The organism is Enterococcus sp. AZ067 (assembly GCF_051715005.1).
Taxonomy (GTDB): Bacteria; Bacillota; Bacilli; order Lactobacillales; family Enterococcaceae; genus Enterococcus_D; species Enterococcus_D casseliflavus.
In genome coordinates this window covers 3,011,029-3,126,371 of record NZ_JBIOSY010000001.1, presented here as the reverse complement: position 1 = coordinate 3,126,371, position 115,343 = coordinate 3,011,029, and the positions used below count along the sequence as shown (strand labels likewise).

Sequence of the window (115,343 nt, the reverse complement as noted above, 5' to 3'; positions counted from 1 at the left end):
AATGGCAGCAGAATGGGGACAATATGGGATTCGCAGCAATTGTGTTTTGCCGTGTTTTGTGAAGACACCTTTATCCGCAAGCTTCTATGCAGATCGAGAAGTTGAAGAAGGGCGCAAACGCTTGACTGCCAACAAACGAATCGGTGATGTGCAAGACATTGCCAATGCGGTCCTTTACCTAGCTAGCGAACGTTCTGATTACACGAATGGTCATGAACTTCGGGTAGAAGGTGGTTTTGGAATCATGATGGGGGATCAAGTACCAAAACCTGGTGGACGGAAACAATATGCCATCAATTCTCGGCCGGAAAACCAAAAATAAATGGGGAAATGAAGTAAGTAATAACTGAATAGGGGAGACACTCATCTTTTCGACTTGTTCGAAAAAGATGGGTGTATTTCGTGATGCCTTAATACATGCGGTCTGACGAAGCAAGCTATTTGAAAGGAACTGATTTTTATGAAAAAAGAATTATTTGAACCGATCAAACTATCTTCTGGCGTTGAACTTAAAAATCGACTCGTTATGGCACCTATGACAACTCAATCTGCTTTTTACGATGGTGAAATAACGGAAGAGATCATTGAATACTATCGCTGTCGTGCCGGTGCAGCTGCGGCAGTGATCGTAGAAAGCTGCTTTATCGAAGAACATGGGCGTGGGTTTCCGGGAGCACTCGGGGTAGATACAGACAAGAAAATTGCTGGGCTCACTAGATTAGCAAAAACCATCAAAGAAAAAGGCTCGAAAGCGATCCTGCAAATTTATCATGCTGGACGAATGGCATGGCCTGAGTACAATGGTGGAGTACAACCGATTTGCGCAAGTCCCGTCGCAGCGTTACGACCAAACGCACCTGTTCCGAAAGAAATGAGTAATGATGAGATCCTAACGATGATTCAACGATTTGGAGACGCGACTAGGCGTGCGATCAAAGCTGGTTACGATGGTGTGGAGATACATGGTGCGAATACCTTTTTGATCCAACAATTTTTCTCGCCCCATTCAAATCACAGAAACGACCATTGGGGAGGCAGTCTGGAAAAAAGAGCGCACTTTCCATTAGCCGTATTAAAAGAAGTACAGCGGGTCCGTCAAGAAGAATCGGTTGAAGACTTTGTTATCGGTTATCGTTTTTCGCCAGAAGAAATGGAAAAGCCTGGGATTTGTTTTGAAGAAACGATGTACTTGTTGAATCAACTAGCGAAAAGCAAGCCAGAGTACCTTCATTTTTCAATGGGAACGTACCAACGAAGCTCTATTATTGATAACGAGAGCAGCGAGCCATCAATTGTGAAGTTTTTAACAATGCGTTCGCCTGAACTTTCGACTATTCCGATTATAGGAGTGGGCTCTATCTTGCAACGAGAAGACGCAGAAGCAGCACTGAAAATTGGCTACGATTTGCTTGCCATCGGGAAAGGATTTTTAGTCGAACCTAATTGGGTTCAGATGATCGCCGAGAAGAAAGTTGTTCGTCATTTTGCTCTTAGTCATGCGCAAAGTGAGTTGAAAATCCCAACACCATTGTGGCAGTTTATGGAAGATATGGTCATTGATCCAGAAGAGGAGAAACAAAAGCATGAACGCTTGAAAGAACTCCAAAAGCGGAAAGTCGCTTACCAACCAGGGACATATCTTGTACAAGCCCAAGGACACAATAGTCCGATTGAAATGCAAGTGACTTTTTCAAAGGAAACGATTGAAAAGATTACGATTGATAAAGGCAATGAATCTGAAGGTTTATCTGATTTAGTCTTTACGAGAATTCCGGCACAGATCATTGAAGGACAAACGCTGAATGTCGATGCTGTTTCTGGTGCTTCTGCTTCCAGTCAAGGGGTGATCGCAGGGGTGGAAGAAGCGGTAAAACTTGCAGGAGCCGATGTAGAGGTCCTCAAAGCACGGCCAAAGCCAGTCGTGGCTTGGTCAGAAGAAGTGGTTGAAGAAGCAGTTGATGTAGTGATCATTGGCTCAGGCGCTGCTGGGCTTGCTGCTGCATTGCGAGCGGATCAGTTAGAACGAAAGGTCATCTTACTGGAAAAATTAAGTTTTGTGGGTGGAGCGATCTCTATTAGTGGTGGAAACCAAATCGTGACTGGTTCGAAACTACAACAGATTGCTGGTGTAAAAGATGATACACCGACAGCAATGGTGGCTGATTTTCTGGAAAACGGGAATGGGCTGAACGATCGAAACCTTTTGACCCTTTTCGCTGAGAACGTAGGAGAAACCACAGATTGGGTCCATGAATACTTAGGTGTAGCCTACGATATGAAGCAAGGGCTGCACGTCCTACCAGAATATCAAAAAAATCGCGAACTTGCTTATCAAGGGGGCGGCGCTGGATTTGCCCAGACCGTCCGTAAAACACTACAGAATAGTGCGGTTCGGGTCTTGCTCCAAACGAAAGCCCAACAGCTACTAGTAGATGATCAAAATAATGTCATAGGCGTCAAAGCCCTTGAAGAATCAGGGAAAACACATATGATCTATGCCTCAACAGTCATTATGACAACCGGTGGCTATGGGAATAATGCCTCTTTACTCAAGGAAAGATTCAAGCAAATTTTGTATTATGGACTAAAATCTGCCACCGGCGATGGTCTGTTGATGGCAACCATCCCTGCTTTAAAGGCACAAACACGAGCGATGGATCAAGGAAAAATCTATCCCAATGGATTGGAAATTTCTCAAGGGGTGGCGAAATCAACGATTGGCGGCAATCTGATCGTGTTGAAAGAAAACGGTATTCTAGTGAATCAACTTGGAAAGCGGGTAGTCAACGAACGAGCTAGCAATAAGTTAGTATTAGAAGCATTAATAAGACAACGCTCGCCAATGCTTTATTTATTGCTAGACGGCAAACATTTTGAGCATTTCAGCCAAGGCGTAGCAGAAGGCGGAATCACCAGTGAAGAGCTGGCTTGTTGGATTGCGCAAGAAGGAAAGGCCACGCCTCGCATCCTTAAAGCAGCCACATTAGAACAGTTAGCCATCAAAGCGCAGATGCCTGTAGAACAATTGATCGAATCAGTGGGTAAATTTAACTACTGGGTAGCGCAAGGAAGAGATGAAGAATTTCACCGTGCACCTGAATACTTGCAAGAACCGATTGGTGCAGGTCCCTATTATCTTATCGAACAAAAGCCTCGGTTTGCGACTACGCTTGGTGGGTTAGCGGTCAATCGTTCGTTGCAAGTTTTGAATCAGCAAAACCAGCCCATTAAAGGGCTCTATGCTGCAGGTGAAGTTGTGGGAGGCGTCATGGGATCAGACTCTCCATCTGGTGCCAATAATGCCTGGGCATTGACTTCTGGGAAATTAGCAGCAGAAGCTGTTTGTGAAGTGACGAAAGGACCGAAAAAAGCGTAGAATCCGCTTTTTCGCTTTATTGTTAAATCGAGAAAACAGCGTCGATGACGGATCAGCTAGGAGAATCCTTCTATAATTCTCTTTCAGAAATTTGGCTAGAATCAGAGCGATTTAGGTCGTTTCTCTAGATAATCAAATCAGCAAAAAAACCAGAACGATCCTTTCGGGGGTTCTGGTTTTTTCGTGTGATTTTAACAAACTTGTCGTTTACGACTGATTGGTCGCCTGTAGCCACTGTCAATCTACTTTGCAAAAAAACATAAGTGGTACATCGTTCCACCTCGGTCTCGGAAGAGTGATCGGCAAACACACGGGCATCCACAAAGGTTGGTGCGAAGACAGGGACGGTATCACCGACATCAAAGGTGCATATGTTGCTTTCGCTAGACTTGTTAAAGAGCAAAAGAACAGCGACTTGTTTGAAGGTGGACACAAATTGGGTGTGTCAAATAGCTTCTAAATCGGGTGTAATGACTAAAACAGCCTCGTTTGTTTCGGTAGGTTCGTAGCCAGCTTCCCGTGTTTTTGACGACTTAAAGTGTATTTGAATAGAAGAAAACGTAAGAAATGGCAATCAAGCAAACCAACAATAAACCAGAGAGTGACAGAAAAAGCAGCATGATTCGTTTCTTCTTCAATCCAAGTACAAGTATCACTACATTCAATAGAAAGAAAACAAGTAAAATCGCTAAATATTCCATAACTGGTCCTCTTTTACGTTTTTATTTATCTTACCAGAGATTGGCTGCTTTTCCTAGCAGAAATTGGCTGAAAATGGCTTATTCAAGCGTCTTTCAAAATACTGTAAGTTAAATGAATGAAGGAAAACCAAGAGAACTTTTATGGCTCTGAGACGCTTGCGGCTTGTTTTTGCCAAGCATCATATTTTAACAATAAGTACTCGATCACAAAGAAAAGTGTGGCGGTCGTTTCAAAGGGAGCGATCGCATTTTCGGTTGACTGGATCTCTGGATTTAAAAAGAAAATCGTTTCAGAACAGAGTTTAGAAACCGTTGAGTTTCTCAGCTTCGTGATCCCGATCGTGTTGATATTGCGCTGTTTCAGTTGCTTTGCTAGTTTGACAACGGTGGGTGACTCACCGTTTAAAGTAATCAAAATCACTAAATCATCTGGCTCGATGATGCGATAAAATTGTTCATTGACTGAGATCGCACCAAAATCGTAGACAAGTAGTCCATTAGGCAAAAATAAGAGTTTCATATAATTGGAAACAAGGTTTTGAATGTCCCCTGAACCATAGACAAAGATTCGTTTGGCATGAGCCATCATCTTACACAATGCTGTAAAATCTTTCTTTTTTAAATTTTCAATCGTTTGAATATGATTGTCGAGAATTTCGCCTTCAATCTCAGAGAGTAGGGCATTTTCTTGTTGTACCTCGTTCTTTAAATGGTATTTGAATTCTGAAAAGCCATCAAAGCCGATTTTTTGACAAAAGCGCATAATCGTCGTCCTAGAAACGATGCACTCCTTGGCTAAATCATTGATGGACATTGCCAAGCAGTGCTTTTTGTGAGTTGTGATGTAGGACCAGATCAAAAAGTCATTCTCGGTTAATCTTGACTGGTAGGTAGTGATACGGTCTTGCAGCATAGGCTATCTCCTCATTTTATCTCTCCATTGATAATGTGTGACAATTCACATTTTATGTGAAAAAAACCTTTCAAATGTGAGAAACTTTTAAACAACGGAAAAGGGTTTCATAGCATCATTTTAATAGTAAAATGAGAATCAGTAAAGCGCTTAACTAAAAAACGTGAAGGACGAAAAACTATGATGAAAAAAATTCAAAGGTTCGGCGGAGCGATGCTGGCACCGGTCATGCTGTTTTCCTTTTTTGGGATCGTTATCGGCTTTTCTCTGCTATTTTCGAATCAGACGATTATGGGGGATATCGCAGCACCAAATACCCTCTGGTTCAAATTTTGGAATGTGATCGCAGCAGGAGGCTGGACGCCCTTCTTCCAATTACCGCTTTTATTTGTAGTAGGGCTGCCGATCAGTCTAGCTAAAAAATACGCCGCCCGCGCTACGATGGAGGCACTCGTTACTTATATCGCTTTTAATTATTTTGTAAATGCAATTTTAACTTTGTGGCCAGAATCATTTGCGGTAGATTTAGCTCAAGGGGCAACTGCTGGTTCTGGGTTGACCTCGATTGCAGGAATCATCACCTTAGATACCGGCATGATGGGCGGCTTGCTGATTTCGGGAATCGTTGTCTATCTCCACAATCGCTTCTATGAAAAAGAATTGCCAGAAATGCTGTCGAATTTCAGCGGATCAGTCTTTGTAACCATGATTTCCTTTTTTGCCATGGTTCCTTTGGCAGTACTCATGTGTTTTGTCTGGCCAGTTATCCAAGAGGGAATGAGAAGCATGCAAGGCTTTTTCATTGAATCAGGAAACTTCGGTGTCTTTATTTATCAGTTCTTGCAAAAAATACTGATTCCAACAGGCTTGCATCACTTTGTTTATGCACCGTTTGCCTATGACAGTGCGGTTGTCGAAGGGGGAATGGCCGTTTATTGGGCCTCCCACATTGGCGAGTTCCAAACTACTGCGTTTTCGCTGAAAGAGCTCTATCCGTTTGGCGGTTTCTCACTATCAGGAATGTCGAAAGTCTTTGGAACGGCAGGTCTGAGTTTAGCGATGATCCAAGCGGCTCGGCCTGATAAAAAGAAAAAAGTGATCGCATTGATTGCACCGGCAGCATTGACGGCTATTTTGACCGGAATCACTGAACCAATCGAGTTTACTTTCTTATTTGTTGCACCAGCATTATGGTTCGTTCATGCTTTGCTGGATGCTTCGATCGCCACAATCTCCTATGCTTTCGGGGTTGTCGGGGACTTTGGCGGCGGATTGATCAACTGGTTAGGTCTAAATTGGCTGCCCTTGTGGAAATTTCACAGTTCAACTTATATTACCCAAATCATTATCGGGCTGATTTTTACCGCTATCTGGTATTTTGTGTTCTCCTTTATGATCAAGAAGTTCAACTTAAAAACGCCTGGACGTGAGGATGATACTGCAGCAATGCAGTTGTATACAAAAGCAGATTATGACAACAAAAAGCAAGATGAAAAATTACCAAAACATGTGCGGCAAGCACAGGCCTATATGCACTTGGTAGGTGGGAAAGACAATGTTATTGATGTAACGAATTGTGCGACACGGCTGCGTTTGACTGTTAAGGATGCCGACAAAGTTGCAGATAGTACGCAGTTTCAAGAAGCAGGTGCCTCAGGATTGGTCAATCCTGGAAATGGCGGCATTCAAATCATTGTAGGATTAACGGTACCAACGGTTAGAGAATCATTCGAAGAACTAATGGCCGAATAAAACAGAATCACAAGGAGGAACAAGTACCATGAGTAAGAAAAAAAGTTCAATTTTAATTGCAGGTGGCGGAAGTACCTATACACCATCGCTAGTTATGATGTTATTAGAAAGTCAAGAGCGCTTTCCAGTTAGAAAAATCAAATTTTATGACAACGATGAAAAGCGACAAGAAACCGTAGCAAAAGCTTGTGCGATCATTATTGCCGAGCGAGCGCCAGAAGTACAGTTCGAATATTCAACCGATCCAAAGGAAGCTTTTACGGATGTCGATATCGTAATGGCACAGCTTCGTGTCGGCAAATATGCTATGCGGGAACAAGATGAGAAAATTCCTTTCAGGCATAATGTTGTCGGACAAGAGACCTGCGGACCTGGTGGTTTAGCTTATGGCCTGCGCTCGATTGGACCGATCTTAGAACTAGTCGACTACATGGAAAAATACTCGCCAGATGCCTGGCTTTTGAACTATTCCAACCCAGCAGCAGTCGTTGCCGAAGCGACCAGAAGATTCCGACCAAATTCAAGAATCATCAATATTTGTGATATGCCAGTTTGTTTGGAAGATATCATGGCGCGAGTGATTGGGTTGAAGGATCGGAAAGAATTTGAGACGAGCTATTTCGGCTTGAATCATTTTGGCTGGTGGACCAGCATCAAAGACCATGACGGCAATGACTTGATGCCACAAATCAGTGCGCATGTTCAAAAGTACGGCTACACCGAACAAACACAAAAAGGCCAGCATAAAGAAAGCAGTTGGCTGGAAACGATGTGGGCGGCTAAAGATCTGCACGAAATTGAACCAGAATTTTTATCGAATACCTATCTGAAATATTATTTGATGGCTGATGAAACGGTGGCTCATGCGGACAAAGAGTATACCCGTGCTAATGAGATCATTGACGGACGAGAGAAGTATGTGTTTGATGAATGCCGACGAATCGTTGCAAACAACACAGCAGTTGATACAACATTTGCCTCAAACGAACATGCGTCCTTTATTACAGACCTTGCTTGCGCACTAACCTTTAATACGAAAGAACGCATGATTCTTATTGTTGAAAACAACGGCGCAATTGCCAACTTTGCCCATGATGCAATGGTGGAACTGCCTTGTCTAGTTGGAAAAGATGGCTACGAAGTCTTGTCGATCGGTGATATTCCAACATTCCAAAAGGGATTGATGGAGCAGCAGATCGCATCTGAAAAATTGGCAGTTGATGCTTGGGAACAAGAGTCTTACCAAAAATTGTGGCAATCCTTTACTATGAATAAAACTGTACCAAGTGCGAAAGTCGCCAAAGAAATATTAGATGAAATGATTGTGGCGAACGAACCATATTGGCCAGAACTTAAATAGGTCCAGCAGGTAAAAGGAAAGGGATCGGCTGAAGGAATTTCCTTCAGCCGATCATAAACAAAGAATGGAAATCAAACACAAATTTCAAGTAATCTATTTTGTTCAATATGCAACGATGGCGATTTTGATGACACAAATCGTTCCTTTTTTAACTGAGCAAGGCTATGATGCGCTTGAAAGAGGCTGGTTTTTAGCCTCCTACAGCATCACGACAATTCTTTTTCAGTTAGTGATCGGCTATTATTCGGACAAGAGCAAACGATTAAAACGTATTTCGATGCTTCTGATGATCTTTCTGGTTTTCTTCTCCATTAGTTTTTATTGGTTAGGAAAAGACCACTGGCTGATCCATCTTCTGGTATTGGCTATTGCGGGTGGATTAGCCAATACAACAGCAACGGTGCTCGATAACTGGGTATTATCGGAGTCCAGTACTTCAAAAAGAATTGCTTCAATCAAAGCAAACGGCTCTTTAGGGTGGAGTATGATGAGTGTCTGCGTGCCATTCTTTTTATTTTCCAATAATTATCGCTGGTTTAGTTTGCCGCTGCTCCTCTTTTTGCTTATCAATTATACATTTTCACGAACGATCCCAGAGAAAAACGCCTTACCGCAAAAGCAAGGAACAACAACAAACAGCGGTGTCTCGCTGGCAGACATTCTTCTGTTATGCAAAGACCGACGCTTTTTGGTTTATACGGGACTGTTCTTTCTCTTGTACTTGACGATCGTTGCGAACAATACGGTCGTTATCGACAAGCTGATTACAATGGAAAGAGGCAGTGAATTTGTTGGTCTGAAATGGTCGATCCAATCCTTTTGTGAAATTCCAGCGTACCTTTTGCTGAATCGCATGATTGCTAAATGGAAAAATGAGCGCTTGATTTTGATTGCAGGTATATTTTTAACCTTACAATTTTTTGTCTATTGGCTTGCTAGTAGCCCATTCTTACTTTTGGCAGCCAGTTTTCTGCAGTTTTTCACTGTACCGGCATTTACTATCGGCAGTCGAATGATTATCAGTGCTATTACACCGCCAGCTGTTTTTTCTTCTGGACAACTGATATCAATCAGTGTGTACATTGGTGCGGCATCGTTTCTTTCGCCATTAGCTGGCGGCTTTCTTTCTCAGGTGCTGTCCCTCGATACTGCCATCTTTATCTTTGGTTTATTGCCCTTCGTAGCTTTTCTTATCTATTCTAGCTGTCAGAGAACACTGTCGGCAATCTAAGGAGGAATTACGGATGCTTTTTAAAAGAAAAATAGAAATTTGTGCACCGGCAACAGGCCGACTGCTACCGATCGAAGAAGTACCAGATGAGGTATTTTCGTCTAAAATGATGGGAAATGGATTTGCCGTTTCTCATCATCACGGAAAAATCTATGCACCAGCAGCCGGGACGGTTCGAACGATTTTTCCAACACAGCATGCCTTAGCCGTTGAGTTGGTGGATGGCCGTTCCCTTTTGATCCACATGGGAATTGAAACAGTGGCGTTAGCAGGGGAGCCCTTCACGATCGCGGTCCAAGAAAACCAGTCAGTCACGACAGGTGAGCTGCTGGCAGAAATGGATGTAGCAGCAGTTGAGGAAATGGGCAAAGAGACCATGGTGATCGTTGTCTTCATGGAGGAACAAGGCGGGAAGTGCCTGCGAACTGACGGCGATATTCAGCAAGGAGAAGCTGTTTTTCACTTGAAATAACCGAATAAAAAAGGAGCGCATTCTCTTAGTTTCAAAGAGAGGCGCTCCTTTTTATTTACGAACCCGTAGAAATATAGTTCTTCAAACCTACTCGCCAAAAGAAGAAGGCGGGAAAGGCAAAGAGTAGACAAACCAAGGGTGATAAGATCCACCAAGGATTAGTTACGCGACCAATGACATACAGAAACGGATAATACTGAAACCAAGCCATCGGCACGACGTAGGTCAATAAACGCAAGACGTGTTTTCCGTAGATACTGAAGGGGTAGCGGCCAAACTCGCGGGCACCATCGGTAAAAATATTCATAAATTCAAGTCCTTGGATCGTAAAGAAGGAAATGGCGGCATACACTAAGAACAATAGGGCGAAAAAGAGGGCGCCGCAGACGATCATCAGAAAAAGAGTCAGGACATTTCCAAAATGCCAAGCAATTCCACTATTAGGAATCGCATAAGCAAACAACAGCAAGGCTTGAATAAAACGGCCAAGACGCGAGAATTCCATTTTGGAAGCTAAGACTTGAAAAATCAAGGAGCGAGGGCGCACGAGTGCCCGATCGAACTCGCCATTACTGATCATTTGCGGAAAAAGATCGAACCCGCGAAAGAAGCATTCCGCAATCGAAAAGGCAAACAAAACCGTCGCAAAGGAAAGCAGGACTTCCTCAAAGGTAAAGCCATCCACTTGATGAAACCGGGTAAACATAAACCAAATGCCTAAAAAAGCAGTAAAGGAACCTAGAAATTGTCCCAAAGCAGTTAACACAAAGGAAACTTTATACTGCATCTGACTTTTGAGATGAATACAAAAATAATGCCAATAAACCATATTCCTTAACCTCCTTGCACAACGACACGTTTGAGTGCCTGCTGCAGCCAAATTTTTCCGATCACTATCAAAAGTATGAGCCAAAACGCTTGTAAGAGCAATGCTGAAACAAGCGCAAAGCCAGTCAGATCCCCGTTGTAAATTCGCAGCGGGACGTTTTGCATGGAAGCAAAAGGCAATAGTTCCACGAATTGGCGAAAAGGCTGTGGAAAGAAAGGCAGAGGAATGACCCCGCCAGCTAAAAATTCACCGATGGAGCTGATGACGATCCGCACCCCGATGGAGGATAATGTGTAAAAAGTCGAGATATAGACCAGCTGCGACATAGCGATCACTACACCTAAACTCAGCGCCATAGACAAAAGAAACAAGAACAGGGCAACGATGTTTGCTGGCAGAATCAAGCGATAAGGTGCTGGCAGTAAAAAGGCAATCACAAAAATCGGTCCGCAACGCAAGAGGGCTTTTGCTAAGCGATTGGCAGCCGATTGGCAAAACCAGCGATTGTATAGATCCATCGGCCGCACAAGTTCGTAGGCGATCGTCCCTGTGGTGATAGTATTGAAAATTTCTGCCTCAAAGAACCACAACATAAATAAAGACAAGAAGGCTTGCTGGAGCCAAACATAGGAGACGGTTTGTTGAAAGGTCATGGGAAAGGCACTAGGATCTGCTTGGTAAAAGGCGTGGAATGCCAGAATTTCCATCAAGCCCCAAGCTAGTTGCGTAGCCATCCCGGCAATTGCCGCCGAGCGGTATTGCAAGGTATTGATAAAGCGAATGCGGAAAAATGCCTGATACTTCCTCATATTTGATACTCCTGATACAGCTTAGCGACCATTTCTTCGGCGGTGATACTGGCAACGGCCAAATCGGTGATCTCGACTTGATTGCTGAGCAGACTGAGCAGCTGAGCGACCGACACTTCTTTGGGATCAAGTTTCAGAACAAGGCGACCAACGTCTTTTTGAAGCAGCTGGACGTTTTCTGGCAGATGAGGTTCATTCCCTTGATAGTCGATCTCCAGCGTTTTGACATCAGAAAAACGATGCTTTAGTTCATCGAGGCGACCATCCAGCAAAATTTGCCCTTTGCCGATCAACAGAATTCGCTGTGTCAGCGCCTCGATATCTTGCATATCGTGGGTCGTTAGGATGACTGTGGTGCCTTTTTCTTGGTTTCTTTTTTTAATAAACTGACGCACGGCAATCTTTGACACAGCATCTAAACCGATGGTGGGTTCATCAAGAAATAAGATTTTGGGGTCATGGAGTAAGGAGGCTGCGATCTCACAGCGCATACGCTGACCGAGACTCAAGGACCGAGCAGGGGTTTTTAAGATCTCACCTAAATCTAGTAAGGTGACTAATTCTTCTAGGTTGCGCTGATAACTAGCAGCGTCGACTTTGTAGATATCACGGATCAAATCAAAGCTGTCATTGACGGGGACATCCCACCAGAGTTGACTGCGCTGCCCGAAGACGACGCCGATGTCTTTGACATGTTGAATACGTTCTTGCCAAGGCGTACGACCATTGATGTGACAAATGCCTTGATCAGGGGTCAAAATCCCGCACATGATTTTTATGGTGGTACTTTTTCCAGCACCATTAGGCCCGATGTAGCCAACCATTTCGCCTTCATTGATGGTAAAGCTGATGTCTTGCAACGCATGGACGGTGGTGGTTTCACGAGAAAGAAATGCTTTGGCTGCTTGGCGAAAGCCGCTTTTTCGCTTGGACACTTGGAAGGTCTTGCTGAGGTGTTCTACTTGGATCATTTGGATTCACTCACTTTCTTTTGACAAACGCGACAAAAAGAGCATTCGAAATCGAATACTCGCAACGAGTTGGTCCAAACGAACATGGTTGGGGCAGCGGTTCGTCAGCCAAACAAAAGTAGGAACAGTGTAGCATAAGAGAGCGCTTTTTTCAAACACTACTTATATTTTTTTGAGGGCAGCGAAAGAAAAAACGTGGTTTGTTGGATAAAATACGCAAAATAACTGTTTTTATTTTTTATTTGTTGTAAATACTGAGGAAACTCAGTATCATTAGAAACAAGCCGATAGCGGCTAAGTAGTTTCTGGATATATGGGGAACCAAGTGATGGACTGTGTCATGATTTGTCGTAACCCAATCCTGCAAAATGCAATGAGCAAACGATGGAGGAGAGCATGAAAGCAGTAAAGAACTTATTTATTTTGATTGGCTTATTCTTACTAAGTCAAGTAGGGATGACCGTATTCAGTGTGGTAAAAATCTATTATTTGGAAGCAGGAGAGCCGAGGATTCCTGCGATGATGAGCTACGGGTTGATTGCCTTGCTTTTGGCAAACATTGGCCTACTGATGTATTTGGCTCGGAAGCTAGGACTTGCCACCTTTGACTTTGGCTGGTCAACGAAGCGCAACTGGCTATGGATCATTGGTGGTTTTGTTTTAGGTCGATTCGTTGCTGTTGGTGGTACCATGTATCTGCAGCATATATCCGATCAAGAGGCGACCGCGAATGATGCATTGTTAGGGGAACTGTTTACAGGCGAAAATCCGCTTTTGATCTTCCTATTGATCGCTGTGGCGGCGCCAATCATGGAAGAAATTGTTTTCCGTGGTGGGTTTATCGGCCTTTTATTCAAGAAATACCCGATAGTCGGGATCATTTCAAGTGTAGCCGTTTTTAGTATCATCCATTCCGTCACCAATCTGGTCGAGTTTTTGATCTACGGTGCTATGGGACTGATCATGGCGTTGATTTATGTAAAAACTAAGCGTCTAGAAACAGCCATCGCCATGCATTTTCTCAACAACGCCTTGGCGGCGATCGCAATGATCTTGCTAGGATAAGAAAGTCAACAAAAACCCACCAAATCAAAACGATTCGGTGGTTTTTGTTTACTCTGGCAGCTGTCCTTGTTCAAAGGGCAATTGCGCCAGTTCTTCTGTAGTAAAGAGGAGGTCGCCTTCATCTTCGATAGAAAATGCGACACCAGCTGCAGATTTTTGATAGACGCGCGCTTTATTCATATTACGAAGATAAAGATCCTTGCCTGCATTTAATTCTGGTGCAGCTAAATTGTCTTCGCGATTGCTGCGAATGACGATTTTGCTTGTTTGCGCGCCAAAATGAAAACCGCGATGACCCAAAGCCGTTAATTGGCTGGCATTTTCGCTGCTGTATTCTTTATAACCCGACAGACGATCCGTTTTTACCAGCGGCCGATCGATCGTATAAGTGATCAAGTATTCCGTATCTTCAGGCAGCTGAATCACTTGTCCGGTTTCCTGATTCGTTATCTCAGTGGCAGGCAAGTGGTACTTTTTAATAGAAGTGATCGTTAGGTCTTCTTTTGTGAAAAAGACTGGATCGATCCAAAATCCTGCCAGCAAAATCGTACTTAAGCTAATACTGAGAACAGTCAAAAGGGCGATCAATACGAGGCCAATTCGTTTTCGGTGGGTGGTCAGATTGAGTTCTTGGACCATCTGTTTGTCTTCTTTTAATAAATAGTCCAAGGTCAATTCAAAATAGTTGCTCAGTTTGACTACTTGGTCTAGATCAGGATAGCTCTTGCCGTTTTCCCATTTTGAAATCAGTTGCCGAGTGACAAAAAATTCCTGCGCCAATTGTTCTTGCGTGAGATTTCGTTTGGTGCGTTCTTCTTTAATAATTTTCCCAATATCCATGTGTCTGTTTTGCCTCCATCATTCTTCTTATATATTATAGCAAACTCTTTTTCTATGCGAACGAGGATCTATGAAATTAACGATGCAACAAAGGGTAACATCCTTTATTTATCAATGTTTCTACTTGTTGCACTGTCTTTCTATTCTGGAAGCTTTCAGTGCTGGTCATAAAAAGAAAGGTCCAGTAGAGTGAAGTATGTTTGATCAAATTTGACGGAGAAAGGAGAAACGATCGAATGAAGACAAAACACCTTATGGTTCCAATTGGCTATACCCAATTCTTCGCTTCCTTACTGGTGATTCTCGTTCACTGTGGTCGACTGGCAGAAAACAACGGGCTTCATTTTTTGTTAAAGAGTCTCTTATGTCGTTTGGCGGTTCCTTTTTTTCTGCTGCTGAATGGCTATTTTTTTCAAAAGAGCACCTGTTCATGGAAGCAATGGTGCAAACGACAACTCAAGCTTTATTTGCGTTGGTCGATCGTGTACCTTCCCTTAGGTTGGTTTTATTTAGGACAGCAAAATCTTGCCGATCCATTACGGGTCATCGGTTTGGCTGCTGGCTTTTTAACAGTAGGGGTCTGGTACCATCTTTGGTATTTTCCAGCGTTGCTCTTTGGCATGTGGTTAGTAAGGAAAACCCGTTTTCTTGGCTATCGGTGGCAGTTTTTACTGGCGAGCAGTTTGTATGTGATTGGCTGTCTTGAAACGTACAGCAGTTATTTAAGTGGACCTTTATTGGTATTTTATCAAAATTATCGGACTCTATTTTTTTCAACGAGAAACGGTCTTTTTTATGGGTTTCTTTTTTTGCTGTGCGGGTTTTGTTTAGGTGAACACCAGAAACGTCCTTTTTTCACGAAGCATCTTGGCAGAAAATTCGCGGTCTCTCTTTGCTTATTAGGCATTGAAGGTCGACTCGTGTATCTCAATCAGGGGGACGATAAGAATTTCATGCTGTTCTTTGTGCCGACGACTCTTTTTTTCCTTGCTTGGCTGATCAAGCAGCAACCACAAAAGCGGACTTGGCAAGCAAAACAAGCAGCTGAGGCTAGTCGATTGATCTTTCTGAGTCACCCGCTGTTTCTGGAATCCGGGAAAGTCTTTTTTTCACTAGGAGGGTTTCCGTTGTTCTTTTATACGATAGTTTTAACGGGAGCCTTTCTCGGCTTGAGGAAAGTGGGCAGCCGTTTAAAATCCTATGCTGTTGGGTTTGCTAAAAAAACAGTTGATGAAAAGAAAAGCGCCTAAAGTATTGCTGTACCAAGGATAATACCAAATTGCGCCTTTTTTAAATAGCAGCAGAGTTCTAAGTTTTTCTTCATTTCAGACCCTAGACGTAGGCTTTGCAAGAAAACCTATAGTACAATAACAGCAGTAAGAGGGGAAAATCCCTGAAAAAGAGATCAACACTTGGAGGATATAGTGATGAAAAAACAGACTCGAAAACCAGCGATGATTTTAGCGACTCTCTTGGTATCTAGCCAAGTTTTATTAGCAGCACCACAAGTTTTTGCTGACGAAACCAATTCAACGACGAGCAGTTCCACTGCAACAAGCAGTTCTACCGCAACGACAGCCACTACCGACAGTCAAACAAGTACCTCTGACAGCAGTTCAGATCGTTTGCAAGTCAATGCTGTGGCGATCGGAAATGCCTTGACGAAAGCACAAGAAGACTACACACTTGAGCGCTTAGGCATCCAAGGCGAAACACCGATTTATACGACAAACGGTACTGACTTGATGAAATACATTCCCGATGGTGGCTTTACCGCAGATTGGGCGGTCTATAGCTCGGTCAGAATGCAGACGCTAGAAAGCGGAGCAGGAATCACTGTCGATATCGCGACACCAGATAACATTACCCGCATCACCGCAGCCCAATATCAAAATGCAGCGCTGACGGCAGGGATCACTGATGCGAAGCTAACGGTCGCTTCTGCTGTACCGATCGACGGTTCCGGTGCTTTAGCTGGGGTATACAAAATCGTTGAAGAATCAGGCGGCGTCATCAATCAGAATCGAGTAGCTGTAGCTCAAGATGAGATGGATGTGCTTTCGACGATCACCGAAGAGAACAAAGACAAAGAAGGCTATTCCGATGAAGCATTGAATGCAGCACAAGAACAAGCGAAAACCGATTTGGCTGCTCAAACCGCAGATGGTACGGAATTAACCCAAGCAGATATTCAAGAGACAGTAGAAAAAGCCTTGAAGGACAATGGACTGGAAGGAATCGTTACGGAAAATCAAATTTCTGAATTGACCTCTTTAATGAGCGACATGCGAGACAACAATATCTTCGATGACTTCATCAAAGAATTGGATCTATCAGAAGCCCGCAAGCAAATCGAAGAAACCTCTAAGGGACTTTGGGAAAATATCAAGAGCTTCTTTAGCGGCATCTGGTCTTCGATCACCGGTGTCTTCGGAAATGACTCAAATGAGTCCAACAATAGCAGCGAATCAACCGTTGATTCTGGGCAATAAGCATTTTACAAAATAACACATTTCGCTTGTATTAAGAAAAAAGAGAAGCGGAGCATCAGACGATAGCGCACGTCTGAGGGCTTTCGATGTCCTCTGCTTTCTTTGCTAAAACAGGAGCAGTCTTTATTAAAAAAGAAGGAGGGCAATCAGATGAATTTTTTAGGCAACGTGATTTGGTTTGTCTTTGGCGGCTTGATCGGTGCGATCTCATGGTTTTTGGCTGGGTGTTTATGGTGTATCACCATCATCGGCATTCCCATTGGTCTGCAATGTTTTAAGTTTGCGACGTTGTCACTCGCACCATTTGGGAAAGACATCGTTTACCGTGGCGGTGGCGTGTCCGTGATTCTAAATATTTTATGGTTGATTTTTTCTGGTATACCACTGGCTTTAGGACATTTAGCTAGCGCAGTCATTCTAGCCATCACGATCATCGGCATTCCATTTGCGGCGCAATCATTGAAAATGGCGCGCTTAGCGTTGATGCCCTTTGGAGCAGAGATTGTGTCTAGTCGTTATTGATTTACCTAAAAAAGATAGTCTTAAAAAACCACATTACAGAGCGGATAGCTTTGTGATGTGGTTTTTTTGCGAACATTAGCAAGAGTAAGGGACAAGATTTTTGGCAGGCTCAGCGCATTTGAAATTCAGAACTGAAAAAGTTGATAAGAAACCAACGAAGAGTACAGAAAAAACGCACAAGTTTTTTTGCATATCAACTGTGATTCACAAAAGAATTAGCGAAACGCAGAAAAATGTAAGTTTTTTCTTCCCTTCTCAGGGTTCTTTGATTTTTGAAATGGAGCGTCGAATTTTGGCAATCGATTGTTGCGCTTTGTCTCGATTGATAAACATTAAGATGACATAGAGGGAATCCATGATGCTCAGTTGAGCGATTCTGGATGCCAATGCCTCTGAGCGAAACTCAGTTTCTTCGGAAATAGAGATGAAAACCACGTCGCCGAGTTTGGCTAAAGGGGAAGCAGCATGGCTAGTAATGACGATAATTTTGGCACCATTGTTTTTGGCAACTTGAGCTAGTTCAATGGTTTCTCTTGATTTTCCAGTATGAGAGATAAAAATGCCGCAATCATCTGGCGTCAACAATGAAGCCTCCATCAGTTGGATGTGATAATCACTGCTGTGAAAAACAGTGATCGGCGAGCGCAAAAATTTGTGATAGGCATCGGTTGCCACGATCTCTGAACCACCAACGCCGAAGAAAAAAAGTCGTTTAGATTGATTGATCATTGCAGCAGCAAGCTTTAAATCTTCTTCTTTCAAAAGATTTTTGGTATCAGTCAATGTGGTCATATTGGAATCAAATACTTTTTGAGCCATAGTCAATTCATTATCAGACTTCTGGATATTTTCATGGATCGAAATGGCAGAAAAATCATTTTCCTGCATCAGCATTGCCATTTTGAAGTCTTTAAATCCGTTGTAACCGAGTTTTTTTGTGAATTGAAAAAAGGTCGAATCAGCGATGCCTAATTCATTGGATAAATCACTGATTGAACTGTGGCTGACTTTACTAGGATTTTCCAAAATGTAGTCGGCAATCGCTTGTTCTTTGAGACTTAAGTCTTTATAAAGCGTTTTTATTTGCAGGCGAATCGAAACAGTCAAAGACGGTTACCTCCTTTATATGAACATTATTATCTTTGTATTGTTACGTTACCTCTTTTAAAGAAAAAAAGCAAATAAAAATTATTTTTATTTTTTGTGTTTACAAAAAAATATTTTTTTGTATAATGAAAGTATGAAATGGAGGCGCTGTCATGGAGATAGGAATTATCGGACTTGGAAAAATGGGATTGAACTTGGCCCTCAATTTAAAAGATCAAGGTTATCAAGTAAAAGGGCTGGATCTTTCGATACATGCGCAGAAAACAGCGAAAGAAGCTGGAATTACACTCTATCAAACGCTAGCTGATTTGACGAATTCTTTTAGCGGCCGACGGGTTTTATGGTTGATGCTTCCTGCGGGAACTGTGACTGAGGGGATTCTTGAAGAACTATGGCCCCTTGTATCAGCGAAAGACATCGTGATTGAAGGCGGAAATTCTAATTACAAAGATTCGATTCGCCGAGCAGCCTGGTTTAAAGAAAAAGAGGTGCATTACTTTGATTGTGGGACTTCTGGTGGGGTTTCCGGAGCTAGAAAAGATGCATGTTTGATGATTGGCGGGAATGAAATCGCTTTTTCAGAGGTGGAATCTTTGTTTGCAGATGTGGCTGTTTTAGGAGGCTACCTTTATGCAGGGGAATCAGGAAGCGGTCATTTTCTAAAGATGGTCCATAACGGTATCGAATACGGAATGATGCAAGCCATCGGTGAAGGCTTTCAATTGATTGAACAAAGTGCCTATGACTTTGATTTGGCTTCCGTCGCAGAGGTATGGAATCATGGATCGGTTATTCGCAGCTGGCTGATGGAAATCGCAGCGGCCCAATTTAATGAGAGCCCTAAGTTGGAGGAATATCGCGGGGTTGTTGCAGCTTCTGGTGAAGCTAGGTGGACAGTGGAAACGGCTTTGGAGATGAATGTTGCTGTACCGACGATCGCTATGAGTTTGTTTATGAGAAATTTGTCCCAAGAAGAAGACAGTTTCTCAGCAAAAGTCGTCTCTGCGCTAAGGAATGGTTTTGGTGGTCACGAGATTGTTGCAAAAGAGTAAGGAGGAAGAATATGGAACAGTTTAAGATCGCTATAGTGAATTCCAGCAGCTTTGGAAAAATCTTTCCGCAACATATCGAGCGGTTGAAAGCAATCGGAACTGTCAGTCATTTCACGTTCGATAGCGAAATCAATGGGAAAGAATTGGCAGAAAAGCTTAAGGGATATAACATCATTATAGCAAGTGTTACCCCATTTTTTACCAAAGAGTTTTTTGAGTACAAAGATGAATTGCTACTGATCACACGCCACGGGATCGGCTATAACAATATTGATTTAGAAGCAGCGAAGGACCACCAAACGATTGTTTCGATCATTCCAGCTTTGGTCGAGCGAGATGCAGTAGCAGAAAATAACGTGACCAATCTATTGGCGCTTCTGCGCTGTACAGTTGAATCGAATACAAAGGTCCGCGAAGATCAATGGGAAAAACGAGCGAACTTTGTCGGACGCGCATTATTTAACAAGACGGTAGGGGTGATCGGTGTCGGCAATACTGGAAGTTGTGTAGTAGAAATATTGAGAAATGGTTTCCGCTGCGAGGTTTTGGCATACGATCCATATAAGTCCGCTTTGCATATTCAAAGCTATGGCGGAAAAAAAGTCGAGCTAGACGAGCTGCTAGCAAAATCAGATATTATTTGTCTATGTGCTAACTTGACGGAGGAAAATTATCATATGATTTCCTTTGAAGAAATTTCAAAAATGAAAGATCAAGTATATCTATCCAATAGTGCCCGTGGCGCACTTTTGAATGAAGAGGCAATTGTAAGCGGATTAAAAAGTGGGAAAATCGCTGGTCTTGCCACCGATGTCTTAGAGGAAGAGCCTGGTCATAAAGATCATCCGTATTTAGCTTTTGAAAATGTAGTTATGACACCGCATACATCGGCTTATACTATGGAATGCTTAGAAGAGATGGGAAACAAATGTGTAACGGATATTGAACGAATCGTTAAGGGGCTGCTGCCAGACCGTGCTGTTCAAGCGGAAAGTCGGTTTTTGGCTGTATAAAGGAGAGTGAAACTCGTGCTAACGGATTTAAAAGTAAAGGTTGGACCGCAAGTTTATCGTTACCATGAAGGCGCGATCGACTATGTGCCGGAAGTATTAAAAGAGTACAAAGTAAAACGACTGCTGCTCGTACATGGAACGGTTTCATGGGAAAAAGCAAAACCAAAATTACTCTTTTTAGAAGATGCGCATTTGGAAATTTTTTATCATCGCTACACGGGAGAATGCAGCTATTATGGCGCTGGGCTGATTGCTGATCTTGTTGAAGAACTGGCGATCGATTTTATTCTGGGGGTTGGCGGCGGGAAGTTAGCCGATTTAGTGGGATATGCAGCACATGTAGTCAATCGACCCTTTGGACTGATCCCAACATTGGCCAGTAATTGTGCACCATGGACACCCTTGTCTGTCATGTATAAAGAGTCGGGAGAATCTGAAGGAAAGTCGGAACACTATTTAAGACAGGCTGCTTTTTTGATTACCGATCCGACGTTAGTGATCGATGCACCAGTCTCCTACTTCATCGCCGGTTTAGCAGATACGTTGGCAAAGTGGATTGAATCGGAAGCAATCTTAGCCCAACCACATTTGAAAAATGAGCCCTTCTTGCAAATGGCAGGCTATACAGCAAAATTATGCGAAACAGCTATTTTGACACAATCGAAACAAGCGATTGAAGATATGAAGCGGCAGGAAGTGACAGACGCCTTTTGTCACTTGTCGGAGATCGTTATTGCAGTTGCTGGAATGGTAGGCGGGCTAGGCGATAAATATGCCCGCAATGCAGCGGCGCATGCGATGCATGATGCCATCAGTAAATATCTGCCTGAAAGTCATCGTTTTCTTCACGGGGAAAAGGTTGCCTATGGGATGTTTTATCAATTAGCCCTTGAAGAAAAATGGACGGTCATCGATCAGTTGATCCCCTTTTATCAAGAATTGCACTTACCAATGAGTTTACATCAAATGGGTATTTTTCCTGAAGATGCACAAGTCATCGATCAGTTGGTGCAGTTCATAGATTCGAAAGAAAAAGTACACTTGATTCCAGTCTTAATCACCAAAGAACGCTTGAAAGAAGCTGTTCTTGATTTAGAAAACTATTTGAAAGAAGTTTAGGAGGAGGAAAAATGGATACATTAAGTGTTACACAAAGTTTACTGATTGCGCTATGGGTTGCAGCAGTCATGTCTCGTTGGCTCGGCGGAGGCGCCACACTGACTTTACGTTTTTCACCATTGATGACGGGATTAGTTGTCGGACTGGTGATGGGAAATGTGGCTCAAGCCATGATCGTTACTGCCGCTTTACAAATGATTTACATGGGGGTATTTTCTCCTGGCGGATCCATGCCAGCGGAACCTTCAATTGCTGCGGCGATTGCCGTACCGGTAGCTTTGCTAGGAAATCTGCAACCAGAAGCAGCGATTGCTGTTGCCGTTCCTGTTGGGTTGCTAGGGAGTTATTTGTATCAGTTCCGTTTCTTTATCAATACCTTCTTAGGAAAGTATACGGATAAAGCAGTAGAAGATCTTAATGCCAAGGCAATGACGCGTTCAATTATTTTATACCCAACGCTGGCTTCATTTATTTTATTTGTTCCGCTGGTATTTATTGCACTTTATTTAGGCGCTCCACTGATTGCTGATGTCATCAATGCTCTTGAGGGGACAGTCGTTATTCATATTTTAGAAGTAGTCGGCGGCGGATTGGCAGCGATTGGGATTGCAACTACCGTCTATGTGATCGGTCGAAAAGATTATATGGTCTTTTTCTTCTTGGCCTATTTCATGAGTGTAGTTTTCAGTTCGCTGGAAATTACCATGGTCACCTATGCGATTTTTGGCATTTTGATCGCGTTGATTTTTGTTCAGTCACAAAAAGGAAAATTGGTCCCAGCCCCAGAAACGAATACAGCATCACCATCCTTTGATGATGACGATGACTATGATGACGGGTTCTAATCGATAAGGAGGAGCAGTAATGACCGAAACAATTCAAAAAGCGCAAGGCGCACCAGAAGAAATCACGAAGAAAGATGTCACAAAAGCATACCTAAGATGGCATTTCGCCAATGAGATCCCGCATTCATTTGAACGGTATTTATCACCCTCGCTTTTATACGCCATGATGCCGATTTTGCGCAAACTTTACAAAGACGATGAGGCACTGAAAGCTGCCTATAAACGCCAACTGCTGTTTTTCAATACCCAGCTGAGTTGGGGGGGCGGAGTCATCACTGGGCTGATGTCATCAATGGAACAACAGCGGGCCGAGGAAGAGCATGAGAAAAAAGAGATTTTGATGCAAGATGATCTAATGTACAACACGAAAGCTGGTTTGATGGGTGCTTTAGCAGGAATCGGAGATGCCATCGACTCAGGAACCGTTCAATATATCTTTATTGCGATTGCTGTTCCTTGGGCACAGCAAGGAAGTCCACTAGGTGCGTTGTTCCCATTCATTTGCTTTGCACTGTATCAAGTTTCTCTAGGAATGTTTTTCGCCCGTCAAGCATTTTCGATGGGACGCAATGCAACTGGTTTGATGCAGAGTACAGGCGTCCAAACCGCAATTGAAACACTGTCGGTTCTCGGTTTATTTATGATGGGGGTTCTGGCTGGAAACTATGTCAAAGTCAGTTCTTCGCTACAGTTTGATATTTCTGGACGAGAATTTATTATCCAAGATATCCTTGATCAGATTGTACCAGGGATTTTGCCGTTAGCAGTTGTAATGGGCGTCTACTGGTTCTATACAAAGAAAGGATTAAAAGTCACGCAAGCATTACTATGGCTGACCTTGATTCTGATTATTTTAGCCGGTGTCGGTATTTTATAAGAAAAGGAAGTGGAAAAAATGGGTGTAGTAAATTTAGCACGAGTAGATGAACGATTGATCCATGGGCAGGTCATGATGACCTTGTCACAAAAAAGCGGAGTCAACTCGATTTTTGTAGTGGATGAGGTAGTAGCTAAGGATAAGTTCATGCGGGAATTATACAAAAATGCCGGTAGCCGCACAGGGCAAAAAACGATCGTCGTTACACCAGAAAAAGCCAAATTTTACTGGGATGAATACAACTTCAAAGATTACAACTGTATTTTGATCGCTAAAACCGTCAGTGTGATGTACGACTTAGTCAAACACGGCGTGCCAATGAAAGAATTGAACATAGGCGGTATCGCCCAAAAAGATCCCGAGAAAGATCTCTTGGTAACGAAATCTGTTTATTTAAATCAAGCGGATGCGCAAAAACTCAAAGAAATGAACGAAGCGTACGGTGTGGAATCAATCTATTTTCAAGCAACACCTTCTGCACCGAAATCAACGCTTAAAGATGTGTTGAAGCAGTTCAATTTGTAATCATTGAGCGCGTTCGTCATCTGTTGAAGAGGAAGGCGGAGGATTTTATAAAAATAGAGTTCCTCCTTCCTTGTCAGTAATTTGTGAATAGGAGAATTCGCCATGAATCAAACAGAAACATTTCGTGATTGGCTTTTTCGTTATCGGTATGTCTACCGATCGCGTTCCACGGATAAAAGCAAACAAATATTTTTGAAGGCACTCATCGCGGATATCATTCCATTTCGCAAAGACCTTCAGGTGATCGAGTATGATCACACGAAAAAAAACGCCTCACGCAATTTGTATGTTGGTGATCTGACCAAAGCAAAACGGATCATCTGCACATATTATGATACACCGCCAGAGCATTTCGGCGATTACCATTTTTTTGATCGGCAGGAGCAAGGCCGTAAAACAAATCAATTTATTCTGACTGCTTCAGCAGTGATGATTCTTTTAGGGTTGTTGGGGACTTGGCTTTATATCCACTTTGCCTCAGGGAGATTTCCCTTATTGTCTTGGCAAACAGCGCTTTTTGCTTCAGGGGTCGGTATTTATTTTCTGCTATTAAATCGCGTAAGCCACGGGGCAGGATTTCAGCAAAATCTAACCCGCAATACCTCCTCTATCTTAGCGCTACTGTCACTGATCAGTCAAAACAGTCAAACAACGACGGCCTTCGCATTTCTTGATGAAGGAAGTTACGGAGAACGCGGGTTGGAAGTGTTACGTGATTCAGTAGGGCCGAATGCGAAGATTTATTATTTAGATTCTATCGGCGCCGATGCTCCGGTTCGAGCTATCGGCAAGCAATTCAATGAAGGGCAACTGCAGCAGCTGGCGATCGAACACAGTAGTGAAGCGATGGGCAGCATCAACTATCTGTTTTGTGCAGAAAAGCAGCAGGATCAGAGGTATGTGTTGCCTAGAAAACAATTAAAGCAAAAAGAGCTGAATAGTAGGAATATGCAAAAAGTCCTTGCGTTATTTGGTTAGGAAGCGAAAAAGGAGGAACAACATTTGTTAGGAATCGTATTGGCAACTCACGGACAGCTGAGTACTGGTTTTAAAGATGCTGCAGAGGTGATCATGGGCAGTGTCGAAAATATTGCGGTCGTTAATTTGAACCACGGAGAGGATATTCAACTTCTGGGAAACAAAATCCATGAAGCGATCCACGAAACAGATCAAGGGGACGGTGTAGTGGTGTTTGCTGATCTATTGAGTGCGAGTCCCTACAATCAGTCGGTTGTAACGATCAATCAATTAGAAGAATCTCTTCAGGAAAAGACGTATGTGATCGGCGGAGTGAATCTGCCGATGGTATTAGAAGCGATCAATCACCAATTTTTGGCAACACCGATTGAACAGGCGGTGGCAGCAGTGATCCAGCAAGGAGAAAATAGTGTAGCGCTTTGGCACAATTCTTCAGCAGGTGATAGTAGCGAAGAAACTGATGAGGACGATGATTTTTAAAAACGAAAGGATGACAGCAAATGCAATGGGGGTTTCGATGGTACGGGGAAGGGGATACGATCCCGTTAACGAATATTCGACAAATTCCAGGAATGCACGGCATTGTAGGAACACTTCTGAATAAAATGCCCGGAGATGTCTGGGAGATTTCCGAAATCAACGCACTAAAAGCATCAATTGAAAAAGAGCATCTTTCGCTATTAGGGATTGAGAGTGTGGCGATCCACGATGCGATCAAAGCTGGAACAGAGGAACGGGATCACTACATCGATCAATATATTCAAACGATTCGGAATTTAGCAGCTTGTGATGTACATATGATCTGCTATAGCTTCAAACCAATCTTCGGCTGGGCCAAAACAAATCTATTTTATCAAAACGAGGATGGCAGCTTCTCCTTGCTCTATGATCAAGCCGTTGTGGATGATATGGAACCTAGTGAGATGTATGCGCTGATCCATAGCCAATCAAAAGGCTTTAAATTGCCAGGTTGGGAAGAAGAACGACTGAAAAAGTTCCAGCGTTTGATGGCAACTTATGAAGGGGTCACTCAAGAGAGCCTCTTTGATAACTTAAGCTATTTCTTAAAGCGGATCATTCCTGTGTGTGAAGAAGTAGATGTGAAAATGGCGATCCATCCCGACGATCCACCTTGGGAAATTTTTGGCTTGCCACGAATCACCAAAAATTTAGAGGACTTGAAAAAAATCATGGCCATCGTGGATTCGCCCTATAATGGGGTAACGTTGTGCACCGGTTCGTTAGGTGCCGATCCAGAAAACGACATGGTGGAGATCGTTCATGCCTTAAAAGGACGCATCAACTTTGTTCATTTCCGCAATGTGTTGTTTATGGGAGAACGTAAATTTAAAGAGTCCGCCCATCTGTCCACCGAAGGATCATTAGATATGTATGCCATCATGAAAGCCTTGGTTGAGGTCGGTTTTGATGGCGTCATCCGTCCAGATCACGGGCGGACGATCTGGGGGGAAGTGGCGATGCCAGGCTATGGTCTGTATGATCGCGCGATTGGGATCAGTTATCTTCAAGGGCTGCATGAAGCCGTCTTGAAAGAGCAAATGCAATCGAAGGAAACGAAGGGAGGAAAGAGTGTATGACACTCGATGAACAATTGGCAAAAACAAGAGTATTGCCTCTTTACACTGCAACAAATCTTACCTATTTGCCAGTAGTAGAATCACTGTTGATCGAACATGAACTACCCTTTATTGAAGTGACCTTCCGCAGTGACCTTGCTTTAGCAGCAATTGAAAAACTCTCTCAATCAGGTAAATTGATCGTAGGCGCAGGCACGGTGCGCACCTTAGAACAAGCGAAAGCAGCAGTTGAGAAAGGGGCGCGCTTTATTGTTTCCCCTGCTCTTGTACCTGATGTGGTGGAATTTTGTCTTGCCGAAAACATTCCAGTGTTTCCAGGAACAGCTACCCCAAATGACATTCAACGAGCAGCGGCTTATGGCTTATCAGTTGTGAAATTTTTCCCCGCGGATATCTACGGGGGCTTGCCGGCGATCAAAGCCCTCAGCGGTCCATTTTATGATATTCGATTTGTCCCAACTGGCGGAATCAACCTCGAAAATATGCAAGACTATTTATCTGATCCGCAAGTGCTAGCAGTTGGCGGCTCCTTCATTCTTTCAGAATCACTAGTAAAAGAAGGTCGGGAAAAGGCTGACAGCCATTTGGCGCATGTAAAATCATTGCTAAGTTGAGCAGTCAGCTGTAAATAAACAAGGTGAAGCAATGGGTGCCAAAAGATTTTGGTACCATTGCTTTTTTATTCGCAGAAAAGTAAAGGAGGCTATAGGATGAAAAAGATAAAACTGGTGATTTTTGATATGGACGGTTTGATGTTTGAAACAGGTCGTCTAGCTTACCGCGCTTATTTAAGAGCCGCGGAGGAATATGATTTTGAAGTTTGCCAAGAAGTTTATTATTACCTGACTGGCAGAACGGAAGCAGATATTCGTAAAGGGATGCAGGATCTTTATGGCAATCAAGTACCAACGGATCGATGGCGAGAAGCGATGAATCGTCAGAAAGAAGTGATTTTAGCTGAAGAAAAACGGGTATTCAAAAAGCTCGGCCTTCTTGAACTGTTGGAAGCATTAAAAAAACAAGATTGCTTGATAGCCGTGGCATCCTCTTCATCGAAAGAAAAAATCAAGGCGTACTTTGAAATGGAACAGATGCCAGATTGGTTTGATACGGTGGTTTCTGGGGATCAAGTGCGAAAGGGCAAACCTGATCCAGAAATCTTTCTAACAGCTTGCCAACAATTAGGCGTAAAGCCTGAAGAAGCCTTGGTATTAGAAGATTCTCTAGCTGGCATAAAAGCCGCAAAACAAGCCGAGATCCCAGCTTTTCTGATTGCGGATGATTTGAGTGCTTTGCCAGTCAAGAAAAATGGGAAGTATCCTTTGCTTAAACAGCCAAAACTTGAGCAAGAAGTAGCTGCACAGGTGAAAACTTTTTCTGATCTGACGGAAGTCAAAGACTGGCTAGTCGTGAATCATTTTTCTTGGCCTTGATCGATATTCCAAGAAGCTTTGATAAAGCAAACGGCATTAAGCAAGAACATACGGTGTTGTAAATCAGGCATAGCGTTGCGGAATCGGTAAAACAACAAAGGTTGATTTTGGCAATTGGTTTTTTCCTGCTCATGTCTCTATGAAGAAGGGGAGCGTTAGAACGTTTTTCACTACTTTCTGGGAACGTGGCAAAAGGCTGACTAGAAAAACGAGTAAGATTGTAGCAGCTCACTTTATAGGTAAGTGAAGCTGCTTTTTTGTTTTGCTATTCCTTCAGCAATGAAAAATGAGCATTGTGTGTTAAGCGGTATTCTTTCGGAGTCAGTGAGGTCAATGCTTTGAAATTTCGATTGAAGGTTCGTACATTTTGAAAGCCAGCCTGTTCTGCTACTTCCGTAATCGGCAAGAGACTATGGGTCAGCAAAAAAGAGGCATGGCGAATTCTTGCTTGATTCAAAAGCCGAGGAAAGGTGCTTTTCAATTTCTCAGTGATCATTCTGGAAACGTAGACGCTACTATAACCGATACTGCTGCTTAGTTTTTCGAGCGTCAGCTCTTCTTTGAAGTATGACTCGATATAGGCAAGCAGCTGGATCAGGATATCCTCTTGGTTTTTGGCTGGTAGTAAAGTCGTTTGGTGCTCAAAAAGGTAAAGGACTTGATACAGTGCCGATTTTCGTAAATAGAGGGAATCCGTTTCAAATAAAGGATAATACAGCTGATTTGCGACAGACGGATCAATGGTGATAACGGGATCTGACAAAGCGAAATCTTTGGTTTTAGCATAAAAATCTGGAATAAACTCCGGCGAAAAAACCAGAATATGCAGTTGTGATTCCTTAGGGGTTTCGATGGCATGGGTCTGGTAAGGCATGACTAATAACACTTGGCCAGTTGTAAGGACATAGGGACTTTCTTCGATTTTGACAACCGCTTCGCCGTCACTACAAAAAAGCAATTCAAAGGAACGATGAAAATGTTCCATGTAATTAAGCGAGTAGGGATGGTAACTGGAAACGCCTAGGTATTCGCCAAAATGATATTCTTCTAAAATGGTCACGCAATCTTTCCTCCATTTTTTGTCTATCGATGTGTGGAAATCGTCCTGTGAATGATAGCGATTTCATTTTATAATTATGACAGTTCAGCTGAAGAAAGTAAATAGAACAATGATTAGTGAATATTTTTAAAATGGACTGCAGTAACAAGTTTCTTTTTTTAGTTAGGTATATTAGTAAAGAAAACTTACTAACTGAAAGATGCTCATTCCTATTGACTCTCAGTTGAATCACAAAATGCCAAAAAGGGAAAGAGGAGGAATTTTTTTTGATTACCAATCCAATACTAACAGGCTTTCATCCAGACCCGAGTATTTGTCGTGCAGGAGAAGATTATTACATTGCTACGTCGACCTTTGAATGGTTTCCAGGTGTGCGCATCTTCCATTCAAAGGATTTGAAGAACTGGCGCTTGATCAGTACACCAGTCAATCGTGTCAGTCAGTTGAATATGCTGGGAAATCCTGATTCTGGGGGCGTTTGGGCGCCAAACTTAAGTTACAGTGATGGTCGTTTTTGGTTGATTTATTCAGATGTCAAAACACAATCCAATAGCTGGAAAGATGTGAACAATTATTTGATCACCTGTGAAACCATTGATGGGGATTGGTCAGAACCAATCTATATGAACTCTTCTGGTTTCGATCCCTCGTTATTTCATGACGATGACGGCAAAAAATATTTTCTGAACATGGTATGGGATTATCGCCCGACAAACCATTCCTTTTATGGGATCGCTCTCCAAGAGTTTGATTGGCAAGCCAAGAAATTGGTGGGGCAGCCCAAAATTATCTTCAACGGAACAGAGCGCAAATTGACTGAAGCACCGGTCATGTATAAAGTGAACGGCTATTATTATTTATTAACGGCAGAAGGTGGCACCCAGTTTGAACATGCAAGTACCATCGCTCGTGGGACGCACATCGAAGGGCCTTATGAAGTTCATCCTCAAAACCCTCTGATCAGTTCCTGGGGACAGCCAGAGATCCTGCTACAAAAAGCTGGCCATGGTTCATTTGTGAAAACGCAGACCGATGAATGGTATTTTGTTCACTTAACAGGGCGAGCGCTGAAGTATCCCGAAACGCCCCTCTTAGAAAATCGCGGCTATTGCCCGCTCGGACGAGAAACAGCGATCCAGTCTGTTTATTGGGAAAATGATTGGCCGTATATCACAGGCGGAAACTTTCCAAAAGAGGAAGTCCCACAGCCACAGCTGCCCGAACATCCGTGGGAAACAGAATCAGGCTTTGATGATTTTGAAGAGGCGTCGTTGGCACCAGTGTTTCAAACCTTGCGGATTCCTTTTTCTGAGGAAATCGGTAGTTTGACCGCACGACCAGGGTACTTGCGCTTGTATGGGCGAGAGTCGTTCAATTCCTTGTTCCATCAAGCACTGGTGGCAAGAAGATGGAGCGATTTTCGTTTCGAAGCAACGACTGCCGTCGAATTTTCACCGACCTCGTTTCTACAGTTAGCAGGCATGACGAATTACTACAATACACAAAACTGGTCGGCGATCTACATCACTCATGATGAGACGAAAGGCAGAATCATCACTGTATTGACAAGCGAAAAGGGCCAACTGAAGATTCAAAAAGCACCCGAAGTTGTGATACCAGCCGATGTACAAACAGTCTACTTCAAAACGATCGTTCATTATGCCCACTATCAATACGCGTACTCGTTTGATCAAAAAGAGTGGCAGGTCATCGATCAGCTATTTGACAGCTTGCAATTGTCTGACGACTATGTAGCAGAACATTACGGTGGGTTCTTTACAGGGGCTTTTGTAGGGATGTTTGCGATCGATACGACCGGCAATCGTTTGGCGGCTGATTTTGATTCATTTGACTATCAAAAAATCGAGGAGGAAGAAAGATGAAAAATTGGAAACGGGTCTTACAAACAGTGTCATTGGCGGGCTTAGCAGCTTTTATGCTTAGTGGCTGCGGGAATGGTTCTGGAAACAGCAGCTCAGATAATAGCGCAACGGGAAGTAGTGGCAAGGATGAACTTGTGGTTTGGACCTTTACTTCAGAATTATCAACGATGATCAATGATTACTATTTGCCGGCGCATGACGACTTGGCCTATGACATTCGGATCGTGGAGATTCCTTCTGACCAATTCGAGACCAAGCTCGATCCGATTCTCGGTTCCAAAGATGCACCAGATGTGATTGCTTTAGAATCTGCCTTTGTCAAAAAATATGTGGAATCAGGCATGATGGCAGACCTTGGTTCACTGGGGCTTGATGAAGCCTCAGCAGATACGTATCAATATGTCAAAGACGTAGGGACTTCAAAAGACGGGGTTCTTCATGCCTTGGCTTGGCAAGCTGCTCCTGGCGGGTTTTATTACCGGGCATCGATGGCAGAAGAGCTGCTAGGAATCGATGATCCAGCGGCTGCGCAAGCGGCATTGTCAGACTATGACAAGTTCTATGAGCAAGCCAAAGCAGTCAAAGAAAAAAGTGGTGGAACTACCTATATGATCTCTAGTGTTCAAGATTTGGCGAAGCCTTTTTATGGTCAACGCGAACATGGCTGGGTTGAAGACGGCAAATTAGTGATCGACGACAGTTTGTATGACTTGTTGGATGTATCACGAAAATTTGTAGAAGAAGGCCTGACACAAGATACAGAAGGACAATCAGAAGCTTGGTTTGCTGGAATGAATGGCGACAATGTATTCGGTTATAGTTTGCCGACATGGGGACTGCACTATTGGTTAAAACCAAATGCGACAGCTGCCGATAACTCCAGCTCAACAGAAGGCGACTGGCGCATGATCCAAGGACCTTCGTCGTGGTTCTGGGGCGGCACATGGATCGGTGCTACGGCAAATTCTGAGATGCAAGAAGAAGCTGCGCAATTGGTGGCTTACTTGACCACAGATCAAGCATTTTTAAAACAATGGGCCGAAGATACCGGTGATTTTGTATCGAATGAGCGAGTCGTTGAAGAAATTAAAGGCGAATATGAAGAGGAATTTTTAGGCGGTCAAAACCACTATGCAGAATTTGCCGATATGGTTCAAGACATCAACGCGAAAATTCTGACCGAGTATGACCAGACGATTGAAACCCTCTTTACGGATAGTTGTTTGACACCATATTCAAAAGGTGAAGTGGATCAGGAAACGGCGATCCAAAACTTTAAAGATGCGGTCGTCAATGCTTATCCAGATGTTCAAGTAGATTAGGTGTTGTTGAAACCGACACCGAAGACGGGGGCGGTTTCAACCTTTTCTAGGTACTATGCGCTGCTCAAATGGCTTGTCTTTACAGGCAGAAGTTGGCAGTAGAAGAAATAAATATCAGGGGGATTACGATGCAGAATAAGAGAAGATTTGAACAGTATCATCGCTATGGGCTATTATTTATCGCACCATTTTTTCTAGCATTCTTGGTTTTTCAGCTTTATCCAATTCTCTATACGATTTACCTAAGCTTTACGGATCTAAAAGGGTGGAATCCAGCTGCCAATCTTGTCGGACTGGATAACTATTTTGCGATTTTTCGCAACCCGTTATTTTTAAAATCGATCAGCAATACCTTTATTTTGTGGGGCGTAAACTTTGTCCCTCAAATTGGCTTGGCTCTGTTGCTGGCGGCATGGTTTACCAATATCAAGTTGCGCTTGCGAGGGAAAGGCTTCTTCAAAGTCGTTTTTTACTTACCCAACATCATTACTGCCGCTTCAGTAGCAATCTTATTTTTCGTTTTGTTCAGTTTTCCGTTAGGTCCGATCAACCTAGTCTTGCAGCATTTCGGTGTTTTGGACCAGCCCTATGACTTTTTCCGTAGTGAAACGGGCACTCGGCTGATCGTTTCCTTCATCCAATTTTGGATGTGGTATGGTCAGACCACGATCGTTTTGGTTTCGGGCATTTTGAGCATTGATGATGCTCTTTTTGAATCAGCAATGGTCGATGGAGCCAATGATGGTCAAATTTTCCGCAAGATCACGCTGCCTTTGTTAAAACCAATCTTGCTTTATACATTGGTGACGTCTTTGATTGGCGGCTTGCAAATGTTCGACATCCCTTTTTTGCTGACAAACGGCAATCCCAACAATAGTGTCTTAACGATCACGATGTTTATCTACAACCAAGCCTTTACCGGGAGTCGGAATTTCAACGTTGCCGCAACCGCGTCGGTGCTATTATTGGTACTTTCGATCGTATTAAGCACGTTATTGTTTCAATTTTTCAAAGAAAACAGCAAAGTGGGGCGAAAATAAATGGAAAATAGCTATCGAGCAAAACGATTGTTGATCTATGTCTTTTTGGTGTTGCTGACCATCTTAAGTATTCTGCCCTTTTGGGTCGTCTTAGTCAATGCGACCCGTTCAGCAGAACAGATCCAGCAAGGGCTGTCCTTGTGGCCTGGCGGTAATCTCCAATACAACTGGTCCGTCTTAATGGGCAGAGGCTTCAATGTTTTCAATGGGTTTAAAAATAGTTTCTTGATTGCGGCTGGCGCTACCGTTCTCAATGTATATTTTTCGGCGTTAACGGCTTATGGCGTGATCGCCTATGAGTTTCGTGGCAAGAAAGTCCTGTTTGCTGTCATTCTTGGGCTGATCATGATTCCTCAGCAAATTAGCATGATCGGTTTTTATCAATTTATGAATCGCTTAGGGCTCTTAAATAATTTTCTGCCATTGATTTTACCAGCGATCGCATCACCTGCTACCGTTTTTTTCTTAAAGCAATACTTAGAAACGATCTATCATCCTGATTTGGCAGATTCTGCTCGTTTGGACGGAGCCGGCGAAATCAAAATTTTCCATCGCATCATGTTGCCCTTGATGAAACCGGGCTTAGCCACCATGGCGATTTTCTCGTTCGTGACCTCGTGGAATAATTTCTTGATGCCCTTGATCTTGATCAACGATACGGAAAAGTATACGTTGCCGATGCTGGTCCAATTGCTGAAAACGGATGTTTACCGTACTGAATTTGGCAGTATGTATCTAGGGATCTCATTAAGTATTATTCCTTTGCTACTGATTTACCTGTTTCTATCGAAATACATCGTGGGCGGTGTAACGGCTGGCGGAATCAAAGGATAGCGAGACCTTTTTACCAAAAGAAAACGCTGGACTGAGTCTTCAGTCCAGCATTCATTTAATGGATCACACGGGAGAGATCAAGTGCCGCAAAGCGCAAATCGTTGATATTCAAGAAATGTTTCGCCACTAAAACATTGCCGCCAAACAGCGGGGCTTGATCGCCTAATCGACTGTTTTTGATCTTCGTGTTTTTGGTGAACTGGCTGGTCAATTTTTGTTGCAGCGCCAGTAATAAATCAGGAATTTTGCGATAGACCGAGCTGTTGATATAGACTTCTTCGGGATCAGAAAAAGTGATGACATTGTTTAGCCCAATACTAAGAAACTCAACATTTTGTTGCGCCAATTCGACTGCTGATTTTTCTCCGGCATGATAGGCTTGTGCAAAGGTATCCGAATTAACGAACGCTGTTTTTGTATAGTGACTGTAGGTGTCAAACAAGACTTTGTTCGACGCATATTGCTCTAAGCAGCCTCGATTGCCGCAAGGGCACAAGTTGCCGTGAGGAAAGAGCGTAGAATGGCCAACTTCCCCCGCCATGCCGTGAGTACCGGTTTGTAACTGCCCATCAACGATGATTCCGACACCGATCCCACTATGGACGCTGACGCTCAGTAAATTCGTGGAATCAGAAGAAAAACAGTACTCGCCTAAAGCCGTCAGATTGGCTTCGTTTTCTATATAGACTGCCGTATTGTATTTTTGGCTCAAAGGGGCGATCAAATCAAAGTGTTCCAAGTCGTAGTAGGGGGCAAAGGTGACCGTCTGATTGTGAACGATGCCGTGGATCGCCAAACAGATTCCTACTAATCCATGAGTGGTTTGCGGCATTTGCGGCCAAAACTCTTTCATCATGGAATCGATCGTCGCTAGTACATTTTCTTTGGTGATCAATTCATGGGAATGGTCGGCAGAGGCGATCATCTCGCCATTGATATAAGAGAGCATCCCTCGAACATAGTTATAGCCGATGTCAAAGGTAACAGCTAAGCTGCTACGGTGATTGAATTGCAATTGAATCGGTTTGCGACCACCGATCGAAGTGGAATCACCAATGCCGACTTCGCGCACGAAGTCCGTGTCGATCAGTTTTTTGGTTATTTGAGAAACAGACGCTTTATTGAGATGGGTCAAATTTGACACTTCCGCTCGTGACACATTTTCATTGTCAATGATCGTCTTCAATACAGCCGCTTCATTTTGTTCGCGTATGCCCATTTTATTGATAATCATGTGTTCTCCTCTTCGTAGATGTGATTAGTGTTAGTTTACCGTGCAAATTAATATTGTGCAAGCTGAAGAATAAAGAAAAGACGCAGAATGTAGGAGCAGCAGTTTGAGAAGGAAAAACCATGAAAGATTCGTTGAAAGCGCTTGACAGGAATGCGAGAATCGTTTACTATTCGATTAGTTAGTTTTGAATGCTAATTAACCGTTTGAGAGTCAATGGTTAACTGCTTCAAACAGAGGAAGGAGAGAAGAGATGGCTTATTTTTTAGGGTTGGATCTAGGAACAAGTGCGTTAAAAGGCTTAGTTTTTGATCAAACCGGGGAACTCCAAGGAACAGCAAGTGCTGACTATCCATTGTCATCCCCTAGACCGGGGTTCAGTGAGCAAGAGCCGGTGCATTGGCAAGAGGCGGCAGATAAGGTGATCAAAACCTTGATCCAGCAGCTTCCAACGCTGCAGAAGGAATTGATCGGCGTCAGCTTTTCTGGGCAAATGCATAGTCTTGTTTTATTGGATGAAGAAAACCGAGTCATTCGTCCGGCAATATTATGGAATGACGTTCGGACCACCAAACAATGCCAAGCGATCATGGCATCCTTTGGAGAGGAAATAAAAGCAATCACCAAGAATGTTGCTTTGGAAGGGTTCACCTTACCAAAAATTTTATGGGTCCAAGAACACGAGCCTGAACATTGGCAACAAGTTCGTCACATGATGCTGCCAAAAGACTACTTGGCTTTTTGGCTGACTGGGAACTATTCGATGGATTATTCCGATGCAGCGGGTACGTTACTGCTGGATATCGAAAAGAAGTGCTGGTCTGAAGCCATTCTAGAAAAATTCGCAATCGCATCGGATTTACTGCCGCAGCTTTTTGAATCAGCAGCGCCTGTGGGGCAAATGCGAAAAGAACTGCAAGAAGCCTTTGGCTTTGAACAAGAGGTGACGATCTATGCAGGTGGCGCAGACAATGCCTGTGCTGCATTAGGTTCAGGGATCATCGCCGAAGGTGTCGGCATGGTGTCGTTTGGCACGAGCGGTGTGTTCTTATCCTTTGAAGAAGCGCAAGAGGTTGATTATCAAGGAGATCTACACCTTTTCCGTCATGTGATCAAAGACAAGTTGTATTCAATGGGGGTCACGTTAGCCGCTGGAAATTCCTTAAGCTGGTATCGTGATACGTTTGCCCCCAACCAATCGTTTCAGGAATTGCTTTCAGCGATCAGTGAGGTAAACCCAGGGGCAGAAGGCCTGCTGTTTACGCCTTATATCGTGGGCGAACGCACACCGCATACCGACAGCCAAATCAGGGGTAGTTTTATCGGCATCGACACACGGCATCGCGAAAAGCATTTCAGTCGTGCCGTCTTAGAAGGGATCACCTTCTCTTTGAAAGATTCCCAAATGATCATGGAAGAACGGGCACAGCGGAAATTTACCCAGATCGTTTCTGTGGGGGGCGGTGCGAAAAATGCCGAATGGCTGCAAATGCAAGCCGATATTTTTAATGCAGAAATGCTGACTTTGTCTACTGAGCAAGGTCCAGGTATGGGCGCAGCAATGCTGGCAGCAATCGGCAGTGGCATTTATCCAGATGCAGGTGCCTGTGTTAACGCCTTTGTCAAATACGGCAAGGCCATTGCACCGATTCCTGAAAATGTCGCCAAATACCAAGAAATCTATGCGATCTACCGCACCGTCTACCAACAAACCGCACCTATCTGCCATGCATTGGCGCAAATCGAATAGCGTAATGGCAGCAGGCAATCTACTTGATCAAAGCGAGGAATCATTTTTGGTTCTAAATGATTGGAAACAAGTAAGTTAGTTTATTACACTAAAAAACATAAAATGGAGGCAACAACAATGAGTTATTTCCCAGAGATCGAAAAAATCCGCTACGAAGGTCCTAAAACAGACAATATGTTTGCATTTCGTCACTACGATGCCGAAGAAGTTGTTTTAGGCAAGAAAATGAAAGATCATCTACGTTTTGCAATCGCCTATTGGCATACGATGACGCAAGACGGCTCTGATCCTTTCGGCGCACCTGTCAACAAACGGACGTGGATCGGTGACACCGAAATGGAAACGGCGAAAAATCGAGTAGAAGCCTTCTTCGAGATTTGCGAAAAATTAGGGGCAGAGTTCTTCTGTTTCCATGATGTTGACGTGGCACCTGCAGGAGAAACGTTAGAAGAATTTTTCCAAAACTTAGACGAAATCACCGATTTGATCAAAGAAAAAATGGAACAAACGGGAATCAAACTATTATGGAATACAGCAAATATGTTCTCACATCCTCGTTTCAATAACGGCGCTGCTTCCACCAATAATGCGGAAGTTTATGCGTATGCGGCAGCCCAAGTCAAAAAAGGCTTAGACATCTCGAAAAAATTAGGCGGCGAAAACTATGTCTTCTGGGGTGGCCGTGAAGGCTATGAAACCTTGTTGAATACAGACATGAAATTTGAACAAGACAACATCGCCCGTCTATTCAAAATGGCGATCGCTTATGGCGAAAAAATCGGTCATAAACCGCAGTTCTTATTAGAGCCGAAACCAAAAGAACCATCAAAACATCAATATGATTTTGATGCAGCGACAACGATGGCCTTCATTCAGCACTACGGCTTAGAAGGAGATTTCAAATTAAACCTAGAAGCCAATCATGCAACATTAGCTGGCCATACCTTTGAACATGAAATCGCCGTTGCCCGTAGCTATAACGCATTAGGCTCACTGGATGCCAACCAAGGAGATATGCTGTTAGGGTGGGATACGGATGAATTCCCAACCAACGTCTTTGACTCGACACTTGCTTTATACGAAGTCTTAGAAAACGGCGGCATCGCACCGGGAGGAATCAATTTCGATTCTAAAGTCCGTCGTTCGTCATTTGAAATGGAAGATCTGTTGTTAGCCCACATCGCTGGTATGGATACGTATGCCCGAGCGTTGAAAGCAGCAGCGAAACTAAAAGAAGACCGCTTCTTAGACGAATTGAAGGAAAAACGATACGCCTCTTTCCAAGAAGGCATCGGAGCGAAGATCGTTGCTGATGAGGAAAACTTAGAAACACTGACAGATTACGCATTGGCGCATGATCAAATCGAATTAGAATCCAGCCACATTGAATATGTGAAATCTCGTTTGAATGATTACCTGTTTTAATAAGAAACGACTGTCGTTCTGAGGAGCGGCAGTTTTTTCACCTAAAAAATATCTTTTGGCAATTGTTACGAATCAACCAAATTATGATACGATAAAATGTAACCGATTTATTTCGGTTTAGGAAATGAAGGAGGCAACTTGATGTTTCACACAAACTTAGATCCTTTCCCAGAAAACTTCTTATGGGGGGCAGCTTCGGCGGCCTATCAAATTGAAGGAGCATGGGCAGAAGACGGCAAAGGTCCGTCGATTTGGGACACCTATGCCCAAATTCCTGGCAATACTTTTGAGGAAACCAACGGCAAAGTGGCGATCGATCACTACCATCGATACAAAGAAGATGTTGCCTTGATGAAGCAAATGGGCTTGAAAGCCTATCGCTTTAGTGTGGCGTGGTCGCGAATCTTGCCTGATGGCGAAGGCGCGGTCAATGAAGCGGGTGTGGCGTTTTACGAAAAGCTGGTGGACGAATTGCTTCGGCAAGGAGTAGAGCCGATTTTGACGCTTTATCATTGGGACCTTCCCCAGGCTTTGCAAGACAAATACCAAGGATGGGAAGGCCGAGAAACAGCAGAAGCATTTGAACGGTATTGCCGGATCCTTTTTGAACGCTTAGGAAAGAAAGTCACCTATTGGGTCACCATGAATGAACAAAATGTCTTCACTTCTCTTGGGTACCGTTGGGCGGCACATCCACCAGGCTTGAAGGACTTAAAACGGATGTATGCAGCCAATCATATCATCAACCTTGCCAATGCTAAGGCGATCAATTTGTTCCATGAGCTGGTTCCTCAGGGCAAGATCGGCCCAAGTTTTGGCTATGGACCGATGTATCCGTTTAGCTGTGACCCAGAAGATGTGCTAGCAGCAGAAAATGGCGAAGCCTTCAACAACGCGTGGTTTTTAGATGTCTATTGCAAAGGCGAATACCCGAAATTTGTGTACAAGCAATTAGCCAAAGTTGGCTTGGCTCCTGAAGTAACTCCAGAAGATCAAGCACTATTAAAACAGGCAGAACCTGATTTCTTAGGAATCAATTACTATCACGGTGGGACGGCCCAGCAAAACAATTTGCAAAAGCAGTCAGCTGAAAAGAAAGAATTTTCTAAAGTCGATCCGTATTTGATGCAAGCGGCAGCTGGTGAGTTCTCACCCGAAGAAACCATGTTTGCGACAGCAGAAAATCCTCACTTGAAAAAAACGGATTGGGGCTGGGAGATCGATCCCGTTGGTTTCCGCGTAGCCTTGCGACGCATCCAAGCCAATTATGAATTGCCGATTTTTATTACTGAAAATGGGTTAGGCGCTATCGATCAATTGACAGAAGACAAACAGATCCATGACCCCTACCGCATCACCTATTTGCAGGAACATCTGGTGGAACTGCAAAAGGCCATCACGGATGGGGTTGAGCTGATCGGCTATTGTGCTTGGTCCTTTACAGATCTACTGAGTTGGTTGAATGGATACAAAAAACGCTATGGGTTTGTTTATGTCGATCGCGACAATCAAAGCGAACGTCAGTTGGCGCGCATCCCGAAAGATAGTTTTTATTGGTATCAAGAGGTGATTCGCACCAACGGGGCAAGTTTGACAAGTGAAACATGATGTAACGAAGGAGTAGCTGAAAATGGAGGTTGGAAAATGCGTAAAGTGTTGATCGTTGACGATGAAGCATCGATCCGAAATGGGCTACCTCTGATCATCGATTGGGAACGTCTGGGGTATCAAATCGTCGGGTCGGCGGAAAACGGCGAAGCTGGCTTGGCAATGATCCGCGAATTGAAGCCAGACGTTGTGATCGCTGATATCCGTATGCCGGGAAAAAATGGTCTTGAGATGGTGCAAGCAGCATCGGAGGAAGGACTTTTGTTTTTTGCCATTATTTTATCCGGCTACTCAGATTTTGACTATGCCAAGCAAGCTTTGCAACTGGGCGCTGTGACCTATTTGCTGAAACCAGTTGACGAAGAAGAGCTGATCGGTATTTTGACGAAAATCGATCAAAAAGCCAAGACCGATCAGCAGAAAAATCAGAAGAGTCAGTTGATGGAGAAATTGTTTGGCGGGGATCAAACGGGAATCAAAGACGCACAAGCCATCAAGCTATTGCGTCTTTCCGAGGAGGCAGATGCCCAAAAGCTGGTTGAGAAATTGCAGGAGCAAGTGGCGCAAGTCGTCACCTTGATCCATCGGCATCATCGGTATTTGGTTTTGTTAAACGAGGAACGCTTTCCCGACGAGGCGATCGATGCGTGGTGCCGCAAAAAAATGGCTCATCAAGAGATCTTGATCTCCCGCTGGTTTGCGGCGCAAGATAACTTGAAGCCATTGATGATCGATATCCAGACATTAAGTAAATTGATTTTCTTATTTCCCAATCAAGTCATTTCTCACCATGTTTTGGATACGACCCAAGAAGCAGAAGAACGAAGCGATTTGCGTGAAGAATTAGTTAAAGCGATTTTGGCAAACGATCCGTTGGAACAGCCGTTATTCCGCTATTATCAAACCTTTTATCATTCATTGGCATTGGAAGAAGAGATCAAATGGCAAGTCAATGGCGACATCGAATGGCTGCAGCATCAAATCAGTGAAAAAGTAGCCTTAGCAATCGAATGGTCGACAGACGAAGTGCATCAGCAGATTTTTCTCGCCCAGACGTTTCCGATGCTACAAGAGGTAATCACCGCAAAACTAGCAGACTTGCAAGCAACAGTCGCCAGCAGTTTGAACCAAATCGATATCATTGCAGAATTGATCCAATACACGAAAAAACATTATCAAGAAGATTTGACCTTGAAAAAAATCGGGGAACGTTTCAATTACAATAGTGCCTATCTAGGCAAGAAGTTTCGCAAAGAAACTGGGAAAAATTATTTGGCGTTCTTGGATGAAGTTCGAATGGAAAAAGCGGTGGAAATCTTGCGTCATTCCAATCTAATGGTCTACGAAGTTGCTGAATTGGTGGGCTACAGCAATGTTGATTATTTCTACAAAAAGTTCAAACAATACCATCAGGTTTCGCCGAATGAGTTTCGAAAAACATAAGAAAATTCGCTGATACATGAGCAGCTGTTTTTCAGGAAAACAGTCCATCGCATAGGCAATGAAAAGAGAAATCTGTGAAAAGAAAAAGCGGCATTACAGGTTCGCATGGCGGCAGCAAGAGACAACACGTCTTTTTTTGTCGCCATTTTTTTGAATAATCTCGTCAGAAGCTCATACAAGAAAATGCTTTAAAAAAGCTATTGACGTCGTTTTCATTTTGAAGTATAGTAAGTGCATCGGATCGTTACTGATAATGCAGGCGTGACCACAGGTATGAGATTTTCTCCATTCGTTTGTTTTGGAAAAAGATCATAGCTAGTTGGTGACGTTATTTTTTTGTTTTATTTTAGGAGGTGTTGACCATGGAAATCGTCAAAGTATTTAATAATAATGCTTCATTAGTCCTGAACGACAATCACCAAGAAGAAGTTGTGATGGGGAGTGGCATCGGCTTTGGTTTGAAGCCAGGCGACACTGTCGATCAAAAGAAAATAGAAAAGCGATTCATCATTAACGACCAAAAAAGCATTGCAGATTTGGAACAGCTGCTTAAACGGATTGAATATCGTGATCTGCAACTGGCCAGCGATATTTTAAAATTGTTTGAGGAAGCGTTTCAATGCGAAAGCAATCCTGCACTGCTAGTGGCACTTGCAGACCATATCGGTTTTGCTCTGACGAGAGCAAGAGAAGGGATGAAAATTCAAACACCCCTAGAATGGGAATTAAAGCAGGTGTACCCGAAAGAATATGAAATTGGTCTTCAAGCGGTTGAGCTGATGCAAAAGCGAACACATCTGAATATTCCGCAAGATGAGGCTGCTTTTATTACGCTGCATTTCGTGAATTTTTTAGGCGATAACAACGGAATGGAAGAAACAATGCTGATTTCCAAAGTCATGAAAGATATTTTGACGATCATCAATTATCATTATGGCAAAGAATTCAGACAAGACTCTATTTATTTTTCCCGATTCATCACTCACATTCGCTACTTTGTTAAACGACAGATGAGCAATGAGCTACCAGCTCAACCAGCGTCTAGTTTATTAGATGTGATTCAACTGAAATATCCGTTGGATTATGAGTGTGCTATGAAAATCAAGCAATTTCTGGAAAATAGGTATCAGTGGGAAATCACTGAAGATGAAGTGTTGTATTTAACCTTACATTTAAATCGATTGGCATCTTAACGGATCGTTACTGATAAAGCAGGCGTGACCTAGAGTGAGCACTCAAACGAGTCTTTTGTTTGAGGTGTCTTCTAGATCACGCTTTTTATTATACGCAAAAGGAGAATAACTATGAAATTTGAAAACGAAAGTGCCGCGATCATTCGCTTGATCGGTGGTGAAAAAAATATCGACAGCTTGGTTCATTGTGCAACGAGATTGCGTTTTGGCTTGAAGGATGACGCCAAGGCCAATAAAGGGGAACTTCAAAAACTGCCCTATGTGATGTCTGTTGTACAAAGCGGAGGACAATATCAAGTCGTAATCGGCAGCAATGTATCAGATTACTATGCGACGATCTCAGCTATGGCTGGGTTATCAGATCAAGAAACAGGTTCTTCGAAAAAAACAGGTTTTAATTTGAACGCCGTATTTGAAATTATCTCAGGTGCTTTTTCTCCTTTAATTCCTGCTCTAGCAGGTTCGGGGATGCTAAAAGCACTGCTGACGGTTTTGACCCAATTTAATTGGTTATCAGCAGAATCTTCTACTTATGTCATTTTGAGTGCTGCGAGTAATGCAATATTTTATTTTTTACCGATTTTCTTAGGGATCACGTTGTCGAAAAGATTAGGTGCCAACATGTACGTTGGCGGCGTGATTGGTGCAGCATTGTTGGAACCTCAGTTTACTGGGTTGATTGGCGTGGAAAATACAAATTTCTTGGGGATACCAGTTCAAGCCGTGGACTATGCCACAACCCTATTTCCGATTTTTGCGGCTATTTTTATTTATCAATTTGTAGATAAATTTTTGAAAAAGATTATTTATAAAGACATTCAATTGTTTGCCGTACCAATGCTTAGTTTGATGATCATGATTCCATTGACCGTTATCCTTTTTGGTCCATTCGGCACCTTTTTCGGGGATCTTTTATCAGGAAGTGTAATGTGGTTATTTGAAAAAAGCCGGATCCTTTCAGGCATCGTTTTAGGCGGCGGGATGACCTTCATGGTTATGTTTGGTTTGCACTGGGGCTTTACACCTGTAACGTTAGATAATCTGACAAGATTAGGTGGAGACCCTATTGAAGGAATGGCATTGGCCGCTGTTTTTGCTCAAATCGGGATTGCAGTTGGCTTCTTCTTACGAGCGAAAAAACATTCGAAAATGCGGGCTTTGGCAGGCCCAGTTGCCTTGACTGGCTTCTTTGCCGGCGTGACAGAGCCCATCGTCTATGGGATTATTCTTCGTTACAAAAGACTTTTGCCGATCGTAGCTATTTCCGGTGGTTTAGGCGGAGCAGTGTTAGGCGCTTTTGGTGTGACGATGAATGCGTATGTTTTCCATAATATTTTTTCCTTGCCTGTTTACAGTCCTTTGGTGGGTTATCTGATCGGAATCACCGTTTCATTGTTGTCAGGAGCTTTACTGGCTTATTTCTTCGGCGTGAAGGAAAGTGAACTAACAGAATTTGAAGCAGAGCCTGAATCAGAGGTAGAAAGTATCTTAACCAATGCAGCAACTCCGATTTATTCACCGGTAAAAGGACAAGTGATGCCTTTAGCAGAAGTGGAAGACGATGTCTTCGCCAGCGGAATCGCTGGACAAGGAATTGCGGTCATCCCCGATGAAGGAATCATTCGGGCACCTTTTGCAGGTACTGTTGTTGCTGTTTTCCCTTCTAAGCATGCGATTGGTATTAAATCTGATCAAGGGGTTGAATTATTGATCCACGTCGGATTGAATACCGTGAATCTAAATGGTGAGTTTTTTGATGTTAACGTCGAAAATGGTGCGACAATTGCACGAGGAGATCGTTTGTTGACCTTTGACCGGCAGGCGATTCTGGATAAAGGCTATCAATTATCGACACCCGTGATCGTTACAAATTGTGGGCCAGATACAGTAATCGAGTACGAAACAACGGCCGGAACAATTGAAGCAGAAGGGATTCTGTTTACCGTAAACAACGAAGGATAGGAGTTTGAAAATGAAAGAAAATTTTTTATGGGGCGGTGCGATCTCCGCTCATCAAGTGGAAGGTGCTTGGCAAGAAGGCGGAAAAGGGATCAGTATTGCCGATGTGATGACAGCAGGCACGAAAGATCGGCCTCGGAAAATTACCAACACAATCTTGCCTGAGGAATATTACCCGAATCATGAAGGCATTGATTTTTACCATCGTTACCCGGAAGATATCAAACTTTTTGCGGAAATGGGTTTCAAAGCTTTGCGAATCAGTATCGCATGGACACGAATTTTTCCTTTAGGAGATGAACAACTACCGAACGAAGAAGGGCTGTATTTTTACGATCAGGTCTTTGACGAGATGCAAAAATATGGAATAGAACCTGTTGTGACGTTGTCTCATTTCGAGATGCCCTATCATTTAGTTGAAACCTATGGGGCTTGGCGCAACAGAAAGATGATCGGATTTTTTGAACGTTTTGCGCAAACTGTAATGGAACGCTACAAAGAAAAAGTGCGGTATTGGCTAACATTTAACGAGATCAACAATCAGCGGATCATCGATAATCCAATTTACAGTTTTACCAATTCTGGTGTGATCTTTGACGAGGATGAGGAGAAACTAGCAGGCATGTACCAAGCTGCTCACTATCAGTTTGTTGCTTCAGCTCGTGTCGTCACAGCTGCGAAAAAAATCAATCCTGAGTTTCAAATTGGCTGCTGTTTAGCTGCCACGCCTAATTACCCGCTGACTTCTGATCCTCGTGATCAATTGTTAGCACAACAAGAAGATAATAATCAACTCTATTTCACAGATGTACATGTCCGTGGACACTACCCAAAAAGAATTCTCAATGAATGGCAGAAAAAAGGGTACACGATCGATGTGACAGAAGCCGATCTTGATGATTTGGCAAACGGCACCGTTGATTATATCGGTATTACTTATTATTTAAGCAATACAGTATCTACCCGCTCAGATGCAAACTATCTACATGATCCTTTGTTGGGCAGCAGTGTGCTATCAACGAATCCTTATTCAACGATGACGGAATGGGGCTGGACGATTGACCACATGGGATTGCGCTATATGCTGAATCTCTTGCAGGACCGTTATGAACTGCCGATTTTTATTGTGGAAAATGGCTTTGGTTTTAATGACCAAATGACAGAAACCGGCATTCATGATCCCGAACGGATTGACTATTTAGCTGAACACATCAAACAAATGATGCTTGCCATCGAGGAAGACGGCATTGATGTGATTGGGTATACAGCATGGGGCTGTATTGATCTCATCTCATTTACTACAGGTGAAATGCGAAAAAGATATGGGTTCATCTATGTAGACCGTGACAATGAAGGGAATGGTTCGTTTGATCGAATCAAGAAAGATTCTTTTGATTGGTATAAGGAAGTCATTGCTTCAAATGGAGCAATGCTGAAATAAAAAAGAAGTATCCTATTGCCTATCGGAGACAGAAAAAAGCTAATTTTTATAGTAAGAAAGTCTATTCTAAGAAGTAGGCTTTCTTTTTTTTCTTTTATATAATTTAAATGAAACTGTAAGCGCTTTTCGAATGGAGGAGGAGAAATGACAGATGTACGCCTGTGCTTTGATGTAGGCGGGACCTATATCAAATTCGGGGTTTTTACCGAGAAGAATCAATGGCTGGACCGAGGCAAAATCAAAACCCCGAGTAATACGCGGGATGAATTTTTTGCTGCCTTAGCTGCCAAAATAAAAGAAGTCGAGCAAGTGCATATCATCGAAGGGATCGGGCTGAGTTTTCCTGGTTTCATTGATTCAGTCAATGGCCGAGCGATCATGGCGGGGGCGTTGGCTCCTTTACACGGCTGTGCTGTCGTACAAGAGCTGCAGCAGCGTTTAACCAAGTCTTATCCGATCTGGATCGAAAATGATGCGAAATGTGCTGCTTTAGCAGAACTTTCTACCGGCAATGCTGCTGACGTACAAGATTTTGTCATGATCACATTAGGCACCGGTATTGGTGGCGCGCTCGTTCATCAGCGCCAGTTGATTCACGGCAATGGGTTTCGGGCAGGAGAATTCGGAATGATGATCACTGATTTTCAAGCATCTTCTTTTGCGACCCTCCATGATCTAGCTTCAACGAGAGGACTGATTGATGCCTATCGGCGGGCAAAAGCGATTCCTGAATCAGAGGAGATTTTAGGTGAAACCATCATGCAGCAGTGGTCGAGTGATCCTGAAACGCAGGAGATCCTGAAACAGTGGGCACGTTATGTCGCACTTGCGATTTACAACCTAGCTGTCACGATGAATCCCGAAAAAATACTGATCGGCGGCGGCATCAGCCAACACCCTGATCTATTAGCTATAATCAAACAAGCAATCAATGAGAACCCCCATTGGCCAGATTTCCAAGTGCCGATCGAGACTTGTCGTTACTATAATGATTCTGGTCTGTTAGGGGCGTTGACATTGATCCAACAAGGAGGAAAAAAATGAAATTTTCAGATGGCGGTTGGTTATTTCGTGAAGGATTTGATGTGAAATTTGCGGTGCATGTCTACGATGCCCGTAAAGAAGAAAACAAATTGGTTTTATATCTGCCTTATAGCTATGTCGGACATAAAGGGGCAACGCTGGATGGCGGATTGTTAACGATGGAAGTCACTACCCCTAGAAGCAATATCATTGGGATCACCCTCTATAACTATAAAGGGGTCCAAGCCAAAGCCCCCGATTTTGAATTGATGACAGAAGCGATCACTCCTGATATTTCAGAAGACGAGCAATCCTATGTTTTTCGCTCGGGAGACTTGCAAGTCGTAATCACCAAAGAGGAAAATGTGACAGCTTCGTTTTATTACAAAGAACAGCTGATTACCCAAAGCAAGCCTCGCAGCAAAGCCTTAGTGATCGATCCGCAAGCAAATACCCATATCAGCGAACAGTTGACCCTGGATGTGGGAGAAACGATCTATGGTTTAGGGGAACGCTTTACAAATTTCGTGAAGAACGGCCAGAGTGTTGATATCTGGAATGCCGACGGGGGCACTGGTACAGAGCAAGCTTATAAAAATATTCCTTTTTATGTAAGTAATAAAGGGTATGGCGTCTTTGTCAATTCACCAGATCGGGTGCAATTCGAAGTGGGGAGTGAAAAAGTTTCGCGTGTTCAATTCAGCAATCCAGGACAATCGCTGCAGTACTTTGTGATTGCCGGCGATGAGTTAAAACAAGTGATTCAGCGCTACACTGATTTGACGGGGAAACCGTCGTTGCCGCCTGCGTGGTCCTTTGGTTTGTGGCTAAGTACCTCGTTCTTGACGGATTATGATGAACAAACCGTGACGTCTTTTGTAGACGGTATGGCAGAACGTGATATCCCTCTTGAGGTCTTTCATTTTGACTGCTTATGGATGAAAGAATACGAGTGGTGCAACTTCACATGGGATGAACGAACTTTCCCAGAACCTGAAAAAATGCTGCAGCGCTTGAAAGCCAAAGGATTGAAAATCTGTGTCTGGATCAATCCTTACATTGGGCAAAAATCACCCTTGTTTGATGAAGGGATGGCCAATGGCTACTTTTTGAAACGCGCCAATGGAGATGTCTGGCAATGGGACAAATGGCAAGCCGGTTTGGCGGTCGTCGACTTCACCAACCCTGAAGCGATCGCTTGGTACAACAGCAAGCTGCGTGCCTTATTAGACATGGGTGTGGATTGCTTCAAAACGGATTTTGGTGAACGGATTCCCACCGATGCGGTGTACTATGATGGCTCTGATCCAGAAAAAATGCACAATTATTACGCCTATCTATACAATAAGGTCGTCTTTGACTTGCTGAAAGAAGTCAAGGGAGCAGAAGAAGCCATCGTTTTTGCGCGGGCAGCTTCGGTTGGTTCACAACGCTTGCCTGTACACTGGGGCGGCGACAGTACCTCAGATTATCCATCGATGGCAGAGTCGCTGCGGGCAGGTCTGTCCTTTGGGTTAGGCGGCTTTGGGTATTGGAGCCACGATATCTCAGGGTTTGAAGCTGGCTCAACTCCAGACCTCTACAAGCGCTGGACACAATTTGGTCTGCTGTCTTCCCATAGCCGTTACCATGGCAGCTGGGAATACAAAGTGCCATGGGTCTATGACGACGAAGCCGTGGCGGTAGCTAAAGCCTTTACCAAGTTAAAACTGTCCTTGATGCCTTACTTGCAAGCCCAATCGGTGCTAACCGCTCAAACGGGGATTCCGATGATGCGGGCAATGGTCTTAGAGTTTCCTGAAGACGAGATGACCCATCATTTGGATCGCCAATACATGCTGGGGGAACACCTTTTAGTGGCGCCCATTTTTAATGATCAAGGAACAGTCTCCTTTTACGTACCGAAAACGAAGGGGCATTGGATCGACTATTTATCTGGCAAAGCATACGAGGGCGGACGCTGGTACCAAGAAACCTATGACTATTTCCACTTGCCACTGTTAGTCCGACCAAATCAAGTCATTATCGAAGGCCATGAACAAACCAAAGCAGTCTATGACTATGCCCAACAGCCAACGATCCATCTTTTTGATCCGCAAGACAAGACCGCTGCCGCTATCTATGATCACCACGGTGAGTGGCTTGGCGAGGTGGCTGTCGAAAGAGTCGATCAAGAACTGATCGTCAAGCTGACTGGCATCCAGCAAGCATTCTTGCAGATACACACGACTGCTGGAAAAACGAGCCATGAGCTGACGGCTGACCAAACCACGATAAAGGAGTTTTAGATGCCCATGCGAACCATCACGAATCCAATTTTACCTGGATTTCATCCAGATCCCAGTATTTGCCGTGTCGGGGAAGACTTTTATCTGGTGACGAGTACCTTTGAATATTTTCCTGGATTACCAATCTATCACAGTAAAAACTTGGCAGACTGGCAGCTGATTGGCCATGGACTTTCGCGACCTGAGCAGTTGCAGCTACCGACGAAAAACCCCAATGCTTTTGGTCTGTATGCCCCAACCTTGCGTTTCATCAAGGACCGCTTTTACCTCGTTTGTACTAACGTTGGCGCAAACGAAGGAGGAGAAGGCAACTTTCTGATTTGGACGGATGACATCGCTGGTGAATGGTCTGACCCGATTTGGCTGGACACCCCTGGGATCGACCCAACAATTTTCGTAGATGACGATGGACAGACCTATTACTTAGGCACCCATAAGGAGATCTATCTGCGGACGATCGATTTGGCTTCTGGAGATCTAGGCCCGCGGCAAAACATTTGGACGGGCAGCGGAGCGGCTGATCCAGAAGGCCCCCACTTGTATAAAAAAGACGGTTATTACTACCTGTTGATCTCCGAAGGCGGAACGTCCTATGGGCATATGCTGACCATGGCCCGCAGCCGTTCCTTGACGGGACCCTATGAAGCATGCCCAAACAATCCAGTGATGACCAATCGCAGTACGAATCTGCCACTGCAAGCCGCAGGGCATGCGGATCTCGTGCAAGATACTAAAGGCAACTGGTGGGCAGTCTGTCTAGCAGTACGCCCCATCAGCTATCCTTTGAGGCATTTGTTAGGGCGGGAAACATGTCTACTGCCAGTAGACTGGTCAAACCCATGGCCGGTGTTTGGCGAAGAAGGTCATTTACCAGAAACCATTCAGGTAGACACAATGGCGGCACCAAAGGAAACACAAAAGAAGAGCAGCAAGCCTGATTACGTGACTTTATTCGAATGGGACACGACGTTGATTGAAGAAGAGCCGCATGGCTTCTTGCTGCATCCTAATCAGACGGGTCTGTCTGATCAAGGCAAACTTGCGGCTGTGTTCCAACGGCAAACCGCCTTTGATCAACAATTTCAAGCAACCTTTGATTGTCGGCAACTAACGGATGGACGAGCGGGATTGACGGTTTTCTTAAATGCCACCCATCACTATGAGGGATACCTGGAAAAAACGGCGTCCAGTCAGCAGCTAGTTTTCCGCCGACAAATCGGTTCCCTATGGAAAGTGGAAAAGAAACTGCCTTATGCAGCAGATACAGTCACCTTGCAGCTGAGCGCCGATAAAGAAACTTATCGTTTTTCTGTTGTTGATGAGCAAGGACAAGCACAGCCTTTAGGTAGGGGAGAAACAAAATATCTGACTACTGAAGTTGGCGGTGTCTTTACTGGAATCATGGTAGGCTGCTATGCCAGCGCCTCTTCATCACAACAAACCCTTCGTGTGCGGGATTTCTAATCAATCAAAAGCCCCCCTTCGATTCCTGTTTCAGAAATCGAAGGGGGGCTTTACTGTTTTAGTGAGGAGAAAATGAATCTTGGCTTAGATCGTGGATCCGCAAGGTGACTTGTGTGCCGCTGCCCAACACACTCTCGATCGTCAAGCCGTATTCAGGTCCATAAAACATTTTGACCCGATGATTGACGTTGGCTAGCCCAATGTTCTTTTTGGCATGGGTGGAGGGCGTCTTGATTTTTTGCTGCAAGCGTTCGAGTTTTTCTGGCGGTATCCCGCTGCCGTTGTCTTGTACCACGATCACCAGATCATGGCCGTCTTTGGTGATCGTCAAACGGACAAACCCTGGATAGGTGATGCCTTCCAAGCCATGGGAGATGGCATTTTCCACCAATGGTTGAATCAGGAGGGGCAATATTTGGACTTCTTTTTGGTCGATCTCATTGGAGACTGAATAGGAAAAGTTGACTCGATCGCCAAAGCGCATCCGCTGGATCTTGACATACACGTGAACCGCGTCTAAGGACTCTTCTAAACTCGTTCGCTTGGTTCCGTGGGCTTCTAGCGTATAGCGCATCGATTTTGCCAGTAACTTGATGGCATAAACGACGTCAGAATTGCCAGAAGTCAGCGCCATCATACGAATCGTTTCTAATGTATTGAACAAGAAGTGGGGGTTGATCTGCCCCGCTAAGATATTAAATTCCATTTGCTGCTGCTGAGTCAACAGCTCTTGCTGTGCCAAACGTGAACGGTAGATCTCTTCTTCTTTTTTCTTGATTCGTTGAATGATCTTATGGAAATCAAGAGAGATCTGTGAAATCTCGTCTTCGCCGCTGATATTTTGAAAGAAATCATAATCCTCGATCGAGGCAAAGTAGACCGCCTGCTGCAGTTGAGAGATTCGTTTGGTAAAGAATCGAGCAAAGAGAAAGACGATGATGAAAGTAGTGATCAAAATCACCAAAACGATCGTGCTCCACCGGATCAGATTAGTGCGTAGATTGCGATAGGCATTGGTATCCGCACTATAAATCGTGATGATGTCTTCTTTGTTACTCATGGGTAAGGTGCTTTTGGTGAGCATCACCTTGGTACCATCATTTTTTAAAAAGGCAGCACTCGTTTGCGGCTCAGAAAGAGCTGTCAGCTGTCCAGGTTCCCCAACTTGATTGATTTTGTCGCTATAAAAGATGACATCATCATTTAACTGTAATTCCAATTCATAGGATGAATTACGAAGTCGGTTACTGAGATAATTGTAATCGACTTGGATCTCCAAAACGGCTGTTTCTTTTGATAAAGGCAAAGGCAACGTTTTATAAAGACTCAAACGATTTGCTTTGTAATCCTCTGGCATCGTCATCAAAAAAGCATCGGGTTGCTTAAGAGCTCGTTGGTACCAGGCGGTCGCTTGAATCGTGTCATCTGTCTGTTGAAAATATTTATAGTTCGGAATGGTTTGATTCGTCGTATAGATAGTTAATTTCGCAATCGAGGTTTGAAGATTTCTGATCTCATCTAGCTGATCATAGCTATTGATGTCCACGATCGCTTCTTGGTCGTCAAGGTAATTGGCAGTTAAAAGCTGACGTAGATGGGTATCATTTGATAAGGAACTCGCCGTGTTTGTCAGCGTGTTTGTTGTATCAAAAAGAACAGATTTGACACGCTGAGCATTCAACTCTGCCAAGTGTTGGTAATTGCCTGTCAGCTGTTTGGTTGAATCGTAGACCAATAAGAGACCTATAGTCACTGTGGATAAAAAAACAACAGGTAGATAAAGAATGAACAATTGTCGCCGAATGGAAAACTGACTCAGACGACGAAAAAGTGAGAGATGACTGATTCTTTTCATGCTTGTTGATTACGAAAGATAGAAAGCAACAGGAATGAACTACAATAAATAACAAAAGAAAAGCCGAAAATCAACAAGAGAAATTTAAACAACGGAAATAAAACAACAAAACAAAACGCAGCGATAGGAATAAGTGCGAGAGCTAACGAACGGATAGGGTCCGCGATCGGTAACAGAAACGCATTTTTTAGTGTTTGCCTAAAGCTGTTTTCATAACGTCCAATTAAGGCAAGGCAATAGACTAACACAATAAACAGATAAATAGCTGTAACAATTAGAACGAAAGCAAAAATACTGGCAAGAATGGTTTTTGAGGAAAACCAAAACAAGCTACTATACAGTAGTGCTACCATGGGGAGCCCAAGAAGGAGAAAACTACCGGTGGCTTTCATAAAGTTTGCTCGTAGCGCTCGCACATAGCCTACAATCAATTCACCACGCTCCTCATCCGCATAACGAATCGTCACTTCATAAAGGGCAGCTGTCGCAGCACCAATCGTAATAATTGGCAAACAGCTAATGATATATAGTAAATTTAACAATGTAAATTGTGAAAAAACGGTGGTTATTTTGTACAGTTGACCATCAGGATTGTACTTCATTTTTATCCCTCCAAAATTGATATATTCCTATAGTACTCGCAAAAAACAAATTTTGAAAGCCTTACCATTCGAGCGGTTTCTAGCGAAAACATTGATAGATCAACGTTCTTTATAAATAAAAGAAAAATGAAGTCTAAAATGTACGGATTGACCTCTATTTTTCACAGGTGGCAAATAAGCATTCAGGTGCTAGTATTAAAAATGTAAAAGCGGTTACAAAAAAAGGGGGAGGAAAATGGAAAGTAAACTAAGCAGTGTCCCAAGAAAAAATAAGCGGGTGACACGAGAAGGGAAGATTTTGTTTTTATGTATCGTTCCCTTTCTGATTCTCGTGTTTTTGTTCTCTTATTTTCCTTTGCACGGATGGATTTATTCACTTTATGATTACAAACCAGCATTAGGTTTAGCGCGCAGCGAGTTCGTAGGCTTCAAATGGTTTCGACTTCTTGTCTCTAGTCCAACACAAGTGGATCAGATCGTACAAGTAATGAAAAACACCTTTGCCATGAGTTTTTTAGGGATCGCCACTTCGATCCTACCAGTAGGCTTCGCCATTTTACTGAACGAAATCAAGTGCAAATGGTTTAAAAATTTGGTCCAAACGCTGACCACGCTGCCGAATTTTATCAGTTGGGTTTTGGTGTATACGATTGCCTTTAGCTTGTTTTCTTCAACAGGGCTGGTAAACACGTTGCTGCAAGAATGGGGCTTCGTTACCGATCCAGTCAAATTTTTGGATAGCGGCAATCATACGTGGCTGATGATGTGTCTTTGGAATATTTGGAAAGGCTTGGGCTGGGGTGCCATCATGTATCTTGCAGGCATTTCAGGAATTGACCCCGAATTGTATGAATCGGCACGAATCGATGGGGCGAATCGTTTCCACCTGATGCGTCATATCACACTACCTGCCTTGATGCCGACGTTCCTTGTGATGTTGATGCTGTCTATCGCCAACTTGCTGAACAACGGAATGGATCAGTACTTTGTCTTCCAAAATGCATTCAATCGAAATACGATCCAAGTCCTCGATTTGTATGTCTACAATTTAGGGATGGGCGGAAATAGTCTATCGCTAGCGACCGCGATCAGTATGCTAAAAAGTGTCATTTCTGTTGCCTTGTTAGCCATCGTCAATATTGCTTCGAAAAAAATTCGGGGGACATCCATTATTTAGAAGAGGAGGATATCAATGGAACTATCGATTAGTGAAAAGAAAAAGGCGAAAAAAGTACGCAAACGTGAAAACCTGACGTTTAGTATCCTCAATTATACCTTTTTCTTTTTGATTACGTTGATTTGCGCGTATCCCTTTTATTACTTGATCATTAATTCAATCAGTAATAATGAGTTGAGTGCGTTAGGCCAAATTCGCTTTTTTCCACAAGAGATCCATTTTGAAAACTATAGTCAAGTGTTACAGCTAAAAGGATTGCCTCTAGCCGCAACGGTTTCGGTGGCTAGAACGGTGATTGGTACCGCCGCGACTGTCTTAGCTTCAGCGTTTTTAGGCTTCATGTTTACCCAAGAAAAAATGTGGAAACGAAAATTTTGGTATCGCTTTGTCGTGATTACAATGTATTTCAATGCAGGGTTGATTCCATTATTCATCACGATGAAGACATTAGGTTTAACGAATAACTTTTGGGTCTATATTTTGCCGGCTGTCGTTCAGCCCTTCAATATCATCTTGGTGAAAACCTATATTGAGTCGATCCCCAAATCATTGCAAGAAGCAGCTGAAATGGATGGAGCTGGCATCATTCAAGTATTCTTTCGGGTAATTTTACCCAACTGTACGCCGATTTTAGCAACAGTAGCGATTTTCTCGGCAGTGGGTCAATGGAATTCCTTCCAGGATACATTGATTTACATTACGGATCAAAGTCTCTACTCCTTGCAATACCTTCTTTACACGTATATCAATCAAGCCAATTCGTTGGCACAAATGGTCAAAAATACCTCGGGATCACTTTCTAGCATCGCTTCAGCAGCAACAACGCAGACGCCGACGTCGATCCGCATGACCGTTTCAGTCATTGTTGTTTTACCAATCATGTTCATTTATCCGCTATTCCAGAAGTATTTTGTCAAAGGAATTATGTTGGGTGCGGTGAAAGGTTAATAAAAAGAAAGAGGGAAGAAAATGAAAAAAATGTCGAAATATGTAGCAACAGGTTTGTTAGGCATGACATTGCTAGGTAGTTTAGCCGGCTGTGGAGGAGCAGCTGAATCTGACACAGACGCTGCTTCCAGTGAAAGTGGCTACGATGAAACGATCACGATCGATGTCTATAATGGGCTAGCCAACTATATGGGGATGCAAGAAGGGTGGTTTGCCAAAATCGTGCGGGATAAATTCAATATGGAATTGAACATCATCGCACCAAACGTTGCTGGAAACGGTGATACCCTTTATCAAACGAGAACGGCAGCAGGCGATTTGGGTGATTTGATCATTGTTGATAATGGTCAACAATACAACGAACTGGTTGAAGCAGGTTTGTTGACCGATGCGAGCGAGTATTATGAAACTATGGAAAATGTTCAGCGCTTCGATGCGGCTGTTCAAAATCTAAACAAAGATGCCGATGGGCTGTATGGCTTTCCAACTTCCGTTTCTACCTTAAAAGCCACCGATCCTTCAGAAGGATTAGATCCTACATTTGGTGCTTATGTGCGTTGGGATCTTTATGGGGAGCAAGGATATCCAGAAATCGGTACATTGGAAGACCTGCTTCCTGTGATTCAAAAAATGCAAGAAGACAATCCAACAACAGATTCTGGCAAAAAAGTGTATGGGTTTTCTCTATTCAGCGATTGGGACGGCAACATGATGAATGCAGGCAAACAGCTGGTCACCTACTATGGGTACGATGAATCAGGATTTGTCTTGGCAAAAGCCGATGGATCTGATTATCAAAGCATTCTCGATAGTGACTCTGAATATATTCGTGCACTTAAGTTTTACTTCGAAGCCAATCAAATGGGCTTAGTTGACCCAGAATCAACGACGCAAAATTACGATACACTTTTTGCAAAATTCCAAGAAGGACAAGTGTTATTCTCATGGTGGCCTTGGTTAGGTCAAGCGGCCTTTAATACGACCACGAACTTGACTGAAGGAAAAGGCTTTATGTTGGCACCGATCCAAGACCAAAAAATCTTCTCTTATGGTGCGGAAGTATACGGGGGCAAACAATTTATCGGGATCGGTTCTAATGCCGAAGACCCAGAACGAATCGCAGCCTTCATTGACTGGCTCTACTCATCAGAAGGTGTGTTAGCAAATTCTTCTCAAACAAGCGGCAGTAGTGGTCCAGAAGGCTTGACTTGGGAAATGAAAGACGGCGAGCCTGTCTTAACTGAGTTCGGAAAACAAGCATTGCTAGATGGTGATGGGGATGTGCCAGAAGAATACGGTGGCGGAAGTTACAAAGATGGCGTATCTGCACTCAACGTCAATACGGTATTACCGATCGATATCAATCCTGATACAGGCTTCCCTTATGCTTATACGATGTGGGAAAGCTACCAAAATGAAACAACCGATCCTGTAAAAGAAGATTGGTCAAAAAATATGGGTGGTGCAGAATCCACCATTGGCTATTTAGAGGAGAACGACCAATTGTTAGTTGCCCCTGGTGCCAGCTATGTAGCGCCAGAAGATAGTTCAGAGATCTCTACGTTGCGTAACCAAGCCAAAGCGACGATCATCGAGTACTCTTGGCGAATGGTTTTTGCCAAAGATGAAGCAGAATTTGATCAATTGCTAAAAGAAATGCAAGAAACAGCAGATGGTCTTGGCTATCAAACCGTTTTGGAATTTGACATGAACAATGCAAAAGACCAAAACGAAAAACGGGTAGAAGTAGCGAAAGAATTTGGGGACTAATCAAAAACAAACAAAGAATCGCTCGAGTGATTTGCCAACGGTTCCGTGGCAAAAGTGAGTAAACAGCCTTTGAGTAAGCAATCACTTAAGAAGATTGATCCAGCACCAGCGGATCAGTCTTCTTTCTTTAAGGAGGAAAACAATGATAGTTGAAAAAAAAGATCGTTTGCTTTTTATGGGGGATTCGATCACAGATAGCAATCGAAATTATCAAGCGATACCCGCAGGTTGGTCTTCATGGGGGGACGGCTATGTTCATCTGATCAACGCCTATACCACAGCATTACTCCCGCAAATGGAATTAATGATCGTCAACCGGGGTGTCAGTGGGGATACGGTTGTCGATTTGAAGAAGCGCTGGAAGCATGATGTGTTGGCATTTCAACCAGATTGGGTAACGATCATGATCGGTGTGAATGATGTGTGGCGGCATTTTGATGGAACCTTTGCTCAAACGGAACTAGTGGGGATCGAGAGATTTGAATCAGAGCTGCGTGATTTGATCGAGCAGACCTTGTCAAATGTCAAGGGGATGATTCTTTTGAGCCCGTTTATGGTTGAAGCCAACAAAGAAGATCCATTAAGAAAAATGCTTGCCAATTACCAACAAGTGCTTGCCAAAGTAGCGCAAGAGTATGGTATCCTTTTAGGGGATACGCAGGAAAAGTTTGATGATTTTTTGCTTTATCAATCATCCTATGTCTTAAGCAGTGATCGCGTGCACCCCTCGACTGCAGGACATGTGTTGATTGCAAAAACATGGCTGGAAACAGTCGGTATTTTGGAGGAAAAACAATGATCACAGTAGAAACGATCCAGCAAGTCGCACATCAAGGCCCCTTTTTTCCAAATTGGCAGTCATTGGGCGCTTTTGTTCTACCGGAATGGTTCCGCAAAGCAAAATTTGGGGTCTTCATTCATTGGGGACTGTACAGTGTTCCAGCCTTTCACAATGAATGGTATTCAAGAAATATGTACATCAAAGGCCATCCAGAATATGATCACCATATTGAAACCTATGGTCCACAAAAAAACTTTGGCTACAAAGACTTTATTCCGATGTTTACCGCAGATAAATTTGATGCAAATGAATGGATTCGCTTGATCAAACAAGCCGGTGCCAATTATCTTTTTCCCGTTGCAGAACATCACGACGGGTTTCAGATGTATAAAAGCGAACTGTCTGAATGGAATGCGTCAGTTATGGGGCCGAAAAAAGATATTCTTGGTGAACTAAAAGAAGCAGCAGAGGAGCAAGGCCTGCATTTTTGTACCTCATCTCATCGTGCCGAACATTGGTTTTTTATGGGACACGGTAAGGATTTTGACAGTGATATCAAGGAGCCGTTGGCAAAAGGCGACTTTTACTGGCCAGCGATGCCAGAGCCAGACCATGAAAGTCTCTTTAGCGAGCCATACCCGTCAAAAGAATTTTTAGATGATTGGCTGCTTAGAACCTGTGAACTCGTCGACAACTATCAACCAGAGCTGCTGTATTTTGATTGGTGGATCCAACATGAAGCCTTCAAGGAGCATTTGCAACTTTTCGCTGCTTACTATTACAATCGTGGGGCTGAATGGGGCAAACGAGTTGGTATTTGCTACAAGCACGATGCCATGATGTTTGGTAGCGGTATCGTGGAGATTGAACGGGGGAAATTTGCCGAACCACAACCTTTTTACTGGCAAACAGACACAGCAATCGCTCGTAATTCATGGTGCTATACCACGACATTGGATTATAAAACAACACGTGAGATTTTACAGGATTTGATCGAAGTCGTCAGTAAAAACGGCAATCTCCTTTTGAATATCGGGCCGAAAGGGGATGGTTCGATCCCAGAAAAAGATCAAGCGATCTTAAAAGAAATCGGTGCGTGGCTGGATGTAAATGGTGAAGCCATTTATGAAGCGAAACCATGGCGCAAAGCAGGGGAAGGGCCCACGACCGTAGTTTCGGGCCAATTTCAAGAAGCACAGGCGACGACATACACGAGCCAGGATTTCCGCTTTACGGTTCAGGGGGATTCGTTGTATGCGATTGGCATGGCAAGTCCTGAGAATGGCCACGCAAGGATCCAAGCACTGGCACAATCCAAAGACCAAAATTTGCCAGAATTTCACGGCATCATCAAAACCGTCACGATTCTAGGATACGAAGAACAGCCTGTTGATTGGCAAGTGACCGATGAAGGCTTGCAACTAACTTTTGAACCAATTGAAACCGACCAACCAATTGTCTATAAAATTACAATGAAATGAGGCGCAACCCGTGATACATGAAAAAAGATCTGCACTTTTACCAGAAAGCCAAGCAAGTTTAACTACCTATGTCATCGAAAATTCTCCTGAAATGGAACCAGATCGTGTCCGACCAGCTGTCATCATCTGTCCTGGCGGCGGCTATGAAATGTTGTCGGATCGAGAAGCGGAACCTATCGCCATCAAAATGATGAGCTTTGGTTTCCAAGCCTTTGTGTTGCATTATAGTATAAAACCGGCTGTCTATCCGTTAGCCTTACAGGAATTGGCTGCTGCCGTTCGTCTTGTCCGCACCAATCATGACACCTGGCACGTCGATCCTGAAAAAATCATCGTTGCTGGTTTTTCAGCTGGTGGCCATTTAGCTGCTAACTTGGGTGTGTCTTGGCAGCAACCTTTTCTAGCAGAGGCTTTACAAGGAGCCAATGAAGAATGGCGGCCTAACGGGTTACTGTTGAGCTACCCAGTATTATCTAGTGGAGAACTTGGGCACCAAGATTCCTTCCGTTCATTATTAGCAGATCGTTACGAAACAGAAAAAGCCGCCTTGTCTTTAGAGACTTTAGTCAATGAACAGACACCACCAACGTTTCTTTGGCATACGTTAGAAGATGGATTAGTCTTGGCGGAAAACAGCCTCCTTTTTGCCGAACAGCTGCGCAAATTTAATATACCTTATGAGCTACACATTTTCCCTCGGGGCGGTCACGGGTTAAGTTTAGGAACGCCAGAAACCGCCAACAGCGATCAACACGGGATCGAAGCGTCGGTTGTCCGTTGGCCAGAATTATTTGCTGATTGGGTAAAATGGAATTTTTGAGAAACGTTTAATGATCGAAAGAAATAAGCCATTGTCTGCTCAGTTCAGACAATGGCTTTTCTTTTCGTTGTTATCAGATAGTTTATTCAGCTGAAAAGACAACCGTTCCTTGATAAAAACTTTTGCTGACGAAGACTTTGCGGGCGACAAATTCTGCCGTACAAGCAGCTGGTGTCAGCAAGAAATCAGCCGAATCACCAACCTTAGGCCATTGCTGCGCACCGTTTTTATCTAAGGGCACTTTGCCATCAGTAACCAGACCTAGGGCTTGCGTCAAGTCTTCCTGACTTTTGACAGCAAAAATCTCTAAATAGCGCGCCAGCTTTTCTTGTAAAGAACCGTCGCCAAGAGAAGACCAAGAATCATAGACATTGTCGCAACCGATATGAACAGCCACGCCATAGCTTTGCAATTCCTTCAGCGGCGGGATCGTTCCTGGGCTGATGGGAATACTTGAAATGATATGGATCTCTAAGTCTGCTAAGGCTTGAAAGACTTCTTTGCGTTCTTCTCCCTCAAAGTCATTTAGACCAAAGGCGTGACTGATCGCCACTTTTCCTTGCATATTGAATTCCTTCGTCAAACGAATCATTTCTTTAACGGTCGCTCTGCCAGCTTCTTGCCGATCATGAAGATGGAGGTCAATACCGACATGCCCTTTTTGAGCAAGTTCAAAAGTTGTTCGTAAGGAAGTTTTATAATCTTGATCGAGTGTATAAGGATCAACACCACCAATATAAGAAGCTTTGCCCGTTGCTAAGGCTTCTTCAATTAAGGAAGCAGCATTTGAGCGCAGCAAGCCATGTTGGGGAAATAAGACCAGCTCTGAACCAAAAGGCTGTTCGGCAACGAATTCAGTGATCGCATCAAAATAACGCAGCTGAGTCATTGGTTCAATATCGATATGTGAGCGGAACATCACCGCACCGTGAGGTAGTTCTAAATCAATCAGCGCTTGTCCGCGTTCTTTGATCGATAACGGTAAGGCATCTAATTGGGGAATCTCAGTTTCAAATCGTTCCACCAAGCTATCTGCTGGCGTTACTGGACGCCAAGGAGTACCTAATTTACTTTTGTCCAAATGACAATGTTTTTCGATCAATCCTGGCAACAATAACTGATTTTCCCCATCAATGATCGTCGCTTCGCTTGATGCCTGCCATTCAGTCATCGGCACGATCTCCGCTATTTTTCCATCATTGATCCCGATTGCTGTATTTTCTGTTTTGGTTCCATAAGACCAGTCGCCTTCTTTTAAATAACTCGTCTCAAGTTGAACATTTGTAAGCCATAAATCCAAGAAATCGCCTTCTTTCGTGTTTGCTTCATGGTATCATACATTCGCTGCTCGGCTCTAAAGAGATGCTTGTGGCAAAAGGACTAAGAGCTGAGCCTTGCAATCATTGGCTAGAAGTGTAGGATAGAAACTAAGTGAAGATAACGAGGAATAAACCAAAAGACTTGGAGGATAAAGGATGAAGAAAAACGACTTTCTATTGACAGCTGATGAGCTGTCCCATCAGAAAATGGAGTATCTAGAAACATTGTTCGCTGTAGGAAATGGGCAAATCGGCGTCCGTGCAGGGCATCCTTTGAAGGTCAATCAACTGTATCCAGGAAATCCTGGGGCGTTTGTCAACGGCTTTTTTGACAGCGAGCCGATTCAGTATGGCGAATGGGCTTATGGGTATGCAAAAGAACATCAAACGATTTGCAAATTGCCAAACTTGCGTGGAGTTATTTTGAAAATCGGCGAGGAGGATTCTTCGGTTGAGGAATGGCAAGTCGAACGAACGCAAATGAGTCTTGCATTAGCTGACGGGATTCTGACGGAAAGTTATCGGATAACTACTCCGACCGGAAAGTCTTTTGTGTTGGGGTTAACTTCGTTTGCATCAATGACGCGTAGTGAACTCTATGTTTGCCGCTATGAAGTGATAACAGCCGATTTTTCAGAACCAATCGAACTATCCCACACATTAAATCAGCAATTCTCTGTCAATAAAACAGATGATCCTCGAGTTGCCAGTAAGAATCATCAATTGGAAAAAGAACAAATGGGCGCATACCAAGTATGGACAGCACCAAATAGTCAAAAGCAAATCGCTATTCAGCTGCATCAAGAAAAGCAGTATTTGACAGTTGGAGAACCGTCAACTTCGATTTTTCAGGTCAAATTGCTGCAAAGGTTTGGTGAGACACCCTTTCAGCAGAGAGTCGATGAGTTTTCTGTCTTATTAAAAGAACAAGCGGATTACTATCAATCTTTCTGGCAAGCCAGCGATATTCAAATCGTGGGGGATGACTATTTGCAAAAAGGGATCCGTTTCAATTTGTTTCATTTGAACCAAGGTGCAGGGCGTGATGGGAAAACGAATTTTGCCGCAAAAGGGCTTACGGGTGAAGGATATGAAGGACATTATTTTTGGGATACAGAAATGTATCTACTGCCTTTCTTCATTTATACGAACCCCGAGATAGCCAAAAGCTTGCTTTCCTATCGTGCAAGTATTTTGCCGCAAGCCAAAAAACGAGCAAAAGAATTGAATCAAGCTGGGGCCTTATTTGCTTGGCGTACGATTGACGGTAATGAAACGAGTGCCTATTATCCAGCAGGTACAGCACAACTGCATATCAATGCCGATATCGTTTATGGCTTTCAATTATATGAACGTATCACGGGTGATCAACCCTTTATTGAAGAAATTGGTAAAGAAGTCGTTTTTGAAACAGCGAAATTCTGGTTTCATTATGGCACGTTTGTTGTAAAAGAAGGACAAGAGCGGTTTTGTATTCATGGAGTGACAGGACCAGACGAATACAGCGCTTTGGTAAACAACAATTTTTATACAAACAAAATGGTACAAAATAACTTACGCTATGCGGTCGAATTGGCCAAACGATACCATGTCTATCAAGAATTGATTGCCGATTGGGAAAAAGCGGCTGACTTGATGTACTTCGGTTACGATGAAGAGCGGCAGCTAACGAAACAAGATGATTCCTTCTTAGATCAAGCGCTGTGGCCATTTGAGGAAACACCTGCTGAGAATTATCCGCTTCTGCTTCACTATCATCCAATGATCATTTATAAGTATCAAGTATGCAAGCAAGCAGATACTGTTTTAGCAGAGATGCTGTTTACCCATGAATTTTCAGCAGAGCAATTAACAAGAGACTATGACTATTACGAGCAGGTGACGACCCATGACTCCTCGTTGTCTCGTTCCATCTTTAGTGTGATGGCTAGCCGAATCGGCGACACTGAAAAAGCGTATCGTTACTTTATGGATACCGCACTGATGGATCTCAATGATTTGCAAAAGAATGTTGTAGACGGTGTTCATGCTGCCAATATGGGCGGCAGCTGGTTGAGTTTGATTTATGGTTTTGCTGGTCTGACCTATGATCGCGGACTTCACTTGGCGAATCATTTGCCAAAGAAAATCGAATCACTGACCTTTACAATCACTTATCAGCAAGAAGCAATCAAAGTGAAGCTTCAAGGGGGAGAAATCGAATGCCAGTTACAGCCGAATAGTAAATTAAAGGTGGTGGAGGATAAGAATGGCCTTTGGATTAAATAGAGGACTTGCTTATAATGATTACCTACTATCAAGAATAGAAAAAATAATAAGACTACAATCAATAGTAGAGGAATTTAGATGATATACAAAAAATCCCATACCGCACTTTTGATCATCAGCAATACGATCACGATCATCCCGTATCTTTATTTTTTATCTTTGAGCAAAGAGCAGTCGCTAAGTGCAGCATTAGCCTTTGCGCTCTTTTATACCTTTCGCATGACAGGGGTCTTTTTCTTACAGACGCTTACGGCGCTTTTCGCACCATCATTGTTAGCAGCCAGTGTCTTGATCGGCGGCGCCGGCGCATTGGTGGGTATCTTGAGCACTTGGTGGAGCGTGGCACTCTTGCCAGCGGCTGGTTTGTTGGGGATCAGTGCTTCTTGGTTGCCGCCAGCTGATCTGATGGTACGCCAAAAAGCCAAGCTCACTGAACAGCCGCTGAAAAATGATTGGAAGGAGGCGCTGTTCTTTCTTTTCGTTTTACTGTTTGCCTTACGGTTGCCTGATGACCTTCAAGGCGTTGGCCTATTTGGCAGTTATTTTGCACTCTTTGTGCTGGCAGCTAAGAGTAGTCAAACCTTCAACAACCTCCCAAAAAGACCGTTGATGCAGCGCAACCAGTTATTCAACAAGCAGTTTTTGTTGTATTTCTTTTTCTTTCTCTTACTGTTTGGCTTGCGATCAGCAAGGCTGATCAAGTCGAATGCCCTGTTTGAATGGGCGATTACTGGCTTCTTGTTTCTCTTTGCTTTGCTGCTGATCACTTTAACGAAACGCAGCCGCTCGTGGAAACAGCCACTTCATCTAAATGTGCTCACCTTCATTCGTGGGGTGATCGGAAACTTTCTTTTTCTTTTCGGCTCGGTGTATGTTACCGGTCGACATGGAGCACAAGCGCTAAGCACGCACGTTTACTTACCATATGCACTGGGCCTTTTTGGTGCCATGTTTCTCGGAGGAAAACTCGCTCATCGTTTAGAAAAACAGCTGATACCAACATATTTACTTGGGCTGATGGCAGGTGTTCTTCTGTTCAGCAGCGACACACTGATTCCAATAAGTTTATTCGTCATTAGCTTCTTTAATGCGGGATTGAATCAATGGCTCACGAAACAGTATTTGACGGCAAAACCCGAAGCAATTGAGCAGCAGAGTTTAGCCAAGTATGCCACACAAAGCAAAGGGAGTCTGGTACATCAATTTCTTTTGATGACACTCCTGTTTGTCATTCTTCGTTTTGAACATCAGCCGCTGGCTTTCTTGTTTCAGCTATCAGGAACGACGGCAACGAATCAGACCTCAAGGATCCAAAGCTTTTTAGAGCCAGCAAAATGGGGCTCGATTGCAGGATTACTGTGTTTGCTAGTAGGTGGATTGGTGGTATTTCGCCGACAATCAAAGAAAACAAAAGAATAAGCGTCTTTAGCAGTCACTATCTTGATTCAAGACAGTGGCTGCTTTTTTTGAAATCGCATAAAAACCGAACGTTCAGCGTTTTATCTTCCTTTATGATAGTGAATTTTATTGCACTATTTTCGAATAGCGTTAAAATAAGAACATCGTGTTAGTGAAAAAGGAACATTAAATGAACGGCTTTTTCCTGACAATGTCTTAGAGAACGGGGGAAATCAAACAAATGGCAACCATTCGCTATTTTAAAGGAGATGTTTTCCATACGCCAACTGATGGAAAACTAGAATATATAGAAGAAGCTTTGATTCAAGTCGATGACGCAGGGATCATCACGAAAGTTACTGCCAAAACAGATCAAGGGTATGAGGTAGAGCTGGCAAAAGCATCAGAGAATCTTCAGGCTTTATCCGAAGGCCAGTGCTTTTTACCAGGATTTGTCGATCTGCATGTCCACGCACCACAATGGCCGCAAGCAGGGATCGCGTTAGATGAACCGTTAAATGTCTGGTTAGATGAATGCACGTTTCCACTGGAGGCAAAATATGCCGATCCAGCATTTGCCAAAGCTGTCTATCAAGATTTGGTGGCACAGCTATTGGCAAGAGGAACGACAACGGTTCTTTATTTTGCAACGATCCATCTAGAAGCGAGTCTTCAATTGGCGAAGACTTGTGCCACTCTTGGTCAACGGGGATTAGTCGGAAAAGTCGTCATGGACGATCCCCAAGCCAATCCTGCTTTTTATCGAGACGCGTCAACAGAAGAGGCATTAGCGGATACAGAACGTTTTATTCAAGAAGTACAAGCAATCGCAAAGACCGCACCACAAGGCGTTTATCCTGTGGTCACTCCGCGATTTGTCCCCAGCTGTACCGATGAAGGCTTGGCAGGGTTAGGCGCATTGGCTGAAAAATATGATGTTCATGTTCAGACCCACTGCAGTGAAGGGCAATGGGAACATGACTTTGTTCAAGAACGATTTGGTAAAACGGATACCGAAGTGCTGCAAGATTTTGGCTTGTTGCGTGAAAAAGCAGTGATGGCTCATGGCAATTTCATCAGCCCAGCTGACGGTGTTCGTTTTGTCGAAACCGGCGCCGCAGTTGCGCACTGTCCCATCTCAAATGCCTACTTTGCCAATGGCGTGATCCCAATCAAGCGCTTGAAAGAACAAGGGGTCACGATTGGTTTAGGAACGGATATCTCCGGCGGTTTTTCACCGAGTTTGTATGACAACATCAAACAAGCTGTGATGTCTTCGAGAATGTTAGAAGATGGCGTGGATGTCACGCTTCCTCAAAACACACGAGGAGTAGCTGATTCTCGTATATCCGTGATCGATGCGTTCTCATTGGCGACAAAAGGCGGCGGTGAGGCACTGAAATTACCAGTAGGTGTCATCAAAGAAGGGTATGCGTTTGATGCGCAAGTGATCGATACGCGACAAAAAGAAAATCCTTTGCCTGACTTCGGTGTGTTTACTTCACCCGAAGCAAGATTACAAAAAATCCTGTACTTAGCAACGATGCAAAATATTCGCCAAGTCTGGGTCCAAGGAAAAAAAGTACACGAAAAATGAGGAGAATGAGACAGTGGAATCAACGAAAAACAAACATTTAACGATCGGAATGAACGAAGACATTCCCTTTGGTCAAGCAGTACTTTTAGGATTACAGCATGTGTTGGCAATGGACGTGTATGTGCCGCCATTTATTATCGCAACCGCGGTAGCGATGTCCTCTTCAGACGCATCAGGTTTGATCCAATCGACCTTTTTAGGAGCAGGGATCGCTTCTTTGATCCAGGTCCTCTTTTTCTTGAAATTACCCGTATGTCAAGGACCATCCTTTGTACCCGTTGGAGCGATCATCGGTATTTATTTTGGTGCCAACGGCATGGACACGGTGTTAGGTGCCAGCATTGTTGGTGCCGCAGCAGTCATTTTATTAGGCTTTACTGGCATCTATAAGTATATCGTTCGTCATTTTATTCCTACGATCGTCAGTGGAACGATCATCATGATCGTTGGTTTGACGCTGCTGCCAACGGCATTTACTAGCAATATCTATCCTGCCACTGAAACACTAAGTGCCAATCAAAACATGTTGTTAGCTGCGATTACTGCGGCGATTTTGATCTTGTTTTCCATGTTAGGCGATTATTTTCCAGGAATGGGAAAATACTTCCGAATCAGTTCAGTCATTATTGCTTTGGTTATCGGTACCGTGATTGCTTCCTTTATGGGAGGCGTTGATTTTCAGTCGGTGGCGGATGCTTCTTTCTTTAGTCTGCCAAAACTGGTATTTCTAAACTATGGCCTGCATTTTGATGTTTCAGCGATCTTAACGATGCTAGTGATCTATATGGTTCTCCTAGCAGAAACAACAGGAACTTGGTATGCGGTCAGTTCTGTGACAGAAGAACCTGTTACGGATGAACAGATCAATAAAGGCGTGATCGGTGAAGGGTTAGGCTGCTTGGTTGCCGCCTTAGTTGGAACGACACCTGTAACTGGTTATTCTACCAATGCAGGGATCATTTCGATCACAGGGGTTGCTAGTAAAAAAGTCTTTGTGATGGCGTCCATTTGGTTTATCCTATTGTCCTTTATGGGAAAACTTTCAGCCTTGATTCACGCAGTACCTTCTGCTGTCATCGGCGGCGTGTTCGCGGTCGTCTGCGTCATTATTTTGTTGAGCGGCTTTCGGGTCATTAAGAATGAAGAGTTTTCCGAGCGGGAGTTGTATATTATCGGGGTACCGTTGATTATTGCCATCGGCTTGTTGTTTATGCCAGCAGAAATCAAAGAATCCGCTCCTCAATTCTTACAATATTTATTAGATTCACCGATTGCTTTAAGCGCTATTGCGGCGATCATCATGAATAAATTGATCCCAGTGAAGAAAAAATAGAAAGTAAATGAGGAATGAGACCTTGTCTCGTTCCTTCTTTTGTTACAATCCTGTGTAAAAAGAGGGTTTTTTGTAATATAGGAAAGGTTTTCTAAGGTTAACTGGTTTACCTGAAAACAAAATAACTGTAATGTTAAAAATTACAACAGAGTAAAGCTTGATATGATAGGATTCTCAAATTCTTACGAAACGTAAGGCAACTGTCGTTTTCGTAATCATCTGTAATGAATTCTTTACCTATGAAATATTCTTCGATGTTAGACTTGTTTATGCGCTTGAGTCATCTCAAATGACGCAAAATGAGTTTCAAAGAAGGAGATTTAATTATATGAAGTCTTTAAAAACTGTTTTACTTAGTACAGCTGTCCTTGCCGGTTTCGGCCTTTTCTTAGGTGGGAAAGACGCCTTTGCAGACGAACAATACACTGTTCAATCTGGTGATACATTATCAACAATCGCTACTAACTTTTATGGTTATAGCTCTGATGATACGATCAATGCGATCGTTGAAGCAAACGAGATTGCTGATAAAAACTTGATTTTTGTTGGGGAAGCATTGATCATCCCTACAGATGGCACTGCAACTTATACAGAATCTGCAAGCACGACTGCTGCAGCAAGTGTACAACAACCAAGTGAACCAGCAGCTTCACAATCAAGCAACACACAATCTGCTGCTGCAAGCACTCAAAGCAGCTCAAGCTACAGCTCTTCAGCTAGCGGCTCAGAAGCTTCAGCAAAAGAATGGATCGCAAACAAAGAATCTGGTGGTTCTTACACAGCGACAAACGGACAATACTATGGCCGTTACCAATTAACCAACTCTTATTTAAATGGTGACTATTCAGCTGCTAACCAAGAAAAGGTTGCCGATGAATATGTAGCATCACGTTATGGTTCTTGGTCTGCTGCCAAAGCATTCTGGGAAGCAAATGGTTGGTACTAAGATTCTAAAATGAATCTTGTCTATGACATCTAGTAATCAATTGCCCTTATTGGCGAGTACAACTTACTCGCTGATGAGGGCTTTTTTGTATCTTCTGCGAAAGGTGAATGAATGTAACGCCGCTTACAGCTGCATGTAACGTCATTATCAGTCGACATGCCACTGATAAAAAATCCCTTTTTCCACGACAACCATGTATAATAGTAGGAAATAGAGCAGAAAGCGATTCAATCTGTCAAAATTGAGACAGAAAATGGCGATTTTGATAGCAGAAAGTGGGGGAAACACAATGAGTACATCGATTGAAGAAAAAATTGCACAAAAAATGCAGCGATTTCAAGCATTTGGGGAAGGCTTGCCGGGAGCCAAAGTCTATTATCGCGAAGATTGGGATGCAATCTACTTTGATTTAGTAGGAAAGCAGTTTGGAATCATGAGTCCACAACCAGAAGAAACAGCGTTTTTGACTTTGAAAAATCTGCCCGAGGTCAACGAAACGCTGCGAGAGCAATTTCCTGACGTCATCATTCCGGGGTATTATGCCAATAAGACCCATTGGAATACCATCAAGTTGGCATCTGATGCCTTGATGGAAGAAAACATCGAACAAATGATTTTGGTTTCCTACGATTTAGTCAAACAAAAACTGACAAAAAAACAAAAAAGTGAGCTGGAAAACAGCGAATTGTAAGTCAAAGATTTAGCGACAAAAAATAATCAAACCAGTATCGAGGATCATCATAATCCCTTTACTATTCGTTATTTTCGACAACATTTATGCAATATTTTCAAAGAGCTTTCATGAAAGCTCTTTTTGTTTTATTTGTTCGCTTGTTTCCCGTCGTGATCCATGGTAAATTGTTGTGCAACCGAAATTTTTTGGCAGTCTTTTCTGCTAAACACAAAGGAGTGGTACGTATATGGATCTGGTCTTACGCCATGTCAAAAAATACAAAGCGGCAACTGGCATTGCCTTATTATCGGTCATTTTAATGGTCGTTGCTGCATTATGGCAGCCGAAGCTCTTGCAGCAAGTGCTAGAATCAATTATTACCGAAAACAATGATGAAATGAAAAAAATTGGTGTGCAGCTGATTGGGCTAGCATTGCTAGGCCTTGTTGCAGGGATTATCAACACGATTTTTTCTGCGAAAGTGGCGCAAGGCGTTAGTGCCGATATTCGGGAAGAGATGTTTCGGAAAATCCAGACATTCTCATTTGGTAATATCGAAACCTTCTCGGCAGGAAACCTAGTGGTGCGCTTGACCAATGACATCACGCAAATTCAAAACTTAGTGATGATCTCGCTGCAATCGTTGTTTCGCATCCCGTTCTTATTTATCGGTGCCTTCATTTTGGCGATGACAACCATGCCGCAACTTTGGTGGATCATCGTCTTACTGATTATCGCTGTCCTAGTGATTACGGCACTCTCCTTTACACGGATGGGCAAACACTTTATGATCATCCAGAACTTGATCGACAAAATCAATGGGATTGCCAAAGAAAATTTGATGGGGATTCGTGTGGTGAAATCATTTGTTCAAGAAGAAAACCAGCTACAAGGCTTTTCCAAAGTCAGTGAAACGTTAACGAAACATAATATTATCGTAGGAACCTTGTTCTCTGTCATGATCCCCTCCTTTATGCTGGCAGCCAACTTAGCCGTCGTCGGCGCGATCTTCTTTGTCAGTGATCTAGCGAAAGATGATCCAACCTTGATTGGGGGAATTGCCTCATTCATGAATTATTTGATGCAAATTATGATGGCGATCATTATCGGCGGCATGATGATGATGATGACATCGCGGGCTGCAGTTTCGCTAAAACGGATCAAAGAGATTCTAGATACCGAACCGGATCTAAAATACCAAGATGTCCCAGAACAAGAGTTGTCTGGAAGTGTCGCTTTTGAAAACGTCAGTTTCCGTTACCCTGGGGATGAAAAAAATGCCCTAACGGCTATCAGTTTTACCATCAAACCTGGCGAAATGATTGGGATCGTAGGGGCGACTGGTGCCGGCAAATCAACACTGGCGCAGCTGATTCCCCGTTTGTTTGACCCAACGGAAGGTGTCGTGCGAGTTGGCGGCGTTGACTTGAAAGAAGTCAATGAACAAAGCTTGCGTAAAACGGTCGCTTTTGTCTTGCAAAAAGCGATCCTCTTTTCAGGAACGATTGCCCAAAACTTGCGGCAAGGGAAAAAAGACGCCTCAGAATCTGAGATGTCTCGCGCAACGGAAATCGCCCAAGCCAGTGAATTTATTCAAAAATTGACCGCTGGGTTTGAAGCGCCGGTCTCCGAGCGCAGCAGCAATTTTTCTGGAGGACAAAAGCAACGCTTATCGATTTCTCGAGGGGTGATCGGTGAACCGAAAATTTTGATTTTGGATGATAGTACGAGTGCATTAGATGCTCGTTCGGAAAAATTGGTTCGCGAAGCGTTTGAAAAACAATTAAAAGACACGACAACGATCATCATCGCGCAAAAGATTGCCTCTGTTGTGAAAGCCGACCGCATCTTCGTTTTAGATAATGGACGTCTGGTTGGTGAAGGAAGCCATGAATTTTTAGCCAATAACAATGCTATTTATCAAGAAATCTTCGCAACACAGAAAGGAGAGGAGTAACCATGACAGATTTGTTCAAAGCGAGTAAATTTTTCTACCATTACTTAAAACAATACAAGTGGTCGTTTCTATTCATTTTTGTGACGGTGATTCTGGCAACGTATCTGCAAGTGCAAGCGCCAGTCTTTGTCGGAGAAGCGTTCCAAGAGTTGGCGAATTATGTTGGTGGTTTGATGCAAGGTGTCGATGATAAATCAGCTTTTCTATCGATCATTTGGAAATTGTTGATTTTTTATGTCTTAGCCAGTGCAGCCAATTTTGTTTATAGTATCTTGTTCACGCAAGTGGTGGGGAAATCAACCAACAGAATGCGGATCGGTTTATTTAATAAACTGGAAAAATTGACGATCAAATTCTTTGATTCTCATCAAGACGGTGATATTTTGAGCCGTTTTACCAGTGACTTGGATAACATCCAAAACAGTCTGAACCAAGCATTGTTGCAAGTGCTGACCAATGTAGTCTTAATGGTGGGAATCTTGATCATGATGTTCCGTCAAAACGTTGAATTGGCATGGGCAACGATTGCTTCTACCCCGATTGCGGTCTTAATCGCGGTGATCGTGATCCAAAAAGCCCGCAAATATGTCGATCTGCAGCAAGATGAAGTCGGAAAATTAAACGGCTATATTGATGAAAAAATCAGTGGTCAACGAATCATCATCACCAATGGACTGCAAGAAGAAACCATCGATGGTTTTCTGGTCCACAACCAACAAGTCCGCGAAGCTACCTACAAAGGGCAAGTCTACTCTGGGCTGCTTTTCCCCTTGATGCAAGGAATGTCCTTGTTGAACACGGCAATCGTGATTTTCTTTGGTGGCTGGTTAGCATTAAACGGTGACTTAGAACGTTCCGTTGCTTTAGGATTAGTTGTGACCTTTGTCCAGTATTCGCAGCAGTATTATCAACCATTGATGCAGATCTCTTCTGGTTACAGCATGATTCAATTGGCGATCACCGGTGCGCGCAGAATCAATGAAATGTTTGATGAACCCGATGAGGTCAAACCAAAAGACGGGATCAAAGTGAAGGGCATCAAAGAGGCGGTTGCTTTGAATCATGTGGACTTTGGGTATGACAGTCAAAAATTGGTCCTAAAAGATGTCTCGATCACAGTCAACAAAGGCGAAATGGTCGCATTAGTCGGACCGACGGGTTCAGGAAAAACGACCATCATGAACCTGTTGAATCGCTTCTATGATGTGAATGGTGGTTCTGTGACCTTTGACGGCATCGACATCCGGGAGCTAGACTTGGATCTGCTGCGTTCTCAAGTGGGAATCGTTTTGCAAGAATCCGTGTTGTTCTCAGGGACGATTCGCGAAAACATTGCTTTTGGGAAACCAGAAGCGACTGAAGCCGAAGTCATTGCAGCAGCGAAACAAGCCAATATCCATGAGTTTGTTATGACGTTGGAAAAAGGCTATGACACGGAGATCACCGAAGAGAACAATCTTTTCAGTACTGGTCAAAAACAATTGATGAGTATTGCCCGAACGATTTTGACCAATCCAGAATTGTTGATTTTGGATGAAGCCACCAGTAACGTTGATACCGTGACCGAAGCGAAAATTCAACGAGCAATGGATGAAGCAATCAAAGGACGAACCAGTTTTGTGATCGCCCATCGCTTGAAGACGATTTTGAATGCCGACCGCATCGTTGTCTTGAAGGACGGCGAAGTCATTGAAGAAGGCAATCACCATCAATTGGTGGCGGCTGACGGCTTTTATGCAGAACTGTATCACAATCAATTCGTTTTTGAATAAGCGCAAACCAACGTAAAATCATCAAGAAGACACTAGCAGGACAGCCCGCAATTTCGTCAACCAATCGACGAAACAGCGGGCTGTTTTTTTTTTTAGGTTAAAGCAAGCGCTTCTTATGACGACAATGTCTATGAGCAGTTAGTGGTATAAGAGATCCGTTGATCTGATAAACAAAAAAGACCAGCCTTAAGCATGGTCTTCTTTGGTTTTTTAGTGATACGCAGCGGTTTGAGTCAACCACTCAATAAAATGGTCTGGCTGTTGCGTATCCTGTGCCACGATATTCCACTGCTGGTTTTTGCAGCGGGTGCATTCATGCAGCAGCTGATAGCCTTTTTTGGAATGTTGGCGATAGTCAATCGGTCGCATCAAGCCATGACAAGTATTTTGACGATCACCCGGGCGAATATCCACGTGTAACGAGTAGAGACACTGGGGACAATGGTTGCGGTAAGAACCATTGGTCAAGGGTGCCACAGGCGTACTGCAGTTTTTACAAACAAAGGTCGTATTTTCATCTTTTCTCATTTTGCTTTCCTCCAAAAGAATGATTTCTTTTGAGAGAAAAGGGTTCCGTTCGTTCTTCATCAGGCTTCTTTGGCTAGGGACACATTCACCGTCCGTAACGATTACTTCTGCTTCCAGCTTCATGCGATTTCGCAATCCGTACCACGCTTAGTTTTTTCGTATTGTGCTAAGCACTGTGTTGCGGCAGCCCACAACCCAGCAGTAAGTGTAGTCCAAAGTCACTGTCATTGGCGTCGTCCCCTAGAAAGCAATTGAGGAATGCTTTTTCATCGAGTACCTCCTATGTGTTTATGAGGGTATTATAGCAGAAATAAAGTGGTCGATGATTAAATGAGGACCGCAAAGAAAATATCGCTCTTTCAAAGAAGCTCGTTTTTCTGTCAACGAACTAAAAAAACTATAACCGCAAGCAGTTATAGTTTTTAGTTCGTTCCAAAAATAGAGCGGCATAACTTGCAAGTAAAATTTTGAGATTAAAACAAAAAATCAATATTAAGTATTTGTGCGCGTTTTAGGTATGTTTCTGGCGGTTTTTTATTACTGATGATACACTCCAATGCTGACCAATCGGCGAGTTTATACGCGTGTTTTTTTTCAAATTTTGTATCATCGACAAGCAGAAGGTTCTGCTGTGCCATACGCATAATTTTCTTCTTAAAAAGGGCCTGTGCAAAATTAGCCTCATAAATTCCCTCGGAGTCGATACCCGTAGAACTTAAAATAAACAAATCAATTTGAAACAAGTTTAGGAAAGAGTTGCCATAATCGCCAACAACACTTTCTGCATCTTTTATCGCCTCGCCGCCGATCATATATATCTTTGTCCCTTCTTGGCTTTCATGTAATAATTCATAGGCAATTTGTAGTCCGTTAGTAATAATTACGCTATTTGATAACTCTGACAGATAGGGAAGAAGCGCTTTGGCAGTTGAACTGGAATCGATAAAAATACTCATTCCTGGTCCTAAAAAGGTACTGGCAATCTCGGCAATGTATTCTTTTTCATGAATCATGACATTTTCTCGGTACCTAGTTGAGATCACATGGTTTCTTTCAACTTCAAGTACAACGCCTCCACGATATCGGCGGATCAAACCTTCTTTTTCAAGTAGCAGGAGATCTCTTCTCAGTGTAGAAAGAGAGCAGAACAAAGCTTTCTGTAGATCAATATTGTCCATCTTTTTATGCTTTTTTAATAATGTCAATATTTGTTTCCTTCTAGAATCTGTCATCCTTCTATCTCCTAGCAAGAATTTTCTTTATTTTATCATATATCGTTCCTTTTCTGTCCATAAGTTTTAAAACGGACAGCCATGTTGGCCATTTCCCCATCATTAATAATTGATGGACTACCGATATGAGTTGCTAATATATGAACCTTAGCACAATATTCTAGTTCTTCCAGTACGTTAAAAGCATCAAAAAGAGTTGTCCCTCCTGTAAGAACCCCGTGGTTGGCTAACAAAACTGCTTTTCTATTTTGCATCGCTTTGAAAGCATTTTGTGCAAGTTCTTCCGTTCCAAAAGATGCGTAGTCAGCACAACGGACGTTTTTGCCGGCGACAGCGATCATATAGTGAGAAGCAGAAAAAGGTTTTCTTGCCACAGCAAAAGCTGTTGAGTAAAGCGTATGGGCATGAATGACCGCATGGAGATCCTGGCGCTGTTCATACATAATACCGTGCATACGCCATTCGCTTGAAGGTTTTTTTATTCCTTCGATAATTTCTCCGGTACAGCGCATGAGAACAATATCTTGAGGGGCGATCTCAGAAAATGGAATTCCAGAGGGAGTAATCAGCATAAGATCTTTTTCCCGCAGATAAAGACTAAGGTTTCCGCCAGTTCCTAGCGTATAACCTAAATCAATAAGCTTATTTCCATAATCAATTAATTGCTGTTTTTGTTCTGAATACATTGTTATCCTACTTTCATTATTATTTATAGAATGCGTCAAAGGTTTTGCATGCTGCAAAGTCAGCACTTTCAAGATCTTTGGTTCCAAATCCATCAAAAGCGTGTGGTCGAAACAATCGTTCTCTAGGTATATTGTGTAAAGAAACTGGAATTCGCAACATGCTTGCTAAAGTGATTAATTCTGCTCCTATATGACCATGTACACTGGCACCATGGTTGCTTCCCCAAGAAGACATCACACGATAGACATCTTCAAATCCAGTTTCACCTAAATTAGGAGCAAACCAAATTGTGGGCCAAGTTGGATCAGTCCGATTGTTTAAAGTATCATGGATCGCCAAAGGGAGCACACAAGAATATCCTTCAGCAAGTTGGAGGGTGGGGCCGACTCCCTCAACCAGATTGATACGTATTAAGGTCAAAGGTAGCTCAGCTTGTAAATGATATTGACTGGAAAAACCGCCTCCTCGGAAGTACTCATAATTTGCACGACACCATTTCGTTTTTTCCAAACAATTTTTAATGTCTCGATCTGTCATATTCCAAAACTCTTTCATGGTAGGCATCCCGTCATTGTCTAGACTGCCGCCGCTTCCATCAAGGGCACTTGCACCTGAATTTAAAAGATGCAGGACACCGTTTGCAGCTTTTCCTGATAATTGATGACCAGTCAGCCGCTTGACAGATTCTGGACTCCAGAAAGTACGCACATCCGAGAAAACAGCAGCTTTATTTGTGAGTAAGCTTCCAAAAAGCATAGCTGCGGCATTACAAGTGTCATTTTCTGTCGCAAAAGCAATAGGCTGTTTTGGACCATTCCAATCAAAGGTACTTGTTAAAATCGATTCTAAAAAATCTCCGTTTGGCAACCAATCAGTCCATTGACGCTGACCTTGAAAGCCGCCAGAAATAGCATTTTTTCCTTTTGCTTCTTCAACCCAACCAAGTTCAGTTAAACGCGGATTTCCCAATAAAATGTCCCGAACGATAATGGTTTGCTTTGCAATAAAATTCCACTGTTCTGAATCTGGAATATAACGAGAATGTGTTATTACATCTGGATAATCTTTTCCTTTATTAACATCGATCCCCTCATTACAATACTCAGTAATCCATTCACGTAATTTCTGGTACTCTTTTTCATCATAGATACCTAGTTCAATTCGTCTTAGTATTTCGATCATATCTACGTATTCAACATGCATCCCTAAATATTTTTCAAAAAAAGATTGATCAATCTGACTTCCTGCAATCCCCATCGAGGAACTTCCAATATTCACATAGGATTTATTTTTTAATTCTCCCGCTGCAATACTGGCGCGAGCAAAAAGCAGAATTTTTTCTTTCACATCTTCTGGAATATTGGTATCATCATGGTCCTGTACTTCTTTTCCATAAATTTTATAAGCAGGCATTCCTTTTTGAGCGTAGGCACTCATAGCCGCAGCTAAAAACACTGCTCCTGGTCGTTCCGTTCCATTGAACCCCCAAACCGCTTTAAAAGTGTCAGGCCGAAGATCAAGTGTTTCGGTTCCGTAACACCAGCAAGGGCTTACAGTTAAAGTTGCAATGACGTCGTTTCTTGCAAATGCATCGTCTACAAAGCTGGCTTCTGCAAAACTGCCGATTGTTTTATCCAGCAGCATACATTTGACCGGCGTTCCATCCATATAAAACAAAGTTGATTCGATAAACTCCTTCACACTTACAGCCATCGCCATCGTTTGCTCTTCAAGTGCTTCCCTGACACCGCCTTGTCTGCCGTCAATAGTTGGTCTAATACCGATTTTTGGATGATTCATTTTTATTCCTCCTGTCTTTTGCTAAAAGAGATCTTTACTTTGAGAATAGCGATTGATATATCTTATAGGCATCCTCAAAAGAATCATTTTTTTTTGGATAATAGTGTTTGAGTGGAGCATAGTTTGCCACAAGCATAATCAATTCTTCTTGAGACTTTATTTCTTTTAAAGAGGTGTATTGTGCAAGCGCATTTCCTAAAGCGGAACTCTCTGGATAACATACTGTGATAGTACATTTGGTTAAGTCAGCAAGGAGTTGATTTAACCAAGAAGACCTGCTTCCGCCGCCAAAAAGAAAAATTGTTTGCGGCGACTGTGTTATCAAAGCTTCAAATATCATTGCGTATTTAAAAGCTAGGTTTTGATAAATTGTCGTGATTAATTCTTGCGGAGAGGAAAGTCGGCTATATCCTTGTTTTTGACCGTACGATTCCAATAGGGCGGTGAATTCTCCTTTCTTAGAAAATCGGTGATCGCCAGTGTCGAAATAAAAAGAGAGGGGTTTGGTATTGTTAAGCGGTTGTAAATCCTCGATAGTCAATGAATGCTTTTTTTGAATCGCTGTCAATGCTTCTTCGATGTACCACATGCCTAGTAAGTTTTTTAACTGCAAAATCTTTCCATCGCCTGATTGCTCATAAGAATAGCCGTTTTGTAAAGGATGACGTAGAGAAATCCCGCTCTCTTCTTTTTTTCCTAATACTGACCATGTGCCTGATGACAAGAAAATGCTTGTGTGTTCTGTGCTCGGTAATGCGTAGACAGCACTGGCTGTATCATGCTGCATAACGGAGTAGACTGGAATAGCCGCTTGCTCAATAGGCACAGTACCTACCTGTGTATAAGGAAGCACGATTGTTGAAAAAAGAGCAGGATCAATGTCTATTTTTTTTAGTAATTCACAGGACCAGTTGTTTTTCTCTAAATCGAATAATTGACTCGTAGAAGCAATCGACGTCTCGGAAAGCAGCGATCCTGTCAATAAAAAATGAATTAAGTCCGGCATCATTAATAATTTTTTGGCTTTTTTTATTTTTTCTGGATGTTTCTCTTTCAGATAGATAAGCTGCGAGCTGCTGTTAATGGATGCATTTTCTATTCCTGTTTTTTGACGAAAGAGATCAGGCAAGTCTCTTCCATAATGACTATTTTCTTGAAGAAGCATGGTTTGGTAACTTAGAGGATCCATCACTAATTGATTATTTTCATCAATTAGTCCAAAATCACATCCCCATGTATCAAAGCCGATACTTTGGATTTGATATTGATGGTAAGCTTTTGCAATAATTTTTTTGATGTTTCTTTTTATCTTTCTCATGTCCCAATGATACTCTTTAGAGCTTGATAGGTAGTATTGGTATTGGTCAAATCGGAAAACCTCAGCTTCTTCCAAGTAACCGTTCTCTAAACGATAAACAATGCCTCGAGCGCTGGTTGCGCCCAAATCGAATGCTAGTACAGCAGTCATAGTGTCCTCCTAATTTATAAATAATTTCGTAGGTCATAGTCAGTTTAGCGGATAAAACTGCTTTTTTTTAGTATTGAACAAATTTATGAACAAACATCAAGAATTTCTCCATATATAGCCAAAACAAGATGTAACCGATATCATTTAGGTGGTCGATCAATTTGAATTTTCGGGAGGATAACATGGCAGAAATTACAAATAGAAAAAAATGGTTCTCAGAAAGCAGATATGGTTTGTTTATCCATTTCGGATTGTACTCCGTAGCGGCTAGACATGAATGGGTTCAGACATTAGAAGAGATCAGTGTCGATGAATACAAAAAATATTTTGATCACTTCAATCCAGATTTATTAGATCCTAACGAATGGGCAAAAAAAGCAAAAGAGGCAGGATTCAAATATGTCATAATCACCGCAAAGCATCATGATGGTTTTTGTTTATGGGATACTAAGGAGACAGATTATCAAATTTGTAATACAAACTATCGAAAGGATCTCTTAAATGAACTAATCGAAGCCTTCCGAAATGTTGGAATGAAGATCGGTCTGTATTATTCTCTTCTGGATTGGCATCACCACGGATTTGAAGTAGACGGCTACCATCCTATGAGAAATAAGCACGAATATATTGAACGTCATCCTGGCGATATGCATACTTATCGCAAATTTATGTCAAATCAAGTCAAAGAACTGCTTAGTAATTATGGAAAGATTGATTATATATGGTTTGACTTTTCATATAAAAGTAGAGATTGGGGAACTTCATTAGGAAAAGGAGCAGAAGACTGGGGAAGTAAGGTTCTGGAAACACAAATTTTACAGTTGCAACCCGATATTTTAATCAACGATCGTTTAGGATTAGGTAGAGGTGTACAAACACCGGAACAATTTTCGAGAAACAAAGGATTGGAAGACGAAAATGCACTGTGGGAAACTGTTCAAACTTTAAATAATAGTTGGGGATATGATCGTGACAATCTTCAATTTAAATCAAGTGAGCTAGTTCTCAAACAGCTTATCGATACCGTATCGAAAGGCGGAAACTTTACTATGAACATCGGTCCGAATGCCAGAGGGTTGTGGGATGACCGAAGCGCATCTATCCTTTCAGAAGTAGGGCAGTGGCTTGTCAGAAATGGTGAATCGATCTATGGTTCAACTTCGTGCAGCTATCGCCCACCAATCGATTGCCGCTATACTCAAAAAGGGGATAAATTGTATCTTCATATTTTTAGTTGGCCGTATCGAACAATTCTATTGCCTGATTTAGGTGGGAAAGTTTCTTTTGCACGATTGCTTCATGATGGATCTGAAATACGTTTTTCAGATACAAAAAACTTAGGAGGAGAACGGGAAGCGACGACTGATCTTTATAAAGAAATCACAGAAGTTCATATTAAGGAAGCTTTAGATCCGACTATGCTGATGCTCAATGTTCCAATCATCAAACCAAATGAATTCGTTTCAGTTATTGAATTAACATTAAAGGGGGCGCTTGAATGAGTTGTGGGATTGTTTTGATAAGTCATGATGTATTCGCTGAGGGGATAAAGAAGACGGCGGAAATGATAATGGGTATTCAGGAAAATGTTGAATCTTGTGTTTTTTATTCGGAAGCCAGTCCGTTAGATTTCAAGAAGGAATTACAAGAGGTGGTAAATTGTTTTGCCGAAGAAGATGAAATTTTGATTCTTGCAGATATTTGGGGCGGAACACCTTTTAACTGTGCTATCCAGTTAAAAGAGACTTCTTCAAGAAACATTGAGATCGTTGCAGGAATGAATGTACCAATGCTGCTTCAAGCGTTTAGTTTGCGTATGAATGACAAAGTCTCCTTAGCGCAAATTGTAAATGATTTGCTGAAAGAAGGAAAAGAAGCCATTCGGTCCACGAGAATGATGGACAAAGAAAAAGTTTCTAATCTTACGCCCATACTTGAAAATGGTGACAATAACAAAACAACTCATCTCGGAATTGCACATGTAAGGCTGGATGAGCGATTGATTCATGGACAAGTAGCAACACTCTGGATAGGGAGTCTTGGTGTAAACCGAGTGATGATTATTGATGATGAGATCGTGGATGATGAAATAGCCAAAGCATCGTTAAAAACAGCTATTCCAGGAGGTATAAAGCTGAGCATTCTGAAAGTTGAAACCGCTGCTAGGCGTCTTAAAGAAGGTCTATACGAAGGACAAAAGGTGATGATCATTACGAAGACGATTCAAAGTATATTTAAGCTGATCGCTTTAGGTACACCAATCAATTATGTCAATCTTGGTAATGCGAGTGCAAAAGAGGGAACTATCCAAGTGAAAAAATCACTGTTTTTAAAAGAAGAGGCGATCAAAAAAATATTAGAATTGGAAAAGCGAGGGATCATTTTTACTGCTCAAATGGTACCAATGGAAGAAGAAAAAGCTTTTTCACAATTATATAGAAAGCAGGGGACGAGATGAACATTGAGATTTGGCAAATCATCGTTTTATCATTATTAGGATTCTATGCAATCGTTGAGAATTTAGGAATAAACATCTTTGCAAATCAAGCGTTGATCATGGGGACCATCACAGGACTTGTCATGGGAGACCTTGAGATGGGTTTAGCTGTTGGAGCAACACTACAACTTATGGGTTTGGGGATTCAAGCATATGGTGGTGCAAGTGTACCTGACTACATGACTGCAGCAATTGTCGGGACTGTCTTCGCAGTGACAAGCGGGCGAGGAGTAGAATTTGGTATTGGTTTAGCAGTACCAGTTGCTTTATTAATGATTCAACTAGATATTCTCGCACGATTCTGTAATGTGTTTTTCCAAAAGAGAATTGATAAAGCAGTTGATGAAATGAAACCAGCAAAAATAAAACGATATCATCTATTAGGTACCTTTAGTTGGGGATTATCCAGAGGCGTTCCAATTTTTCTCGTATTTAGTTTTGGAGAAACGATTGTTGAATTTGTTTCAAATGTTATTCCAGAGTGGTTGACAGGTGGATTGTCTGTTGCCGGTGGAATGCTACCGGCAGTAGGTATAGCCATTTTGCTGAGATATTTACCTGTAAAGAACTTTCTGACCTACCTGATCATTGGTTTTATAGCAGTCGCCTATTTGCAGATGCCGATGTTCGGTGTTGCTTTATTAGGATTTGCATTGGCGCTCTATCAGTTTAAAAAAATGACAACTTCTGTTGGTAATGGTAATTTTTCGGCCGTGATGAATGATTCTAAAGGAGGTCTAGCAGAAAATGAATACGAAGATTAGTCAAAAAGATTTAAATAAAGTTAGTATCGATTGGCTATACGGTAGTCAGCTGTCATGGAATTATGAACGTATGATGGGCGGCGGATACTTATATGCGATGCTTCCAGTCATTGAGAAGCTCTACAGTGAAGACAGCGAAAAACGAAAGGCAATGATGAAAGTTCACAGTCAATTTTTTAACACAACTCCTCATATGGGCGGATTTATTCTCGGTATGGACATTGCGGCGGAAGAGGCAGAGGGTTATAAAGCTAAAGATACAGTTGCAAGCTTAAAAACGGGTCTAATGGGTTCATTTGCTGGTGTCGGGGATACAATTTTTGGCGTGTTATTTCCAACGGTCTTTGGTTCTGTTGCATCTTACTTGGCTTTACAAGGAAATGCGATAGGTGTAGTGATTTGGCTATTAGTCAACATTGCGATTTTGGTTTTCCGATTTTTCACTGTTCGTATTGGCTATCATCAAGGTGTAAAGCTTGTAACCAGTATGTCTGGACATCTCAATGCTTTGACTAATGCTGCTACTCTGTTGGGGGTTACAGTCATTGGTGCAATGATTCCATCAGTTGTAAGGGCACCGATTGTGTTGACTTTTGAGACTGGGGAAGTCTCGTTAAATATTCAAGAGACATTGGATCAAATTATGCCAATGCTTATTCCAGCATTATTAGTTGGAATCATTTATTGGCTATTAGGGAAAAAACATGTAAATTCGACCCGAGCAATTTTAGGGATCATCGTACTATCAATTCTATTACGTGTATTAGGTGTGATGTAGACAACTGAAGCAGTATAAAAAGGAGTGAATTCAAGATGTTAACTTTTTTTGAAGAATGCAAACGATTAACGAAATTGCTGGAAGAAAATGAGTCGGGAAACATCACTAAAGCGGCAAAAATCACAGCTTCTGCAATTATGAATGGCGGAATCATTCAGTCATTCGGCAGCGGTCATTCCTATGCTGCGGCTATTGAAATCAGTGGAAGAGCCGGAGGCTTGATTACAACAAAAGTCATAATGGATCCTGCTGGCGGAATGTATGAACAGTGCGAAGGTGTTGGCAAGACATTGATGCATAAAGTGCAGATTAATGAATGTGATGTTTTTTTCTTAATATCGAATTCTGGTCGAAATCCTATGGCAATTGAGATGGCGAAAGAAATCAAAGAACATGGGAATAAATTGATCGTAGTAACTTCTTTAGATGTCTCAAAACGTGCGGAATCGAGACACAGCAGCGGAAAAAAACTTTACGAGTTTGCAGATGTCATTTTGGATAATCATTCTGCTTTTGGCGACGCTTCTTTGGATATTGACGGCCTTGATACAAGGGTCTGTGGAACGTCATCGTTTGCTGCAGTGCTTTTATTACAGCAAACAATGTATGAAGCCATTCAACTCATGGTTGAAGAAGGCTATGAGCCGCCGGTCTATCTAAGTGCGAATATTGATGGCGGTCATGAGCGAAATCTGCAGATTGAAAAACACTATGCAGAACGGATTTTTCATATTTAAATGCTGGCAGAAGTCATATTTAGGAAACGGCTTTCGGATGCCTAGAGAGGAGCAAACGATTGACTAGTGTTATCAAAGAATTTTGTGCAGAAAATTTGGAAACAATTGCAGCAGCCATTGATTCTGGAGCCAATCGAATTGAATTGTGTGATAACTTAGCGGTTGGGGGGACGACCCCTTCCTATGGAGTGATCAAACACGCCCTTGCGATTGCTCATTCTAAAGAAGTTCCAGTAATGACAATGATAAGACCGCGAGGAGGAGATTTTTCCTTTTCTGAAGAGGAGTCTGCAGCGATGCTGGCGGATATTACGATCTGTCGACAGCTTGGTTCCGATGGTGTGGTTTTTGGTTGTTTAAAAAATGGATGGATCGATGAGGAAGTAATGGAACGATTGATAAAAGCATCAGGGGAGATGCAAATTACCTTTCATATGGCTTTTGATGAGTTGACAGTTGAGAAACAGCTAAAGGCGATTGATTGGCTAAGTCATAGAAATGTTCATCGGATTTTAACTCATGGCGGTCCTGCACACAAAAGTATTGTAGAAAATTTTGCTCATTTGAGAAAGCTTATAGAATATGCAGCTGATCGACTGATTATTTTACCAGGGGCAGGGATAACTTATAGGAACGCAGCATCTGTTCTAGATGCATTGTCGATCAATGAAGTACACGGAACAAAAATAGTGCCGTTATAGAACATCCAAAAAGTGATGAACTGATCTAAAGCCGATCTGCTCGTGGTCAGATCGGTTTTTTGCTATACATAAAAGATGTCACCAACAGCACAATCGTTTCATGTTTGTGGCGATGAAGGATCTATTTATATAAGTTAAAAGTTATGTTGGGTATTTTTCGATTCGTGGTTAACACTCTATAAAATAATGAACTGGTTAATAGAAGCAATGAGGAAGATAAGAAAACTGCGGCAGTACCAAGCAGTCTGTAAATCGAATCAAGGGATAGGAAAGAAGCATTTGAAGCGATCACTCATGATAGATGGCGAAAAAAATGAATCACGAAGTTCGGAGAACCAGCAGGAGCGATCATTCGTTGTCAAGTGATAATTAGGGGGGAACGGATGAATATACTTAATCAGTCATGTTAATGTCTGAAGCATAAAAGACCAGTCCGGAAACTATCGGACTGGTCTTTTATGCTGGTTCGCAATCAAACAAGCAACCCTATGTCTGCAGCTTCCAGCGTATAGAATTAATCAAAGTACTCATGAAACTCACCATAAACAGCTTCATAATTTTCATCAACGAGGTCTAAATGACGAGAAACTAAATTTGCGATAAGGTCTGCATCTTTGGCTTTCAGCGCTTCATAAATATCCCAATGCTGCTGCAGGATGTTCATCCAGTCAAAGTCTTTTACTTTTAAGGTCAAATGGCGGTAGCGATTCAAATGAACATTTAAATCCAGCAACCAAGTATAAACATGTGTTTTATCGGTCACCAGGTAAAAAAATTGGTGAAACTCTTCGTCCAATTCAAAGAATTTTTCCGAGTTGCCGTTTTTTAGGTAAATCTCTTGCATCTCGACGATTTGCCGAAGGGATTCAATTTGTGCATCATCAATAATTCCAACCGCTTCAACCACAATAGCAGATTCTAATTTTTCTCGTACAAATTTTGCTTCCCGAACTTGCTGCATATTTATTTTGGAGATAAACGTTCCGCTTTGAGGTCTTATGACTAACAACCCTTCTCTTTTCAGTTGAAGAATGGCCTCTCTAACGGGAGTATCACCGATATCCAGCATAGACACAAATTGTTTTCTTGAGATTTTTTCCCCAGGCAATAATTCCAATCGAATAATCTTTTCTTTAATGATGTGATAAGCTTCATCTTTATAGCTTGCTATAGTCATTTGGCGTCTCCTATTTTTATTAATATATTAGTTTGTCTTTTCAGTATAACTAATAAAGATAAAAAAAACTATTGCAACCTTTGAAAGCGCATGCTAATATTCTAATATATTAGTTAACAAGTGCACATTTTAATTAATAGCAAAGGAAGAAGTTTATATTATAGAGAGAAGGAGAAACAGATGGAAAAAATAATGGCTACTTTTGATGGGGTCTTGGCAGGGGTCACGAAATTCAGTAATAATAAGTATATAAAATCGATTTCTGATGCAATGATGGCACTGATCGGTATTATGATTTTTGGTTCATTTGCAGTTATTTTTCGTGCATTCCCAATACCAAGTGTTGCGGAATTTTTCGTCACTATCGGACTTGATGTGTTTTTTGGCGCAATCAACAATTTGACGATTGGTGCAATTTCAATTTATCTTGTCTTTTTGATAGCAAAAAATTTGACGGCCAAATTTAACTTGGGAGAAGATGGTACAACTGTCGGGTTGATTGCAATCATGAGCTTCTTGATCTTTACACCATTAGGCAATTATACCGTCGACGAGGCTAATATCACTGCGATTCCACTTACTTGGATTGGAACGAGCGGTATGTTTTCTGCAATAATAATTGGGCTTTTAGTTGGTCGAGGCTATGTATTTATTAAGGAACGGAAGTGGACAATCAAAATGCCTGCGAGTGTCCCACCCATGGTATCGCGTTCATTCGAAGCACTGATCCCAACTATTTTATTGGGTACACTTTCCGGTTTTGTCGCGTACTTGTTTAGTCTTACTTCCTTTGGCAATCTGCATCAGCTGATTTTTACGATCGTTCAAACGCCGTTGCAAGGAGTCGGAAGTTCTATCTGGGCGGTCATGCTGATTATTGCTTTTCAACAATTTTTGTGGTTCTTGGGTATTCATGGAACGAATGTTATTGGACCAATCGTCACACCGATCTGGATGGCTTTGAATGTTGAGAATCTGACTGCCTATGAAGCAGGGCAGCCATTACCGAATATTGTTACTCATGCATTTATCAATATCGTTTGCTGGGGAGGATCGGCATTGGGACTGGTCTTGCTGATGCTGTTTGTAAGCAAAAGCCAACGCTATAAAGAGATGGGAAAAATTTCGATCATCCCAGCATTATTTGGTATCACTGAACCGGTAATTTTTGGAACTCCATTAGTTCTAAACTTTAAAATGGCTGTACCTTTTATTTTCAATAATTCGATTTGTTTAGGAATCGCGTACTTCTTAACCAATATCGGATTCATCGAACGAACGATTGGTGCACAAGCGATCTTTGGATTGCCAGTAGGGTTTCATGCTAGTATTGGCGGTAGTGTATCGATCATTATTCTGCAGCTTCTTTTGCAGTTGATTTTGTCGCCGATCCTTTGGTATCCATGGTTCAAATTGATCGATAAAGATGCATACTTAGAGGAACAAAAACATGCAGAAAGCAGGTAGATAAAATGTTGTATCCCGTGATGAATGAAACACGTTCGCTGATCGATTTAAGCGGCATCTGGCGTGTTCAAGTTGAAAAACAGAATGAAGCAATTGATCCAGCGAAACCTTTGAAAGATCCTTTCTTGATCGCGGTACCAGGGTCTATTGATGACCAAGTAATTGATGAAACAATTAGGAAACATGTTGGAAACTTCTGGTATGAAACAGAAATGATGATCCCGATTTCTCTAATGGATGAAAGAAAAGTGTTGCGCTTTGCCTCCGTGACTCATGAAGCAGTTGTTTATATCAATGGAATAAAAGCAGCTCATCATATTGGCGGATTTACTCCCTTTGAAATAGACATTGATTCTTTGGTTCATGCTGGGAAAAACGATTTAAAAGTGTGTGTTTCAAATATCTTGGATGAAAGTACACTGCCATGTGGATTTTATCAAGAAAAAAATGGCCGACCATCGGTAACACCTCGTTTTGATTTTTACAATTATTGTGGTATCCATCGTCCTGTGAAACTATACACAACGAAAAAAACATATATTGATGATATCGTGATCCATTATGAGTATCACGGTGGGGTAACAACGGTTCGGCCAGAAGTGTCTATTACTGGGAACTATGATACCATCAAGCTGAAAATTTGGGATGAAGACAATCAGTTGATCGCCCAAAGCAGTGATGTTGAACAACCGCTAGTAATCTCTGAAACTCGACTCTGGCAACCGTTGGATGCTTATCTTTATCGAGTGGAGGTATCGCTCTTTGATAAAGAACTTTTGATCGATACCTATACTGAAGAATTCGGTGTTCGAACGATTCAAATAAAACAGAATAAAGTCTATATCAATGATAAAGAGTTTTATTTTAAAGGTTTCGGCAAACACGAAGATTTCCCTGTATTAGGTAAGGGGTACAACGGCGCTGTTGCGAATCTGGATAAAAACCTTATGAAATGGCTGGGTGCGAATTCTTTTCGAACATCACACTATCCTTATTCAGAAGAAGAAATGCGGCTTGCTGATCGTGAAGGAATCGTTGTTATTGACGAGGTTCCCGGTGTGGGACTGTTTACTAATTTTCACGTAGATGTCAATTTGAACAATAACAAGAAGAATACTTGGGAAACGCTGAGAACACATGAGAACCATCACAAGGTGATTCAAGAGTTGATTGAACGTGATAAGAACCATGCATGTGTGGTTGTATGGGCGATCGCGAATGAGCCAGCGAGTCATCAAGAAGGTGCCGGAGCATATTTTAAACCGTTGGTTGAATTGGCTAAAGCATTGGACCATCAAAAACGGCCTATTGTGATACCAAACATCGTCAATGCATCGCCAGATTTAGATCAAGCAGCAGAACTCGTTGATATTCTTTGTTTGAATCGCTATTATGGCTGGTATATAGAGCACGGGGATCTTGACTCTGCAATGATAGGGCTTCGACAAGAAATTGAAAAGTGGCACGAAAAGTACCCTGATAAACCGATCATGTTTTCTGAATTCGGAGCGGACACGATTTCAGGCTTGCATTCACTCTATCGGACACCTTATTCAGAAGAATTCCAAATTGATTTTTACAAAGCCAATTTTGAAGTGCTGGATGCTTTAGATTACGTTGTTGGGGAACACTTATGGAATTTTGCTGATTTTGCAACAGCTGCGAATATTCGTCGGATCGATGGCAATAAGAAGGGGATATTTACTCGCGACCGCAGACCAAAATCGATTGCCTTTGAAATCAAAAAACGCTGGGAAGCACGATAAGAAAACATACCTTTACCCAACGGATGGCTCAAACAGCAATCTATACAGCAGATAGACTAAACGATGTCCGATTTCTTAAACGTATGGTTGCTGGATGCTCGAAAAATCAAGCGAAAGAATCAATGAAATTGCTGAAAAAAAGAGAGTGAAGACTCGCAAGGCGGTCTTCACTCTCTTTCGTTTGTTTCGATGACAGTTTCCAACTGCTGTTGAATCTGACGAAATATAGCTGTACTGATTTAGAATAGAGGATCAACAAGCGTTTGTCTATTACAAAAAGACTTAATAGTACTCCCCGTGGCGATAGTCCCATGAGTTGAAGTGATCAGAAAGGTACATTTGGATTTTTTCAACATCGAGTCCTTTACGGATCAAAACAGGTGCGGGAGTGATGGAGCGTTGGTCTCCTTGCTCAGGAATCAAGTTGCCGTCTTTATCAACGAAAGAAACCATGACTCCTTGCTCATAGCGGGTTTCCAGCGTTTTGTCTGGTTGGATCGATGCAACATAGTTGTTGCCTTCAATGATTAGATCGGCTTCTTGCGCGATTTGTTCACCGATCCCTTCAACAAGTCCGCGGTTTCCTTTGCCTGAAGGGTTCGCTGAGCTGGCGAAAAGCAATTTCTTTTTCTGATCCCAAAGTTCTTTTGAAATCTGCTCACCAGGGACACCGAATTTGATCACAAAACAGCTGGTTCCCCGAACGTCCGTCATCAATTCTTCTGAACCATCGTTTGGGATATAGGCTTTTCCTGATTCTTTCCAAGGCAAAATCGCACCGAATAACACGTCATTGTTCCAGCAAGTTTCGTAAACGGCGGCGGTTTCCGCATTTAATTCGGCTAATTCATGTAGCTGTTCCAATGAGCTGCAAAGAACGACGCCTGGTTTGTTACGCTTGCGATTCTTTGCTGAAAACTTGCGTTCCAGCCCTTTTTTATCAGAGACGGCAATGATATAGCCGACTTTGGTTGGGCAAACGATCACTTTGCCTTCTTCATTCAAATAGTTGATCGCACGTTGATTTGGTTCTCCTGTCCATGGGACTTGTTTTGTTTCTTTCACTCTCTTCATCCTCCCTGTCTTCCAATGAATCGCCGTCATGAAAAATATAACGGAATATTCTGAAAATTCTGATTGAATATGGTTACCCTTGATGATAAGGGAATCAATCTGTGTAGTCAAGGGGATTTACACCAGAATGTAAAAAGAGAGGAAGAGGAAAACCGTATATACGTCATTAGAGAATAGAGTGAATGATTGACAGCAACACTATTTTTTTCCGCTTTGTATGAAAAAATTGACTGTTTTTCATGTTATTTATATGGGAAGATAGGCTTATAGATAGAAGAACGCAATCAAAAGAATAGTTTTTTTGTGAAAGATGAGGAATATCATGAGTGAAAAGAAAAAAATACGCAAGCTTTTGTTGGCATCGATTGTCGCTGGGAGTATCTATGGTGGCGGTGCCTTGCTTTTTGGGTTGCTGGTCAGTTATAACGTCCTCTTGTTAGATGGGGTCTATACATTGATTGGTGCAGTGATGTCACTGATTGCTTTGTACGTGGCAAAATATATCCAAGCCCAAGATTTTGAACGTTTCCCATTCGGTAAAGAGGCATTGATGCCATTAGTGGTATTTATTCAATATAGTATCATCCTGCTGATCTCAATTTATGGGATCATTGAGTCTGCTTTTAGTTTATTACACGTCAGTGATGGCATGATTGATCCAATCGGTTTGTATTTCTCGCTGGTTGGTACGATCTACTGTTTCTCTTTTTACTTGTACTTAAAAAAGAAACCACTGACCCATCCCTTTTATTGGGTGGAACTAGAACAATGGCGTTTCGGCTTTTTCTTTAGTCTGGGTGTCGTCGGTTCATTTCTTGTGTCCTGGCTGATCCAAGCCAGTCCCTATGGGAATTTTGCGATGTATGTCGACCCAATCATCTCCATCGGGATCACCTTGTTCTTTATCCAGCTTTCGATAAAAGAGTTGAAAGCAGCGATTTTAGAATTGACTTCCTCTACCCCAAAAGAAGAACTGCGGGAGACCATCATGACGATCGTTGAAAAAGAATTGCGCGCAGAAGAAGTGGTGGACTTTGTGTTACGTACCGCCAAAGTCGGTAATCAAGTCATTGTGGAATTAGATGTAGTGATTTTACCTGCAACTCCTCTCGATACAGTAGGTCAGCAAGATCCCTTGCGAGAACGATTGAATCAGGCAATCAGCCAACAGATTTCCGGTTATTCCCTCTGGCTAAACATAAATTTTGTCGGTGACATCAAATGGGCGTATAGTGAGGAGTAAGAATGGCTGCAAAGCAGCTTGAATAAACCGTGAAAATAACAGAGAAAAGAGGAAACAAATGACAATTCTGAAAACCTATGGAAAAATCACCGCAGCACTTTTCTTGTTAGCGGCAAGCATCAATTTATTTTTAGGACCGCATCATGTGGCAGCTGGCGGTGTCAGCGGAATCGGTATTTTATTAGAGTCAGCACTCGGTTGGGATCGAGCGGCTGTGATCATGGTCTTGAATATTCTCATGCTTATTCTTGCCTATGCCTTTTTAGGGAAGGGGCCTTTTTTGAAAGTCCTCTATGGTAGTTTTGCTTTTCCAGTAGCAATTGCTTTAGTCCCAGAATATATGGTGGCTGAAGACCGGTTGCTTTCCGTGATTTTTGGCAGTGCAATTTTTGCTTTAGGAGTAGCGATTTTGTACAAAAATCAGTCTTCCAGCGGCGGCACAACGATTCCACCGCTGATTTTCAAGAAATACTTTAATTTGAATCCAGCGATTGGCTTGCTGGCGACCGATGCGATCGTTGTTTCCATGAACTTGTTCGTTTTCGGGTTTGAAGAGTTCTTGTTTGCGATCTTATCGATCGTGATCACCTCTGGTGTGATGACCTACATTGAAACCGGCTTTAACCGAAAGAAATCTATCATGATCTTAAGTGAGAACCACGTGAATGAGATTCGAGAAGCGGTCTTTGATAAAACAGCTCGGGGTGCGACCCTGTTGGCTGCCCAAGGCGGTTACCAGCAAGCCGACAAGCAAGTGCTGCTGATCGTTGCCAGCGACCAAGAGTTTATGCAGATCAGACAAATCATTGAGACTATTGACCCAAAAGCGTTTGTGATCGTCAATAATGTCTCGGAAGTACTGGGGCAAGGTTTTAGTTATCATCCCATTGAATGATGCGAAACACAGTCAAATTCTGCTATGCCTATTACAAAACACAGCGAAGTGAACGCCACTTCACTGTGTTTTTTTGTCTTGTTCATTTAACGCAGTAAGGTCAAATCAGAAATGGAACAGTCTAGAGAAAATACTAGCCTTTGTTCGCAGGGAAGAATCATTCTTGCGAACAAAAAAATTGCAGGTTTCTCTCTTGAAAATGCTTGCATTTTTCTTTTGTGTAGATTAGAATACTAATATATCAGTTTGTGTAATTTAAGGAGGATATTCATGTTTGATCACAATGTCTTGAAAAAGGCGCACGTCATTTTTCCTGCTGAAAAAAAAGCAGCGATTGATGCTCAAACAGCAATACAGCCGAGATGGCTTCATTTTGGCGGAGGAAATTTATACCGAGCGTTTCATGCAGAAATCGCACAATCCTTGATTGATCAGAACGAATTATCGAGCGGCATCGTTGTCTGCGAAACATTTGATGAACAGATAATCGATCAAGTATATACACCTTATGAGAATGATATTCTGGAAGTGATCATGCATGAGGATGGTCAATTAACGAAAAAACTTTTGCAATCGACAGCTGCCAGTTATTATTGTCATCCATCTTGCACCGATAGTTATCAAAAGGTACGTCAGCTGTTTAGCGATCCTTCTGTGCAGCTGGTCACCGTAACAATCACAGAAAAAGGCTACGGCTTAAAAGACAGTCAGGGGAATTTTTTGCCTGTCGTACAAGCGGATCTCGCTGCGGGTCCTCATCAGGTCAACCATACAATGAGCATTTTGGCTAGCTTTTTATGGGATCGTTTTCAGGCAGGGGCACTTCCGATCGCTATGGTCTCTACCGACAATTTTTCGCAAAATGGGCTCCGTTTCCAAGCTGCGATTGTCACCATTGCAAAAGAATGGCAAAAGCTGGGGCATGTTTCAGAAGCGTTTGTCCGATACTTAGAAAACAACGCGCAGGTGACGTTTCCGTGGTCAATGATCGATCGGATTACGCCAAATCCTTCAACAGCAGTTGCAGAAGAATTAGCAGCAGCTGGCATTCAGCAGCAGCCAGTCATCCGTACCGACAAAGGAACGAATATCGCTCCGTTTGCTAACACAGAGGCGACTCATTACTTGGTGATTGAAGATGATTTTCCAAATGGTCGCCCGAATTTGGATAAAGCGGGGGTGATCTTGACGAGTCGAGAGATCGTCGACAGAACCGACAGTATGAAAGTCACAACTTGCTTGAATCCACTGCATACGGCAATGAGTTTGTTCGGCTGTTTACTCGGCTATACATCCATTGCTGCGGAAATGATGGATCCAGATATTGTCGCTTTGATCAAAGGAATCGGCTATCGTGAAGGCTTACCGGTAGTGGAAGATCCAGAGATTATTCAGCCAGAGAAATTTATCGATGAGGTGGTCGGTCTTCGTTTACCGAATCCCCTGATTCCTGACACCCCACAGCGGATCGCCGCAGATACCTCACAGAAAATCGCCATCCGTTTTGGCGAAACCATCAAAAAGTATGTGGAGAAAGAAGGCTCGGCTTCTGAGCTGACTTACATTCCCTTAGCGATTGCTGGCTGGTTGCGTTATCTCTTAGCGATCGATGATGAAGGCCATCCATTTGTCCCAAGTCCTGATCCCCTCTTAGCAGAATTGCAAGAGATTTTACGGGAGTGTCAGTTGGGGACAGCCGCCGATGTTCAAGGGATCATTCGACCAATCTTAGCAAATCCGCAGATTTTTGGTTTGGATCTCTATCAAGCAGGAATCGCTGAAAACGTGGGTCACTTGTTCACTAAGATGCTAGCAGGAACCGGCGCAGTCCGTAAAACATTACATGAAACAGTAGAAGGGATCGAATAAAAAATGGAAATGACATTTCGTTGGTATGGAAAAGAATACGATAAAATCAAGTTAGCAGATATCCGTCAAATTCCTGGGATGAAAGGCATCGTCGGCACACTTTTTGATTTGCCTGCTGGAGCAGTTTGGCCCAAAGAACGGATCAAGGCGCTCGTGGAAGAAGTCGAAGCAGCTGGACTTTCTCTGAAGGTGATCGAAAGTGTCAATATTCATGATGACATCAAGATTGGCTTGCCTTCGAGAGACCTGTATATCGAAAACTACAAAGAAACGATTCGTAATTTGGCAGCATACGGGATCGAAGTGATCTGCTATAATTTTATGCCGATTTTTGATTGGATCAAAACGGATCTCGATTATCGCTTAGCCGATGGCTCTTCTACGATGGCATTTGAAAAAGCAGGGATCGACAAAGACCCAGAAGAGATCGTCAAAGAAGTTGAGGAGTCAAGCTCTGGCTATACCTTGCCAGGCTGGGAACCAGAACGTTTGGCACATGTCAAAGAATTGTTTGCTGCGTATAAGGATGTCGATGATGACAAATTAAGAGAAAACTTTGCTTATTTCCTAAAAGCCATCATTCCCACCTGCGAAGAGGTCGGCATCAAGATGGCTGTTCATCCAGATGATCCTCCCTATTCGATTTTTGGTCTGCCGCGTATCGTTAAAAACCGTGATGATCTGGATTGGGTCTGCAACGTGATCGACAGTCCGTCAAATGGTATCACACTTTGTACTGGCAGTATCGCCGAAGACCCAGCCAATAATGTCTATGAGATTTTGGCTGAGTTTTGTCGCCGGGATCGGATTCCTTTTGCCCATGTTCGTAACATTCAATACTTGGGCAATGACAAAGACTTTTATGAAGCACCGCATCTTTCCTCTGAAGGCTCGTTAGACATGTATCAGATCCTAGAAGTGATGTACAAAAATGGCTTTGACGGCTATATTCGACCAGATCATGGGCGAATGATCTGGGGAGAAACGGGACGTCCAGGCTATGGCTTATATGATCGGGCGATCGGCGCTTCCTACTTATTAGGGTTGTGGGAAGCCATCGACAAGAGCGTGGGGCGTTAAGAAAAGGAGCGAAAAAATGTTTTTAACTGACGATTTTATTTTGAAAAACAGCTTTGCCAAAGAGTTATACCATGGGTATGCAAAAAAGCAGCCGATCATTGATTACCATTGTCATTTAGATCCGAAAGAGATTTTCGAAGACCAAAACTTCACCAATCTGACCCAAGCGTGGCTGGCGGGGGACCATTACAAATGGCGCTTGATGCGAGCCAATGGTGTTGCAGAATCTTTGATCACTGGCGATGCTGACGACTACGAAAAATTCTGTGCTTGGGCGCAGACCTTGGAGGCTTGCATTGGCAATCCCTTATATGTCTGGACCAATTTGGAATTGAAGCGAATCTTTGGTATTGATGAGCGGTTGACACTAGCCAATGCAGCAAGCATTTGGGAAAAAGCCAATCAACAGTTGCAGACGAAGGAATTTTCACCACGAGGGCTGATCAAAAAGATGGAAGTTGAGGTGATCTGTACGACGGATGATCCCATTGATTCGTTGACGTATCATCAAAAGCTGGCAGAAGAATCCTTTGCTGTGTATCCTACCTTTCGTCCTGACAAAGCAATCAATCTGCAGAATTCAGAATTTCCAGCATACCTTAAGCAATTGGCTGCAGCTGCGAGCAAAGAAATCACTAGCTATCAAACGCTGGTTGAAGCATTGGCCGTACGTATTTTTTACTTCCAGCAACGGGGCTGTCGTTTAGCAGATCACAGTCTATCACGTCTTGGAGAGGAAGCCTACGATACCACTGCACTTGAAGCGATTTTTCAGAAGCGTTTGACTACTGGGACACTGACTAATGAAGAAATCAGACAGTTTCAAACCGGTTTGCTGATTGACTTGATGCGCCAATACGCAAAGCAAGGCTGGACCGCGCAATTGCATCTGATGGCGACTCGCAACAACAGTCAAAAACTTTTCCAACAACTAGGACCTGATAGCGGCGGTGATGCGATGGGGGACGATCGTCTAGCGAGGGGCTTAAGTCGGACATTGACGCAGCTTCAGGCGGAAAGTTTATTGCCGAAGACGATTTTGTATTCACTGAACCCCAAAGATTATCCAGTGTTGACTGCGCTGATGGGGGCGTTCCAAGAAGAGAGCAAAGGCAAGCTGCAATTAGGCTCTGCTTGGTGGTTCAATGATACGTATTCTGGTATGCGACATCAGTTGACGACCCTAGCAGAAGGCGGGATTCTTGGAAACTTCGTCGGCATGCTGACGGATTCTCGCAGCTTTTTGTCTTATCCACGCCACGAGTATTTCCGGCGGATTTTGTGTCAGGTGATCAGTGAATGGGTAGAAGACGGACAACTACCAGCAGATGAAATATATTTAGGGCAGATCGTCGCAGATATCTCTTATCACAATGCGAAAACCTACTTTGATTTTCCAAACTAATGACTACTCGATTCGTTCTTGGCTTGCTAGAGAAGGAATCGAGTGTTTGTATGGCTATTGCTAAAGTTGCGTCTGTTCATTTACTATTGGCAGGGAATCCAGTACTATGATAGAAAGAATCAAAGAAGGAGCGAACAGTATGAATCCATTCTATGAAGAAGTCTATGCGCTGGCGCGGCAGATCCCTTTTGGTAAAGTCGTCTCCTATAGTCAGATTGCGTGGAAATTGGGACAAATCAACGGCACGCGAGCAGTCGGTCGAGCGATGCGCTTGAGCCCTCAGGATGTCCCTGCCCATCGAGTCGTGCGGGCAGATGGCGTCTTAGTTGGTCCCACCGCCAATGGGCGAAAAGCAGCCCTCGTCGATGAAGGGGTGGTCTTCAAAGCCAGTGGTCGTATCGATATGAAGGCTTGCAGTTGGTCCATGAGCGAGATCGCTCCCGCTCAAATGAAGGAGCCATTATGAAAAAACGTGAATTTATCGTGCAAGATCTGTTGAGTAAAATCTATCAGGAAGAATTTTCTGCCGGCAAATTACCCAACCAAAGAACCCTTGCGCAAACCTATGGCGTTTCGCGGTTTACGATCCAGCAAGCAATCAAAAACCTTGAAGAGATCGGGATCGTCAAAGTGGTACAAGGTTCAGGGATTTTTATCCATGAAAAATGGGTCAAAAACCCAATGATCTTTAATTCCTTGACCCGCACCCCTTATGACCGCATCCATTCCAAAATGATTTCCTTGAATAAGGCGGCAGCAACGTTGGATGAACAGCAGATTTTCCAAATAGGCCCAGACGAGGAAGTCTGGACCTTTGAACGAGTGCGGATCGTCAATTACAAAATCGAACAGCTGGAAACCTCTAAATTGCCCGTCAGCCTATTTCCCGAATTGACACAAGAAATCGTGGAGCACTCGATCCAACGCTATGTCGAAAGCTGCGGATACCGCATTTCCCACTACATCACAAGCTATACCCCCATCACCACATCGACCGCGCAATCGGGTATTTTATTGTGCAAGCGGGGAACACCGGCAATGCAGATCAGCAATCGGGCGATTTTAGAAGACGGCCGCGTGTATGAGTTCAGCAATATCGTTGCCATTGATTATGCCGTGACCTACATCCGTCCCTTTGACCGTGAGATCCATCGCTCACGCATCGATTGATTTTTAGGAAAGCAAATGTGCCAGTTGCGTCGTCTTTACCCAGAGAGAAGAAAGACATCCCCTGTCGATTGGACAGGGGATGTCTTTTGTTGTGTTTAAGGAGTGATCAAAGTGCCGTCTGGTGTACGGCTCTGGGTCCATTCGTGAGGACGGTAAACCACGGGAAATTCCGCAGCTGCTGCTTCATCGAACGTGATTCCGATCCCACTTTTCTCGATGGGATAAAAATAGCCGTTTTCAGGTTGTGGACTACCACCAAAGACCGACTGGGTATTTGCTGGGATCGCAATCGTTTCTTGGATCGCGGCATTGTGGAGATGGATATTTAGATGGGTGTTGACGGCTAAGCCGACAGGGCTGATATCAGACGGCGTATGCCAAGCGATCCGAATGCCCATCGCATCGCAGAAGTGAGCCAATTTCAATGCTGGCGTGATCCCACCGATTTGTGAGACATGGGCACGCATAAAGTCAATCTGTTGATTTTTGACTAGCTCTTGCCATTCCATCGGATTATTGAACAATTCGCCGGTCGCGATCGGGGTCGCCGACTGGCTGCGGAGTTGCTGCAACCACTTGTTTTGATCCGGCGGCAAAATATCTTCTAGGAAAAAGAGATTGAAAGGCTCAGCGGCTTTTGCAAATTGAATCGCTTGGTTTGGATGCAGCCGTTCATGCACGTCATGCAGCATTTGAAATTGATTGCCGTATCGTTCTTGGATCGCAGCAAACATTTTCAGTGTTGTGTCCATGTAGTCTGTTTGATCAAAATAGGAACCAGCGATGGGCTGATCGGGTGTTTGCAGTTGGCTAGGATTTCCACCATAAAAGCCTAATTGGCAACGGATATAGCGATACCCCTCAGCCAAGAAGCGATCGATTTCTTGATAAAGGTCTTCGAGATTATCTGCCACGGCATGGGTATAGGCGGGAATCGCCGTACGCGCTTTTCCACCTAACAGTTGATACAATGGCATATCGGCTAATTGTCCCTTGATGTCCCATAAAGCCATGTCGACTCCTGAGATGGCATTGTTGGTGATCGGACCATTCCGCCAGTAAGAATTGACATTCATCACTTGCCAAAGATCTTCGATTTGATTGGCATCGCGGCCAAGTAAGAGGGGGCGTAAATACTCGTCAACGACGGTTTTTACGGCTAGTGGGCGAAACTGGAAGGTTGCGCAACCTAACCCAGATACGCCTTTGTTCGTTTCTACTTTAACGACAACAAGGTTATGACGATCAGGTTTGATCGCAAAGGCTTTGACGTCGGTGATGATCGTTGGTGTCATTTCATTCACTCCAATTTTTGTCTCTAGTTGCTATAGCCATTGAAACATGCTTGGCAACCGCTGTCAATTTGGTCTAATAAAAACTGGATATACACCATAAAACCAGTCCAATTTTTGATTGATTTATAATGAAACGTTGATATATAGCGTTTTTATTCTGTTTTTATCAAAAAAGGACTGGTTTTACAAGTCTGTGTGAGCATGCTACTATGTGTGTGAAAACGGAAACACCTGAAAGGGCGCCCGTCAAAAGGATCAGGACCGTTAGCAAACAACAGGGGGAAAAAAAATGACCAAAGAAGACATCGTAAAACAGATCATTAAAGATGTTGGCGGATCAGACAATATCAACAATGCATGGCACTGTATGACTCGCTTGCGTTTTGATTTAAAGGATGAGAAAAAAGTCGACTATGCGGCGTTAGAAAAAACACCCAAAGTCGTAGGAACAAAATATCAAAGCAATCAGCTGCAAGTAGTGATAGGAACGGATGTTGCTGATTATTATGCACCTTTAGCAAAAGAATTAGGTCTTGATGAAGCGAACCAAGGGGAAACATCAGAGAAAAAAGGAGCCGTTTCCTTATTTATGGATACCGTTTCTGGCGTTTTTGGTCCGATCGTTCCAGCTATCGCTGGCGCAGGAATGATCAAAGGATTGATGGCTGGATTGGTGGCATTGAATGTCATCTCTAATCAAACAGATACCTATTTAGTGATCGACATGATTGCGAGCGGCGTATTCACATTCTTGCCATTTTTTGTTGCTGCTTCTGCCGCTCGGATTTTTAAAACCAATCAATATTTAGCGATCGCAATCGCGGCAACACTGCAATTTCCAACGATGACCAATGCGGTAGCCGAAGGGAGCATTTCCGCCTTTCGTTTGTTCGGCGTATTGCCAGTACCCGTCTTTAACTATGCAGGGACAGTGATTCCCATTATCTTTGCCGTGCTGGCGCTCAGTTATATTTACCGTTGGGTCGATAAACTCTTACCACAAGTGCTGCGTACCGTTTTTACACCGACGATTTCGTTGTTTGTCGCTGGTATCTTGACATTAACGGTCATTGGCCCAATCAGTATCCATCTAGGAAACTTATTGGCTGCTGGCGTGGCTGGATTATTCACTATCTCGCCTGTCTTAGCAGGAATCGTGGTAGGGGCGATTCGACCAATCGCAATCTTCACGGGACTGCATCATGCCATGACCCCGATCGCTTTGCAAAACTTTGCCAATCAAGGATATGATATGCTGATGCCAATGATGTTTATGGCAAATATGGCAATCACCGGCGCAACAGCAGCTATTTATTTCAAAGTCAAAACCAAAGAAGAAAAATCGATCATTCTATCGTCGGCGGTTTCAGGATTGTTAGGGATCACAGAACCTGCGTTATTCGGAATTTTGTCGAAGTATAAAAAAGCCTTTATCGCGGCAACAGTTGGTAGTTCTGTAGCTTCTGCCTTCATCAGTTTCTTCGGTGTTCGTATTTATGGGTACATTCTTTCAAGTATCTTTAGTTTGCCAGCCTATATCGGGGAATACTTTATCTACGCCGTTCTAGGGATCATCTTGGCGATCGGCTTATCCTTTGCCATGAGCTGGTTCTTGGTACCAAATCAAGTAGCAGAAGGCGATCGTTACACCAACGAAGTTGATCTGCATGCCGTGACCCATGGTGAATACGTCCCATTAGAAGATGTACCAGATGAAGTTTTTTCAACGAAAATGATGGGAGAAGGCTATGCCATCGAGTCACAAGATGGCCAAATCTTTGCACCAGTCAGTGGCGAAGTCACCACTGTGTTCCCTTCAAAACATGCCGTCGGGATCAAAACCCAAAACGGCGTTGAAGTTCTTGTGCATATGGGGATCGATACAGTTTCCCTTGGCGGTCAAGGCTTTGAAGTCTTTGTCAAAGCTGGGGAGCAAGTCACTCCGCAAACCAAACTGGCACAAATGGATCTGCCGTTTATCAAGCAGCAAGGCAAAGAAACCATGGTGATCGTTTTGATCACCAACATGGATCGCGTGCAACAATTTTCTGGAAGTACTGATTTAGAAGGCAGACACCAAGCCGGTGCATTACTGGAAAAAGTCGTTTTGAATGCCTAATAAAAGAAAAAAGATGAGCTTCGTTAACGAAGTTCATCTTTTTTTCTTTGCAATTAACTACGCAGCCCGCGGCCTTTTTGGATCAAGTACCAGCATACGCTGTATAAGACGACAATGAACAAGACCAAAATACCGATGGAGAGGAAAATCGGGACATCGATGGTGCCCAAAAAGCCGTAACGGAAACCAGAGATCATATACACGATCGGGTTGACTTTGGAGATCGTTTGCCAAATTGGCGGCAGCATGCTGATGGAGTAAAAGACGCCTCCAAGATAGGTCAATGGTTGTAAAACAAAGGTTGGCACGATGGAAACATCGTCAAAGGATTGGGCGAAGATCCCATTTAGCAACCCTGCTAATGAAAATAAGATGGCGGTCATGACAAGGGTTAAGACAACGATGACCCAAGAATAAACATGTAATGGGACGAAGAAAAGGGAAATGATGGTCACCAATGTGCCCACCAAGATACTACGTCCAAGTCCGCCAAAGACAAAGCCCCAAATGATGACGTGGGTAGGGACCGGCGCCACTAAGAGTTCCTCAATGTTTTTTTGAAACTTCTGTGAAAAGAAGGAAGATGACACGTTAGAGTAAGAACTAGTGATCGTCGACATCATGATCAGCCCAGGAACGATAAATTCCATATAAGAAAAGCCGCCCATTTCGCCGATGCGGCTGCCGATCATTTTCCCAAAGATAATAAAGTATAAGGAAGTAGTGATGACGGGTGGGACGAGGGTCTGCACCCAAATCCGTAAATAGCGGTTGGTCTCTTTGACCGCTAAACTTTTTAAGGCTGTAAAATAAAGACTAAACATGGTTTTCCTCCGCTTCGTGTGATTCTTCGGTGATTTTCAAAAATAGTTCTTCCAAGCGATTGGATTTGTTGCGCATGGAGAGGACATTGATCCCTTGCTGACTGAATTGGGCAAAAAGATCGTTGACGCCTTGATCTCGAGCGACTTCAACAGCGATGGTCTGTTCATCTTCCATTTGGATCGGATACCCAGTGATCGTTGGTGCTTGCTTGATCGGTGCGATATCAAAAAGAAAGGTTTCAAATTGCAGTTTTGCCAATAAGGACTTCATGCTGGTGTTTTCGATCAGTTCACCAGATTGGATGATCCCGATGTTGCGGCAAAGCATTTCCGCCTCTTCTAAATAATGGGTCGTCAAAATGATCGTTGTGCCCTTTTGGTTCAATTCCCGCAAAAAGCTCCACATTTCCCGCCGTAATTCGATATCGACACCTGCCGTCGGTTCATCCAAAATCAATAGCCGTGGTTCATGCATCAGGGCACGAGCAATCATCAAACGGCGTTTCATCCCGCCCGACAGCATCCGCGCACGAACATTGCGTTTTTCCCACAAATTCGACTGCTTCAAGTATTTTTCGCTGCGCTTGATGGCTTCGTTGCGAGGGACACCATAATACCCAGCTTGATTGACAACGATCTGCTGGACCGTTTCAAAGGGATTGAAATTGAATTCTTGGGGAACCAGACCAATCTGTTGTTTGACTTGGACCAATTCTTTGTCTAAATCGTAGCCGAAGACTTTGACGCTTCCCGAAGATTTATTGACAAGAGAGGTGATAATGCCGATGGTGGTGGACTTTCCAGCGCCGTTTGGGCCTAACAAGGCATAAAAGTCGCCTTCTTCCACCGTCAAATTTATGCCCCGCAACGCTTCAACGCCGGTAGCATAGACTTTGCGTAAATCGGTTAGTTCTAGTGCATAGGTCATGTTTGTTTGAACTCCTTCTATGTATGATGGTTTATTCTATCATTTTTTTTCAAGAAGAACCGCATGATTTGATTTTTTTCATTTGATTAGATAACAATTGTTGCTAATCGATGAAAAGTGGAAAAGAGGCAAAAGAAAAAACGACCATTTGATCGTTTTTTCGATAAAGTCGATTGTTAGCATAAATACCGTTCTGGTCGTTCTGTCTGTCCTAATAAGTAATCGACAGAAACATTATAGAGGGAAGCCGCGTGTAGCAGCGTCAATACATCGGGTAAGCGATCGCCTGCTTCGTATAAGGTGTAATCGGGGTAAGACACATCGAGATGCTGGCATACTTCTTTTGGGCTCAATCCGCGTTCTTCTCTTAAAAATTTGAAGCGGCAACGCAAGGTGTCTAATAAAAAAGCTTCTTCTAATGTCACTTTGCGGTCCTCCTTAAAAAATAGCGCTTTTTTTCGCACTGTTCTCTTTTTATTGTACCAACAAAAGCAAAATATGCGAAGTGATTCACATGAAGGGCGATCGGTTTTTGTCAAAAAGTGAAACAAATGACTTGCTCTGAGACGCGTTTCATACAGTATGCTTGATTTATAAAAAGGAAGGCGGGATGGAAACATGAATACATACATGAAGAAAAATGGTGCGGAATGTTGTTATGTGACGTTGGCATTTGATGGACAACAACTGGTATTGACGAAGCCAAAAGGGTTCTTTCAAGAACGGTTAGTAGAAATTCCTGTGGATGAGATCAGTCACTTGACGTGTGATGAACACTTCGGGTCTCAGCGCATCGGATTTATCCATCACAACGATTACTATGAATTTTATACATGTGGGCTAAGTGTGATAGACTATATGAAAGAACAATTATTCGTTTAAGGAGCAGTGAGTCATGGCAAACATTCGGGATATTGCACGCTTGACCGGCTATTCGGTCTCAACGGTTTCACGAGTCATTAATAACAATCCTTATGTCAGTGAAGAAAAGCGTCGTAAGATCCTGGCTGTCATGGAAGAGGTCAACTATATTCCGAATTACACGGCGCGGGCATTAAGTGTCGGCAAAACCAAAAATATCGGTGTGATCCTGCCGTTTGTCAATCATCCCTATTTTGATCGATTATTGAGCGGCATCACGACAGCAGCGTTTGCTCGTGGCTATAAGGTGACGCTTTTAGCCACGAACTATGATCCGCAAGTAGAGGAAGCATATTTGCAAGAATTTGCGGCGAAAAGATTTGATGCTTTGATCATTACCTCGCGGGCGAATCCGATCGAAACCTTATTGCCTTATCGTTCATACGGACGCATCGTCTTTTGTGAAAATATCTCGTATTTGACTGACGGCTGCACTTATATCGATCGAGAGGAATCGATCAAGGAGGTCTTCACGTATTTTAAGGAACAAGGCATCCAGAAAATCGGCGTGACATTGGGACGTAGCCGCAAGCTCAGCAGCAATTCAAAAATCACGGTCCGTTTGGCTCATGACTATTTTTCGACCTTTTCCGAAGACTTGATTTTTTGGGATTGCTTGACGGAAGAAGATGGCAAAGAAGCGGCTGCTTATTTTGCAGATAAAGGAGTCGAAGCGATTTTCACCAATGGGGATCATGTTGCTGCTGGGATCCAGTCGCAGGCGCCGGGAGAATGGCTCGTGATTGGACGGGACAATCTATACATCAGCGAGCTGCTGCAGCTTTCAACGATCGATCATCACTTGCAAGCTTGCGGGGAGACTGCCGTCCAATTGGCGGTAATGGAAAAAAGCGGCAACTATCGCATGCCCTATGAGTTCATCAAACGATAGCTACAGACGAAACGATGCGCAAACAGTGCCCCTGAGCGGGCAGTGCTTGCGCATCGTTTTTTTAATGGGATTTGGTGTAATGGTCAATGATCTGTTTCAACAGCTGCGCGCTGCCGACGCCTGCTTTTTGATCGTAATAGGCGGTAAAACGCTCGTCTTGAACGTACATTTCCCCTAAAGATCGGTGATATTCTGCTGAGTAAAAGGGCGCTGCTTGTTTAAGCCATGCTTGATGCGCAGCAAAAGCCTTTTCGGCTTTGTCAGAAGGGATTCGTTTCCCTTCCTTTTCATTCAATAGCTCTTTTATCATCTGCAACAAGCGGTTTTCGTTGTCGGTCAGTGCTTGATAATCGACTTGGGTCATCTGCTGCCACTTTTGGTTGCTTTGTTCGATGATTTCCTCACCGTAGGCTTCTCGTAATTCGGCACCGTAGTTCGCTTCGTTTTCACGAATTTTTTGTTCCTTAAAATAACGGAATTTCTCTTGATCGGTCATCGTCTTTTCTCCTTCATAATAATCAATTGTTTGCGCTAAGGTGGTCAAAAGACTGTCCAGGGCTGCTCGCTCTTGTAAAAGCTGTTGGTAATGCTGCAACAAGACCGTTTGGATCGATTCCTGTGGCTCATCCAAGATTCCGCGGATCGTTTCTAATGAAAGCCCAAAAGACTTAAAATATAAAATCTGCTGTAGGCGATCGACTTCCTGTCTCCCGTAGATACGGTAACCAGCTGAGTTGGTGCGTTGCGGTTGTAACAACTTGATCTGATCATAATACCGCAGGGTACGGCTGCTGACTCCTGACAGTTTAGCTAAGGCACTGATCGTATATTCCATCGGCTTTTCCCTCCTTACACCTGTATCCTAAAGGTTGACGTAACGACAAAGTCAAGAAAATTTTTTTGCGTTTTTTAAAATGTGCTATAATTATAACAAAGAAAGGAAGATAAGATGCAAATAGTTTTTTCTGATATTGATGGGACGTTCCAAGAAATGGGGCACCCGATTCATGAGATCAATAAAGAAGCCATCCGTTGTTTGCAAGACCAAGGGGATCACTTTGTGTTTGTCACAGGGCGAGGATTTGAGCTTGTTCAAGATATGATGGCGGAAGAAGGCCTTTCCTGCGATGTGATTTTTGGAAACGGCGCTGGTCTGATGGTAAAAGGAGAAGCGCCTGTTTTGACGCATACCTTGCCCTATAAGACATTGGCGCAAGTGATTGGTATCTTAGAAACAGAAGAGGTTTTTTATTTCTTACATACTGACCATGGCATCATTTCCCCACAAGCGCATTTGTATGAAGCGCAGTTTCAAGAAAGCCGCAAGCAGTTACTCGCGGAGTTAGGGGAGCGAGGACAAATCATCGCTGACTACAAATATGAGTTTTTTTACAACGAATGTCTTCATAAAGACGACGTGCTGCAGTTTATGAAGGAACATCCAGAGATAAAGGTCATCAAAATCGAACTGATGGAAGCGTCAGACGAAAAAAGAGAACGGCTGCGGGCGATGATCCAATCAGAAACGGCTGCGATTTTTCAATCCTTTGTCCAAACACTGGAGATCGTTGATCCATTGGCGACCAAAGGTGCCGCGATCCGTTCCTTTTTAGAAGCTTTTCCCGCTGCCAAAAGCTACGGGATCGGTGATGGTGAAAATGACCTTGCGATGTTTGAAGCGGTGGATGTTTCTTTGGCTGTAGCAAATGCCAGCCCAGCGATCAAAGCAGTTTGTGATCGAACCATTGAGCGCGCGGAAGACGGCGGTGTTGGCCGCTTTATTTTAACAGAATTAGTTTCGAGAGAGGATGTTGTGCATGAAGTTGATTGAAACCCCAGTAAACCAAAATCTAAATATGGAAACTTTTTACCCGAACATCTCCAAGTATCTATTCGACAAAATAGCGATCAAATACTATAAATTGTACTCGCTTGATCGGACGCAGATTCTCTATGTGGATAGTTTTGATACGATTTCTTTAGTATTGATCAACAATAAAAAGAAAATCAGTCGGGAAGAAGTCGACACAGCGATTCATCGTTTGCTGAAGGTCGATCGCAAAGACGTGACCGTCAATGTTAATATTCGTAAAGAAATGGAAGCAAGAGGCATCACCTTTTCTAAACCGAGGAAAGATGTCATTCTTGTTCAATTGCCTGTGAAAGAATAGTAGTTGAAAGAAGTTGGGACATGCACGTTGCAAGAGCAATCAAACGTTGAACAAAGGGGCGACCTTATACGCGCGCAGGAATGATGCGCCAATAAGTAGGAGGCTGACCCATGCTTTTGAGCAATTTGTTCTCAGATGGATTGCCTTGTACTAGCAAAAACCCAACTTTTTTTTGAAAAAACAAGATTTTCTGTCTTTTGTGTTTTTTTTGCTATAATGAGAAGAAGTAAGCTAGAGGGAGTAAGAACATGCAGAAATTATTTAAAGATGACAGCTTGACGCTGCACACCGATCTCTACCAAATCAACATGATGCAAACCTATTGGGAGTTAGGCAGAGCCGATCGTAATGCGGTGTTTGAATGCTATTTCCGTGACATGCCTTTTGAAAACGGCTATGCGATCTTTGCCGGTCTGGAACGATTGATCGACTATTTGAACGATTTATCCTTTTCAGAAACGGATATTGCCTACTTGCGAGAAATCGGCGGCTATCCAGAAGCCTTTTTAGAGTATCTAAAGGAGTTCAAGTTTGCTTGTACCGTTCGTTCTGCGTTAGAAGGCGATTTAGTCTTCAACAATGAACCGATCATTCAAGTAGAAGGGCCGTTGGCACAAGCACAGTTGATCGAAACGGCGTTACTGAATATGGTCAATTTCCAAACACTGATCGCCACGAAAGCGGCCCGCATCAAATCCGTGATCGGCACGGATCCCTTGTTGGAATTTGGTTCACGACGGGCACAAGAATTGGATGCAGCCATTTGGGGGACCCGAGCGGCTTATATTGGCGGAGCAGATGCGACGAGTAATGTGCGGGCAGGGAAGATTTTTGGCATCCCAGCCAGCGGAACCCACGCCCATTCCCTCGTGCAATCCTACGGCAATGACTATGATGCATTTATGGCGTATGCCCAAACCCACAAAGATTGCGTATTCTTAGTCGATACCTATGATACATTGCGCTTAGGTGTGCCAAATGCGATTCGTGTGGCCAAAGAGATGGGGGATAAGATCAATTTCTTAGGTGTGCGGATCGACAGCGGCGATATGGCGTATATCTCGAAAAAAGTCCGTGAACAGCTGGATGAAGCGGGATTCACGGAAGCCAAAGTCTATGCTTCCAATGATCTAGACGAAAATACGATTCTAAGCTTGAAAATGCAAAAGGCGAAAATCGATGTGTGGGGTGTCGGCACCAAGCTGATCACCGCTTACGATCAACCGGCATTAGGCGCGGTTTATAAACTGGTGGCCATCGAAAATGAGCAGGGAGAAATGATCGACACCATCAAATTATCCAGCAATGCTGAAAAGGTTTCGACTCCTGGGAAAAAACAAGTTTGGCGGATCACCCGTAAATCTGACGGCAAGTCAGAAGGCGATTATGTCACGCTATGGGAAGAAAATCCACAAGCAGAAGACGAACTGTTCATGTTCCATCCTGTTCATACCTTTATCAACAAAACAGTGACGAACTTTGATGCGCGACCATTATTGCAAGACATCTTTGTGGATGGCCAGCAAGTGTATCAAGTGCCTGACTTAGAACACATCAAAGCCTATGCGACGAATTGCTTGGATTCCCTTTGGGACGAGTACAAACGTGACTTGAATCCACAGAAATACCCAGTCGATCTTTCGCAAGAATGCTGGGATCATAAAATGCGCACGATTGAAAAAGTACGCAAACAAACCAATGGCGCGATTTTGTAATCCGCAACTGCGCTGGTCCTAGGATCAGTCAGCTGCTTCAAAAAATAAGAGGAGGCGTTTCTATGACCATGCAACAAGAAATTATCAAAGAATTAGGAGTCTTACCGACCATCGACCCGAAAGAAGAAGTTCGTAAGAGTATTGATTTTTTAAAGGCGTATCTGCAAAAGAATCCGTTCTTGCATACGTTTGTCTTGGGGATCAGTGGTGGACAAGATTCGACGTTAGCTGGACGGCTTGCGCAATTGACGATGGAGGAAATGCGCAGCGAAACTGGGAATCCTAACTATCAGTTCATAGGGGTACGCTTACCTTATGGGGAACAAGCAGACGAAGAAGATGCCAAAAAAGCGCTAGCGTTTATCCAACCAGACATTGAGCTGCGGGTAAACATCAAAGCCGCCGTCGATGCGCAAGTACAAGCGGTGGAAGAAGCAGGGTTAGCGGTTTCCGACTTTAACAAAGGCAATATCAAAGCCCGTCAACGGATGATCACGCAATATGCCATTGCGGGTGAAAAAGCAGGGGCTGTTCTGGGAACAGATCATGCTGCGGAAAACATCACCGGCTTCTTTACGAAGTATGGGGATGGCGGAGCCGATATTTTACCACTATTTCGTTTGAATAAACGCCAAGGCCGTCAACTCTTGCAATACTTAGGCGCGCCAGAAGCGTTGTATACAAAAGTCCCAACTGCGGACTTGGAAGATGGCAAACCTTTAGTGGCAGATGAAGCAGCTTTAGGAGTGACCTACAACGACATCGATGACTATTTAGAAGGCAAGGAAATTTCGGCTGAAGCCCAACAAACCATTGAAAACTGGTGGAACAAAACGCAACACAAACGCCACTTGCCAGTCACGATTTTTGATGATTTTTGGAAATAAACGAAACCAATGATTGAGTTCCATTCGGATAGAAAGAAGAGTCTAGGGGGCAAGAAACCTTAGACTCTTTTTTTATGAGGCTTGCTTTCTTTAAAAATAACAAAAGCTTCTTACCTCGGCTTTACTTTCTTGCCTCGAAAGCATAAAATACGAGGGTACCTAGAATGTGTAGAAAAGGAGGAATGTTCCTTCGTGAAAATAAATAGCCATCCTTATCTGAAGATCGCATTAAAAGGCATCGCCATCGTCCTGTTGATCATTTTCAGTAATTTATATTTGCAATGGTGTCAAAACAATCTTTCCGTTGAATTAGCTCTGAAATTTGCCTTTTCGTGGCATACAGCAAAGTTTTTCTTGGCTTGTGGGGTGCTACTGCTGGTGTATGGGGTGTTTGCCAGCTTGGCAGGTTCGGTACTGATCGGAGGCGTCTTTTATAGTGTCGTCATCGGAATCTTAGGATATGCCAACCACACAAAGATGGTCTATCGCCAAGAACCAATCTATCCCGATGATTTAAAGATGGTCACTCAATTCGATCTTCTTCGAACCATGATCGGCAATGGCGCCTTTTTCTTAGCCATCCTCTTCGCTCTGGCGGCGATCGGAGCGATCGGCTGGAGTATCTATCGCAGCCGCAAATTAAACCTGCGTTTGCAAGTGATGCGAGGAGCGGTGCTGGTCGTATGCTCGCTGGGCTTAGTCTATGTTTCTCACTTCAATGACAGCAACAACCTTTTACGCAAAGCCTACAATCAGACGGCGCTCTGGATTCCGTATTCACAAAAAATGAACTACTACAATACGGGATTCATCGGTGGGTTTTTGTACAACCTGCGGGTAGATGCCATGACGAAGCCTGAGGGGTATTCAAAAGAAGCGATCCAAGCGATTGCGGACACCTACAATGCACAGGCTGCGGAGAAAAATCAAGACCGTGAAAGTGAAGCACCAAATATCGTCTATGTGATGAGCGAGAGCTTTTCCGACCCGAGCCATTTAAATGGCTTGTCGATCACCGGAGATCCGTTGAAAGACTATTACCACGTCGCCGATCAAACCATCAGTGGAAAAATGCTTTCGCAAAATTATGGAGGCGGTACGGCAAACATCGAGTTTGAAGCGTTGACTGGTTTTGCCATGGGCCTATTGAATCCACAGATGACAACGCCTTACACGATGCTGGTGCCGAAATTGACGCAACTGCCATCCTTGGTTTCTTTCTTGGAACAGTCCGGGTATACGGCAACGGCGATCCATCCTTATGATACATCGATGTACAAACGCAAGGATGTCTATGGGGTGATGGGGTTTGAACAGTTTATCGATCAAGAGACGATGACCTATACCGACAAAATCGAAAATAATCCTTATATCTCTGATGAGGCGGCCTACAAAGAAGTGCTGGCTTTGTTGGAAAACGATCAGCAACCGCAATTTGTCCATTTAGTGACGATGCAGACCCATATGCCTTATGCTGGCAAATACGATACGTTGAATTACCAAGCGAGCGGTCCGGGCAATATGGCTTCTTTGGAAAACTACCTGCAGGATATCTCTTATAGCAGTACAGCGTTGAAAAACTTTGTGGCTGAATTAGAGCAGCTGGATCGGCGAACGCTGGTCGTCTTTTGGGGAGATCATTTACCAGGCATTTATGACGATGAGATCAAGGATCAAAATGAAACGGCTGCCCTGCATGAAACCGAATTTTTGATGGTTGATTCGCAAGGGAATTTTGCGCCAGAAGATGTACCAGTAACAAGTCCTTTTTATTTTGCGCCGAACCTATTAGAAGCCAGTGATCAACCAACCAGCGGGTTTTACCAGTTGTTGTTGGCCTTGCAAGATGAGTTGCCGGCTTTTGAACTGGGTCAATATTATCAAGAGGGACAATGGCAGACGACTCTTGCGTTGGATAAAGAAGCCCAAGAAATCTATAATGCCTACAATTTGATCCAATATGATGTGCTACAAGGAGAGCAATACAGTTTAACGACTGGTTTGTTTGACTAACTGAAACATAAAATAGCGCCTTATCCTGTGACTGACACTGGGATAAGGCGCTTTTGTTTGTGTGAAGTTATAATTCCTGCCATTTACGATTTTGATCAAAATCATTGGCGGCGGCGTAGGCGTCTTGAACGATCGCTTCAGGGTAGCCCATGACTTTTAAGAGGGCAATCGCGTTGCGGCTCAAGGCAGGACCGGATTTGACCTTATAATCAAAGGAGATGCCGTCATCTTCCGTGACTTGTTCAGAAAAATGAATGTTGCGGCAATCATTTTTCAAAATTTCAGTCAGCTCAATATCATGGGTAGCGACAAAGGCCAATGATGGGTAGGCTCGCAACCAATGGATGATGCTAGCAGAAGAAGCGATTCGTTCCACCGTATTGGTTCCTTTTAAAATCTCATCAACAAAACAATAGCAGCGCTGTTTCGTGGCAACGGTATCTAGCAGGCGTTTGATGGATTTGATCTCCGCCACGAAATAGCTGTCGCCTTCAAATAGATCATCTTCGACAGCCATCGAGGTAATGACGTGACCAGGAACCATCGTAAAGGTTTCAGCTACTGCTGTCTGGATGGTTTGTGCCAAAATACAGTTGATGGCGACACTTTTGACATATGTCGATTTGCCTGAGGCATTGGAGCCAGTTACAAGGGTATTGTGGTTCCAAGTGACATCATTCATGACTGCTTCACTCAGAAGGGGATGATACGTACCCGTTGCTTCTACACCTCCGCTTGTTTGGAAGGTCGGTAGGCAAGTGATGGGCATATACGTGCGAAAATTTAAAATGGCGGCTGCGACTTCCAATTTTCCCAGCAAATTCCACAGATCGATGGCTGCTTGTTGGTGTTTGGCCAGAGTAGTGGTGACCGTTTGATAGGAAATAAACGGCAGCATAAAAATGATATTGATGTATTCAAACAACATGTCTCCTTCGCTGCCGTTTTTGGCACGAAACGAAAAGGCGAAACGAGTGATCTTTTTTAATGGTGCCAAGGATTGTTTGATCTCATCTTGGAGGGGCGTGTTGATTTTAGCGATCTGACTGCCACAGGCAATCGTTTGAACCAAATAGCGCATGCTGTTCAGTTCTGTTTCCAGCTTGGCTTTTTTGATGGAGTAATAGATCGTATTGAAAACGACACTGACCAACGTCAACAGGAGGCCTTGGACAATCCCCAGCAGGAGCAGCAAGATGCCGACTAACGGCAGCACACCTAAAAAGACAAAGAACGGCAGAGAGCCGATCGATTGCGCAGCTTCATTGGCCAAGTAGGCTTTTGAGAAATTATCATCTTGTTTTCCTAAACGAGCAAACGTATATTGGGATTGTTCGCGTGCGGCACTGTCAGCAGCAAAAAAGTCGATCAATTTGGTCAGCTGTTTGTCCGTCTTGAAGCGAAAATTGCGTAATTGCTGGTACAATGCTTCTGAACCAACACTGGAAAACGTCAGATTAATGGACTCAAACAACGAAAAGCCATCCAAGTCATACCAAGTGATGTCATCGACCTCGCTATCAAAATCGTGAAACTTCTTCTCAGTCAGCCAAGCCTTTTTCAAACTCGCTTCTTTATCAAAGCGGGGCTGACGGGGAAGCTTTCCCCAAGCAAGCCGAACGTAACGGCGTACTTTGTATCGATTCCAGATATCTAGTGCGGTCAAGATGAGAATGCTGGCGAGTATGATCAAAATGACCATCGTTTGTGGTTCCATATGCAAAAGTCCTCCTAATGGCTAATGAATGCTGGCTAAAGTTAAGTGTTGCTGTGGGCAGGATCGATTTCTTTCAAACAAGCATAGATCCGTTCAATATCTTGGGTCGTGCCTCGCAGCTCGAAATCCGCTAAGAACGGGATCGAAAATTGCTCCGCATATTGCATTGCGGTCAAGCAATATTGATAATTGAAGTTTTTGTTGCCACTGCCGATCACGCCTAAGCAAAGAGCTGCGTTGTTTTCATAGTCAATGTATTCCCGCATGGTTTCTGTGAGAATCTCCTGGTCGCCGTTATCGACGCCATTTCCACCTTCTAAATAGGTAGGGACAAAAACCACATAAGGTTCGTCTTCTTGTTCAAACACACTGTTGTCATGAATTTCTTTGGCTTCCCAAGTACTCGGAGTGTCTTGCTGATCCGCATAGGCCAACAAGCGGTTGACGAATGCACGGGTATTTCCAGAGATTGAAATATAAAGTAGTTTCATTTTTTTCATCACCTTCCGCTTTCTAGTATAACAGAAACCATTTATGAAAAGAGGAGAACTTCGGCAGTCTTTTCTAGTAAAATGCAGCCAAAGGCTTTAAACTGAGAGAGGAGTCCAATACAAAGGAGTGGCAATAATGTTTTCAAAAATGCATCATGTGGCGATCATCGCCAGTGATTACCAGCAGACCAAAGAATTTTATGTAGAGAAATTAGGCTTTGAAGTGATTCGTGAACATGCGCGCCCAGAAAAGAAAGATGTAAAAATCGACCTGCGCTTTGGGGAATCAGAAATAGAACTGTTTGTGGTGGAAAACCCACCAGCAAGACCAAGTTTCCCCGAAGCAGCTGGCTTGCGGCATTTGGCATTTGCGGTGGAAAATATTGAAGCAGTCGTGGCAAAGTTAGCCGCCAAAGGAATTGCGTGTGAACCGATTCGTTTCGATACCTTTACGAATAAGAAAATGACCTTTTTCCAAGATCCAGACGGCTTGCCGTTGGAATTGCATGAATAAATAAGGAAAACTTTGTGTGGATCCTTTGTCGATTCAACTTGGTTTTTCTTGAGAGAATTGTTATTCTATGTATAGAAGCAAGGAGGAGAAAACGTGATAAGATTTGCAAAAAAAGAAGATCGCTTTGTCATGGCTGAACTTGTTTTAGTCATTTTAAAGGATATGGAATTGCCCTTTGTCAAAGAGATCGGTGAAGCAAAGACCTTAGAGATCTTGGCAGATGCCATGCTAGAACCCGACTATCGTTACGGCTTTCGCCGTGCGTTGGTCAATGAGATCGACGGGGAAGTTGCAGGGGTCGCCTTTGGTTACCCAGACAAAGAAGAGGCGACGATCGATCAGCCTCTAGATAAAGTGCTGGAACAGTACGGTTTGAGTAAAGACATGAAGCTGTTTATCGATGAAGAAACCTTACCAAATGAATGGTACTTAGATACCATCTGTGTGGCTGAGAAATTTCGTGGCAAAGGTGTCGGCTCAGCCTTGTTAGAAGCGTTGCCGAAAATTGCTTCTAGAGATGGCTATGAGGTGATCGGCTTGAGTGTGGATCGAGCAAATCCCCATGCGAAGCGGCTCTATGAAAAGCATGGCTTTGAAGTCGTGGCCCAAAGAGAGATCAGTGGCCACCTATACGACCATATGCAAAAAAGAACCAGCTGATTTTTCAGCTGGTTCCATTTGTTAGTCGAAGCTCAAGAGGATGGTCTTTCTTGCGGTGCCGATTGTACAGCCAGTAATCCATGACGGCAGCGATACAGATGCAGACTGGTGCATCCCGATCATCAACGACATCCAGTACATAATAATCCCCCGTCAATAAGGTCGCCTTATCCATTTCCATGATCTTTTTATTGAAATGATGGATCCCATAGCGATGATTGTAGATATCGCCGTGGACCGCCCAGTGAAGCTGCTGGATATAGTAGAAATCACCCGGCCAGTTAAAGATTTTTTGCAGTGTACCGACTTTCTCAAAG

The 115,343-nt window shown here is 43.1% G+C and carries 101 protein-coding genes (2 of these 101 only partly in view); 75 read left to right on the top strand and 26 right to left on the bottom strand.

Annotated features, from left to right (window positions below; all coding sequences use genetic code 11):
- The 3 genes from IGI82_RS14830 to IGI82_RS14820 all read left to right on the top strand — a co-directional run.
- Nucleotides 1–322, top strand: partial view of an SDR family NAD(P)-dependent oxidoreductase gene (locus IGI82_RS14830; protein WP_181409200.1) — the end only. It extends 518 nt beyond the left edge of the window; only the last 322 of its 840 coding nucleotides appear in the window; the start codon falls outside the window, past its left edge; the stop codon is at nucleotides 320–322.
- Between the two features lie 138 nt (nucleotides 323–460).
- Entirely contained in the window at nucleotides 461–3,376 is a 2,916-nt protein-coding gene (locus IGI82_RS14825) for an FAD-dependent oxidoreductase (protein ID WP_438842410.1), read from the top strand.
- Nucleotides 3,377–3,943: 567 nt separating this feature from the next.
- Nucleotides 3,944–4,189 (top strand): hypothetical protein, encoded by a 246-nt coding sequence (locus IGI82_RS14820; protein ID WP_016608418.1) that lies wholly within the window; start codon nucleotides 3,944–3,946, stop codon nucleotides 4,187–4,189.
- A gap of 27 nt (nucleotides 4,190–4,216) precedes the next feature.
- Here the strand turns inward: IGI82_RS14820 and IGI82_RS14815 are convergent, their stop codons facing one another.
- On the bottom strand, nucleotides 4,217–4,990 hold the full coding sequence (locus IGI82_RS14815; protein ID WP_010749961.1) for a MurR/RpiR family transcriptional regulator: 774 nt from the start codon (nucleotides 4,988–4,990) through the stop codon (nucleotides 4,217–4,219).
- Between the two features lie 180 nt (nucleotides 4,991–5,170).
- Here IGI82_RS14815 and IGI82_RS14810 point away from each other — a divergent pair, with 180 nt between their 5' ends.
- The 4 genes from IGI82_RS14810 to IGI82_RS14795 all read left to right on the top strand — a co-directional run bounded on the left by IGI82_RS14810 (nucleotide 5,171) and on the right by IGI82_RS14795 (nucleotide 9,805).
- Nucleotides 5,171–6,742 (top strand): alpha-glucoside-specific PTS transporter subunit IIBC, encoded by a 1,572-nt coding sequence (locus IGI82_RS14810; protein ID WP_016608417.1) that lies wholly within the window; start codon nucleotides 5,171–5,173, stop codon nucleotides 6,740–6,742.
- Between the two features lie 28 nt (nucleotides 6,743–6,770).
- Nucleotides 6,771–8,102 carry a 6-phospho-alpha-glucosidase gene (locus IGI82_RS14805; protein ID WP_010749959.1) on the top strand — a complete coding sequence of 444 codons (1,332 nt, stop codon included), beginning with the start codon at nucleotides 6,771–6,773 and terminating at the stop codon, nucleotides 8,100–8,102.
- A 64-nt stretch (nucleotides 8,103–8,166) separates the two neighbouring features.
- Nucleotides 8,167–9,333 carry an MFS transporter gene (locus IGI82_RS14800; protein WP_128488517.1) on the top strand — a complete coding sequence of 389 codons (1,167 nt, stop codon included), beginning with the start codon at nucleotides 8,167–8,169 and terminating at the stop codon, nucleotides 9,331–9,333.
- 13 nt (nucleotides 9,334–9,346) lie between these two features.
- Nucleotides 9,347–9,805, top strand: coding sequence for a PTS sugar transporter subunit IIA (locus tag IGI82_RS14795; RefSeq protein ID WP_016608416.1), 459 nt, complete (start codon nucleotides 9,347–9,349; stop codon nucleotides 9,803–9,805).
- 55 nt (nucleotides 9,806–9,860) lie between these two features.
- On the opposite strand, the gene IGI82_RS14790 is transcribed toward IGI82_RS14795, so the two are convergent.
- The 3 genes from IGI82_RS14790 to IGI82_RS14780 are packed head-to-tail and all read right to left on the bottom strand — an operon-like array spanning nucleotide 9,861 to nucleotide 12,414.
- Nucleotides 9,861–10,634, bottom strand: coding sequence for an ABC transporter permease (locus tag IGI82_RS14790; protein WP_005228413.1), 774 nt, complete (start codon nucleotides 10,632–10,634; stop codon nucleotides 9,861–9,863).
- Between the two features lie 5 nt (nucleotides 10,635–10,639).
- A complete protein-coding gene (locus IGI82_RS14785; protein ID WP_142437441.1) occupies nucleotides 10,640–11,443 on the bottom strand; it encodes an ABC transporter permease in 804 nt (267 codons plus the stop codon).
- Entirely contained in the window at nucleotides 11,440–12,414 is a 975-nt protein-coding gene (locus IGI82_RS14780; protein WP_005234036.1) for an ABC transporter ATP-binding protein, read from the bottom strand. The genes IGI82_RS14785 and IGI82_RS14780 overlap by 4 nt, the downstream gene beginning before the upstream one ends.
- 396 nt (nucleotides 12,415–12,810) lie before the next feature.
- Between IGI82_RS14780 and IGI82_RS14775 the strand changes: the two genes are divergently transcribed.
- A complete protein-coding gene (locus tag IGI82_RS14775; RefSeq protein WP_144330908.1) occupies nucleotides 12,811–13,479 on the top strand; it encodes a CPBP family intramembrane glutamic endopeptidase in 669 nt (222 codons plus the stop codon).
- A 48-nt stretch (nucleotides 13,480–13,527) separates the two neighbouring features.
- Here IGI82_RS14775 and IGI82_RS14770 read toward each other — a convergent pair whose 3' ends face one another.
- Nucleotides 13,528–14,319 (bottom strand): helix-turn-helix domain-containing protein, encoded by a 792-nt coding sequence (locus IGI82_RS14770; protein WP_438842409.1) that lies wholly within the window; start codon nucleotides 14,317–14,319, stop codon nucleotides 13,528–13,530.
- Between the two features lie 236 nt (nucleotides 14,320–14,555).
- On the opposite strand from IGI82_RS14770, the gene IGI82_RS14765 reads away from it, so the two are divergent.
- The 3 genes from IGI82_RS14765 (at nucleotide 14,556) to IGI82_RS14755 (ending at nucleotide 17,333) form a co-directional block, all read left to right on the top strand.
- The gene (locus IGI82_RS14765; protein WP_438842408.1) at nucleotides 14,556–15,569 is read left to right on the top strand and encodes an acyltransferase family protein; all 1,014 of its coding nucleotides are present in this window, start codon (nucleotides 14,556–14,558) and stop codon (nucleotides 15,567–15,569) included.
- 177 nt (nucleotides 15,570–15,746) lie between these two features.
- A complete protein-coding gene (locus IGI82_RS14760) occupies nucleotides 15,747–16,811 on the top strand; it encodes a DUF1002 domain-containing protein (RefSeq protein WP_081117899.1) in 1,065 nt (354 codons plus the stop codon).
- A gap of 150 nt (nucleotides 16,812–16,961) precedes the next feature.
- Nucleotides 16,962–17,333: a YccF domain-containing protein gene (locus tag IGI82_RS14755; RefSeq protein ID WP_010749951.1), complete on the top strand. Its 372-nt coding sequence runs from the start codon at nucleotides 16,962–16,964 to the stop codon at nucleotides 17,331–17,333.
- 255 nt (nucleotides 17,334–17,588) lie between these two features.
- Here the strand turns inward: IGI82_RS14755 and IGI82_RS14750 are convergent, their stop codons facing one another.
- Complete coding sequence (locus IGI82_RS14750) at nucleotides 17,589–18,440, bottom strand: MurR/RpiR family transcriptional regulator (RefSeq protein WP_005228428.1); 852 nt, start codon at nucleotides 18,438–18,440, stop codon at nucleotides 17,589–17,591.
- A 152-nt stretch (nucleotides 18,441–18,592) separates the two neighbouring features.
- Between IGI82_RS14750 and gnd the strand changes: the two genes are divergently transcribed.
- From gnd to IGI82_RS14695, 11 genes are all read left to right on the top strand, one after another.
- Entirely contained in the window at nucleotides 18,593–19,492 is a 900-nt protein-coding gene (gnd, locus tag IGI82_RS14745) for a phosphogluconate dehydrogenase (NAD(+)-dependent, decarboxylating) (protein WP_016621664.1), read from the top strand.
- Between the two features lie 11 nt (nucleotides 19,493–19,503).
- Nucleotides 19,504–20,505, top strand: a complete 1,002-nt coding sequence (locus IGI82_RS14740; RefSeq protein ID WP_010749950.1) for a D-isomer specific 2-hydroxyacid dehydrogenase family protein — start codon at nucleotides 19,504–19,506, stop codon at nucleotides 20,503–20,505.
- Nucleotides 20,506–20,520: 15 nt separating this feature from the next.
- On the top strand, nucleotides 20,521–21,624 hold the full coding sequence (locus IGI82_RS14735) for an iron-containing alcohol dehydrogenase family protein (RefSeq protein ID WP_005228431.1): 1,104 nt from the start codon (nucleotides 20,521–20,523) through the stop codon (nucleotides 21,622–21,624).
- 11 nt (nucleotides 21,625–21,635) lie between these two features.
- Nucleotides 21,636–22,469, top strand: a complete 834-nt coding sequence (locus IGI82_RS14730) for a PTS mannose/fructose/sorbose/N-acetylgalactosamine transporter subunit IIC (protein ID WP_005228432.1) — start codon at nucleotides 21,636–21,638, stop codon at nucleotides 22,467–22,469.
- 19 nt (nucleotides 22,470–22,488) lie between these two features.
- Entirely contained in the window at nucleotides 22,489–23,346 is an 858-nt protein-coding gene (locus IGI82_RS14725) for a PTS system mannose/fructose/sorbose family transporter subunit IID (protein ID WP_074535421.1), read from the top strand.
- Between the two features lie 18 nt (nucleotides 23,347–23,364).
- On the top strand, nucleotides 23,365–23,871 hold the full coding sequence (locus tag IGI82_RS14720; protein ID WP_005228434.1) for a PTS system mannose/fructose/N-acetylgalactosamine-transporter subunit IIB: 507 nt from the start codon (nucleotides 23,365–23,367) through the stop codon (nucleotides 23,869–23,871).
- A 102-nt stretch (nucleotides 23,872–23,973) separates the two neighbouring features.
- On the top strand, nucleotides 23,974–24,849 hold the full coding sequence (locus tag IGI82_RS14715; protein WP_438842407.1) for a hypothetical protein: 876 nt from the start codon (nucleotides 23,974–23,976) through the stop codon (nucleotides 24,847–24,849).
- A gap of 24 nt (nucleotides 24,850–24,873) precedes the next feature.
- Complete coding sequence (locus tag IGI82_RS14710) at nucleotides 24,874–25,329, top strand: PTS sugar transporter subunit IIA (RefSeq protein ID WP_289229944.1); 456 nt, start codon at nucleotides 24,874–24,876, stop codon at nucleotides 25,327–25,329.
- 20 nt (nucleotides 25,330–25,349) lie between these two features.
- On the top strand, nucleotides 25,350–26,447 hold the full coding sequence (gene uxuA / locus IGI82_RS14705; protein WP_438842406.1) for a mannonate dehydratase: 1,098 nt from the start codon (nucleotides 25,350–25,352) through the stop codon (nucleotides 26,445–26,447).
- On the top strand, nucleotides 26,444–27,061 hold the full coding sequence (locus tag IGI82_RS14700) for a bifunctional 4-hydroxy-2-oxoglutarate aldolase/2-dehydro-3-deoxy-phosphogluconate aldolase (RefSeq protein WP_213356915.1): 618 nt from the start codon (nucleotides 26,444–26,446) through the stop codon (nucleotides 27,059–27,061). Before uxuA (IGI82_RS14705) ends, IGI82_RS14700 begins: the two co-directional genes overlap by 4 nt.
- Before the next feature lie 96 nt (nucleotides 27,062–27,157).
- Nucleotides 27,158–27,880 carry an HAD family hydrolase gene (locus IGI82_RS14695; RefSeq protein ID WP_438842405.1) on the top strand — a complete coding sequence of 241 codons (723 nt, stop codon included), beginning with the start codon at nucleotides 27,158–27,160 and terminating at the stop codon, nucleotides 27,878–27,880.
- A gap of 265 nt (nucleotides 27,881–28,145) precedes the next feature.
- Here IGI82_RS14695 and IGI82_RS14690 read toward each other — a convergent pair whose 3' ends face one another.
- Nucleotides 28,146–28,940 (bottom strand): AraC family transcriptional regulator, encoded by a 795-nt coding sequence (locus IGI82_RS14690; RefSeq protein ID WP_438842404.1) that lies wholly within the window; start codon nucleotides 28,938–28,940, stop codon nucleotides 28,146–28,148.
- A 266-nt stretch (nucleotides 28,941–29,206) separates the two neighbouring features.
- Between IGI82_RS14690 and IGI82_RS14685 the strand changes: the two genes are divergently transcribed.
- From IGI82_RS14685 to IGI82_RS14670, 4 genes are all read left to right on the top strand, one after another.
- On the top strand, nucleotides 29,207–30,823 hold the full coding sequence (locus IGI82_RS14685) for a glycoside hydrolase family 43 protein (protein WP_438842403.1): 1,617 nt from the start codon (nucleotides 29,207–29,209) through the stop codon (nucleotides 30,821–30,823).
- Nucleotides 30,820–32,145: an ABC transporter substrate-binding protein gene (locus tag IGI82_RS14680; RefSeq protein WP_008380593.1), complete on the top strand. Its 1,326-nt coding sequence runs from the start codon at nucleotides 30,820–30,822 to the stop codon at nucleotides 32,143–32,145. The genes IGI82_RS14685 and IGI82_RS14680 overlap by 4 nt, the downstream gene beginning before the upstream one ends.
- Before the next feature lie 128 nt (nucleotides 32,146–32,273).
- The gene (locus IGI82_RS14675; RefSeq protein WP_034858631.1) at nucleotides 32,274–33,185 is read left to right on the top strand and encodes a carbohydrate ABC transporter permease; all 912 of its coding nucleotides are present in this window, start codon (nucleotides 32,274–32,276) and stop codon (nucleotides 33,183–33,185) included.
- Nucleotides 33,186–34,019 (top strand): carbohydrate ABC transporter permease, encoded by an 834-nt coding sequence (locus tag IGI82_RS14670; protein WP_005228444.1) that lies wholly within the window; start codon nucleotides 33,186–33,188, stop codon nucleotides 34,017–34,019.
- A 55-nt stretch (nucleotides 34,020–34,074) separates the two neighbouring features.
- Here the strand turns inward: IGI82_RS14670 and IGI82_RS14665 are convergent, their stop codons facing one another.
- Nucleotides 34,075–35,253, bottom strand: a complete 1,179-nt coding sequence (locus IGI82_RS14665) for an ROK family protein (protein ID WP_016612770.1) — start codon at nucleotides 35,251–35,253, stop codon at nucleotides 34,075–34,077.
- 250 nt (nucleotides 35,254–35,503) lie between these two features.
- On the opposite strand from IGI82_RS14665, the gene xylB reads away from it, so the two are divergent.
- The 10 genes from xylB (at nucleotide 35,504) to IGI82_RS14615 (ending at nucleotide 50,844) form a co-directional block, all read left to right on the top strand.
- Nucleotides 35,504–37,000: a xylulokinase gene (gene xylB / locus IGI82_RS14660; protein ID WP_438842402.1), complete on the top strand. Its 1,497-nt coding sequence runs from the start codon at nucleotides 35,504–35,506 to the stop codon at nucleotides 36,998–37,000.
- A gap of 117 nt (nucleotides 37,001–37,117) precedes the next feature.
- Entirely contained in the window at nucleotides 37,118–38,425 is a 1,308-nt protein-coding gene (xylA, locus tag IGI82_RS14655) for a xylose isomerase (RefSeq protein ID WP_086291754.1), read from the top strand.
- Between the two features lie 141 nt (nucleotides 38,426–38,566).
- On the top strand, nucleotides 38,567–40,033 hold the full coding sequence (locus IGI82_RS14650; RefSeq protein WP_438842401.1) for a glycoside hydrolase family 1 protein: 1,467 nt from the start codon (nucleotides 38,567–38,569) through the stop codon (nucleotides 40,031–40,033).
- A gap of 36 nt (nucleotides 40,034–40,069) precedes the next feature.
- The gene (locus IGI82_RS14645) at nucleotides 40,070–41,476 is read left to right on the top strand and encodes a response regulator transcription factor (RefSeq protein WP_438842400.1); all 1,407 of its coding nucleotides are present in this window, start codon (nucleotides 40,070–40,072) and stop codon (nucleotides 41,474–41,476) included.
- Between the two features lie 362 nt (nucleotides 41,477–41,838).
- The gene (gene licT / locus IGI82_RS14640) at nucleotides 41,839–42,669 is read left to right on the top strand and encodes a BglG family transcription antiterminator LicT (RefSeq protein WP_010749938.1); all 831 of its coding nucleotides are present in this window, start codon (nucleotides 41,839–41,841) and stop codon (nucleotides 42,667–42,669) included.
- Nucleotides 42,670–42,780: 111 nt separating this feature from the next.
- A complete protein-coding gene (locus tag IGI82_RS14635) occupies nucleotides 42,781–44,631 on the top strand; it encodes a beta-glucoside-specific PTS transporter subunit IIABC (protein ID WP_060791440.1) in 1,851 nt (616 codons plus the stop codon).
- A 10-nt stretch (nucleotides 44,632–44,641) separates the two neighbouring features.
- Nucleotides 44,642–46,069: a 6-phospho-beta-glucosidase gene (locus IGI82_RS14630; RefSeq protein ID WP_438842399.1), complete on the top strand. Its 1,428-nt coding sequence runs from the start codon at nucleotides 44,642–44,644 to the stop codon at nucleotides 46,067–46,069.
- A gap of 144 nt (nucleotides 46,070–46,213) precedes the next feature.
- On the top strand, nucleotides 46,214–47,113 hold the full coding sequence (locus IGI82_RS14625; protein ID WP_115232743.1) for an ROK family protein: 900 nt from the start codon (nucleotides 46,214–46,216) through the stop codon (nucleotides 47,111–47,113).
- A complete protein-coding gene (gene yicI, locus IGI82_RS14620; protein ID WP_438842398.1) occupies nucleotides 47,110–49,380 on the top strand; it encodes an alpha-xylosidase in 2,271 nt (756 codons plus the stop codon). The genes IGI82_RS14625 and yicI overlap by 4 nt, the downstream gene beginning before the upstream one ends.
- Nucleotides 49,381–50,844: a family 43 glycosylhydrolase gene (locus IGI82_RS14615; RefSeq protein WP_438842397.1), complete on the top strand. Its 1,464-nt coding sequence runs from the start codon at nucleotides 49,381–49,383 to the stop codon at nucleotides 50,842–50,844.
- A gap of 58 nt (nucleotides 50,845–50,902) precedes the next feature.
- On the opposite strand, the gene IGI82_RS14610 is transcribed toward IGI82_RS14615, so the two are convergent.
- Together IGI82_RS14610 and IGI82_RS14605 are read right to left on the bottom strand one after the other, a co-directional pair.
- Nucleotides 50,903–52,699 (bottom strand): sensor histidine kinase, encoded by a 1,797-nt coding sequence (locus IGI82_RS14610; RefSeq protein ID WP_438842396.1) that lies wholly within the window; start codon nucleotides 52,697–52,699, stop codon nucleotides 50,903–50,905.
- Nucleotides 52,696–53,301, bottom strand: coding sequence for a YesL family protein (locus IGI82_RS14605; protein WP_005234068.1), 606 nt, complete (start codon nucleotides 53,299–53,301; stop codon nucleotides 52,696–52,698). The genes IGI82_RS14610 and IGI82_RS14605 overlap by 4 nt, the downstream gene beginning before the upstream one ends.
- Nucleotides 53,302–53,536: 235 nt before the next feature.
- Between IGI82_RS14605 and IGI82_RS14600 the strand changes: the two genes are divergently transcribed.
- From IGI82_RS14600 to IGI82_RS14575, 6 genes are all read left to right on the top strand, one after another.
- Nucleotides 53,537–54,478 (top strand): ABC transporter permease, encoded by a 942-nt coding sequence (locus IGI82_RS14600; protein ID WP_005228459.1) that lies wholly within the window; start codon nucleotides 53,537–53,539, stop codon nucleotides 54,476–54,478.
- A gap of 15 nt (nucleotides 54,479–54,493) precedes the next feature.
- Complete coding sequence (locus IGI82_RS14595) at nucleotides 54,494–55,426, top strand: carbohydrate ABC transporter permease (protein WP_005228460.1); 933 nt, start codon at nucleotides 54,494–54,496, stop codon at nucleotides 55,424–55,426.
- Nucleotides 55,427–55,447: 21 nt separating this feature from the next.
- Nucleotides 55,448–57,196 (top strand): ABC transporter substrate-binding protein, encoded by a 1,749-nt coding sequence (locus IGI82_RS14590; RefSeq protein WP_438842395.1) that lies wholly within the window; start codon nucleotides 55,448–55,450, stop codon nucleotides 57,194–57,196.
- Between the two features lie 142 nt (nucleotides 57,197–57,338).
- The gene (locus IGI82_RS14585; RefSeq protein ID WP_438842394.1) at nucleotides 57,339–57,995 is read left to right on the top strand and encodes an SGNH/GDSL hydrolase family protein; all 657 of its coding nucleotides are present in this window, start codon (nucleotides 57,339–57,341) and stop codon (nucleotides 57,993–57,995) included.
- Entirely contained in the window at nucleotides 57,992–59,458 is a 1,467-nt protein-coding gene (locus IGI82_RS14580) for an alpha-L-fucosidase (protein WP_438842393.1), read from the top strand. The genes IGI82_RS14585 and IGI82_RS14580 overlap by 4 nt, the downstream gene beginning before the upstream one ends.
- A gap of 10 nt (nucleotides 59,459–59,468) precedes the next feature.
- Entirely contained in the window at nucleotides 59,469–60,278 is an 810-nt protein-coding gene (locus IGI82_RS14575) for an alpha/beta hydrolase (RefSeq protein WP_115232737.1), read from the top strand.
- Between the two features lie 82 nt (nucleotides 60,279–60,360).
- On the opposite strand, the gene IGI82_RS14570 is transcribed toward IGI82_RS14575, so the two are convergent.
- Complete coding sequence (locus IGI82_RS14570; RefSeq protein WP_438842392.1) at nucleotides 60,361–61,578, bottom strand: amidohydrolase family protein; 1,218 nt, start codon at nucleotides 61,576–61,578, stop codon at nucleotides 60,361–60,363.
- A 175-nt stretch (nucleotides 61,579–61,753) separates the two neighbouring features.
- Between IGI82_RS14570 and IGI82_RS14565 the strand changes: the two genes are divergently transcribed.
- From IGI82_RS14565 to IGI82_RS14530, 8 genes are all read left to right on the top strand, one after another.
- Entirely contained in the window at nucleotides 61,754–63,865 is a 2,112-nt protein-coding gene (locus IGI82_RS14565; protein WP_438842391.1) for a glycoside hydrolase family 65 protein, read from the top strand.
- 78 nt (nucleotides 63,866–63,943) lie between these two features.
- On the top strand, nucleotides 63,944–65,284 hold the full coding sequence (locus tag IGI82_RS14560) for a hypothetical protein (RefSeq protein WP_438842390.1): 1,341 nt from the start codon (nucleotides 63,944–63,946) through the stop codon (nucleotides 65,282–65,284).
- Nucleotides 65,285–65,504: 220 nt separating this feature from the next.
- A complete protein-coding gene (guaD, locus tag IGI82_RS14555) occupies nucleotides 65,505–66,860 on the top strand; it encodes a guanine deaminase (RefSeq protein WP_438842389.1) in 1,356 nt (451 codons plus the stop codon).
- A 49-nt stretch (nucleotides 66,861–66,909) separates the two neighbouring features.
- Nucleotides 66,910–68,193, top strand: coding sequence for a uracil-xanthine permease family protein (locus IGI82_RS14550; protein ID WP_284591100.1), 1,284 nt, complete (start codon nucleotides 66,910–66,912; stop codon nucleotides 68,191–68,193).
- 328 nt (nucleotides 68,194–68,521) lie between these two features.
- A complete protein-coding gene (locus IGI82_RS14545) occupies nucleotides 68,522–69,139 on the top strand; it encodes a LysM peptidoglycan-binding domain-containing protein (protein WP_413126218.1) in 618 nt (205 codons plus the stop codon).
- A gap of 289 nt (nucleotides 69,140–69,428) precedes the next feature.
- Nucleotides 69,429–69,830, top strand: a complete 402-nt coding sequence (locus IGI82_RS14540) for an MmcQ/YjbR family DNA-binding protein (RefSeq protein WP_115232732.1) — start codon at nucleotides 69,429–69,431, stop codon at nucleotides 69,828–69,830.
- Between the two features lie 229 nt (nucleotides 69,831–70,059).
- Nucleotides 70,060–71,769, top strand: a complete 1,710-nt coding sequence (locus tag IGI82_RS14535) for an ABC transporter ATP-binding protein (RefSeq protein ID WP_438842388.1) — start codon at nucleotides 70,060–70,062, stop codon at nucleotides 71,767–71,769.
- A 2-nt stretch (nucleotides 71,770–71,771) separates the two neighbouring features.
- Nucleotides 71,772–73,541, top strand: a complete 1,770-nt coding sequence (locus IGI82_RS14530; protein ID WP_074535446.1) for an ABC transporter ATP-binding protein — start codon at nucleotides 71,772–71,774, stop codon at nucleotides 73,539–73,541.
- 210 nt (nucleotides 73,542–73,751) lie between these two features.
- Here IGI82_RS14530 and IGI82_RS14525 read toward each other — a convergent pair whose 3' ends face one another.
- The 5 genes from IGI82_RS14525 to IGI82_RS14505 form a co-directional block, all read right to left on the bottom strand.
- On the bottom strand, nucleotides 73,752–74,069 hold the full coding sequence (locus IGI82_RS14525; protein ID WP_170927546.1) for an RNHCP domain-containing protein: 318 nt from the start codon (nucleotides 74,067–74,069) through the stop codon (nucleotides 73,752–73,754).
- Between the two features lie 473 nt (nucleotides 74,070–74,542).
- Complete coding sequence (locus IGI82_RS14520; protein ID WP_074535447.1) at nucleotides 74,543–75,301, bottom strand: DeoR/GlpR family DNA-binding transcription regulator; 759 nt, start codon at nucleotides 75,299–75,301, stop codon at nucleotides 74,543–74,545.
- 35 nt (nucleotides 75,302–75,336) lie between these two features.
- Nucleotides 75,337–75,987, bottom strand: coding sequence for an L-fuculose-phosphate aldolase (locus tag IGI82_RS14515; protein WP_115232730.1), 651 nt, complete (start codon nucleotides 75,985–75,987; stop codon nucleotides 75,337–75,339).
- A gap of 19 nt (nucleotides 75,988–76,006) precedes the next feature.
- Nucleotides 76,007–77,788 (bottom strand): L-fucose isomerase, encoded by a 1,782-nt coding sequence (locus tag IGI82_RS14510; protein WP_115232729.1) that lies wholly within the window; start codon nucleotides 77,786–77,788, stop codon nucleotides 76,007–76,009.
- A gap of 34 nt (nucleotides 77,789–77,822) precedes the next feature.
- Nucleotides 77,823–79,256, bottom strand: coding sequence for a rhamnulokinase (locus tag IGI82_RS14505; RefSeq protein WP_438842387.1), 1,434 nt, complete (start codon nucleotides 79,254–79,256; stop codon nucleotides 77,823–77,825).
- Between the two features lie 182 nt (nucleotides 79,257–79,438).
- On the opposite strand from IGI82_RS14505, the gene IGI82_RS14500 reads away from it, so the two are divergent.
- Genes IGI82_RS14500 through IGI82_RS14475 form a run of 6 tightly spaced genes read left to right on the top strand, consistent with a single transcriptional unit; the run spans nucleotide 79,439 to nucleotide 84,733 of the window.
- Nucleotides 79,439–80,758 (top strand): alpha-L-fucosidase, encoded by a 1,320-nt coding sequence (locus IGI82_RS14500; RefSeq protein ID WP_375818120.1) that lies wholly within the window; start codon nucleotides 79,439–79,441, stop codon nucleotides 80,756–80,758.
- Nucleotides 80,755–81,714 carry a PTS sugar transporter subunit IIB gene (locus IGI82_RS14495; RefSeq protein WP_115232727.1) on the top strand — a complete coding sequence of 320 codons (960 nt, stop codon included), beginning with the start codon at nucleotides 80,755–80,757 and terminating at the stop codon, nucleotides 81,712–81,714. Before IGI82_RS14500 ends, IGI82_RS14495 begins: the two co-directional genes overlap by 4 nt.
- Nucleotides 81,711–82,517: a PTS mannose/fructose/sorbose/N-acetylgalactosamine transporter subunit IIC gene (locus IGI82_RS14490; RefSeq protein ID WP_074535453.1), complete on the top strand. Its 807-nt coding sequence runs from the start codon at nucleotides 81,711–81,713 to the stop codon at nucleotides 82,515–82,517. Before IGI82_RS14495 ends, IGI82_RS14490 begins: the two co-directional genes overlap by 4 nt.
- A complete protein-coding gene (locus tag IGI82_RS14485) occupies nucleotides 82,501–83,295 on the top strand; it encodes a PTS system mannose/fructose/sorbose family transporter subunit IID (protein WP_074535454.1) in 795 nt (264 codons plus the stop codon). The genes IGI82_RS14490 and IGI82_RS14485 overlap by 17 nt, the downstream gene beginning before the upstream one ends.
- Before the next feature lie 35 nt (nucleotides 83,296–83,330).
- Nucleotides 83,331–84,032 (top strand): SIS domain-containing protein, encoded by a 702-nt coding sequence (locus IGI82_RS14480; protein WP_438842386.1) that lies wholly within the window; start codon nucleotides 83,331–83,333, stop codon nucleotides 84,030–84,032.
- A 59-nt stretch (nucleotides 84,033–84,091) separates the two neighbouring features.
- Entirely contained in the window at nucleotides 84,092–84,733 is a 642-nt protein-coding gene (locus IGI82_RS14475) for a copper homeostasis protein CutC (RefSeq protein WP_438842385.1), read from the top strand.
- Nucleotides 84,734–85,247: 514 nt separating this feature from the next.
- Here IGI82_RS14475 and IGI82_RS14470 read toward each other — a convergent pair.
- Entirely contained in the window at nucleotides 85,248–85,910 is a 663-nt protein-coding gene (locus IGI82_RS14470) for a GntR family transcriptional regulator (protein WP_074535457.1), read from the bottom strand.
- Between the two features lie 180 nt (nucleotides 85,911–86,090).
- On the opposite strand from IGI82_RS14470, the gene IGI82_RS14465 reads away from it, so the two are divergent.
- Both IGI82_RS14465 and uidA read left to right on the top strand, forming a co-directional pair.
- A complete protein-coding gene (locus tag IGI82_RS14465; protein ID WP_074535458.1) occupies nucleotides 86,091–87,377 on the top strand; it encodes a PTS sugar transporter subunit IIC in 1,287 nt (428 codons plus the stop codon).
- Nucleotides 87,378–87,382: 5 nt separating this feature from the next.
- The gene (gene uidA, locus IGI82_RS14460) at nucleotides 87,383–89,143 is read left to right on the top strand and encodes a beta-glucuronidase (protein WP_438842384.1); all 1,761 of its coding nucleotides are present in this window, start codon (nucleotides 87,383–87,385) and stop codon (nucleotides 89,141–89,143) included.
- A gap of 282 nt (nucleotides 89,144–89,425) precedes the next feature.
- On the opposite strand, the gene IGI82_RS14455 is transcribed toward uidA, so the two are convergent.
- The gene (locus tag IGI82_RS14455; RefSeq protein ID WP_438842383.1) at nucleotides 89,426–90,217 is read right to left on the bottom strand and encodes an L-threonylcarbamoyladenylate synthase; all 792 of its coding nucleotides are present in this window, start codon (nucleotides 90,215–90,217) and stop codon (nucleotides 89,426–89,428) included.
- Between the two features lie 322 nt (nucleotides 90,218–90,539).
- On the opposite strand from IGI82_RS14455, the gene IGI82_RS14450 reads away from it, so the two are divergent.
- The 7 genes from IGI82_RS14450 to IGI82_RS14420 all read left to right on the top strand — a co-directional run bounded on the left by IGI82_RS14450 (nucleotide 90,540) and on the right by IGI82_RS14420 (nucleotide 97,879).
- Nucleotides 90,540–91,460: a cation transporter gene (locus tag IGI82_RS14450; protein WP_015510258.1), complete on the top strand. Its 921-nt coding sequence runs from the start codon at nucleotides 90,540–90,542 to the stop codon at nucleotides 91,458–91,460.
- Nucleotides 91,461–91,518: 58 nt separating this feature from the next.
- On the top strand, nucleotides 91,519–92,355 hold the full coding sequence (locus IGI82_RS14445) for a YitT family protein (RefSeq protein WP_005234105.1): 837 nt from the start codon (nucleotides 91,519–91,521) through the stop codon (nucleotides 92,353–92,355).
- 270 nt (nucleotides 92,356–92,625) lie between these two features.
- Entirely contained in the window at nucleotides 92,626–94,224 is a 1,599-nt protein-coding gene (locus IGI82_RS14440; protein WP_438842382.1) for a mannitol dehydrogenase family protein, read from the top strand.
- Nucleotides 94,225–94,227: 3 nt separating this feature from the next.
- Complete coding sequence (uxuA, locus tag IGI82_RS14435; protein WP_438842381.1) at nucleotides 94,228–95,304, top strand: mannonate dehydratase; 1,077 nt, start codon at nucleotides 94,228–94,230, stop codon at nucleotides 95,302–95,304.
- A gap of 16 nt (nucleotides 95,305–95,320) precedes the next feature.
- Nucleotides 95,321–96,709: a glucuronate isomerase gene (gene uxaC, locus IGI82_RS14430; protein ID WP_438842380.1), complete on the top strand. Its 1,389-nt coding sequence runs from the start codon at nucleotides 95,321–95,323 to the stop codon at nucleotides 96,707–96,709.
- A 139-nt stretch (nucleotides 96,710–96,848) separates the two neighbouring features.
- Nucleotides 96,849–97,175, top strand: coding sequence for an MGMT family protein (locus IGI82_RS14425; protein WP_438842379.1), 327 nt, complete (start codon nucleotides 96,849–96,851; stop codon nucleotides 97,173–97,175).
- Entirely contained in the window at nucleotides 97,172–97,879 is a 708-nt protein-coding gene (locus IGI82_RS14420) for a GntR family transcriptional regulator (RefSeq protein ID WP_005234110.1), read from the top strand. The genes IGI82_RS14425 and IGI82_RS14420 overlap by 4 nt, the downstream gene beginning before the upstream one ends.
- A gap of 95 nt (nucleotides 97,880–97,974) precedes the next feature.
- Here IGI82_RS14420 and IGI82_RS14415 read toward each other — a convergent pair whose 3' ends face one another.
- Nucleotides 97,975–99,174: an enolase C-terminal domain-like protein gene (locus IGI82_RS14415; protein WP_005234111.1), complete on the bottom strand. Its 1,200-nt coding sequence runs from the start codon at nucleotides 99,172–99,174 to the stop codon at nucleotides 97,975–97,977.
- Between the two features lie 289 nt (nucleotides 99,175–99,463).
- Here IGI82_RS14415 and IGI82_RS14410 point away from each other — a divergent pair, with 289 nt between their 5' ends.
- The gene (locus IGI82_RS14410; protein WP_115232716.1) at nucleotides 99,464–101,293 is read left to right on the top strand and encodes a glucose PTS transporter subunit IIA; all 1,830 of its coding nucleotides are present in this window, start codon (nucleotides 99,464–99,466) and stop codon (nucleotides 101,291–101,293) included.
- Nucleotides 101,294–101,346: 53 nt separating this feature from the next.
- Here the strand turns inward: IGI82_RS14410 and IGI82_RS14405 are convergent, their stop codons facing one another.
- The 3 genes from IGI82_RS14405 to IGI82_RS14395 form a co-directional block, all read right to left on the bottom strand.
- Nucleotides 101,347–102,117, bottom strand: a complete 771-nt coding sequence (locus IGI82_RS14405; protein ID WP_005228499.1) for an ABC transporter permease — start codon at nucleotides 102,115–102,117, stop codon at nucleotides 101,347–101,349.
- Nucleotides 102,110–103,045: an ABC transporter ATP-binding protein gene (locus IGI82_RS14400; RefSeq protein WP_005228500.1), complete on the bottom strand. Its 936-nt coding sequence runs from the start codon at nucleotides 103,043–103,045 to the stop codon at nucleotides 102,110–102,112. The genes IGI82_RS14405 and IGI82_RS14400 overlap by 8 nt, the downstream gene beginning before the upstream one ends.
- 176 nt (nucleotides 103,046–103,221) lie before the next feature.
- Nucleotides 103,222–103,470, bottom strand: coding sequence for a helix-turn-helix domain-containing protein (locus tag IGI82_RS14395; protein ID WP_005234115.1), 249 nt, complete (start codon nucleotides 103,468–103,470; stop codon nucleotides 103,222–103,224).
- A gap of 193 nt (nucleotides 103,471–103,663) precedes the next feature.
- Between IGI82_RS14395 and IGI82_RS14390 the strand changes: the two genes are divergently transcribed.
- Nucleotides 103,664–103,927 (top strand): hypothetical protein, encoded by a 264-nt coding sequence (locus tag IGI82_RS14390; protein ID WP_005228502.1) that lies wholly within the window; start codon nucleotides 103,664–103,666, stop codon nucleotides 103,925–103,927.
- A gap of 13 nt (nucleotides 103,928–103,940) precedes the next feature.
- Nucleotides 103,941–104,858, top strand: coding sequence for a LacI family DNA-binding transcriptional regulator (locus IGI82_RS14385; RefSeq protein ID WP_438842378.1), 918 nt, complete (start codon nucleotides 103,941–103,943; stop codon nucleotides 104,856–104,858).
- 61 nt (nucleotides 104,859–104,919) lie between these two features.
- Here the strand turns inward: IGI82_RS14385 and IGI82_RS14380 are convergent, their stop codons facing one another.
- Nucleotides 104,920–105,693 (bottom strand): MerR family transcriptional regulator, encoded by a 774-nt coding sequence (locus IGI82_RS14380; RefSeq protein WP_438842377.1) that lies wholly within the window; start codon nucleotides 105,691–105,693, stop codon nucleotides 104,920–104,922.
- A 114-nt stretch (nucleotides 105,694–105,807) separates the two neighbouring features.
- On the opposite strand from IGI82_RS14380, the gene IGI82_RS14375 reads away from it, so the two are divergent.
- The 5 genes from IGI82_RS14375 (at nucleotide 105,808) to IGI82_RS14355 (ending at nucleotide 111,644) form a co-directional block, all read left to right on the top strand.
- Complete coding sequence (locus IGI82_RS14375) at nucleotides 105,808–106,689, top strand: HAD-IIB family hydrolase (protein WP_156235368.1); 882 nt, start codon at nucleotides 105,808–105,810, stop codon at nucleotides 106,687–106,689.
- On the top strand, nucleotides 106,676–107,029 hold the full coding sequence (locus IGI82_RS14370) for a DUF1827 family protein (protein WP_010749898.1): 354 nt from the start codon (nucleotides 106,676–106,678) through the stop codon (nucleotides 107,027–107,029). The genes IGI82_RS14375 and IGI82_RS14370 overlap by 14 nt, the downstream gene beginning before the upstream one ends.
- A 248-nt stretch (nucleotides 107,030–107,277) precedes the next feature.
- Nucleotides 107,278–108,744, top strand: coding sequence for a nicotinate phosphoribosyltransferase (locus tag IGI82_RS14365; protein WP_005228507.1), 1,467 nt, complete (start codon nucleotides 107,278–107,280; stop codon nucleotides 108,742–108,744).
- Between the two features lie 62 nt (nucleotides 108,745–108,806).
- Entirely contained in the window at nucleotides 108,807–109,631 is an 825-nt protein-coding gene (gene nadE / locus IGI82_RS14360) for an ammonia-dependent NAD(+) synthetase (RefSeq protein ID WP_010749896.1), read from the top strand.
- Between the two features lie 192 nt (nucleotides 109,632–109,823).
- Nucleotides 109,824–111,644 carry an LTA synthase family protein gene (locus IGI82_RS14355; protein WP_438842376.1) on the top strand — a complete coding sequence of 607 codons (1,821 nt, stop codon included), beginning with the start codon at nucleotides 109,824–109,826 and terminating at the stop codon, nucleotides 111,642–111,644.
- Between the two features lie 67 nt (nucleotides 111,645–111,711).
- On the opposite strand, the gene IGI82_RS14350 is transcribed toward IGI82_RS14355, so the two are convergent.
- Nucleotides 111,712–113,361: a MutS-related protein gene (locus IGI82_RS14350; RefSeq protein ID WP_438842375.1), complete on the bottom strand. Its 1,650-nt coding sequence runs from the start codon at nucleotides 113,359–113,361 to the stop codon at nucleotides 111,712–111,714.
- 41 nt (nucleotides 113,362–113,402) lie between these two features.
- Entirely contained in the window at nucleotides 113,403–113,852 is a 450-nt protein-coding gene (gene nrdI, locus IGI82_RS14345; RefSeq protein ID WP_081116096.1) for a class Ib ribonucleoside-diphosphate reductase assembly flavoprotein NrdI, read from the bottom strand.
- A gap of 136 nt (nucleotides 113,853–113,988) precedes the next feature.
- On the opposite strand from nrdI, the gene gloA2 reads away from it, so the two are divergent.
- Complete coding sequence (gloA2, locus tag IGI82_RS14340; protein ID WP_005228512.1) at nucleotides 113,989–114,366, top strand: SMU1112c/YaeR family gloxylase I-like metalloprotein; 378 nt, start codon at nucleotides 113,989–113,991, stop codon at nucleotides 114,364–114,366.
- A gap of 93 nt (nucleotides 114,367–114,459) precedes the next feature.
- Nucleotides 114,460–115,026 (top strand): GNAT family N-acetyltransferase, encoded by a 567-nt coding sequence (locus IGI82_RS14335; protein ID WP_005228513.1) that lies wholly within the window; start codon nucleotides 114,460–114,462, stop codon nucleotides 115,024–115,026.
- Nucleotides 115,027–115,030: 4 nt separating this feature from the next.
- On the opposite strand, the gene IGI82_RS14330 is transcribed toward IGI82_RS14335, so the two are convergent.
- Nucleotides 115,031–115,343, bottom strand: the 3' portion of a protein-coding gene (locus IGI82_RS14330; RefSeq protein WP_005228514.1) for an LURP-one-related/scramblase family protein. It continues 209 nt past the right edge of the window; 313 of the gene's 522 nt are visible here — the last part of the coding sequence; the start codon falls outside the window, past its right edge; the stop codon is at nucleotides 115,031–115,033.

What these genes read in the sequence shown, in the direction of transcription:
- IGI82_RS14825 (WP_438842410.1), top strand. Translation starts at nt 461, where the DNA reads ATGAAAAAAGAATTATTTGAACCGATCAAACTATCTTCTGGCGTTGAA.
- IGI82_RS14820 (WP_016608418.1), top strand. Translation starts at nt 3,944, where the DNA reads ATGGCAATCAAGCAAACCAACAATAAACCAGAGAGTGACAGAAAAAGC.
- IGI82_RS14815 (WP_010749961.1), bottom strand. Translation starts at nt 4,990, where the DNA reads ATGCTGCAAGACCGTATCACTACCTACCAGTCAAGATTAACCGAGAAT.
- IGI82_RS14810 (WP_016608417.1), top strand. Translation starts at nt 5,171, where the DNA reads ATGATGAAAAAAATTCAAAGGTTCGGCGGAGCGATGCTGGCACCGGTC.
- IGI82_RS14805 (WP_010749959.1), top strand. Translation starts at nt 6,771, where the DNA reads ATGAGTAAGAAAAAAAGTTCAATTTTAATTGCAGGTGGCGGAAGTACC.
- IGI82_RS14800 (WP_128488517.1), top strand. Translation starts at nt 8,167, where the DNA reads ATGGAAATCAAACACAAATTTCAAGTAATCTATTTTGTTCAATATGCA.
- IGI82_RS14795 (WP_016608416.1), top strand. Translation starts at nt 9,347, where the DNA reads ATGCTTTTTAAAAGAAAAATAGAAATTTGTGCACCGGCAACAGGCCGA.
- IGI82_RS14790 (WP_005228413.1), bottom strand. Translation starts at nt 10,634, where the DNA reads ATGGTTTATTGGCATTATTTTTGTATTCATCTCAAAAGTCAGATGCAG.
- IGI82_RS14785 (WP_142437441.1), bottom strand. Translation starts at nt 11,443, where the DNA reads ATGAGGAAGTATCAGGCATTTTTCCGCATTCGCTTTATCAATACCTTG.
- IGI82_RS14780 (WP_005234036.1), bottom strand. Translation starts at nt 12,414, where the DNA reads ATGATCCAAGTAGAACACCTCAGCAAGACCTTCCAAGTGTCCAAGCGA.
- IGI82_RS14775 (WP_144330908.1), top strand. Translation starts at nt 12,811, where the DNA reads ATGAAAGCAGTAAAGAACTTATTTATTTTGATTGGCTTATTCTTACTA.
- IGI82_RS14770 (WP_438842409.1), bottom strand. Translation starts at nt 14,319, where the DNA reads ATGGATATTGGGAAAATTATTAAAGAAGAACGCACCAAACGAAATCTC.
- IGI82_RS14765 (WP_438842408.1), top strand. Translation starts at nt 14,556, where the DNA reads ATGAAGACAAAACACCTTATGGTTCCAATTGGCTATACCCAATTCTTC.
- IGI82_RS14760 (WP_081117899.1), top strand. Translation starts at nt 15,747, where the DNA reads ATGAAAAAACAGACTCGAAAACCAGCGATGATTTTAGCGACTCTCTTG.
- IGI82_RS14755 (WP_010749951.1), top strand. Translation starts at nt 16,962, where the DNA reads ATGAATTTTTTAGGCAACGTGATTTGGTTTGTCTTTGGCGGCTTGATC.
- gnd (WP_016621664.1), top strand. Translation starts at nt 18,593, where the DNA reads ATGGAGATAGGAATTATCGGACTTGGAAAAATGGGATTGAACTTGGCC.
- IGI82_RS14740 (WP_010749950.1), top strand. Translation starts at nt 19,504, where the DNA reads ATGGAACAGTTTAAGATCGCTATAGTGAATTCCAGCAGCTTTGGAAAA.
- IGI82_RS14730 (WP_005228432.1), top strand. Translation starts at nt 21,636, where the DNA reads ATGGATACATTAAGTGTTACACAAAGTTTACTGATTGCGCTATGGGTT.
- IGI82_RS14725 (WP_074535421.1), top strand. Translation starts at nt 22,489, where the DNA reads ATGACCGAAACAATTCAAAAAGCGCAAGGCGCACCAGAAGAAATCACG.
- IGI82_RS14720 (WP_005228434.1), top strand. Translation starts at nt 23,365, where the DNA reads ATGGGTGTAGTAAATTTAGCACGAGTAGATGAACGATTGATCCATGGG.
- IGI82_RS14715 (WP_438842407.1), top strand. Translation starts at nt 23,974, where the DNA reads ATGAATCAAACAGAAACATTTCGTGATTGGCTTTTTCGTTATCGGTAT.
- uxuA (WP_438842406.1), top strand. Translation starts at nt 25,350, where the DNA reads ATGCAATGGGGGTTTCGATGGTACGGGGAAGGGGATACGATCCCGTTA.
- IGI82_RS14700 (WP_213356915.1), top strand. Translation starts at nt 26,444, where the DNA reads ATGACACTCGATGAACAATTGGCAAAAACAAGAGTATTGCCTCTTTAC.
- IGI82_RS14695 (WP_438842405.1), top strand. Translation starts at nt 27,158, where the DNA reads ATGAAAAAGATAAAACTGGTGATTTTTGATATGGACGGTTTGATGTTT.
- IGI82_RS14680 (WP_008380593.1), top strand. Translation starts at nt 30,820, where the DNA reads ATGAAAAATTGGAAACGGGTCTTACAAACAGTGTCATTGGCGGGCTTA.
- IGI82_RS14675 (WP_034858631.1), top strand. Translation starts at nt 32,274, where the DNA reads ATGCAGAATAAGAGAAGATTTGAACAGTATCATCGCTATGGGCTATTA.
- IGI82_RS14670 (WP_005228444.1), top strand. Translation starts at nt 33,186, where the DNA reads ATGGAAAATAGCTATCGAGCAAAACGATTGTTGATCTATGTCTTTTTG.
- IGI82_RS14665 (WP_016612770.1), bottom strand. Translation starts at nt 35,253, where the DNA reads ATGATTATCAATAAAATGGGCATACGCGAACAAAATGAAGCGGCTGTA.
- xylB (WP_438842402.1), top strand. Translation starts at nt 35,504, where the DNA reads ATGGCTTATTTTTTAGGGTTGGATCTAGGAACAAGTGCGTTAAAAGGC.
- xylA (WP_086291754.1), top strand. Translation starts at nt 37,118, where the DNA reads ATGAGTTATTTCCCAGAGATCGAAAAAATCCGCTACGAAGGTCCTAAA.
- IGI82_RS14650 (WP_438842401.1), top strand. Translation starts at nt 38,567, where the DNA reads ATGTTTCACACAAACTTAGATCCTTTCCCAGAAAACTTCTTATGGGGG.
- IGI82_RS14645 (WP_438842400.1), top strand. Translation starts at nt 40,070, where the DNA reads ATGCGTAAAGTGTTGATCGTTGACGATGAAGCATCGATCCGAAATGGG.
- licT (WP_010749938.1), top strand. Translation starts at nt 41,839, where the DNA reads ATGGAAATCGTCAAAGTATTTAATAATAATGCTTCATTAGTCCTGAAC.
- IGI82_RS14635 (WP_060791440.1), top strand. Translation starts at nt 42,781, where the DNA reads ATGAAATTTGAAAACGAAAGTGCCGCGATCATTCGCTTGATCGGTGGT.
- IGI82_RS14630 (WP_438842399.1), top strand. Translation starts at nt 44,642, where the DNA reads ATGAAAGAAAATTTTTTATGGGGCGGTGCGATCTCCGCTCATCAAGTG.
- IGI82_RS14625 (WP_115232743.1), top strand. Translation starts at nt 46,214, where the DNA reads ATGACAGATGTACGCCTGTGCTTTGATGTAGGCGGGACCTATATCAAA.
- yicI (WP_438842398.1), top strand. Translation starts at nt 47,110, where the DNA reads ATGAAATTTTCAGATGGCGGTTGGTTATTTCGTGAAGGATTTGATGTG.
- IGI82_RS14615 (WP_438842397.1), top strand. Translation starts at nt 49,381, where the DNA reads ATGCCCATGCGAACCATCACGAATCCAATTTTACCTGGATTTCATCCA.
- IGI82_RS14610 (WP_438842396.1), bottom strand. Translation starts at nt 52,699, where the DNA reads ATGAAAAGAATCAGTCATCTCTCACTTTTTCGTCGTCTGAGTCAGTTT.
- IGI82_RS14605 (WP_005234068.1), bottom strand. Translation starts at nt 53,301, where the DNA reads ATGAAGTACAATCCTGATGGTCAACTGTACAAAATAACCACCGTTTTT.
- IGI82_RS14600 (WP_005228459.1), top strand. Translation starts at nt 53,537, where the DNA reads ATGGAAAGTAAACTAAGCAGTGTCCCAAGAAAAAATAAGCGGGTGACA.
- IGI82_RS14595 (WP_005228460.1), top strand. Translation starts at nt 54,494, where the DNA reads ATGGAACTATCGATTAGTGAAAAGAAAAAGGCGAAAAAAGTACGCAAA.
- IGI82_RS14590 (WP_438842395.1), top strand. Translation starts at nt 55,448, where the DNA reads ATGAAAAAAATGTCGAAATATGTAGCAACAGGTTTGTTAGGCATGACA.
- IGI82_RS14585 (WP_438842394.1), top strand. Translation starts at nt 57,339, where the DNA reads ATGATAGTTGAAAAAAAAGATCGTTTGCTTTTTATGGGGGATTCGATC.
- IGI82_RS14580 (WP_438842393.1), top strand. Translation starts at nt 57,992, where the DNA reads ATGATCACAGTAGAAACGATCCAGCAAGTCGCACATCAAGGCCCCTTT.
- IGI82_RS14565 (WP_438842391.1), top strand. Translation starts at nt 61,754, where the DNA reads ATGAAGAAAAACGACTTTCTATTGACAGCTGATGAGCTGTCCCATCAG.
- IGI82_RS14560 (WP_438842390.1), top strand. Translation starts at nt 63,944, where the DNA reads ATGATATACAAAAAATCCCATACCGCACTTTTGATCATCAGCAATACG.
- guaD (WP_438842389.1), top strand. Translation starts at nt 65,505, where the DNA reads ATGGCAACCATTCGCTATTTTAAAGGAGATGTTTTCCATACGCCAACT.
- IGI82_RS14550 (WP_284591100.1), top strand. Translation starts at nt 66,910, where the DNA reads ATGAACGAAGACATTCCCTTTGGTCAAGCAGTACTTTTAGGATTACAG.
- IGI82_RS14545 (WP_413126218.1), top strand. Translation starts at nt 68,522, where the DNA reads ATGAAGTCTTTAAAAACTGTTTTACTTAGTACAGCTGTCCTTGCCGGT.
- IGI82_RS14540 (WP_115232732.1), top strand. Translation starts at nt 69,429, where the DNA reads ATGAGTACATCGATTGAAGAAAAAATTGCACAAAAAATGCAGCGATTT.
- IGI82_RS14535 (WP_438842388.1), top strand. Translation starts at nt 70,060, where the DNA reads ATGGATCTGGTCTTACGCCATGTCAAAAAATACAAAGCGGCAACTGGC.
- IGI82_RS14530 (WP_074535446.1), top strand. Translation starts at nt 71,772, where the DNA reads ATGACAGATTTGTTCAAAGCGAGTAAATTTTTCTACCATTACTTAAAA.
- IGI82_RS14525 (WP_170927546.1), bottom strand. Translation starts at nt 74,069, where the DNA reads ATGAGAAAAGATGAAAATACGACCTTTGTTTGTAAAAACTGCAGTACG.
- IGI82_RS14520 (WP_074535447.1), bottom strand. Translation starts at nt 75,301, where the DNA reads ATGACAGATTCTAGAAGGAAACAAATATTGACATTATTAAAAAAGCAT.
- IGI82_RS14515 (WP_115232730.1), bottom strand. Translation starts at nt 75,987, where the DNA reads ATGTATTCAGAACAAAAACAGCAATTAATTGATTATGGAAATAAGCTT.
- IGI82_RS14510 (WP_115232729.1), bottom strand. Translation starts at nt 77,788, where the DNA reads ATGAATCATCCAAAAATCGGTATTAGACCAACTATTGACGGCAGACAA.
- IGI82_RS14505 (WP_438842387.1), bottom strand. Translation starts at nt 79,256, where the DNA reads ATGACTGCTGTACTAGCATTCGATTTGGGCGCAACCAGCGCTCGAGGC.
- IGI82_RS14500 (WP_375818120.1), top strand. Translation starts at nt 79,439, where the DNA reads ATGGCAGAAATTACAAATAGAAAAAAATGGTTCTCAGAAAGCAGATAT.
- IGI82_RS14495 (WP_115232727.1), top strand. Translation starts at nt 80,755, where the DNA reads ATGAGTTGTGGGATTGTTTTGATAAGTCATGATGTATTCGCTGAGGGG.
- IGI82_RS14490 (WP_074535453.1), top strand. Translation starts at nt 81,711, where the DNA reads ATGAACATTGAGATTTGGCAAATCATCGTTTTATCATTATTAGGATTC.
- IGI82_RS14485 (WP_074535454.1), top strand. Translation starts at nt 82,501, where the DNA reads ATGAATACGAAGATTAGTCAAAAAGATTTAAATAAAGTTAGTATCGAT.
- IGI82_RS14480 (WP_438842386.1), top strand. Translation starts at nt 83,331, where the DNA reads ATGTTAACTTTTTTTGAAGAATGCAAACGATTAACGAAATTGCTGGAA.
- IGI82_RS14470 (WP_074535457.1), bottom strand. Translation starts at nt 85,910, where the DNA reads ATGACTATAGCAAGCTATAAAGATGAAGCTTATCACATCATTAAAGAA.
- IGI82_RS14465 (WP_074535458.1), top strand. Translation starts at nt 86,091, where the DNA reads ATGGAAAAAATAATGGCTACTTTTGATGGGGTCTTGGCAGGGGTCACG.
- uidA (WP_438842384.1), top strand. Translation starts at nt 87,383, where the DNA reads ATGTTGTATCCCGTGATGAATGAAACACGTTCGCTGATCGATTTAAGC.
- IGI82_RS14455 (WP_438842383.1), bottom strand. Translation starts at nt 90,217, where the DNA reads ATGAAGAGAGTGAAAGAAACAAAACAAGTCCCATGGACAGGAGAACCA.
- IGI82_RS14450 (WP_015510258.1), top strand. Translation starts at nt 90,540, where the DNA reads ATGAGTGAAAAGAAAAAAATACGCAAGCTTTTGTTGGCATCGATTGTC.
- IGI82_RS14445 (WP_005234105.1), top strand. Translation starts at nt 91,519, where the DNA reads ATGACAATTCTGAAAACCTATGGAAAAATCACCGCAGCACTTTTCTTG.
- IGI82_RS14440 (WP_438842382.1), top strand. Translation starts at nt 92,626, where the DNA reads ATGTTTGATCACAATGTCTTGAAAAAGGCGCACGTCATTTTTCCTGCT.
- uxuA (WP_438842381.1), top strand. Translation starts at nt 94,228, where the DNA reads ATGGAAATGACATTTCGTTGGTATGGAAAAGAATACGATAAAATCAAG.
- uxaC (WP_438842380.1), top strand. Translation starts at nt 95,321, where the DNA reads ATGTTTTTAACTGACGATTTTATTTTGAAAAACAGCTTTGCCAAAGAG.
- IGI82_RS14425 (WP_438842379.1), top strand. Translation starts at nt 96,849, where the DNA reads ATGAATCCATTCTATGAAGAAGTCTATGCGCTGGCGCGGCAGATCCCT.
- IGI82_RS14420 (WP_005234110.1), top strand. Translation starts at nt 97,172, where the DNA reads ATGAAAAAACGTGAATTTATCGTGCAAGATCTGTTGAGTAAAATCTAT.
- IGI82_RS14415 (WP_005234111.1), bottom strand. Translation starts at nt 99,174, where the DNA reads ATGACACCAACGATCATCACCGACGTCAAAGCCTTTGCGATCAAACCT.
- IGI82_RS14410 (WP_115232716.1), top strand. Translation starts at nt 99,464, where the DNA reads ATGACCAAAGAAGACATCGTAAAACAGATCATTAAAGATGTTGGCGGA.
- IGI82_RS14405 (WP_005228499.1), bottom strand. Translation starts at nt 102,117, where the DNA reads ATGTTTAGTCTTTATTTTACAGCCTTAAAAAGTTTAGCGGTCAAAGAG.
- IGI82_RS14400 (WP_005228500.1), bottom strand. Translation starts at nt 103,045, where the DNA reads ATGACCTATGCACTAGAACTAACCGATTTACGCAAAGTCTATGCTACC.
- IGI82_RS14390 (WP_005228502.1), top strand. Translation starts at nt 103,664, where the DNA reads ATGAATACATACATGAAGAAAAATGGTGCGGAATGTTGTTATGTGACG.
- IGI82_RS14385 (WP_438842378.1), top strand. Translation starts at nt 103,941, where the DNA reads ATGGCAAACATTCGGGATATTGCACGCTTGACCGGCTATTCGGTCTCA.
- IGI82_RS14380 (WP_438842377.1), bottom strand. Translation starts at nt 105,693, where the DNA reads ATGGAATATACGATCAGTGCCTTAGCTAAACTGTCAGGAGTCAGCAGC.
- IGI82_RS14375 (WP_156235368.1), top strand. Translation starts at nt 105,808, where the DNA reads ATGCAAATAGTTTTTTCTGATATTGATGGGACGTTCCAAGAAATGGGG.
- IGI82_RS14370 (WP_010749898.1), top strand. Translation starts at nt 106,676, where the DNA reads ATGAAGTTGATTGAAACCCCAGTAAACCAAAATCTAAATATGGAAACT.
- IGI82_RS14365 (WP_005228507.1), top strand. Translation starts at nt 107,278, where the DNA reads ATGCAGAAATTATTTAAAGATGACAGCTTGACGCTGCACACCGATCTC.
- nadE (WP_010749896.1), top strand. Translation starts at nt 108,807, where the DNA reads ATGACCATGCAACAAGAAATTATCAAAGAATTAGGAGTCTTACCGACC.
- IGI82_RS14350 (WP_438842375.1), bottom strand. Translation starts at nt 113,361, where the DNA reads ATGGAACCACAAACGATGGTCATTTTGATCATACTCGCCAGCATTCTC.
- nrdI (WP_081116096.1), bottom strand. Translation starts at nt 113,852, where the DNA reads ATGAAACTACTTTATATTTCAATCTCTGGAAATACCCGTGCATTCGTC.
- gloA2 (WP_005228512.1), top strand. Translation starts at nt 113,989, where the DNA reads ATGTTTTCAAAAATGCATCATGTGGCGATCATCGCCAGTGATTACCAG.